Below are 115,343 nucleotides of genomic sequence, written 5' to 3'. Positions count from 1 at the left end.
CGGCAGGAACCCTGGTTTAGCTGGGTGGTTCAGTTCGGACAAAGAAAAACAATTTGATATGGAGCATAACTTAAGTCCGGCAGCTACGGCGGGAGCCTTTCAAATCGGAACTCCTCACGTCCTCAGCATGGCTCCATTGATAGGTTCTTTAAATATGTTCGCGGAGGCAGGTATTGAACAGATTCGTACCAAATCACTGAAACTGACGGATTATTTACTATCCTTAGTGAGGCGTCGCTTGCATGGTTACCACTTTACGATAGCAAATCCTCTCTCGCATGATTCCCGTGGTGGTCATATTTTCATCGAGCATGAAGAGGCTGTCCGGATATGCAAAGCGTTGAAGGAGGCAGGGGTGATCCCGGATTTTCGGGCTCCCAACGGTATAAGACTGGCGCCCGTTGCTCTATATAATACATTTGAAGAAGTGTGGCAGGTAGTCGATTTATTAAGGACTATCATGGAAGAAGAGCGTTTTCTGCGCTTTGAAAAGAAGCGGGAGGTAATAGCATAAAATGAAATCATCAGAATGGATAGATATCACTCAACCCCTGTCGGACAGGATTGCTCACTGGCCGGGAGATGAACCATTTTCCTACCGCCTTACCTTTTCCAAAGAACAAACGGGCTCCGTTAATATTGGTCAAATCAGTGCCAGCTGTCATACAGGTACTCACATTGATGCACCTTTTCATTATAATAACCAAGGCAAACGTGTTCTTGATATCCCGGTTGACACGTACATCGGTCCGGCTAAAGTTATTGACGTATCTCATACAGAAAAAATCGATGCAAACATTCTGTCGAAAAACCAGCTTGATGGGGTTAAACGATTGCTCTTGCACAGCTCGCTTCCGAATATACCTGAACGATTTCCCGAAAAAATGCCTCTGCTTGATCCAGATATTGGCCCCTTTTTAAAAGAACGGGGAGTAGAGCTTTTAGGAGTCGACATGCCATCTGTTGACCCAATAGAAAGTAAGGAATTACCAGTTCATCATGCTTTACATGATAACAATATATATATACTGGAAAACATCATGCTCGATCATATAGTTCCTGGAGAATATGAACTCATCGCTCTGCCATTAGCACTGGAAGAAGCTGACGGGAGCCCGGTACGTGCAGTACTACGATGTCTGTAAATGAAGAGGAGGAAAGAAATGACTGACAGAAACAATGATTCTAGAGAAAATGGCATCCATACCGATTTTTTGGAAAAAATGACGTACAGCGATTATTTAGATCTCGATCGTTTGTTGTCCAGTCAGAAGCCGCTATCTGATCACCATGATGAAATGCTGTTTATTATCATTCACCAAGTGAGTGAGCTGTGGATGAAACTGATTCTGCATGAAATTCAATCGGCGATTCAGGCGATTCATAATGGGAAGTTGTCAGAAGCCTTCAAAATGCTGGCGCGAGTGAAGAAAACCCAAAAACAAATTATCGCCGCCTGGGATGTGTTGTCTACTTTGACTCCCAGCGAATATATTGAGTTTCGGGATAAGCTCGGCCAGGCCTCTGGGTTTCAATCCTATCAATATCGGCTGATCGAGTTTTCACTGGGCTATAAAACATCACATGCATTAAAAATCTATCAGCAAAATCCCGTGATCTATCAGCAATTATTGGAGGCTTATCGTGCGCCCGGTTTATATGATGCCGCCATACAGGCCCTTGATAGGGCGGGTCTGCCAATCAATCCCGAAATTTTAGAAAGGGATTTTTCTGAACCATATGAAGCTGATGCTAGTGTGGAAAAAGCTTGGCTGAAGGTTTATGAAAATATCGATCAATACTGGTCGCTTTATGAGCTGGCAGAGAAGCTGGTCGACATTGAGGATTTCCTGCAACAGTGGCGGTTCCGTCACATGAAAACAGTTGAACGGATCATAGGTCATAAGACGGGGACGGGTGGATCTTCGGGGGTGGGTTATTTAAAAAAGGTCCTCGATCATTATTTTTTTCCTGAGTTGTGGAATTTGCGGACGAAAATATAGCGAATAGATTACCTTTTATATTAAAATAGCAGAATTGGAGGGATGATATGAAAACTAATCGAGAGCAGTGGTCCTCAAAAATAGGATTTATTCTTTCGACGGCGGGGGCTGCAATCGGCCTTGGTGCGATTTGGAAATTTCCTTATGTTACCGGGATGAACGGCGGGGGAGCGTTTTTTCTGATATTTGTTGTTTTTACAGTATTGATCGGACTGCCCTTGTTGATTTCTGAGCTCATAATAGGTAGAGGAGCAGGTAAAGAAGCCGTCACTGCTTATAAAGTTCTTGCACCTCGTTCCCACTGGCCTTGGATTGGCAGGCTTGGTATAGTAGGTTGTTTTTTGCTTCTGTCTTTTTATAGCGTAGTGGGAGGCTGGGTATTGATATACAGTGTCAGAGCAATACCCGGAATGGTGATCACCGATTCTGCTGACTATGGGGAGATGTTTGGTTCTGTCACAGGAAGTCCGCTGGCTACGTTAATCGGCCTTGCCCTATTTTTGCTTATTAATATTATCGTTATTTCATACGGAATTAAGAAAGGGATCGAACAGGCAAGCAAACTGTTGATGCCGCTGTTATTTATCTTTTTCATCATTCTGGTTATCAGATCCTTGACGCTGGATGGCGCAATGGAGGGGGTTCGCTTTTTCTTGCGTCCTGACTTTTCCAACATAACCGGGGAAGGGGTACTGTATGCTTTAGGACAATCTTTTTTCTCTTTGGCTGTTGGTTTTTCATGCATGGTTACATACAGCTCTTATCTGAATAAAGAAGTGAGCATCCCGTCATCGGCTGGAAGTGTTGTCGGGATGAACATCTTCGTTTCCCTTCTGGCCGGACTGGCAATCTTTCCGGTTGTTTTCGCCTTTGGACTTGAACCGACAGAAGGACCAGGCTTATTGTTCATCGTACTCCCATCTGTGTTTTCCCAAATGCCATTTGGTGAGCTGTTTCTATGTCTTTTTCTGTTATTGTTTTTGTTCGCTACGTTGACTTCTTCATTCAGCCTGTTGGAAATCATTGTTTCAGCTTTCACAGAAAGCGGGAAACGGCGCCGAAAACCCGTTACGCTAATCGCCGGGATTGTGGTATTTTTTGCCGGAATACCGGCTGCCCTTTCTTCTAGTACGATAAGCGGATTCCATATATTCGGGCTAACTGTTTTTGATGCGACCGACTATCTGGTAAGTAACATACTGCTTCCGATTGGAAGTCTGCTAATCGCTGTCTTTATTGTACATCGGATGGAGAGTTCCCTGGTGGAACAGGAATTCAAGCTTAGTTCAGGGCTGGCTTCTCCGTGGTATGCTATATGGAAAAGCCTGATGCGTTACCTAATCCCGCTTACTATTATTGTCGTGTTTCTCACAACGATCGGAATTTTCGGATCAGCGTGATTGAGTGAAGAGGATGTTGAATCAGCATTCAAATTATATGGTTGGATTGCAAACATATAGAAGAATCCTTTCTACAAAGAATGCCGCCGTATAACGGCGGCATTGATTTTAATGAATATGGGGCGGGTGGCCCTTCGAGGAATTGGTGATTTTAAATCCTTCGGTAGGTATATAAAAGTATTGAATCCAAACGCCGTCCAGAAAATCTTCCCTGCTATCCATCAACACATCGATTTCCTTATCTGTTTGAACGATTTCGTCGTGTTCTTTCGGATAATCGAGCGTCAGGTCGTAATGGGCATGATTTCCATGGAACTCAGAAACAAAGACCCGGAGCATTTGTCCTTCTGCTCCATCATCGGCAAGCCATTGCTTGATTTTTTTGGCAGCATTGCGATTTATTTTGCATTTCATGGTATCATTCCTCCTTAAAGTGTATTATCCCTTCTTGAATTAAAAAAAGAAAGAAATCAGGCTTGCATTGCGAGCGAAGGAAAATCTCTTCATCGGACGACCGCGCTGGGAATCAGTAATAGAGATAAAACAGAGGTGTCACTAATTAAAGCACATAATAGTTTGACAATTGAACATGACGTTGCTATTATATTATTATAAATTAATAATCCTTTAAGGGGAGTAGCTTTTACGGCAAAGTCGTCAATACAGAGTTTTTCACTCTCGGCTTTGTTGGCAACTTTTCGTTGTTAGCAAGACCTTACCTGTTGAGAGGTATAGGTCGTTTTTTAATTTAAACAGACCTATACCGCAATCGGTATAGGTCTTTTTGTTTTATGTAGGCGGAACTAGCTGTTAAGGAGGAAAAAAACATGAGGAAGAATATTTCGTTTTCGACATTAATAGAAGAAAATAAACAAGAGTTAACCAGGAATTCACAGGAAGTGGAGAGGATTGAAAAATTGTTGGACGATAAATACCTAAAAACAGGTAAGGGGGATGGACAGTGATGAATAACTTTATGTTCCAGAACATGCCTGGATATATCCAACATGAAATTGAGGGAGTAATGAGCAAGGCAAAATCGTTGATAAAAAAGAATACGATTTTTACGCTTGTATCCATTCCGTTGATTGTTTTTTCGGTATGTAACTTGTTCATCCTTCTTTATCGTTATGGAGCAGGGACCGAAATGGTCTACATGCTCTTACTGTTTGCTTTATTAGGATCCATCGGCATAGCGCTGTATAAAGAAGCAAAAATGATCCGTAAAGAAATAAGGAAGGTCAGCAGTGAACAAATTATGGAGCGTATTGAGGCAAGTGATGTAGTCAATGATTACCAAAAGCGAGGGTTTATTGAAACAATCAAAAAACAACCGGTATTAGCCATGTCCGTGTTTATACAGTTTCTTCAGGAAGAAAAAAACCGGAAAGAAAACGAATAAAGAGAAATAAATTCTGCCAGGTGGTGAAATTTAAAAGTACACATAGAATTATTCAAGAACGATAGGTGAATTAGTGTATTACAAAGAAACAAGCCTGGACAAAAATAGTGGTTAAGCAAAACCGATCGAGGATTCGAAAACTTGCAATTCGAGCCCGTTCGGTTTTTCTTTATGGATTATAATTATTATCTGCGAATTAAGTTTCTCTGCAGAATAACACCCGAGCGAGGTATTTCTTTTCTTAGAAAGTAGCGACAAGAGAATCAGCAAAACAGAATGAAATGAAGTTTTCCAAATAGATAGAATGCTTTTTTCAAGTTCGTAAATTTTCGGATGATTTTGTAGGTTTACAGGATAGTGAGAAAAATGAAAGCTGTTACAATACTATGTAAGCGCTAGCAATCGGGAGGAGATAAGAAATGAAAAAAATAGGATGGCTGTTGGCAAGTTTACTTATATTGATTAGTTTAGCTGCATGTGGCGGAGAAAGCGATGAAGCTTCTGGTAGTGATGTAATAGAACTGACCGTTTGGAATGACTGGACAGAGGATCGGCCAGAGAATACCGTTTACAAAGATATGATCAAAAAATTCAATGAAGAAAACGAAGGAATCGAAGTGAAAATCGAAAGTATCCCGCATGACCAGTATGAAACCAAACTGCGCACACAAGCTGCAGGACAGCAGCTTCCTGATATGTTCCGAGTATGGCCGGGTACTCGAATTGCTCCGTTGGTAGAGGGAAACGCACTTCTTTCCTTAAATGAAATTGTCGACGAGTGGGAAGGGGTAATTCCGGAAGGTATCTTGAAGGATTATGCTATCGATGGAGAGCATTATGCGATTCCGGCAAATATCAGTGAGACCAGTCTGATTTTTTACCATAAAGATGCATTGGCAGAGGCAGGTTTTGATTCGTTTCCTGCTACTTACGAAGAACTGAAAAGTCTGATCGAAAAATTGAAAGAAAAGAATGTCACACCTATTGCTCTTGGGAACAAAGCAATTTGGCCGCTTCAGTCGGTATATATATCGACGATTGCAGACCGTTATACCGGAAGTGATTTTCTGGAAAAGGCGTTGAATGGTGAAGCATCCTTCACAGATGAACGATTTGTCAAAGCATTGTCTGTCATTGAAGAATTATCGAAAATGGATGCGTTTAATGGGAATATGAACACAATCGATGAAGCGCAATCGAGAAGCGAGTTTGTCAGTGGCAACACGGCAATGCATTTTGCCGGTTCGTGGGCTATTGGCCCGATATTGGACAGTGTCGAAGATCCAGATGCAATCGGAGTCGCCCCTTTCCCATCCTTTGAAGGCGGTGATGGCGATCCGGCCAAAATAGCCGGTGTTGCAGGCGGAGGTATTGCCTTGAACAGTGACTTGAGCGGAGAAAAAAAGGAAGCAGCTTTTAAATTCTTAAAGTTTTTCTACAGTGATGAGATGTTCCAAAAGTTAGTCAAAGCAAACATCATCGTCCCGGCTGACGTAGAAATGGATGATAGTATTCCTCAAGTATTTCAGGAAGCCAACAGCTTTGCACAAGGCGGACTGGCACCTGTCTATGATGCAACATTGACACCGGAACTGACCGATATTATTAATAATGGTTTACAATCAATAACCCTTGGTGAAAAAACGCCTGAAGAATTAGCGAAAGAGATGGAGAAAGAAACGGAGTAAACAAATTCATTGCGATAGGCTGCCATTATGGCGGCCTTTCCAATGAAAAAAGGAGGAATGGAGATGCAGGCAGCCGGAAAAACAAAAGGGGCCATCATCATCGGTTTATTACCTGCTATCTTGATTTATAGCGTATTTGCCATTCTGCCAATTATTCAATCGTTTTATTATTCGGTGATGGAATGGAATGGATTTTCGGAAATGTCATTTGTGGGCTTGGCAAACTTTCAAGCATTGTTTCAAGACGGTTTGTTTTGGAATTCGGTAAAAAACAACATTTACGTCGTATTGGCTTCCGTATTGGGGCAAGTACCGATTGCTCTGTTTATTGCATTGTTATTGAACAGAAAGTTGAAGGGACTGAAAATCTTCCGGACAATTGGTTTTTTGCCTGTCGTTTTATCCACTGTAGTCATCTCGTTAACCTGGAGCCTGATTTACAACTCGGAAAATGGTTTGATCAATGAATTACTTCGAATGGTCGGTCTTGGAGGATTGGCACAAAACTGGCTCGGTGATACAAACTGGTCAATGATCGCTGTTTGTGTGACGGTTATCTGGCAATTTGTGGGCCTGTATTTAATTATTTTTCTTGCCGCTTTGCAAAATGTACCAGAAGAAGTATTGGAGGCAGCAAGAATCGATGGCGCTTCCGAATGGACGACAACCTGGAAGGTAACGGTTCCGATGATATGGGATACAATCATCGTTGCAATCATTCTATGTATAGCCGGCAGTTTGAAAACTTTCGATTTAATCTATGTCATGACAAACGGCGGGCCATCCCACTCGACGGACGTAATGGCGCTTTATATGTTCAATGAAACCTTTAGCCAGCTGCAATATGGATATGGAAGCGCAGTATCCGTAGTGATATTTTTCTTCAGTTTAATTTTGATTTTTATTGTCACCAAATTACTGGGACGGAAAATGTTGTAAAAGGAGGACCAAGATGGAAACTACAGTAAAAACGTCGACTGGATCACAGATTGAAAGACGAAAAAGCCGTAAAAAGCCTGGTTGGAAACGGCTAATGATTTATATAGTCCTAATCTTATTTGCCATTGTAAATGCATATCCGATAATTTGGATGGTCATCAATTCATTCAAGTCAGAAAGTGAATTTGCTGTTAACCAATTCGGATTTCCGAGAGAATTTGTATTGGAAAACTATCAAAATGCTTGGGAAATAGCCAACTTTGGTGTCCTTTTTAAGAACAGTATATTCATCTGTGTCGCTGCTACTGTTATCACTGTATTAATAGGGGCGTTGGCTTCGTATTTTTTATCCAGATTCTCTTTTAAAATGAATAAATTTATTTATACATTTTTTATTTTCGGAATGCTGATTCCTATTCATGCTACCCTGGTTCCAATGTTTATCCTAATGCGTAATCTTGGATTGTTGAATACACCGATCACCTTGTTATTCCCATATATTGCTTTTCATTTACCGATAACGATTTTCATTTTAACAAGTTTTATGAAGGCTTTTCCAAAGGACATTGAGGAGTCAGCGATCATGGATGGATGTGGCATTTTCCGGATTTTCTGGTCCATTGTGCTGCCAATGTCCCGTCCGGCCCTTGCCACTGTGGTCATTCTTAACTTCATTTATAATTGGAATGAATTTTCCTTTGCCCTGGTACTGATTAACGATCCTGCTTTCCAGACATTGCCGTTGGGGCTGGCAAATTTCGCTGGTCAGTTCACCACCAACTATGGAGCACAAATGGCAGGATTGACCATGTCACTGATCCCAATAATCGCTATTTATTTAATGCTTGAAAAAGAAATCGTAAAAGGTATGACAGCCGGGGCGGTTAAGGGATAAGATAGAGCTAGTACTCGGGCAAGGATGGATGCGAATGTTCCGCCAATGGGGATTAAAAAAACAGTTTGCCACCGTTTTCCTGATATTAATCACTCTACCGACGATGTTTTTCGGTGCTTTGATCTACTACCAAACTACAAAAGCGTTTAAACAACAAGCAGCCGATCATACTATCGGACGCTTGGAAACAAGTGAGGAAACGTTGACATCTGCTATACGAAATGTAGAAAATATGACTTCCTTCATGATTTACGACGAAAATTTCCGGACTTTTTTCTCTTCGTCAAAATCGGAAATGACTAGTGAGGTCTACAAGCGGGCTGAAGAGGGGATAAAAGGTTACTTCACATTTCAGTTAACGTCGTTTGATTATATCGATTCTATCATGCTGGAATCAGGCAGTGGAAACAAGCTTCATTTTGGCAATCCAGTCACAGCGGATGAAGCTGTGTTAGACCAGGCAGCCACAGAGAAAGGCGGTGGTCTGTCCTGGAGCGGTTCCTATCAGGTCGAAAGTGACTGGGAAGGAAAAAAACAAGTGATCAGCCTTTCGAGAGAAATAAACGATCTCAACCATATAACAGAGCCAATCGGAAGAGTAAGGATTCGACTGGACCAGGCGGATTTATACCAAACTGTTAAAGGCGAAACTGCAGGTGGGCTGGGATACTTTTTTGTCATGACGGATCAAGGCGATGTAGTACTCCATCCTGACGAAGATATGGTTGGTAAACCATTCCCTGATCAGACGCTGATCGATCGAATTATCGCAAGCAGTCAGCGATCGATCAGCTATGAAACAAAGGACAGCCGCTATTTAGTCGTGAAAAAACAAATAGACGGAATGAATTGGTTTTCAGTGGCAGTCGTGAACCAGGGGGAAGTAGTTCAGGAGCTTTATAATGTACGGTCTCTCATTGTGGATATGATTTTGTTGCTATTGTTATTGGGCACCGTTGCTTTTGGCGGTTTTTATTTTTTCAATATCCGACGTATCTTGGAACTTACCGAACAGACCAAACAGCTGGAAAATGGTGATTTCACTGCCAATGTCCCCGTAAACACCAATGACGAAATCGGCAAGCTCGGTATGCGCTTCAACCAGATGGTGAAAACGATCCAGGTGTACATTAACCAGGAATACAAGCTGAAAATCAAACAAAAAGAGTCTGAACTACAAGCGATGCAAAACCAAATAGATCCTCATTTTTTATATAATACATTGGATATGATTCGCTGGACAGCAAGGTTGGAAAATGCCATGGAAACAGGCCATCTGATTGAACAGCTGTCAAAAATGTTCCGGATGAACTTAAACAAAGGGAATATGTGGGTCAAATTAGACGAAGAATTTGCTTATATTCGGCATTATCTCGAACTGCAGAAAAGCAGGATGGGGAGCCGTCTTCGATACAGTATTTTTTATGATGCGGGTATTGGCGAAGCATACACGATCAAGCAGATTCTACAGCCCCTGGTGGAAAACAGTATCCGCCATGGATTTAAAAATATTACCTATCAAGGGGAACTCCGTATCAGGGGATACAGACAGGGGAAGCAAATTTTAATTGATGTTGTGGATAACGGAGCAGGCTTCCTATCGTACAGTGAAAACGGAAATGAGGGTAGTGGTTTTGCGCTGAAACAGCTTCATGAACGATTATTGCTGGCTTTTGAGGAGGATGGAAAAATAAATCATATACCTTCCCCGAATGGAACTTGGATGCAAGTCAGGCTGCCACTGCTGGAAAAGAAACCGGAACAAAAGATTAACAAGGAATCGGGTGATTGGAATGACGTGTAAAATGCTAATCGTCGATGATGAACCGATTATCCGCAATGGATTGACAAAGACAATCCCGTGGGAAAAATACAATATCGAAATCGCGGAAGCAGCACATGACGGCTTAGACGCAATCAAAAAAATAAATGCTGTTGATGACGTAGATATCGTTGTAACCGACGTGCGAATGCCAAATCAAGATGGTTTACAGCTTGCCGCTTATTTAGCTGAATACTACCCTGCAATCCGTATCATCATTTTAAGCGGTTACGATGACTTCGAATATGCTAAGCAAGCGATGCATGCTGGTGTGAAAGATTACTTATTAAAACCAGTAGACATAGATGAATTGATTACGGTAGTAAGAAAAGTGTCAGAAGATATTCTGGAAGAACGTTCCCGTCATGCTCAGATGGAAGAGTCAGCGATTAGAAATGAACTTTACTACCAGGTTATGGATACACCAGTCAGTCATTTTCCTGACAAAAGTCTTGGTGAAAAAGTAAAGCTATTCCCTTTTGTTACCTTAATAAAAAATTACTCGATTCTACTAACAGAAGAAAGACGCAAACAGCTTACTGAATGGAAACGGCAATGGGAAGAAAGGATTTCCGGGATTTTTACTACAAGCGAAGTAACCTGTATTTCTTTCTTTACCGGGGAAAATTTGTTGTTGACCAGTCTGATTGTAAAACAGGAAGGAATAAAGATGGAAGAGATTGAACGCCTTCTGGTTTCGGGGATGAATGAATTAGAATTTCCGCTATACGCTCTTCTCCATAATCGATATATTCAGCTGAATGAGCTAGCGAATGTATATCGCCAGTTTGATCAATCGCTATCATTTTTGCCACTGGCTAATCAAGGAATACTCCATCTGCCAGTGCCCGATTCATGGCAAAGCGGTTGCAAGACATCAGATTTTCCGAGTGATAAGCTGATCGATTCTATTTTGCGAGGAGAAGAGGACAAGGTAAGGCGCCATACGGATGAGTTGTTTAACAGTTTTTGTTTAAATTCCTGTTCTCTCTCAGAAACGGCCACTGCAGCCCGGGAGATTATTTTCTCTGCCTACGAAAGGTGTCAGGGGTTGATGAGAAGACAAATCGATAGGAGACCGTCTCTGCAACAACCGCTCGATTTTCAGTACCACAACACGTATCAAGCAATCCGGGTTCTATTTGAAGAAGCTGTTCGATTGTTGATGGAGCAGTACCAATTGACTCGTACCGAAAACAATGACTGGCTGATGGAGCGTGCAGAAGCCTACATCAATAAATATTACACCTCAGAAATTAAAGCCCACGAAGTAGCCGATGTTATCAATATTTCTCCAAATTACTTCAGTTCTTTGTTCAAACAAAGGACTGGCAGGAATTTTAATGAATATGTGAATGAGCTTCGGGTCGAACAAGCGAAGACGTTACTTGCCGACACTCCTTTTAAAGTAAGGGAAATCGCAGAGCAGGTCGGTTACCATGAATACAAATATTTTGTAGAAGTATTTAAAAAATTTGCGGGGATGACACCAACAGAATTTCGAAAATGGAACACCGCCAAAGTAGAATGACTATTATTAAATTTTGTTATTTATAAAAGGAGCGATAACCATGCAAACAAAAATGATTAACGTACCAGAGAATTTCATAATGGGGGCGGCTGTTTCCGCCTGGCAGACAGAAGGTTGGTCAGGAAAAAAAGATAGTCAGGATTCCTATTTGGATTTATGGTACAAAAACAATCAAAACGTCTGGCATGATGGGTATGGACCTGCTGTAGCAACCGATTTTCGCAATCGCTACAAGGAGGACATCGGTTATATGAAGGAAATCGGCCTCACACACTTCCGGACTTCGATTAATTGGTCGCGATTTCTAGTAGACTATGAAAATGCTGTCGTGGATGAAGATTATGCCGCCTATATTGATGACATGATCAATGAATTGATTGCCAATGGAATAGAACCGATGCTTTGTCTGGAGCATTACGAGGTGCCAGCAGTTTTATTTGAAAACTATGGCGGGTGGGGGTCCGAGCATGTTGTCGAGCTGTTCGTAAAATATGCAGAAACAGTGTTCGAGCGATATGGTGATAAAGTTAAACACTGGTTCACTTTCAATGAACCGGTTGTCGTACAAACGAGGGTTTACTTGGATGCCATTCGTTATCCGTTTGAACAGAATACAAAGAAATGGATGCAATGGAACTATAACAAAGCACTGGCAACAGCCAAGGTTGTTGCTTTGTTTCGTAAGACGGGGCTGAATAAACGGGGAAAAATAGGTGTTATTCTAAACCCAGAAGTAACTTATGCCCGATCTACGGCCCCTCACGATCAAGAGGCGGCCCGAATCTACGATTTGTTTTTTAATCGTGTCTTTTTGGATCCCTCTATCAAAGGGGAATATCCAAAGGAACTATTTGAATTGATGGAAAAACACGGTATAACATTCGAGCATACCAAAGAGGAACTGCAAATCATCCAAACCAATACAGTTGATTATGTAGGACTCAATCTTTATTTTCCGCATCGAGTACAAGCTCGTACATCAGCTTGGAACGAACGGACCCCTTTCCATCCGGCATATTATTACGAAAAATTCGACCTGCCCGGCAAAAAGATGAACCCTTACCGAGGCTGGGAAATTTATCCGCAGATTATGTACGATATGGCGCTTCGGATGAAAGAGGAATATGGCAATATCGAATGGTTCATTGCTGAGAATGGAATGGGAGTAGAAAAGGAAAAGCGTTTTAAAAATAAGGATGGCATGATTGAGGATGATTACCGAATAGAATTTATCAGTGATCATTTAAAGTGGCTGTTAAAAGCAGTTGAAGAAGGTGTGAATTGTACTGGATATATGTTGTGGGCATTTTCTGATAATGTTTCCCCGATGAATGCATTTAAAAATCGTTATGGCCTTGTCGAAATCAATTTAGAAGATAATAGGAACCGCAAGCTTAAAAAGTCGGCTTACTGGTTTCAAAAATTGATTGCTGAAAGGCAATTCGAAACAATTATTGAGGAGTATAAATGAGATGGCATAAGGCTCAACACGGAACTGAAATCCTATCGCTTAATTAAGTTGGAGAGGGGGGGAAACGTGGACCACATTCTGGCAATAGATATAGGGGGAACATTCCTGAAGTATGGGATTGTTACCAGAGAAGGGGAGATCCTGTCAAACAGCAAAATAAAGACACCGAAAACCATTGATGAATTGCTGTTATTTCTTGAATCACAAGCAATGTCCCAACCATTTCTTGCCGGGATTGCTGTGAGTTCGCCGGGAGCCGTATCGGAAGCTGGTTTTGTATATGGTTCAAGTGCTGTTCATTATCTACATGGCCCGAACATGAAAGCGTTAATTAGGGAAAAAACCGGTCTGCCGGTCTTCATGGAAAATGATGCCCATTGTGCTGCCTATGCAGAAATTTGGAAAGGGGCAGCTGCAGGTAAAATGGATGTCATGGTAATAGTTATCGGGACGGGAATCGGCGGGGCTGTCATAAAAAATGGAAAGCTGCATAAAGGAGATCGTTTGCATGGAGGAGAATTCGGTTATATGCTGCTTAACTCTAATATCGAAAGCAGCGATGATGTCTGGAGCCGGATCGCCTCAATGAAGGCGCTTGTTAAAAAGGTTGCAAAGCGAAAGCGAATGGAGCCATCTACGCTGACAGGAGAAGAAATATTTGAAATGGCTGAAAATGGCGATCCAGTTTGCCGGGAAGCAGTGAACGATTTTTACCACCTGTTGGCAATCGGTATTTATAATTTGCAATATATTTATGATCCGGAAATCATACTTATCGGCGGCGGAATTAGTGCACGTCCAGACTTGATTGAACATATAAACGATAAGCTGGACCGAATATTGAGTCTGATCGATTTGGCGAAAATAAAACCACGTATACAATCCTGCCGTTTTCGTCAGCATGCAAATATACTTGGTGCAGTTTATGGCTGGCTGAAACAAGAACATAGCATAAACATAAAAGAATAGAAGTTAATAGATTTAGTAGTATAAATTTTCAAGAAAAACTAGTAAAACAAGACAGAGCTTGTAACAAAAGCATAGTGGCCACAACAAAACCGAACGATATTTCGAAATCATAATTATTCGAACTCGTTCGGTTTTTAAAATATTATTAAAAACTGCGAATTACTTTCTCTTTACAAGCGTGTAGGTAAGCAATTTGAAAAGATACTTCGCTTTCCGTGGATATGACCGCCGTTAACTTAATAAAGAAAACCGACTTATTAAGCGAGTTTACAGTTATAACTTGTACCTTTATCCCCTTATTTCAATGGAGCAGTTTTTCTTTCAACGTTATGATAGGGCCGGAATGATAGAGAAAAGAAAAATTGAGACTTTCTGAGCGGAAATAATTTTTGTTTGTCCGCACGACTTATTATATAATAGGAGTGAAAAGCGAGGAAAAAGCCTCATGTGGAGGGAATATTTTGCAAATAGCGGCAATAGACTTTGAAACGGCAAATCGTTACCGTACTAGTGCTTGTTCTATAGGCATTGTAATAGCTGATGAGAATGGCATAATAGATGAGTTTTATAGCTTGATAAACCCATTAATGGATTTTGATTCCTTTAATACGTATATACACGGCATCAGCGCACAAGACGTGGTGGATGCTCCGACTTTTGATGAACTGTGGCCCACTTTGATACCATACTTATCCGGCCGATTGGTCGTCGCCCATAATGCCAGCTTCGATATGAGCGTACTGCGACAGACCTTGGATCGATACGAAATAACTTATCCTGAATTTGACTATCTCTGTACAGTAACCATGTCTAAAAAGGTTTGGCCGGAATTGTCGAATCATAAGCTGCATACAGTAGCAGCACATAATGGTATTGAGTTTTATCATCATAATGCACTAGAAGATGCCAGAGCAGCGGCATTATTGATGGTAGAAGCAATCAAGCACCAACAGGTTGATGATCTCGACGCGTTGGCGGCTTTGCATGGTTGTAAAAAGGGCAGGATTTACGAGCGGGGTTATCACCCGCCCAAAACGCAGACCAGACGGCGAAAGTCTGCGAAACGGTAAGGCAGACTCATGCAGAAACAGGCAGCCACAGGCTGTCTTCTTTGTTTTTATGCTTGGAAGAAAAGACGGCGCTTGTTATTTAGAAATAAGAGGGTGGAGCAGTGGAAAAATATTTAGCTTTTGATATAGGTGGAACATTTATAAAATATGCTGTAATCAAGGAAGATGCAGAATTGGTGAAGAGTAGTAAAACGGCAACCCCGGAGACTCTTGGAGGATTGATCGGTTTAATCGCGCAGCACGCGGAAGCCAACACTGATGTATCCGGGATTGCAATCAGTGCTCCCGGAGCGGTATCGGAGGAAGGTGTTGTATATGGATCGAGTGCCTTGCCATATATACACGGACCCAATATCAAACAGATGGTAAAAGAAAAAACGAACCTGCCAGTATTCATGGAGAATGATGCCAACTGTGCGGGATATGCCGAGTTGTGGAAAGGAGCAGCACAAGGCAAGCAGGATGTACTGGCAGTTGTCATCGGTACAGGCATTGGCGGAGCAGTTATTAAAAATGGTTCCTTGCACAAAGGCGCGCATCTGCATGGCGGAGAATTCGGTTATATGCTTACACGTCCTGAGATTTCCGAAGAAGATAACACGTGGAGTGCAACGGCTTCTACCGCTGCTTTGGTTCGCATGGTAGCAGCTGCAAAGCGTGTCGAAAGCAGTTCGTTGTCCGGAGAAAAAATATTTTCCATGGCGGAAACCGGGGATAAGGATTGTATAAATGCAATTGACAGGTTTTATCATAATTTGGCTGTCGGTTTGTATAACTTGCAATACATATTTGATCCGGAATTGATATTAATTGGTGGTGGGATTAGTGCCAGGCCGGATTTAACCGACAAAATCGATGAAAAACTAGAGGAAATACTCCTCAGGGTCGATATTGCCACGATAAAGCCAAAGATAGCCGCTTGCCATTTCAGGCAAAATTCAAATTTGCTTGGAGCAGTTTATGGATTGAAGAAGCAAATCAATCCTTCTGACAATTAGTAGTACAATACTAGGTAAATTGTATGAATTTTCGTAAAACTCGGTTGACAATCTGTTAACCGAGTTTTATCATACTGCACATAACAACGTTGTTACATATGTAAGCGTTTTCCTGTTTCGGATAGGAGGTGAAAGTTCCCCGGTTTGTTTCATGTGGTTGGAAATCAATTTGTTAAGGAGATGAATGAATGAAGAAAAAGTGCTTTCAGTTGCTTCTTGTTTTGGCGTCATGTTTGCTTATTTTCAGCAATATATCCTTTTCGGTTTTAGCAGGATCCAACAAGAGTTCAAACAGTAATGAGTGGCAATTTACTGCTTTCGGATCGAATACGAGTGAGGAAAAAAATCCACCTCCACTTTTTCATGAAGATGGTTCATTCAGCATGGATGCAAAGGGCGGAAAAATTGCCAGTAGCGAAGAAGGGCTGTCATTCTATTTTATGGAACTGCCTGCAGATTCCAATTTTGAATTGCATACAACCGTGAAAATAGATCGATACAGCCCCGGCAGCCAGCGTTCATTTGGACTGATGGTCCGTGATCAGGTGGCTGAAAATGGGGATTCCAGTAAAATTACTACCAACTATTTAGCTGTCGGTGGACTGGATGACCAAATGCGCGGCTTTTATAACCAGGACGGGTTAACCAAAATGAATGCTTTTGGTGGAAGTAATTCACCGGTTACAGGGGAAAGCTATGATTTATCTATTAAAAAATCAGGAGATGCCTATGAGGTTGCTGTAAACGGAGAAGTACAAACAGTTTCCTTAACGAATGGCTTATCGGATAAGCTCTATGCTGGCTTTTATGTTGCACGTGAAGCAGCTGTTACTTTTAAAGACTATTCTTTAGAAGTGGCTGATCCGGTAGCTGATAGTTTACAAGTCGATGCTGAAAATATGAAGCAATCTTATTTAATCGGTGAACAGCTTGATTTAGAAGGACTCGTTGTTACTGCTGTTTATTCGGATGGAAGCAGCGAATTGCTCGACTCAGCTGATTTTTTTGTTACCGGCTTTGACAGCACTACAGCCGGAACCACTTCCATAGTGATACATTACGCAGGGGCCTCGGCAGAATTAAACTTGGAAATCCGGGATTTAGCATTGACTGACCTGCACATCAAATACAATCCGACCAAAACCGACTATTATTTGCAAGATACTTTTGAACCAGATGGACTAGTCATAGAAGCTGAATTTGAAGAAGGATACTTGATTGAAGAAATCAATGAAGAACAATTACAGTTCGTGATTGATGGCGAGATTATCGAACCGGCTCAATATCAATTTAACGAATCAGGCGGCAAGATGGTAATTGTTCAGTCAAAGCAAAACCCTGACATTTCTGTTTCCTTCCATGTCACTGTATCGGATGCTGAACTAACTGGCATAGAGATCCAAAAGGCTCCGATAAAAACGACCTATTATCCGGATGACGAGCTGGACTTGGCAGGATTGATTGTCGAAGCAACATACAGTGATGGTTATGTAGAACGTGTTATGAGAAACCAGCTTACCGCATCAGAAATAGATACGGAAACGTTTGGCAATCAGCAGGTGAACCTATTTTATAAGCAGGCGGAGACAGCCTTTACCATTCAAGTAAAAGAAAAAGAATTACAAGGTTTAAAAGTGATGAGCTACCCAAAAACAACCTACCATATTGGGGATGATTTTAACCCAAGCGGACTTGCAGCAGGAAAACTGTACGATAATCAAGATGTAGAACAAATCAAGGAAACAGATTACCAACTGGATACATCTGCGTTTAATGGTGGAAAAACAGGAGTTTATCCGATTCAAATTATTCCAACTAAAGATGAAATCGACCCTATTAGTTTTGATGTAACAGTTAGAGAACCAATACAACCAGAATGGAAGTCGATTCAGTTCGGGCAATCGACAGGACCAGAGAAAAACTATATCGAACAATTGGATAACGGAGCCATCCGGATAGTAGCCGAGCCAGGTGCCGGAAAAGTTACTGGAGATCATGATGGCATTACGTTCTATTATACAGAAGTTGATGCAGAAGCTGACAATTTCCGCTTATCGGCAGACATAACTGTCAGCGAGTATGCCAAAAGTCCTGCACATGATGGACAGGAATCATTTGGAATCATGGCAAGAGATGCAATTGGAGAGGATGGAGACTCAGGCGTTTTTGCTTCCAATATAGCGGCAATCGGCGGTTTCAGCGGAGGTACTCAGGAAAAAAACGGTACACAGTTGTTTATCCGGACAGGGGTCGAGACATCCGACGGTGCAGGCAGTAATGGCATTCAGAAAATGATGCTGGATGAGGACAAACCGAAACCAGGTAATACGCATCCCGAAAAGGCCTACCGGCTCACCTTGTCCAAGACTAATAGCGGGTTTTCAGGACAAATAAATGACGGGGAAGAGGCTGTCTTTTTTGAACCCGATATTCTGAACGTTCAAGACTCCAAGATATATGTCGGTTTTTATACGGCCCGCCTGGCAGACATCGAAGTTCACGACATGGAATTTGAAGCTACGGATCCGCCTAAAGTGGATCCTCCTGCAGAACCAGTTAACCCGAATTTGGAAGTATTATCAAGAAGTGAAACTTCCGAATCTGCCTATGAGTTACGCTTGAGAGCAAATGTGGATGGATTTGTGACAATCAAACAAGAAGAGGAATCAGTTGCCCGTTTTCATCCTCTTCAAGCGGGAGAAACTTCAGCAATAACAACTGATCTTAACGTCAATCAGGAGAATGATTTTAGTATTTCTTTCGTCCCCGATGATACCCAGTATTTAACTGATTACAAAAAAATCGTAGAAAATTTCACTGTCTCCATGAAAACTTATCGTAGTGGCCAGGACATTCATGTAGCTCCTAACGGGCTGAAAGAGGGAGGCGGAACAAAAGAAAACCCACTTGATCTTGATACTGCTATTGCATTTGTTCAGCCAGGCCAGAAAATCATATTGGCCAACGGCAACTATGTACGTGATCAAAAATTAGAGATTGAAAGATTTAATGACGGTACAGAAGAGGCAAGAAAGTATTTGGTTGCAGAGGAAGGCACGAGACCTGTAATTGACTTTGACAAGCAATCAGAGGGCGTTGTGCTCAGTGGTGACTATTGGCATGTAACTGGTATTGATTTCATCCGATCTGCTGGGAATACAAAGGGATTTACGGTAGGAGGCAACCATAATATCATTGAGCAAAGCCGCTTTTATGAGAACGGTGATACTGGATTGCAAATCAGCCGGACAATTCCGGGAGCATCTAGAGAAGAATGGCCATCTGATAATCTGGTTTTAAACAGTGAATCCTTCGATAACCGGGACCCATCTGACAATAATGCCGACGGATTTGCCGCGAAATTAACCGCAGGAGAAAACAATGTTTTCTGAGGATGTATTGCCCACCATAATATCGATGATGGATGGGATTTATATACAAAGGTTGGTACCGGGGCAATTGGTGCTGTCCTGATAGAGGACAGCATTGCTTACGAGAATGGTACTCTGAGTGACGGCACGGTTGGTGACGGAGATAAAAATGGCTTTAAACTCGGTGGAGAGGGAATCCATGTACCACATATAATCAAGGACAGCATAGCATTTAGCAACGGTGCTGCTGGGTTTACCAGCAACAGCAACCCTGGTGTTATTGCAGAAAACAATGTTGCCTACGATAATGTCGGTGGCAATATCGATTTTTCGACATATGACGGAATTGAATCTGATTTTACCATTAATCGATTTATTTCCTATCAAACAGTGCATACAGTCAGCGATGTTTACCCGGCGGATCTGGCTTCGGAAACGAACTTTTTCTTCGACGGCGAGCAGGCTGAAAATAGTACAGGAGTTAGCCTTACAGACGAGAGTTTTGTTAGTCTGGAACCGGAACTACCTTACCAGCGTGACTCCGAAGGTACTATTATTAAGGGAGATTTTCTTCAATTACAGTTGCCGGCTGAGATTACGCTCAAGCCGTCTGTGATAAAGAAAAAGAAAGATAAAGGGAAAAAATCTGGTAAAAAAGCTCCTAAACTGAATGTATTTATAGAATTTGAAAAAGGTATCGATCTTGAAAAAATAGACATGGAAACAGTCAGACTTGATGGTGATTTAAGTCCCCTTGATCGGAAGCCTGCCAAAATAGGCGACCAGGACAAAGATGGTATGCCTGAATTGAAGCTGCAGTTTTCCAGATCGGCGTTGGCAGCAAAGCTTGAGAAGGGACAACAAACCATCTCGCTTGATGGTGAACTGACTTCTGGACTACCGTTCCATGGACAGGCGGAAATCCTAGTTAAATAGAATAGGTGGCAAAATGAATCAATTCCAGTCCAAGTGATAGGTTTGCTAATTGATACATTTTCTTTACGGACGCCTCAGTTGCGACCTATCCTCCGAGGTGCTAAGACCATCCTCTCTGTGGCAAAGAACGTCACGTCAAGGCTGGTCTTAAGTCTGTCGGAGGTCCACAGGATGTGGCGGATTTAGCCTGTATTTCTTTAAACAGGCACTTGCGCTTTTACTGTAGAAACAAAAAGACTTGAAAATCATCAGAATATTATATAAAATAAAATAACAACGTTGTTATAATGAAGGAGAGGATTTCAGGTGGAGCGTTTTATTAAGGCTGCAGATCAAAAAGGATATCGCGATATTTTTTCAGAGGACTATGAGCTCTTGGATTATTTGGCATTTGGTAAAATAATACTGGATAAAGGAGAGAGCTTTTCAGCAGACACTTCATCTTATGAAACTGCTTTAGTTATACTGACAGGAACGGCTTCCATCGCCGCGGAAGGAGAAAACTGGAAGCAGCTGGGCGGAAGAGAAAGCGTTTTCTCCGGGAAGGCTACGACCGTTTATGTGCCGTGCCAGTCTTCTTATCAAATAACCGCTGATACCGATGTGCAAATAGCAGTTTGTAAAGTAAAAGCTGAAAATAAGTATCAGCCTTTTGTCGTCCTACCGGATGAAGTTGTCGTACATAAGCGCGGTGAAAAGCAATGGAATCGTACTGTGAACGATATTATTGCGGATAATGCAGACGGAAGAGTCCACCGAATGGTTCTTGGAGAAACAATAAACGATGCTGGTCAATGGTCAGGTTATCCACCGCATAAACACGATGGAGAATTTGCGCCGGAAGAACCTAATCTGGAAGAAATTTATCACTATCAGGTAAACCCGGAACAGGGATTCGGGGTGCAGCATCATTATACGAAAGATGGAAAAATCGATACAGCATATCCGATAAGACATGGTGACAGCTTTGCAATCGATATTGGTTATCACCCAGTTGGAGCTGCTGGCGGTTACCAAGTTTATTACTTATGGTTCATGGCTGGAGAGTCCGGCCGGGAATTAAATCCTTATGAAGATCCTCATCACAAGTGGCTGCATCACCATTAAACAGGAGGGGAAAATAACGTGAACAGGGAGGAGAGTGGTTGCCTCCCTGTTTTATTTGAAGGATGTATAGTCTTTCTGTCTATCATCCAAGCTCTATAATAAAGGTTTGTCGATGCACATAGACATGCCGTTAACCAGAAAGGACTGAAAAAATGGTTGAAAACAGGAAAGTCCACCGGTTGCGTGAGATGTTAACAGCAGTTAATAAAACCGGCTTATTGCTGACCTTACAAAAAAATATTTCTTGGCTGACAAATGGGCGAAGTTTTATCAACACAGCATCGGAGAAATCACCGGCACATATTCTTGTGACGAAAGAGAAGATAGGACTATTTGTAAACAATATAGAAGCGGAACGTTTGATCGAAGAGGAGTTTGATTTGGAATTCGATTATACGGAAGTATTTCCCTGGTACGAACCAAAGCAGTTTGAGTTGCTGCTTTCTAACTATGTAGATAAACAAGATCTTTTATTCGATCTTCAGGTAGAAGAACAGTTACTGCAGATACGAACCATTTTGACAGGGGAAGATCGGAAAGAAGTTCGAGAACAGGGGACACTTACAGGTGAAGCGGTTGAACAGGTTGCTTTTGAACTCAAACAAGGGGAAAGTGAGTATCAACTTGCCGGACGACTGGCCAAGTGCTGTCTCGAAAGGGGACTGGAACCAATTGTGAATCTGGCAGCGGTGGATGATCGTACCTTCAAACGTCGTCATCCCCTTCCAACCTCCAATCGATTGGAACGTTATGCTATGTTGGTTGTTTGCACAAGAAAGAAGGGAAAGATAGTATCCGCCTCCCGACTTGTTCACTTTGGCGAACCATCTGACACTATAAAAGAGCGGCACCGTGGGGTAATTGCGGTGGATTCCCGTTTAATCGCATCCACTGAACCGGGAGTTGATTTTCATACTCTTTATGAGCTGATGCAGACTGCGTACAGCGATGCAGGCTACCCAGAAGAGTGGAGATATCACCATCAGGGAGGTCTTACTGGATATAACACGAGAGAAAAACTGCTATTGCCTGATCACGCAGATTGTGTTGTGCAGACAGGGCAGGTTTTTGCCTGGAATCCGAGTATTGCTGGAGTCAAATCAGAAGATACCATCCTTGTTGGGGAAGACGGGAGTGAAAATGTCAGCTATACGGGGAATTATCCGATGTTGGAAGTAAAAGCAGGGAATAAAGTCGTCGAACGACCGGATATCCTGATTCGTTGACCAGCTGAAAGCGACAGAAATAGGAAAGAAGGGCGGCTTGAAGTGAGTAAACAATCTGATCGATTCGGCTACAAGCAACTGGCAGGATTTTTTATTCCGCTTGGGTTTTCAGCAAGTTTGACATCAATCACGCATGTGATCATTAATGGTACATTAAGTCGTGGCGAAGATGCAGCATTTATTATAGCCTGTTACGCGGTGGCGTTTTCTTTGTTTGGAATCATAGAGCGACCCGTTATTGTTTTTCGGCAGACATGTTCCGCTTTGGTGAATGACAGGCTCGCATTCCGTAAGTTGTGCCTGATCATGGTCTATATACTTGCCGCCATTATCGGATTAAGTATGGTAATGGCCTTCAGCTCGATTGGTGACTGGGTATATATTCAATTTTTTAATGCAGATGAGAATATGATTCACACTATTTCAGAGGCTTTTACAGTAATTGCGTTGGTAATTATTTTTTCGGGGATACGCGGTATATATCAAGGAATCATCATCAATCACTTGCAGACAAAGTGGCTCACCATCGGTGTCGTCATCCGTCTGGTGGCTATGTTTGTCATTGCTTATTTGTTTGTTGAGTTTGATTATGTGAAAAGCGTTTCCGGTTCGATTATTTTTTTGACAGGGATGATTATGGAGTGTGGTATCAGTGTCTGGAAAGGTAAACAAATTCTAGCAACCCACTATCCGAAACAGGTTGAGCATCTTGCGATGAGAGAGATATTTCAATTTTACATGCCGCTGGTCTTTTACTTTCTTATCCAAACGATATTAATTCCTATCATCTACATATTCTTGTCTAAAACGGAAAACATTGAATTGGGGATTGCATCCTTTGCTCTTGCTTACAGTATTACCCAGATGCTATTGAGCTTCTTTATGTATACGCATCAACTTGTCCTGCAATTATACCAAACGAATAAACAGAAGGTTGTACGGTTTATGGGAGCAGTCAGTTTACTGCCGACATTGCTACTTTTATTGCTCTGTTATACACAAGCTGGTTATTGGTTCATGGAAACAATCATGGGAGCAAATGGGGAACTTGCCATGTCAACACTGGCAGTGATGAAGTTTTTCATCGTTAAAACGCTCGTATTTCCATGGGTTGACTTCTTAAATGGATTTCTTATGTTGCACCGGCAAACGAGAAAAATGCTCATTGCCCAGCTTTTGAATTTGACCACTGTTGTTCTGAGTATTTGGCTGTTTGTCCGGCTATTCCCAGCATGGAACGGCATCAGTGGTTCTCTTGCTGCATCGGTAGGGGAATTTGCCGGTCTAATTATGGTATGCATGATTATTTACCAAATGACAAGAAAAGCAAAACGGCAAAAGCAGGGTAGGAAAGCAGGATAATAAAATAGGGAGAAATCTACCTAACCAGTCCGATGAAAGATGCTATAATAATAGAAAATGTAAACGCTCAACAGGGGGATGTTATGCGATTTCGTCCTTTTTACAGCAGTATTAAAATAAAAAATAAAATATTTTCGATTTCCTTACTGCTTTTATTGATTTTTTGCATAATCGGAATGATTACTTACCATTATTTTACCCAGCTATACGAAGAGAGGATCTATCAGGAGTCTGCTGACATGCTGCAATTGTCTTCTACTGTCATCGATGAAGAATTGAAAAAAATTGAAAATCTGACCTTCCAAGTCAGCACGGATTCTCTCGTTCAAGAATATATGGAGACAATCAACGAGCGAAAACTGGGATTTGAAGATTATAAAACAAAAGCAAACTTGTTGGAGCGGCTGCTTACGTTTGCTTCGAGTGAAAGGTACATATCTTCCATCCAGGTGATTGACCGGTTTGGGGAGAAGTACACGACTGGTTACGATACAAAAGTAGAAAACGATGCGGAAAAAATAAGCAAACTTGTGTATGCGTCACAAGGTTCCAATACGTGGTCTAAGATAGAAGGGAAAAACGGGATTTCGGCAGCAAGGCTGATCCGGAGAAAGGAAAATGTCAGTCTTGCCGATATGGGGATCCTTATCATTTCAGTGGATATGAACAAATTTGTTGACCAGACACTTGACTTTTCTAAAAACAAAAATTTCATCATAACCAACGGTGAAGAAATTTATTACCAAAACAAGGAGAACGGGCTGGATGTACAAGAGCTGCCTGACAACATAAATGATAACGGTTACAAGATTGTGGATTTTTCTGGTGAAGACTATTTACTCACTTATAAACATTCTCGTTTTTCCAAACTCACTTACTTTCATCTACTCCCATTCAATGATATTACCAAACAGTCTCAAACAATTAAACGGATTATGATCATTTGTTTTCTGTTCATGCTTACGTTGACAATCCTACTAAGCAGAAAGGCTGCAGAGAATATATCTAAACCTTTGGAAGAATTGTCGGCAAGGATGAAGCAAGTCCAGGAGGGTGATTTTGAAGAACAAGCTACCGTTCCGGAAAAATACTATAATGACGAGGTTGGCCAGCTCCACGTCAATTTCCGTTCAATGCTGGACAAAATCAATCAACTCATCAAAGAAAACTACACGAAACAGTTGATTATCAAAGAAACGGAATATAAAGCACTGCAGGCGCAAATTAATCCCCATTTTCTTTACAATACACTGGATTCAATCAATTGGCTCGCCAAAATCAACCAGCAGGAAAAAATCTCGGTCATGGCCGAAGCGCTTGGCAATATGATGCGCAACATAATCAGCAAGAAGGCAGCGATGATCACCATAAAGGAAGAATTAGAGATTGTTAACAATTATGTCACCATCCAAAAGTATCGTTATGAAAACAGATTGGAATTTTCGCTTTGCGATGGGGAAGTATTCGAGGATTGTCAAATTCCAAAGTTGACGATCCAGCCTATAGTTGAAAACGCGATTCAGCATGGATTGGAAGAAATGATAGCACCATGCAGGGTCAACATTCGTTTTAAGCGTATGGATGATAAATTGCACATCATTGTTGAAGATAACGGTCCGGGAATCGAAGAGAGTAAACTGGAAGGAATTTATAAAGGGGAAATACGATCGAAAAGCTCGGGAATAGGATTGAAAAACATAAACGAGCGCATCAAACTAATGTTTGGTGAGGGTTACGGCATCACGATTGAGAGCCAAGTGGATCAAGGGACAAAGGTGAATATATTAATTCCGAATATGGTGGGGTGAGGAGTTTGTATCGTGTACTGTTGGTCGACGACGAGATTAATATTCTGGAGGGTATAGCCGCACTAGTTGACTGGTCTGGTTGCAAAACATTCCTACAAGTAAAAGCATCGAATGGTCAAATGGCTTATGAGCTGATTAGGGAAAATCGGCCTGACATCGTTATTACAGATATTAAAATGCCTGGAATGAATGGGGTGGAATTGATTCAGCAAGTACATCGTCAATATCCAGACATTCGTTTTATTGTCTTATCTGGATATGATGAATTTGAATTTGCTAAAACAGCAATGGAGTGTAATGTTAAGCACTATTTATTAAAGCCGAGCAATGAAAAGAAAATCGAGGATGCACTAAGGCAAGTAGTGGACGAACTGGATGAACAAAATCAGAAACAGGATTTTTTAGAAAAAATGAGAAGTCACTTACAAAAAGTAATGCCAAAAGCGAAAGAGCAATTTCTGAAAGATTATATCACAAATAAAAGCTACAGCCTTCAGGATTGGGAAACTTACAGTCAAATGTTCGGCCTGCAAACCACTTCCGAACTATTTCGGCTACTAGTATTAGTTGTTGATGGAACACATGAATACGAACAGCAATTTGCCTTGAAGGAAATGGTCACCGAACGGATCGAGAAACTGCAGTCTGTTCCTATGTCCACCACCATCGGTGAACGGATTGTTCTCATGCTGGAAGATATTCCGGTGAAGGATTTGTCGGAATATATAAAGGAAATGAAAAAGACCTATAAAGGTTTTTATCAAAAGACGTTTACAACGGCAATCAGTAACTCAGGAACGATCAATGAATTGAGGATGTTATACAACGAAGCGATCAATTGTCTGACTCAGCGTTTTTATCTTGCCAACGGCAGCATTATCACGGTCCAGGATATAGGGAAGGCGGACGATGCCAGATTTAAAGACTTGCAATACGATCATGAAGACTTGCTGCTGGCAGTCCGGAGTGGTAATACAGAAGCGATGCGCCAATATTTGAGTGATTTTTTTGAAGATATTCATAGTCGTAAACTTGAGGTGGGATTGGTGAAATCCCATTGTCTGGAATTATATATGTCCATCATACGGCAAGCAGACCAGGAAGATATGGATCGATACTTTCAACAAATCATTCTATTTCAACAACACAACCGTTTTTCGGAGATAAAACAATATATCAGTGACATTGCAGAAGAAATCACGGCTTATCATTATGAGCGGACAAAACAAACCCAGACAAATATCATTAGCAGGGTCATCAGTTATGTGGAAGCTAATCTTGCTGAAGAGGAGATGTCGCTCTCCAAAATTGCTTCTGATGTACTATATATGAACCCTGACTATTTAGGTAAGCTGTTCAAGAAGGAGAAGGGAGAACGTTTTTCGAACTTTTTGATTAACCGGAGACTGGAAAAGGCAAAAAGGTTAATTGTGGAGACAGACCATGTCAAAGTATTCGAAGTCGCAGAAGCAGTAGGCTTCGGTAATAATCCGCGTTATTTCGGGCAGGTTTTCAAAAAACATACAGGAATGACACCTACCGAATATAAAATGCATTCCATAAAAAACTAGGGCTGGACCAGCAAAGGACCAGTCCATTTTTTAATCATTACTCTGTAAACTTTCTCTTTCCTGCAATCATTATATATAGCGAACTCCATTTATCCAGACTTCCCTGAAGCGTGTAAATTCATCGTTACGGAAATAACCTGCGCTTTCCGAGGGCGGCTGGAAAACTTCCTCATATTCAATTTCAATCTTCTGCGTTGCTAAAAATGATGTTTCAGAAAATAATCTTTTGATAAATGATCATATCTGTTTTTTGTACATAAATGTCTGAAAATTTTATTTTTTACAAACAAGGCTTGCATTATGATGGAATTAAGTTTTAGAAAGCGCTTTCAAAGACAAAGGGGAGATGTGAAAAATGAAGAAAAGTTTGTTATGGAGTTTAGGTTTGTCGTTGGCCTTAATTTTGTTCTTATCTGCATGTTCTGGATCGGATGAAGCTTCGGGAGAGGGCGGAAGTGATGACAGTGGAGAAGACGGGGATGAAGTGACACTAAGGATGACTTGGTGGGGATCTCAAAGCCGGCATGACCAAACACAGGAAATTATCAAGAAGTTTGAGGAAGAAAACCCGGACATCAAGATTGAGGCGGAATTTACCGGATTTGACGGTTATTTTGAAAAAATGGCAGCACAGGCTGCCGGTAATAATCTGCCGGATATTATGCAGCAAAACTTCGGAGAATACCTAAATCAATATGCAGATAAGGGGTTGCTTGCGGACTTAACTGAATACGTGGAAAGTGGCCAAATCAATGTAGAGGGTGTAAGTGACACTGTAATGGAATCCGGTAAAAAGGAAGGGAAATTGCTTGGAATTCCTACAGGGACAAATGCATTAACAGCCTTTTACAACACCGATATGTTGGAAGAAGCAGGTGCGGAAATTCCTGATGAAAACTGGACGTGGGACGATTATGTTGCTACTGCGAGAAAGGTACACGAAGAGACAGGAGAATTCGGTGCAAGGTTAATGGAACCGAAGAATTTATTTGAATATTACTTGCGAGAAAAAGGTTATAAGTTATTCAACGAGGACGGCACAGATTTAGGATATGATGATGACCAGCTGCTTGCTGATTATTTTACTCTGAATAAACAGCTGGTAGATGACGGAGTAGCACCAGGTTATGATACCATCCAGCAAATAAAAGGGGTCGAGGATGAATTAATTGTCCATGGAAAAGCACCTTTTGATTTCCGTTGGTCCAACCAGGCAACCGCATTGACCAGTGCTGCGGGGGATCGCAATTTAGAGATGACATTGTTGCCAGGGGCAAACAATACGGATGGAATGTATTTAAAACCAGCCATGCTATGGTCTGTTAGTGAAAACTCAGAGCATAAGGAAGAAGCAGTACGCTTTATCGATTTCTTTACTAATAACATTGAAGTTTACAAAATCGGCGGATCTGACAGAGGGGTTCCGATTAAAGAAGAAATTCGTAACCAGATGGCAGATGACTTAAGCGAGACGGATAAGAAGGTATTCGATTACATTGAATTGGTAACAGAGAAAAGCTCTCCTATCGATTCCAACTTCCCGCCTGAGTCTTCTGAAGTATTAGCCGCTTTGGAGGAAGTCGATGAGCTTGTTATGTATGGAGAATTATCCCCAGAAGAAGGCGCAGCTCAGTTTAGAGAGAAAGCAACATCGATTTTGAACAGGTAAGAAAAAAGAGATGGCCCTGAGCGAGGTGATCAGGGCCATCTTCTTGGTTTGATTATTTCAATTGTTCACTACCGGCGATTGTCGGATAAACATAATGTATGTTGAATCTCTTCAATAATACACAAAAGAGGTGAGGGCTATGTTACCGAAAAGAGAAGAGCAAACCACAACAACCGTACCCGAAGTGTCTTCCGAACCCAAGTTTAAGCAGATGGAGCCGCTCAAGCCTGCCCGGCGTAATGTGAAGAAAGACAACCGTAACACGACTGGTTATTTGTTCATATCACCGTTTTTGCTGGGATTTTTTACGTTGACTATCTTTCCGATTTTGTATTCCTTGTATTTATCTTTCACTGACTACGACTTGATGGGAACACCCAGCTGGATTGGACTCGATAACTATGTACGGATGTTTACCGATGATCCAACCTTTTGGAAGTCAATGAAAGTGACCTTTTTTTATGCAGGGATAGCCGTTCCAATCCGTCTCGTTTTCGCACTCCTGGTAGCGATGGCTTTGAATAAAATCGTGGAGATGGTCGGCCTGTACAGGACACTTCTCTATTTGCCCTCTGTGGTAGGGGGCAGTATCGCCGTATCGATTATGTGGCGACAACTTTTCGGGAATGAAGGTGCAGTCAACTCGATTTTAGGTGCCCTGGGATTACCGACCCACTCCTGGTTGGGGGATCCTGACACGGCAATTTGGACCTTGATCGTACTATACGGGTGGCAGTTTGGTTCGTCGATGTTGATTTTTCTTGCTGGTCTTCGCAACATACCGAAAACGTATTACGAAGCTTCGAGTGTTGATGGCGCTGGACCGGTTAAACAATTTTTCATCATCACCATACCGTTACTGACGCCAGTTATTTTGTTCAACACAATTATGCAGGTAATCCAGGGATTCATGGCCTTTACACCGAGTTTTGTCGTAACTAATGGCGGACCAGTCAACAGTACGTTGCTATATGTCCTATATATGTACCAGCGCGCGTTTGAATACTTTGATATGGGATATGCGTCTGCTATGGCTTGGGTAATGCTTGTCATTATTGCCATTTTCACTGCGCTTATTTTCAAGAGTTCACCACACTGGGTTCATTATGAATCCGACAATAAATAAGGAAAGGAGAAGTTGGCCATGAAAAATAAAAAATGGAAAAAGATAGTGCAGCATACGATCATGATTGTGTTCACGCTGATTATGATTTATCCACTCGTATGGATGGTCAGCAGTTCTCTGAAGGAGAGCTCCAGTGTGTTTGTCGACGCCCATTCCTTGATACCCGAAGGCTGGCATTTTGAAAATTATATCACTGGTTGGAAAGGCTTTGGCGGAATCTCCTTCAGCACGTTCTTTATCAATTCGGCAATCATTTCTGTGGTGGCTACTATCGGTAGTATATTATCTTCAACATTGATTGCCTACGGTTTTGCCAGGGTGAAATTTGCCGGAAAGAACATATGGTTTGTTTGTATGATGCTCACGATGATGCTGCCATTTGAAATGGTAATGATTCCTCAGTATATCATGTTCAACAAATTTAACTGGATTGATACGTATTTACCGTTGATATTGCCGACCTTCTTCGGAATCCCATTTTTTATCTTTTTAATCATGCAGTTTATCCGGACGATACCGACGGAACTAGATGAAGCAGCGAAAATAGATGGATGTAATAGTTTTCAAATATTCTATCGAATTATTGTGCCGCTGATTGTACCTGCAATGATGACTTCGGCGATTTTCTCTTTTTATTGGAGATGGGATGATTTCATGGGGCCGCTGATCTATCTATCAACACCAGAAAAGTACCCGGTTTCCCTGGCATTGAAGCTTTTTTCAGATCCTAACTCTGTTACAAATTGGGGAGCGATGTTTGCGATGTCAACGCTTAGCATCGTGCCGATATTTGTGATTTTCTTCCTCTTCCAGCGCTACATTGTCGATGGAATCAGTACGAGTGGATTAAAATCATAACAATGATGAGAAGGAGAGATTTGTGATGGTGACAACCAATCAACCAAAAACCGTTAATCCCTTAAAAACACCGTTGGACTGGGCAAAGGCTGCATGTGATTCTCTTATGGCTGCTTATAAACCTTCCGAATTACCGCCTGACGGCCGCTGGCATTACCATCAAGGTGTGTTTCTGGAGAGTATGCGGCAGTTGAAAGAACGCACTGGCGGAGAGGACTATCAAAAATATATAAAAGCCTATGTTGATTATAATATTGATGAAAATGGAAACTTCTTGTGGAATCGCAAAGAACTGGATGCCATTCAAGCTGGTTTGCTGTTATTTGAATTGGATGAGCAAACGGATGATTCCCGTTATCGGACGGCCGCTGGTAAATTGCGTAACATGTTTCCCACTTTGAACCGCACATCGGACGGCGGTTTTTGGCATAAGGACGGCTATCCCTATCAAATGTGGCTCGATGGTCTGTACATGGGCGGTGTTTTCGCCATGAATTACAGTAAAAAATACGATGAGCCGGAACTGCTGGAAATGGTCTTGGAACAAGAGCGGTTAATGAGAAAACATACGAGGGATCAACAGACCGGTTTATACCACCATGCCTGGGATGAAAGCAGACAGCAGCCTTGGGCGGATAAAGAAACAGGAAAATCCCCTGAATTCTGGGGAAGAGCTATCGGCTGGTATGGCATCACGTTTAATGAAATCCTTGATTTTCTACCACAACATCATGCATCTCGAGTCGAGTTGTCTTCTGCATTGCGTGATTTAGCGGTAAGCCTGGTCGGTTATCAGGACGATGAAACAGGGTTATGGCACCAAGTGGTAGATAAACCTGGGCATCCTGGTAACTGGATTGAAACTTCTTGTTCTGCACTGTTCGTCTATACAATTGCACGAGCAATCCGGGGTGGGCATCTTGACGAAAGTTACCTTCCATATGCAGAGAAAGGATACAGGGGATTGATCCAGCGCATGAAGTTTGATCCTAACGGCCGGTTTATCATGCCGGAAATATGCATCGGGACCGGTGTGGGAGATTATCAACACTATATCAATCGTCCAAAGACAGAAAACGATTTACATGGGGTCGGTGCTTTTGTACTGGCTAGTATTGAAATGCAAGACCTGTTGCCGGCCTTGTAAATAGTAGATGTGGAGGGGAAAACATGAGGAAATTTGCAGTATGCGGGGTAAGCAAACGTGCCATGGGCATGTTTATCAAACCGATGTTGGAGAGTTTCGCAGCTACTAGCAAGCTGGCAGCCCTTCTTGATACGGACGCAAAGCGATTTGCCGTCTGCAAGTCGGAATTCCCTGAAATAGAAAATGTCCCAGAGTACGGGGAAACGGAGTTTGACAAAATGGTAGAGGAAACCAGCCCGGATGTCATCATCGTGGCCAGCAGGGACGACACCCATGTTGACTATATTTTGAAAGCGTTGGAAAAGGATATAAATGTGATTACGGAAAAACCGATGACGACCAGTGCTTTGGATAGTAAACGAGTAATGGAGGCGGAAGCTCGTAGCAAGGGCAAGGTCACTGTAACGTTCAATTATCGTTACAGCCCGTACCATATGCGGATCAAAGAATTGATCCTGGCCGGTAAGGTAGGGCGGATTACTTCGGTGGATTTGAATTGGTATATTGACACCTATCATGGTTCCAGTTACTTTCAACGCTGGAACAGGTTGAGGGAATTTTCCGGCGGGCTTTCCATCCACAAAAGCTCACACCACTTTGATTTGGTAAACTGGTGGCTCGACCAAAAACCAGTAGAAGCTTTTGCTTTTGGGGCGTTGAATTATTATGGCCCGGAAGGGGAGCACAATCCATTAAAGGAAGACGGAAGGCATTGCAAAACCTGCAATGTCAAGCATGACTGTTCCTATTATATGCGATGGAATTCGCGTAGTAACAGTGTGATCGTTCAGGATGACCATATTGATTCGGATGAAGCGAGGAAAGACACTTATACTGGTTATCGACCTGACCAGTGCGTGTTTGATTCTGCGATAAATATTGAAGATACCTACACAGCGACAGTGAAGTATGAGAAAGGCGCTTTATTAAGCTATTCAATCAATTTTTCCTTGCCTTATGAGGGATATCGACTGGCTATCAATGGGACGGAGGGACGGATAGAAACCACTGAATTCCATGCCCCGTCCAGGGTCCCCTTTCCTGTACCGGAACAAACGATCGAATATTTCCCATTGTTCGGTTCAAAAGAAACGATTCATGTAGTGAAAAGGGATGGAGGCCATGGCGGAGGCGATCCGGTCATTCAAGAGGATATCTTTATGGGAGAAGATCCTAAAAGACCTTATACCATCTTATCAGGAAGCAAGGATGGCACGTATGCCGTCACGCTTGGAGAAGCGGTTTGGAGGTCGGCCAAGGAAAACAGGCCGGTCCGCATTGAAGAGTTGTTAAGCCAGCAAACGGTAAAAAGTTAGTACGACAAGAAACGAAAATAAGCTATATGGATAGAAGCAGGGGGATTGGTTATGCAGGTAGGAAGATTGTTGAATGGCGTTATGGCTTTTTGTAAATGGATAACCCATTTCGCTTTACTCAATTTATTATGGATTGGCTGTACCCTGCTTGGCGGCGTTGTTTTTGGATTTGCGCCTAGTACAGCAGCTATGTATGCGGTTGCCCGCAAACAAATACTTACTGAGGACTCTCCACTTTTCAGAACGTTCTGGAGCATTTACCGACAAGAGTTTTTCCGGGCAAACGGGCTGGCATGGCTGTTGGCGGCAATCGGGGCTATATGGTATTTTGATCTACATTTTTTCCGGGAATTTGAGGGCTGGTTTTACTCCCTGATGAATTACATAATGATCATGATTGGCCTGGTTTACATGATTTTGCTGATGTATATTCTTCCAGTGTTTGTACATTATGACCTGAAAATCAGGGGATGCATCAAACAAGCGCTGATTATTGGATTTCTCCATCCTGCCAACCTTGTCTTAATGCTTGTCGTCGGGTTATCGTCCTATTACTTTTTCATTTATTTCCCTGGTTTGATTCCATTGTTCGGTTTAACTGTTTTTGCTCACTTGAATATGTGGCTGTCACTGAAATGTTTTAATCAAATCGAGGAAACAAAACTTACCGAAAAAGTTGCCTCCCCTTGATAGTGGTAATGGTCTGATGGAAGGAGACTTCTGCAGACCATATTTTTTATTGCAGGAATATAGACGAAAAACATTTTTTAATCGACAAAAAAAGATGACATAAATAGGTGGTCGTATATGGAAATGATTTTTATATTTATGAATATCATCCTGCCTGTGTTTATTCTCATTGGGATAGGGGCATGGCTGCACAAATTGTTCACCTTAGATCTTTATACGCTCGCAAAGCTAAACATTTATTTTCTGAGCCCGGGATTTGTTTTGATCAATCTCTATGAATCTGAATATTCTCTTCATATCCTTTGGGAAGTGTTTTGCTTTTTCACACTTTTCATTGCAGGTTTGTATCTGATTGTGAAAATGATTGCGAAAATAGGGCGATACCGTAAAAGTGTGGAAGGGGTGTTTACCAACAGTATCCTGCTTTACAACTCTGGAAACTATGGGATTCCGGTCAACGATTTGGCCTTTAAACAAGATCCGCTGGCAGCCACTATTCAAGTAATCGTCATGACCTTTCAAAATGTTCTGTCCTATTCCTTCGGTATTTTTTCGCTGAAAGCTGTCAGCGAAGGGAAGTGGAGGGCTTTACTCGGATTGTTGCGCATGCCGGCTATCTATGCAATGTCAACAGGGATTTTATTGAATGTTCTGGATGTCGAGTTGCCCGTCTTTTTGCTCAAACCGGGACAATATATAGGTAACGCTATGATTGGCATGGCTTTGTTGACCTTAGGAGCACAAGTAGCACAACTTACTTTCTATCCTAAACTCGTGGTTGTTTATGTCAGCTTGGCAGTAAGGCTGGCTCTTGGACCAGCCCTAGCGGTTCTTTTGATTTGGTGCCTTGGATATGATGGTTTGCTGGCCAAGGCACTGCTCGTCTCATCGGCAATGCCGAGCTCTGTGAACAGTGCGATAATCGCACAAGAATACAAGAATGAGCCGGAACTGGCCGCACAAACCGTTCTTGCTTCCACCGTTCTTAGTATGTTTACAGTAACCATCACAATCTATTTATCTAGTCTGCTTTACTGACGGGAGCCAGTCTTCTTTTCGAGATTGTATTTTTGGTCCAGGAAGGTTTTAGAGATTTGCCGCTGTTCGGGCGTTTTGGCAGCCTCCATGATCACATCCACTTCAGGCTTATACTGATGGAGCAATTGAAAATATAAATCATAATTCAAGTGGCCGCTGCCAGGAGGAACAGTTGTAATCTGACCATTTTCCATGATCCTGTCTTTTGCATGACAAGCGAGAATCCTATTACCCAAACGTCTGAAGGCTTGTTCGATTACTTCGTCTTGCCTGCTGAAATTTTCGGCAGTCAGCAAGTTCACCGGATCGAGGACGACACCGATATTGCTCGATGGGAGCTGCTCCAGCATTCTTTCTAGCGTTTTCGCATCCCCGATCAAATGATCGTTCGCTGGTTCGATTCCGATTAAAACCCCATGCTTTTCTGCTTCTTCTATAAGCAATTCCAAGCTTTCTTTTAAAACTTCCCAGTCTTCCGGGATAAAGCCGCCAGGCATCTTTCCAACTTCTGCTGCCACCACATAACAGTCAAAGAGAGGTGCGTAACGAATCAGCTCTTTGAAACGCTCTAGATTCTCCTGGCGTTTTTCCGGGTCCCTTTCATAAAGATGCAGATAACAGGCAAGCACAGAGATGGATACACCGTGTCTTTTAAATGCTGAAAGGATGCTCCTTGCCAGTCCGGGACTTAGACATCCAGGACGCTGGAAGTCTGGTGAATCGATTGCTTTCCACAAAGCAAGCTGTACATGGGCAAAACCTTCTTTTCCCACTTTTTCAGCCAAATCATCCCATGGCTGTTTTCCCATTAAATGTGCCAGTACTCCGACACTCATCCGATCACTCCTTATTTCATTGGAAGTATTAGATAGTCTGCCAATGGCAGTTTCATTGTTTTTAAGCATCTACAGACCAAACCGGCTATTTCCTCTGCACCTTGTTCATTAAAATGCGTATTGTCTTGTACTCCGTTTGGATAATTTTCCTCCTCACCTGGTTCAAACCACATAAACAATTTTCTGGACGCAATATCTCCTGATTTTTCCAAAAGAACCGTCGTTTTCTTGGTTAAGTCAATCAATGGTACTGATTCCATGTGTGCCAGTTCCCGCATTGCAGCTGGGTAATCACCATGTGTTTCCTGCAAACTTCCGTTCTCTGAAAAGTACCGCCGCTGGACCGGAGTCAGTAAAACAGGGAAGGCCTGGTTCTGTCTGGCAACCGTAACATACTGCTTCAAACAATTTTGATAAGTAGTAAATGGATCTGTATGTCTTTCGGTTTCAGGCTTGCTATCATTGTGGCCGAACTGGATGAATAAATAATCTCCTGGTTGCAGGTCGCGATTGATTTCATCTAACCTGCCTTCTGTTATAAAACTTTTGGAGCTTTTGCCCCCAGCTGCACGATTGAAGACAACAACTCCCGTTTCAAAGAAGCGGGGGAGAGCCTGCCCCCAGCCTGCTTGTGGTGCTCGATGCTTACCATAATCACTTACAGTTGAATCTCCTGCTAAAAAAATCCGTATCCCCATCGATTTCATCTCCTTTTATCCGGCTGTCTGTCAAGCAAGCGGCCGACAAGAACTGGATAATCTTAATTCGGGTTCCAGATAAATGGCAGATGCTAAAGGTTTTTCGTCAATGACAGCCATCAGTACTTCTGCGAGTTCTCCTGCGATGGTATCAAGCGGGACTCCGACAGTCGACAAAGACACTTCCATGTCCTCGCTTTGAGGAAGATTGTCATAACTGATGATTGAAATATCTTCTGGGATCTGCAAGCCTTGCTCATGAAGAGCGCGTAGTACCCCCTTTGTCAAATCATGGCTACCACTGATTATTGCGGTAGGCAATTCCCGCTGCTGTAGTATTTTTTTTGCAGCATCATACCCATCATATTGTTCCAATCCAGATACCTGGATCAGCTGTCCCTCAACCGAAGCCGAAGAAACTGCCGATAGGAATCCTTTAACTTTTTCGGCTTGTAATCGGTCTTTATCCTGCATATCTCCCACATAATCGATTCGGCGATGCCCTGTTTGGATGAGGTGTTCAACTGCGGCTTTGATAGCTTTACGACGGTTGGCATCAACGACTGGATTGATTGTGTTTTCGCTGGCGATTCCATACGTAACCATTGGTACCGATGCATCCAAATCAGTTTGATTAGTGCCCTCTTCAAAAGTGAGAATGGCATCTACTTGATACCTGTTGAAGGTCTTTACCGCATCTTCTAATTCATTAATAGAAATAAGCGTCGTGTAGGATAATTGTTCCAATCGTTTGTTCAAATTTGTAATCAATGCGGCATGGGCAGCTCTTTCAATCGTCGGCCAGACAACTCCGATCGTATGAGACTTTTTCGACACAAGGCTGCGCGCTGCTGCATTGGGCTGATATCCTAACTGTTCTGCCAACTCGGTAATGCGTTTTTTAGTAGGTTCTTTTACCAGGGGACTGTCTCTCAGAGCTTTAGAAACGGTAGAATAACTGACCCCTGCTGACTTAGCTATATCTTTAATCGTGACGCCCATTGGTGTTCCTCCATTTTTAAATAATGTGTAATAAGTATATAACGGCATAGTGCAGGAGACAACGCTGTACAGGAGGTTTACTCAGCCGTAGAGCAATCTGGCTGACCGCCATTGACAGAAAATTCTTAGCACTCTATAATAATAACAACGTTGTTATTATTTTTCAAATTAATTTTTCAGGAGGTTAAACATGAGTGAGCCCACTATCATGATTCATGAACGGGACAATGTAACAATAGCTCTTCAGGATTTAAAACCCGGCGAAACGATTGTAATTGATAGGGAGGAAATCATTGTCCAACAGGCAGTCCGTGCCGGTCATAAAATTGCAAGAAAACCGATTCCGGAAAATGAAAACGTCATCAAATATGGCTACCCAATTGGCAAAGCTACGACTCCTATTGATATCGGGGATTGGGTCCACACACATAATGTGATGACGAACCTATCGGGAACCTTAGAGTATAAATACAACCCGACATCCGATAAAGTCGCCAGCCAAGGAGAATCTGCAAGGACTTTTCAAGGGTATGTCAGGAAAAATGGGGAGGTTGGAATTCGTAACGAAATTTGGATTATCAATACGGTAGGATGCATTAACAAGACAGCTGAAGTCGTGGCGAAGATGGCCAATGAACAGCATAAGGATGATCAAATTGACGGAGTTTTTCATTTTTCCCATTTATTTGGCTGTTCTCAGCTTGGTGATGACTTGCATAATACCCAGAAAATATTAAGCAGCCTTGTGCACCATCCGAACGCTGCAGGAGTTTTGGTAATGGGCCTTGGATGTGAAAACAACTATATCGATGCTTTCAAACAAGTGATCGGTGATTTTGATGAAGAAAGGGTCAAGTTTATCAGTGTGCAAGAAACAACCGATGAAATTGAACATTCCCTTGATCTCATTGACGAGCTGGCTGAATATGCGCGCTCCTTCAGGAGAGAAGCAGTACCAGTTTCCAAATTGAAAGTCGGATTGAAATGCGGCGGATCAGACGGCTTCTCTGGAATTACCGGAAATCCGCTGCTTGGCGCTTTTTCAGATAAGCTGATTCAACAGGGCGGAGCTACTGTGCTGACCGAAGTTCCGGAAATGTTCGGTGCAGAATCCATTCTAATGGGAAGGGCAAAAGATGAACAGACCTTCCGTAAGATTGTTGATTTAGTCAACGATTTTAAGGAATACTTTTTGCGGCATGGACAGAATGTCTATGAAAATCCTTCTCCTGGAAACAAGGAAGGCGGGATTACCACTCTGGAAGAAAAGTCTTTGGGAAATGTACAGAAAGGTGGTTTCGGAGAGGTTGTAGATGTATTGCCGTATGGGGACAGGATGACGTCCGGCGGATTGAATTTGCTTCAGGGTCCTGGCAATGACTTGGTGTCTACAACAGCATTAGCAGCTGCAGGAGCTCATATAGTCTTATTTACGACCGGTCGCGGCACCCCGTTTGGAGGGCCAGTTCCTACAGTGAAAATTTCTACTAATTCGGCACTTGCCGAAAAGAAAAAGAACTGGATCGATTTTAATGCCGGAGCATTGATAGAAGGAAAAGGTAAAGAAGAGCTGACAGAAGAATTTTTTGATTACATTGTTGAACTTGCTTCAGGAACCAATCAGACAAACAACGAAAAATTTGGCTTTAAAGAAATTTCCATATTCAAAGACGGTGTGATTTTATAACGAACATTCAAAAAAGAGGAGGGAAACCTAGTGGTTAAATTAGATCGTACTGTCCTGGCGAAGTCGTTTGCTGACACAACATACCGAAATTATGACAGCAAACTTCCGGAAAAGGTTCTGCAAATCGGGGAGGGGAACTTTCTCCGCGGATTTGTTGATTGGATGATCCATCAGATGAACCAGCAAGGAATCTTCAATGGTTCCGTAGTGGCTGTTCAACCAACTCCGCATGGTCGTGTACTTCCGAAACTAAAAGAACAGGATTGGCTTTATACGGTGATCCTTCGCGGAATAGCCGGTGGAAAAAAAGTAGACGAAGCAGAAGTGATTCCTGCTATATCGAGAGGAGTCAATCCCTACGAAGAATGGGAGCAAATACTTAAAGTTGCTGAATCAGACAAGTTGGAATTGATCATTTCCAATACAACCGAGGCAGGAATCACATACCTCCAAGAACCGTATCAAAGTGATTCCTTCCCTTCTTCCTTTCCAGGAAAGATAACCGCTCTTCTTTACCATCGCTATAAATACTTTTCCGGTGACTTAAAAGCAGGTTTGCATATCCTTCCTTGTGAACTAATCGAGGAAAATGGCGGAAAGCTTAAATACATTGTAAAACGGATTGCAAGGGACTGGAATCTGCCTTCCGATTTTTTACGTTGGCTCGAAACAGCAAATCGATTCTACGATACGCTGGTCGACCGGATTGTTACAGGGTATCCAAAATCGGACGCAGCGGATTTTGCCAGTAAACTCGGTTATGAGGATGCCTTCCTCACAGTAGGAGAGCCCTACCACTTATTTTGTATCGATGGATCTGAGGAAATAAAGAAAGTGTTTCCTCTTGACCAGGCCGGTTTAAGAGTTAAATGGGGAGATATAGAACGATACAGGGAATTGAAGGTCCGTTTATTGAATGGCCCCCATACCATGATGGCTTCCGTCGGTTACTTGGCGGGTGCGGATACAGTATTGGATGTAATGAAGGATGAATCGCTTCGCTTATTTGTAGATCGAGGGTTTGAAGATATCAGTGAGACACTTCCTTTCGCCAATCAGGAAAAGCTTGATTATATAGAAGAGGTTAGGCAACGATTTTTAAACCCTTATAATCAGCACTATCTTCAAGATATCGGAATGAATGCAGTGTACAAGTTCAAATCCAGGCTCCTTCCCACCCTTAGCAGGTATGTTGATAAAAAAGGACAAATGCCAGATTCTATTGCGTTGTCGCTTGCTGCTATTCTCGTCTATTTTCGCCCTGTACAAATGAATGCGCATGGGATTGTAGGTGAAAGGGACGGAAAAAGATATCAAACTCGTGAAAGCGAGCTTGTCAGCAAGGTGCTGACGAACTGCTGGAAAGAATATGAGCAGGAAGAGATCAGTATCGAAGAATTTGTTTTTTCTATTTTGGGAAACCGTGCTATTTGGGACGAGGATTTAAATGAAATCGAAAACGTGACTCCGACCGTAAGTGGTTATGTCTGGCAAATTATTTCCATGGGGATGAAGGAAACCTTAACACAAATGCTTCATAAGAATTACTCTTCTTTATCTTGAATCCATCTTAAAAATATACCTTGTTATCTTTCTATCTCCATGCTAAAATCAAACTATAACGAACAAAAACAAACATAAAAAACTGAAATGGAGAGGAGCTTGGTTATGGGCGAACTATTCTCATTAAAAGGTAAAACCGCCCTCGTGACAGGTGCCACCCGGGGACTTGGTCAGGGAATGGCAGTGGGTCTTGCAGAAGCTGGAGCGAACATAATCGGAACGGGAACAAGTGATTTGAGCGAAACCCAAGCGAAGGTGGAAGCTGTTGGCCGAACCTTTCATGGATTGAACAAAGACTTGTCCCGAAAAGATTCAGCAGCGGAACTTGCCAATGAAGCGGTTGAACTAGGCGGAACGATCGATATTCTCGTAAATAATGCTGGGATTATCCGCCGATCAGATTTGGAGGAATTCTCAGACGAAGACTGGTACCAAGTAATCGATGTCAATCAGCATGCCGTCTTTCAGCTGAGCAGGGAAATGGGCAAACATATGCTGAATAATGGTTCCGGGAAAATCATCAATGTAGCTTCGATGTTATCCTTCCAGGGTGGTTTGAAGGTGCCTGCCTATACAGCCAGTAAACACGCTGTTGCCGGGTTGACCAAGTCTTTTGCCAATGAGTGGTCCAGTAAAGGAATTAATGTAAACGCTATCGCTCCTGGATATATGGCCACTGATAATACAGCTCCAATTAGAGAAAACAGGGAACGTAATGCCTTTATCACCTCCAGAATTCCCCAAGGAAGATGGGGATCCCCAGATGACTTAAAAGGTGCAGTAGTATTTCTTGCCTCCGATGCTTCCAATTATGTAAATGGCCATGTGCTTTGCGTAGATGGCGGATGGATGAGTTCTTAATAAAATCCGGAAAGGGGAAAAAGCTATGGAAATCAGGTATGCGACCAACCCAACAGATGTGAAACGATATGACACAGAAAGGATCCGCAAGGAGTTTTTAGTGGAAAATCTTTTTAAATCCAACGAATTGAACCTTGTTTACTCTCATTACGATCGGCTTATCACGGGAGGAGCAGTACCGGTAAAAGAGACGCTAAAGTTGGAAGCTGGCGATCTTCTGAAAACGGAGTATTTTTTGGAAAGACGGGAAGTTGGGATTATCAATATCGCCGAGGGTGTTGGCATTGTTACAGTCGACGGAGAAAAGTATGAATTGAACAAACGAGATTGTGTCTATGTTGGCCTCGGGCATGAAAGTGTAGCTTTCTCCAGTAAGGATAGCAGTAATCCTGCCCGGTTATATATCGTTTCTGCCACGGCACACAAACAATATCCGACCCAAAAAATCGCCATTGAAGAAGCGACGCCTAACCATATGGGTTCTGACAGCCAGTCCAACAAGCGGACTATCTACCAATACATCCATGCAGGGGGGATTCAAAGCTGTCAGCTGATGATGGGGATGACCCTTCTGGCACCAAACAATATGTGGAACACGATGCCGCCGCATCTTCATGACCGCCGGATGGAAGCTTATTTATATTTCGATATGGATGAGGATTCCCGGGTCATTCATTTTATGGGGCGACCAGATGAGACGAGGCATATTGTCATGAGAAATGAACAGGTCGTTTTTTCACCACCATGGTCGATTCATTCTGGGGTAGGTACCGATAACTATACGTTCATTTGGGCAATGGCAGGAGAAAATTACACGTTTACCGATATGGACAGCGTATCCATGGATGAACTAAAATAATCTTTTTCAAGTGAAAATAAGTTCTGTCAATCCGGTTCATTGTTTACAGTGAATCGGATTTTTATTACGAACAGGAAGCTGGTAATTGAAATGGGGAAAACACTAGAACAGTTTTTCATTGAGCAATACAATCGGAGTCCAGTTCTTAATTGGACGCTCGAGCAGTACGAAAGTCAGCGGAATCGAATGAAACAGGAATTGAAGAAATTACTTGGTGATTTCTCCGATTGGGATAAAATAACGTCAGAACCTGTCCTGGAAACTGTTGAAGAATATGAAGATTACCGTCAAGAACGGATGAGTGTGAGGTTAGGGAATCAACTTGATGTTCCTATTTATGTGCTTACACCATTTAAGCCGAAAGCAACGTTACCTGCTGTTTTGGCACTTCATGGTCATGGTTACGGACCAAAACAAATTATCGGACTGACGAAACAAGGCAGAAGGGACCTTTCAACTGCTACTCAAACAAACTTTGCTCTGCAAATGGTGAAACGCGGCTGCAAAGTTTTTGCACCGGCCTTGTTAGGAATAGGAGAGCGGATTTTTCAAACTGATGCGGAAGCAGGGGAAGACAAATCATGTGAGAGGCTGGCACAGCTATTCTTAATGCAAGGAAAAACACTTCTGGGTGCCAGAGTTTGGGAAACTAGAAAATTACTTGATGTCATTTCGTCCTTTGAGGATGTGCCTCCCGATAATATTGGGGCATTTGGATTTTCTGGAGGAGCTGCAGTAGCTGGTTTTACAGCTATTTTAGATGAAAGATTGAAGGCGACAGTGTTGGCAGGCTATCCCTCCCTGTTCCGGGACAGCATTCTGAAGAAACCTCACTGCCTGGACAACTATCTCCCGGGTGTACTAAGGCTTTCCGAACTTCCGGGTTTACTGGGATTAGTATCACCTCGACCGATTTTTATAGAAACAGGGGAAAAAGATGTTTTATTTCCATTATACAGTGCTAGTGTTGCTATCTCTCAGTTAGAAAGGATTTATCAGCAAAACGGGAGACCGGAAGCATTTGACTTTCACATTCACCATGGTGGTCATGAAGTCGATGGCAGCAAGTCCTATAACTGGCTTTTACAGCAGCTTATCTAGCAAATTGAGGGAAGTTCGATGAAGACATTCTATCTGGAATATGGTAGGTTAAAAATATGTGCAACTGCAGGAGGGTTGATATGCTATCAATAGAACGCTATCAACGTATTTTAGCTGAACTGGAAAAACAAAAGGTTATCAAAGTATCCGCTCTTAGTAAGCAATTAAAAGTGACTGAAAAGACAATCAGAATTGATTTGGAAACCTTAGAGAGTCGCGGGTTACTTACCCGGATTCACGGCGGTGCGATGTTGGTGGAGTCAGAGGAACGATTGCTGCCAATTGAAGAGCGGCAATCCGGCCAAAACGAGGTGAAACAAGCGATTGCCAAACGGGCAGAACAATTGATTGTGCCGGGAGAGACAATTCTTATGGACGGAGGCAGTACGACAGTAGAAATCGCCAAGCTGCTGGGTGATAAGGAGGTCACTGTCATCACAAATGATTTAAATATCGCTCATGTATTGCAAGCTAAACCGAAAGTACAGCTTCTTGTACCGGGAGGAGAGAGGATCGCCAATTCCAGTTCTCTTTTTGGTACACAGGCTACTCAATTTCTGCAAAAGCTGCACGTCAACCGAGTGTTTTTTGGTGCTACGGGTGTATCAGTGGAGCAAGGATTATCTGTTTTTACTAGCTTGCATGCAGATTGGAAAAAACAGATAGTGGAATGTGCCGAAGTGGTAACACTTGTCGCTGATTCCTCCAAATTCGGCAAAATTGCCCTGATCCAGTTTGCCAATATGGATCAAGTCGATATCATCGTTACCGATGACCGTCTTGATAAGATTTATAAACGACAGCTTAAGGAAAGAAATATTCAAGTATTACTAGCATAAAGACGAAGGAGGATTTCAGACATGGATGTAGTAACTTTAGGAGAAAGCATGGTGTTATTTACCCCTGATACAGAAGGCCCGCTCCGTTATGTCAGCGGCTTCCATAAAACGATCGGTGGGGCGGAATCGAATCTAGCGATAGCCTTGACCAGGCTAGGTCATCAAACTGGTTGGATCAGTCGGCTTGGTAACGATGAATTTGGTCTGTTTGTCCGCAATTTCATTCGTGGAGAAGGAGTCGATACATCGAATGTCACCTTTGATGAAGAATTGCCAACAGCTGTTTTTTTTAAAGAAAAACCTGCAGCCGGCGATCCGAAAATTTATTACTATCGAAAACTTTCTGCCGCCAGCGAGCTATCGCCGGATGATTTAAATGAGGAATACATAAAACAAGCTGCTTTCCTTCATGTAACCGGCATCACTCCAGCACTTAGTGACACATGCAAGCAAACTGTGCTGGAAGCAATCCGCCTGGCAAAAGCAAACGGTCTAAAGGTTGTATTTGATCCCAATCTTCGTTTGAAATTATGGTCTGAACAGGAAGCAGCTAAGACGTTGATGGAAATTGCGGCGTTAAGTGATATCGTGCTTCCTGGAATCGACGAAGGGGAACTGATGACTGGGCATGAACAGGAGAAAAAAATTGCGGAAGAACTCTTGGAGAACGGTTCAGACGTCGTCGTGGTGAAACTCGGTTCATCCGGTGCTTATTATGCTACAAGGCGGGAAGCAGATTATGTTGAAGGTTACAAAGTGGAGCGGATTATTGATACCGTTGGAGCCGGAGATGGTTTTGCGGCAGGTTTTCTATCTGGCCAGCTTCGGGGATGGACTCTTGCTGAATCGGTAAAATTGGGAAACCGTATAGGAGCCTATGCACTGACCGTCTCTGGAGATGTCGAAGGTTATCCTTTCTGGCATCAAGTCGATACGGAACAGGCAAACAAGGAAATTTTGCGCTGAAAAATAAGGAGGTAGAGGAAAATGGATAAAGCTACTATTATGAAGAAAATGGTAGAAAATGGAGTCATTGCTGTTATTCGCAAAGTACCGGAAAAAGATGTAGAGCAGGTGGCCGAATCGCTGATAAACGGCGGCGTAAATGTTCTTGAAGTAACGCTTGATGCCGAAAATGCCAATAAAATCATCCAATCATTAAGCAACAAATTTGCCGGGAAAGCAGTCATCGGTGCCGGTACTGTTCTTGATGCACCCGCGGCGAGAACAGCCATTGAACATGGTGCACAGTTTATCGTCAGTCCGCTTCTGGAACAAGAAGTAATTGAGGCAACCCTCGGTCTTGATAAAGTCTCTGTTCCAGGAATCATGACGCCGACAGAAGCAATGACAGCTGTAAAACTAGGCGCCGATATTGTCAAAGTTTTTCCGGCTTCGGCCGTAGGTCCTTCCTTTCTCAAAAATGTAAAAGGGCCATTACCGGATATCACGATGATTCCGACCGGAGGTATTACAACAGAAAATGCTGCTGATTTTATAAAAGCAGGAGCGGCGGCTGTCGGAGCTGGAGGAAATCTTGTGGACAATAAGGCGATAAGGGAAGGAAACTTCACTCAGATTGAACAAGTTGCTGCGAAATATACGGAAACGGTAAGGCAAGCAAGGGCGACGATGTAAAAGATCGATAAGTTAATCGAATCTATTTCAACAAACCCTTGTCATCAATGGTAATTATTTGACACAACAGGGGAAAAGATTTATGTTTGTGAAGATAGTAGCAAAAGGAAAATTCCCTTTTTTCCAGAGTTCGAGACGAGAAGATACATAGGAAGGTTTCATCTTTCTTCTCTCGAGGGATGGTAAATAGAAACACTAGATTTGCTGGAAATGGTAGATTTCTCCTGCTTATAAGTGTACCTCTAAGGAGGTATTGCACTTTTATATAAAAGAGAAAGGTGGACATGAACATGAGCAACAAACCTAAAATTGTCGTTCTTGGTGCTGGTTATGCCGGGATGATGACAACGAAACGATTGACGCAAAAGTTAGGCCCAGAAGAAGCAGACATTATTCTGGTCAATAAGCATAATTATCATTATCAATCTACATGGCTTCATGAAGTTGCTGCAGGCACGATTGATGTCAACAAAGTCCGTATGCTTATCAGCGATGTCATCGATACGAATCGTGTAAGACTTGTCTTTGATACAGTGCAGGAAGTGAAAAAGGATGAGCAGCGTGTCGTTTTGGAAAATGGTGAGCTAGAATATGATTACTTAGTGTTCTCATTAGGATTTGAGAAGGCCTCTTTCGGTATTCCCGGAATGGAAGAAAACGCCCTGTCAATTGAAAGTGTCGACAAAAGCCGCTTGATCAGCGAACATATCGAGCATCAATTTGCCCGCTACAGCAGTGGTGAAGAAACGAATGATGAGGCATTAAACATCGTTGTTGGAGGATCAGGGTTTACCGGTATCGAGTTTGTCGGAGAACTAGCCGAAAAAGTGCCGGAACTCTGCAGGAAGTATGATATTGATCGCAGTAAAGTGCGTATCATCAATGTGGAGGCGGCACCCTCCATTCTCCCTGGATTTGATGAAGAATTGGTTGCTTATGCCCGTAAATCCTTGGAAGATCGTGGTGTAGAATTCCGTATAGGCACCAAAATCCAAGAGTGTAGAGAAGATGCATTTATTGTAGGAGAAGACAACGAAGAAATTAAGGCTGGTACGATCGTCTGGACTGGCGGTGTGCAAGGAAGCTCTATACTGGATAAATCCGGTTTCGAAGTGTTCAAAGGCAAAGTCAATGTAAACGGCGACCTTCGTGTACCAGGATATGAGAATATCTTTATCCTCGGGGATTGTTCCTGGGTAATGGATAAAGAAAATGACCGTCCATATCCTCCGACTGCCCAACTTGCTATCCAGGAAGCGGACACTGCTTCTGATAACCTTACAGCATTGCTGCGTGGCGGCAAGCTAGAGGATTTCGTTTTTGATAACAAAGGAACAGTGGCTTCGTTGGGTGGCAGCCATGCAATGGGAACCGTTTTCTCCGGATATAAATTGTATGGTAAAACAGCCCGTGCCATGAAAAATGTCATTGATAACCGTTATCTGTTCATACTTGGCGGACCAAAACTCGTTTTGAAAAAAGGGAAGCTTCGTCCATTTTAATAACGGAACATCAAAACGCTCAGGGAGGGAAGTAGGTTGAAAAACACATTTTTAGTAACACTGCTTGCGGTCCTTTCTACGGTTGTCTATGCCGTAGTTTTGAGGAAACAGGAAGACAACAAACATTTTTGGTAATAAACGTAACCGGAATCTATCAGGGATTCCGGTTTTTTCTATCACAACATCTTCATTCAGTCTTTGAAAACCGAACCGTAGCGGAAGAATCAAAAAAAGAATTTATCTGGTGTCTGAGTTAATGGAAGCCAGGTCAATATGTATAGTCAGGATTTAATAGAATGTTAGACGCACACTTCCTCTATATTTCTAGATGGTTGAGAATGGAATAGAAGCTTGTAATTTTCTTATAAAAAGATATAGAAACGATACAAACGTGTGTTCCTGAAATCGATCGGGCGTGTTATAATGGGGAAAGCGTTAGTTTACTTTAAATACTATCCCTCTTTTACATTACCTTCGCATTTTATCCCCGAATAAACATTCCTTCGAAAAAAAGAAAATAGGTGATTACACGTGAAATTGATTTTAGCTGAAAAGCCCTCTGTGGCAAAAAATATTGCAGATGCTTTACATATAAAAACAAAACAGGACGGTTACTTTCAAGGTAATGATTATTTGATTACCTGGGCATTTGGTCACTTGTTGCAGTTATATGATGCAAAAGATTATGATCGTTCGATGACAAAATGGAAAATGGAAAAATTTCCATTCATACCAGAAAAGTTTCTATATAAAGTGAAAACCGATGTCCGCAACCGAAACCGGGCAGATGGAGGGGCGCAAAAGCAGCTTCAAGTGATTAAACGCTTGATGAATCGGCCTGACGTAGAGGCAATCGTCTCTGCGTGTGACTACGATCGGGAAGGCCAATTAATTGGCGATAGCATCATTAATTATATCAAACCTCAACAACCGGTCTACCGATTATTAATCAATGAGTGGACCCAGGCGGAAGTGCTTCACGGACTGAAAAACATGCAACCAAATGAAAAGTTGCGCCCGCTGAAAGATGCCGGGATCAGTCGCCAATGGGCGGATTGGATAATCGGAATCAATTTAACGTCTGTTGCTACACTTAAATACCAGCAAGGAAGTGGAAAGGCTCTTAACATCGGCCGAGTTCTGCTGCCAACATTGAAAATCATTTATGACCGGGATAAAGAAATTAAATCATTTATCCCGGAAGATTATTTCAAGCTGACAGCAACATTTTCTACTAATTCCGGTGGAACGTTTCAAGGTGTCTACCAGGAAAAAGAACAAGAAAAATTCAAGCAAAAGCAGCCACTTGAGGAAATCGCCGGTAAAATAGCTAAAAAGCAAGCAACAATAATAGATAAACAAGTTGAGAAAAAGAAAGAGTTCCCTCCATTCCTTTTCAATCTTTCCAATTTACAAGGCTATATGACAAACAGGTATAACGGATGGACATCAGATAAAGTACTAAAGGTTGCTCAATCACTTTATGAAAAGAAGTGGATTACTTATCCTCGTACAGCTAGTACAGCCCTGGATGAGAGTCTGGTAGGGAAGGCGGCAACAGTATTAAAAAAATTGGCTGAAGAGGTACCGTATAAAGAAGAAATCCGTTTCTCGAAGTCAAAGCGGGTCTTCAACAATGCGAAAGTGGAAAGCCATAGTGCAATTATGCCTACTTACTTGAAACCAAAGCGGCTTACTAAGGATCAGGAACTCGTCTATCAAGCAATAAAAAACAGATTCATCATGCAGTTTATGCCTATTGCGGAGTATGAAGAAACAAGGCTTTTCGTTAAAATAGAAGAACCAGAGGTGCCCGGTTTGTTCTACACGAAGGGCAGAGTCCAGTTGAAGGAGGGCTGGAAGCAGGTAGAGGGCATTCAGTCAAAGGAAACAATCCTTCCGTACGTGGAGCCTAAAGAAACGGTTGCAGTCCAGGGAAGCGATGTTTCTTCGCATGTGACAAAACCCCCCAAACCTCATACTGAAAAAACATTGCTTCGATTAATGGAAACCTGCGGAAAGGTTTCGAAGGAAATTGGCCAAGACCAGGAAGAGGAAGTTACAGAGGTTCTATCGGGCTTTAGTATTGGTACTCCAGCAACAAGGGCAGAAACAATTAAAAAATTGAAAGATGTTGGGTATATTACGACGCAAAGAAAAAACCTGGTATGTACCGAGCTTGGAAACAGGCTTGTGGAGACTTTCCCGATTGACCGGTTATTCGACTTGGACTTTACTGGAAGATTGGAAAAATCCCTCGCGGATATCGAAAAGGGCAAAGTGGATAAGCAACGTTTTTTGGAAACCGTGTTTACCTTTACGAAGCAATCCGTAGGCACGATTAAGCAGGAAGCAGAGGTTACGATAAATAAGGTTGTGCAGCAAAAAGCGTCTAAAGAGACACTTGGAAAATGTCCAGTATGTGGCAGCAAGGTTGTCGAAGGAAGTAAAGGATTTGGCTGCAGTAACTGGAAGAGCGGCTGTAAATTCGTCGTTTGGAAAAATGATAAGTATCTAGCCGCAATGCGAAAACGAGCGACCAAAACGTTAGTAAAGGGATTGTTGAAAAATGGAAGGGTATATGCGAAAGGATTGACTAGTAAAAAAGGCAAGAAATTTAACGCCTATTTAAGCTATCAAAAGAATGCATCCAATGATTACTTCAGTTGGAAAATGGATTTTACCAAATAAGTAGAAAAGTTTGTCAGATGTTATGACAATAATAAAGCAGTGACTAACTGCCTGTGTTACATTTGATTTACAGAACATAACAGCTGGCCAAATGGAACCTTTGCCATCCGCCATTTGGTTGATTGCTGCAGGTTTTGTATCCGAAAGTTTGCGTCTCCCTCTTTTCTTTGCAAGGTGTCTGAATGATTGCCGCCAGTCCAGCGGCAATCGCATAAAAGCCAAACCGGCTCCCAATCGGCCGGTTTGGCTTTTTGTATGCAAGAAACTCTAAATAATCAAGCCTTCAGGCAGAAATAGACACACCATGTTTTGGGGTGGGAAAAGCCGTACATAACAAGAAGAGAGATTTGATGGTGAGCGGAAAAGGTGTAGAGAGCTCACTCTTGATATTTTTCAATGCTTGATTTAACAGACTCCATCATCTTTTGGAAAGAATCTGCTGCAGCAACTGTGTCACGCTGCTGAATTGCTTCCAGCAAAGATACATGGAAAGGATAGCTTTGATCAAAAATATCATCTTGACCAAAAGGCTCGTTCCAGAATTGGTGGAAAGTGTCCCAAACAGAGTCGATAATACTGGTTAGCAGCTGATTGTCGGCTGCCTCGTATAAGGCCTGATGAAATCGCGCGTCTGCCCGGTTGGCTTGTTCACGTTTACTTTCATTAATGTAACGCACATAATCCGTTAAGTGCTGCTGCATGATTGCGATATCTTTCTCTGTCGCCTTATGGACCGCCAAATCAACTGCTTTTCCCTCTAAAGCTATTCGGACATCAAGCGCATCCAATAAAAAATTTTTTTCATTTTCTACATCGAAAGCAGTCCTGATGTAAAAAGGTTTTGCATCTTTTATAAATGTGCCTTTTCCATTTAATACTTCTAGGATGTCTTGTGATTCAAGCAATTGCAATGCTTCTCGGAGTGTGGATCGTCCAATCCCCAATGCACTCATTAATTCTGTTGCAGCGGGAAGCCGATCTCCGGAAGTAAGGTTTTCTTTTTTTATATATTGTTTAATTTCATCGGCAACCATTTCGGATAGCCTTTTTTTCTTTACTGTTTTCATGTAAGCACCTCGCAAATCAACTAATCCTATTATAGCAAAAAAGCAAATAAATGATGAGTACAGCAAGCTGGAATGAAGCAATATAGTATTTTGTCAGATATTATGCTTCTGTCCAGTCGGAACGATGAACTACCATTTTATGATTTCCTTCTGTGGATAATACGGATTCTGTAATGGAAGGGAGGAGGCTACTTTAGAGTGAATTCTAGTGTTCTTTTATCTGGTAAACCGTAACAACCAAGGAGAATCGGACGAACCGTATAAATTATCAGAAAAATTTAACCTTTCATACAGGTTGATAGTGTGATAGTATAAATGCACACATTATTTTAAGCAGAATCCTGCAAGAAAGAAGGATGAAAAATGCATTACAGCGATGAAGAAATTTGCACACAACTTGGGGAGTCTTTCAGTGAACATCATGGAGCTGTGTCACCGCCTGTTTACCAAACAAGCTTGTTTGCGTTCGATTCTTTTGAGGCCTTCACCGAAGCACAGAAAAGAGAACGAGAAAATTATGTTTATACCAGGGGACTCAATCCTACAACTGAAATACTGGAACAAAAGCTTGCGTTATTGGAGAGGGGGGGGAAATGTAAGTGTTTTTCATCAGGAATGGGCGCCATAAGCAGTATCTTTTTATCCTTGCTGCAAAGTGGAGATCACGTTCTGTTTGTGAATAACATCTACGGACCGACCATTCAATTGTTGGACCACTTAAAACGCTTTTATATCGATCATAGCTCTGTTGGTAATAGTCTGGAGGAAATCGAAAAGGCAATTAAACCAACTACTAAGCTTATTTACGTAGAAAGCCCAGGAACGATGTTAATGAAGGTTGTAGATCTTCAGCAAGTTGCCCATATCGCCCAAAAGCATGAAATCATCACGGCAATAGATAATACGTGGTCGACGCCGATTTTCCAAAAACCCTTGCTGCATGGATTTGATTTATCGGTCCATTCCTTGACAAAATATATCGGCGGCCACAGTGATGTCGTAGGCGGAGCGGTAATTGGAAGTGAAGAATTAATCGATACCATCTCAAAATATGGTTTTCAACTAAATGGAGCCGTATTATCTCCTCACGATGCATCCTTGATTATCAGAGGCCTGCGGACATTACCGATCAGGCTAAGACAACACCAGCAACATTGCCTGAAGGTGATTGATTATCTGAAAGGCAAGGAAGAGATAACCAGTATTCATCACCCGAGTCTTCATTCTGGAGAAGAAGATGTGATCAACAAGCAAATGAAAGGTTTCTCGGGCTTGCTGAGCTTTGAATTAAAGGATGCAGGATTTGAGCAAGTCGCTCGATTTATTAATCATTTATCGGTTTTTAAAATCGGGGTAAGCTGGGGAGGGTTTGAAAGCCTGGTAAACGCACCAGTAAAAAAGGGAAACGAAAAAGAACTGAATAAACAGGGACTGAGTCCGGGTTTGGTTCGTTTGTCGATTGGCCTAGAGGGAGCAGATTTACTGATTCAGGATTTAGAGCAGGCTTTCCAGGCCTTGAGCCGGGAAGTGGAAATCCAGTAGTTAAAAGGAGAGGGTAAAAATGAACGATGCAAACATAAAACGGCCATCGATTGGGATGACGATGATTCCAATTGGCCTGGCCGTAGCTATTTTCATTATTGGGATTGGGGTATTGAAATACCAAGCAGAATTAATGTTGTTTTTTGCTGGTGCCTTGTTTGCGATATTTGCAACGTTTTATGGTCGGTCATGGGAAGAAATTTTAGTGGTAATGGGTGATAAAATCAAAAAAGCCTTGCCGGCCATTTTAATATTGTTCAGTATTGGGATGTTGATCGGTACCTGGATGATTTCTGGAACGATTCCGTTTTTTGTATATTATGGACTGGAAATTATCAACCCTGCCCATCTTTACGTTATGGCCTTTCTGGTAACGGCAATCGTTTCGACTTGTGTAGGAACCTCCTGGGGATCGGCTGGGACAATCGGAGTGGCGTTGATGAGCATCGCGCAAACCATGGATTTATCCATGGCTGTTACTGCAGGTGCTGTTGTTTCCGGTGCCTATTTTGGGGATAAATTGTCTCCTCTTTCCGATACAACCAACATGAGCTCACTTGCCGCAGGGTCAAATCTCTACGAGCATATACGTCATATGCTTTTTACATCGATACCTTCCTCCATCATAGCGGTCATCGTATTCTTCATAATGGGCTTGCAAATCGATTCAGCGACGGATCAGCTTGCCAATGTGGAGGAAATGCTAAGTGGAATTGGACAATTATTCAATCTGAATCTTGTTGTTTTACTCCCAGCTATAATTGTAATCGCGGGATCTCTTATGAAGAAATCTCCATTGATTGTATTGTTTATTTCCGCCTTGACGGCGATGGTGGTGGCATTGATTTTCCAGCATGCCACTGTGAGTAATCTGATTACTTCGGCCGTAGAAGGGTTCAATGTCGAGATGATCGCTTCTTCGGTGGCAGGAGCAGATGCCTCTATCATTGGACAAGACATGCAGGATTTACTCAATAGGGGAGGCCTGTACTCTATGTACGGGGCAACGTTCTTTGTATTTTGTGCTTTTTTCTTTGCTTCAGCCCTGGAAGTTTCCCAAGCTCTCAATGTCGTTTTGGAAAAGGTGATAACCTATTTACGTTCGGTGGGAAGTGTGGTAATAGCTTCCCTGATCACAGGCTTTGCTGTCATTAATTGTACTTCTAATGCATTGGTAACGTACTTCTTAATTCAGGACATTTATGGTGACGTTTACAAAAAGAAAAATCTCCATCCGGTTAACCTGTCGCGCAGCATGGAAGATTCTGTTACGGTAACGGAGGCATTGATGCCTTGGACAGTTTCTGGAGTCTTTATGGCCACTACGTTGGGAGTAGGAAACTTTGAATTTCTTCCTTGGGCAATATTCAACCTCGGAGGCATCGTATTCTCTGCATTATACGCTTTCCTTGCCCCACTGACAGGTGATTTTGGTATTCGAAAACTGAAGGATGAACCAGAAAGCGGTCGAGCTCGTTCTAAAACGGCGATATAAAAACATATAGGTGTACTTCCTATTTTGTAACAGCATTTTGTCAAACAGTGTATTGATTTAAGTCGGCAAGAATAGCTGAGTTAGAAGAAAGGATAATTTCACATTTATCAATCCTGACAACCTTAAAAGCCCTCCCTGAAAAAGTAACAGCAGGATTTTGTTTTATCCAAACAGTTTCGTGGAAAAATAAACATGAAAGTGGTAGTATCTAATTTGCCGTCTTTCTCATAGACGGCAAATCAATTGAAAAGGAGGGTAATCATGGCTGAAAAGATTACAGCGCAACAATTTAAAGAACTGACAAATACGATGGACAAGCCAATCATCCTCGAATTTGGAGCTGACTGGTGACCAGGCTGCCGTATGTTGAGACCGGTGGTCTCAAGCGTTTCTGAGCAGCTTGATACTGTAGACTTCTACTATGTAGACGTAGATGAGTCAGCAGAATTGGCTGAACAGTTCGGGGTGCAAAGTATCCCGACATTGGTAAAAATAAAAGATGGCGGAGAAGAAGCCGATCGTTCTGTCGGCTTTATGCCAGAGGAGCAGGTCAAAGCCTTCGCTGAGTCATAAATGTAGAAGAAAGGTGCCTTCGTCTTGGAGACGGGGCACCTTTTATTTTTCCCTGTTAACTTAACAGATGAAATCTGTAACCTTCTTGTTTAATCGATTGGATTAAGGAGGGAAGGATTTCAGCTGTTTGCTCTAGCTCGTGTAGCAAAATAATGGACTTGTCCTGCAAATGATGAAGCGTATTGTCAACAATTTGCTGGGGATTGTTTTTTAACTCCCAATCAATAGAGGCTATTTTCCAAAGTACTACGGTTAATCCGAGCTCCTCTGCAGCGCGTTTTGTATTCTCGTCATATTGGCCAAAAGGAGGCCGGAAATACGTTACTTTTTGCCCGGTTATGGATTCTATGGTCTTGACACTGGAAGCCATCTGCCGATATTGTGCCTTGTAATCTAAACTGGTCATGTCAGGGTGCGTAATCGTATGGGTTCCAATCTTGTGCCCTTCCTGAATCAATCTTTTCCATGGTCTTTCCGGATAGAGTAGTTTGGACTGCCAAAAAAACATAGCTGGAACGTTTTCGTGCTTTAGAATATCAAGTATCTCGGGCAGTACACTGCTTGGCCCATCGTCAAAGCTAAGCATCACAGTTTTATCCTTTGATTCCGGGAGACTGGTTATCATTTGTTCATCCTTCGAGTCGTACACGACTCGTGATTGATCTGCAATTCATGGACTATATGCCATTTTCCCACATCCTTCTGTCTAGTATTTGCCGCTCATTTACCGGCTCCTGGTTTTTTCATTGACTTCGTTGGATTCATAGGTGTTGAAATATTCACGGTCCGTAAATTCTTCCGGTTTCCCATCAAAAATAATTTCCCCTGCTTTTAATGCAACAATCCTGGTGGCATACCTTTTAGCTAATCCCACATCATGTACATTGATAATAGTCAGTAGATGCCGCTGTCGATGCATTTGCTCAAGCAGTGAAAAAATATGGTTGGAAGTCCCTGGATCGAGACTGGAGACTGGTTCGTCCCCCAGCATGATTTGCGGTTGTTGCAACAGTGCCCTTGCGATCCCGACCCGTTGTTTTTGTCCTCCGCTTAATCGTTCAACACGCCGATCGGCCATACTGGATAAATCAACATCTTCAATAACTTGTTTTGCCTGTTTTTTTTCCTGATCACTAAACCATCCGATAAGATTTTTAAAGTTGCTCCGATAGCCAAACGTACCGGTAAGTACATTTTGCATAACGGTTAGTCTGGGAATCAAATTAAAATGTTGAAAAATCATTCCCATCTGCCGACGTACCTTCCGTAATTGTTCCTCTGACATTTTTGACAGGGGTTGTCCGTCCCAACGCACTTCCCCGTAGGTGGGTTCTTGCAGTCCGTTGATACACCGTATCATGGTAGACTTGCCAGACCCGCTTTTTCCAAGAATGCAAACAAATTCACCCTTATCGAATGTTAAAGTTATATCTGACAATGCATCCTGTGCACTGCCGGGATAACGGACAGCGACTTCATTTAATTCCAGCAATTGTCGTACCTCCTTATATGACCCGATTCCTGACATAGCTGCCTAAAACGTCGACAATGACGACTATTACCATAATAATCAATACATCAAGCGAAACAGAGGAGTATTGAAAGGTTTTGAAGTCATTGAACAAACGCTGACCGATTCCGCCGCCACCGATGAAGCCGAGAACAAGTGATGTCCGAATTGCTACTTCAAGTCGATAAAAATAGTGTGACAGCACATTCGGCCAAATTTGCGGAAGGATACTGAACAAATGGGCGAACCAATTTTTTGATCCGACAGCCTTCATTGCTTCCTGCGGTCCCGGGTCTGAGGCTTCTACTAATTCGGAAATCAGCTTGCCCAGAACGCCGATATTATGAAAGGCAATCGCCAGAACAGCCGGAAAAGGCCCGAGCCCTAATGCTGTTAGTAAAATTAAACCAAACACAATCTCCGGAATGGAACGCATGAAACTCAATGCAAACCGTGACAAATGGTAGACTGGCTTGGTGGGGGAGGTATTCCAGGCAGCGATAAAACTGATCGGAAGCCCGAAAAACAACCCGATGAAACTTCCCAAAAAGGCCATTCCCACTGTTTCTAAACTATCATGGACCATACCAGGGAATTTAGAAGTATCCATAGGAAACCATTGTGCCAAAAAATCGATCATATTACGAAAATCTCGAAATTTTGACAGGTCAAATTCAGTCAGTCGCATGCTGAAATATAAAAGCAGACAAAGGATAAGCAATGTCACCAAATTTTTTCGTTTAAACCACATGAAAATCAGCTCTATTCTTCAATAACGCCTTGTTTGACAGCTGCATCACGGATGCTCTTATAATCCTCGTTCGTTGCTGTTGTAAAGCCTGTTGCTCCAAAGGCATTAAGGATTTCTTCATCTTCTATACCTTGGAAAGTTTCCTGCAAAGTAGCAATGGTTTCTTCGTCCGTATCTTGATGTACTGCCCAAGGATATTGGAATAGCTCTTCCGATTGCCAGATTTTTTTGATTTGATCGCCATCTACTTTGCCCGACTCGACTAATTGATTATAGATAGCACTGTCAATGGCTCCGGCATCGACTTGTTTGTTTTGCACCGCTAAAGCTGTCGCATCATGTGAACCAGTGAAACGGACAGAATTAAAAGAATGCTCATCTTCAGATTGATATACCCCTTGTTCTTGAAGTTCTATTTCTGGTATCAAGGCACCTGAAGTCGAATTTGGATCACCAAAAGCAAAATCGATTTTTTCCGGATCTGCAAGTAAATCTTCTAAAGACTCCCACGGATTATCGTTGTGCGTAATGATATAAGAATGATAGTAAGGTTCACCATCAATAAGTTGAGTAATGATTGCCTGTGCGCCACTTTTTTCATGAGCGACTACATATGTTAGTGGGCCGAAATAAGCCATGTCAATTTTGTCGTAATTCATCGCTTCTACGACACCGTTATAGTCAGGATAAACATCGACCTTTACTTTCTTATCCATGGCTTCGTCTAAAATGGATTGAAGTTTATCCATTGCCTGTTGCATTTCGCCTTCAGTCTGGGCAGGTATTACGCCGATAGTGAACGTATCCTCTGCATTGTCATTCTCTTGTTCAGCAGCACTGTCATTTTCCTGTTCATCCCCGCAAGCGGAGAGAAGTAGTGAAAAACTTAATATGATCGCCAAGTATATCCATTTTTTCATCTTATCACCTCATGAATTCTTTTGTCGGCTGTTTTTAAATTGCATTCAAGAAGAAAAAGGACTCTTTTGAGCCCTTTTTCCCTAGAAACAGAAAATTTATACCACAGAAATTCGTCCACAGTTTTCGCTGGTGACGTCACCGATTATTGCTGACGGAACATTACTGTTTTGCAGTTTTTGTTCTAATTCGTCAGCTTCGGATGCAGGAACAGAGATCAGCAATCCGCCAGATGTGACAGCATCACAAAGGATCAGTTGATCCAGTTCACTTATTTGATCACTGTAGTCAATGCATTCGGCCAGCCATTTATGATTCTTTTTTGAACCTCCAGGGATGACCTTCTTTTCCGCCAGCTCTTTTGTACGGGAAAGAAGCGGTACTTTGTCGTAATGAATCGTGATGCCGACATCACTGCCCTCGGCAATCTCCCTTGTATGGCCAAGCAATCCAAATCCAGTGACATCCGTGCAAGCATGGACGGTATGGTTCTCCATCGCTTCGGCTGCATATTTATTTAAAGCAGCCATCACTTCCATCACTTCATTGGTTGTCTCGTCGTCCAGCAAGCCGTTTTTGATGGCGGTTGTTAAAATCCCGACACCGATAGGTTTGGTGAGAATCAGCTTGTCACCAGGCTTTGCGCCGACATTTGCGCGTATCTTTTCAGGATGGACTGTACCGGTGACCGATAAGCCAAATTTAGGTTCCTGGTCATCGATCGAATGGCCGCCGACCAATACAGCTCCTGATTCATTCACTTTATCAGATGAACCGGCAAGAATATCAGCAAGAATGCTTTTATCCAAATCATTGATCGGAAATCCGACAATGTTCATCACTGTTATCGGCTTGCCACCCATTGCATAAACATCGCTCAATGCGTTTGCGGCTGCAATCTGTCCAAACATATAGGGATCATCCACGATGGGAGTAAAATAATCCAAAGTTTGTACAAGGGCTGTCTCATCATTGATTTTATAAACACCTGCATCGTCTGACGTTTCTAAACCGACGAGCAGATTTGGATCTGGTACGGATTTTGGTAAGTGACGCAGCACCTGCGTCAGGTCCTCAGGACCAATTTTGCATCCTCAGCCACCTTTGCTGGATAAAGAAGTTAATTTTACTATTTCTTCTTTAGACATTTTCTCACACTCCTTTAAAATACTTTAAGAAATGAGTTGCTGCCTTCTAAATATTCCACTCTGTAAATTACGAGAGTTGTTTATAAATTTCCAGCAGTTTTTTAGCCTCTTGCTGACTGGAGTGGGATTCTGAAATATAGTGGGCAGCAGCTTGTCCTATGGACTGTCTTAAATGGTTATTATTCATGATTTTTTCCGCATAAGCAAGAAATTCGTTTTCGTTATGGTAAATAAATCCATTTTCTTCGTGGGAGACTATACTACGATTCCCTTGGTTATCCGAAACTAAAACAGGTATTCCGACAGCCATTGCTTCCAATATTGCCGATGGCTGTCCCTCAGCAATCGATGTATTTAGCAGAACATCGGCCGACCGATAAATGCTTCCCATTTTTTCATGATCTATTTGTCCAAGATAGCTGACCCAATGGTTGTTTTCGGCGACCAATTTTTCAACTGCACTTCCTTCTTCTTCTTCCAGGATAGGGCCGACCAGTGCCAAACGAATAGTTGGGTAATCGCTGTGCAGCTTTTTCATCATCTGGATTGCTGCCGGTACATTCTTAACTTTTCTTATACCTGCTGGAAGGACAAACAGGGTGGTACCTGGTTCCTTTTCGTACTTATCACCATCACTTTGAAACTCATCAGTACCTTGGGGAATTACGTGGATTTTTTCAGCGATTCCAGGGATTTCTTTTAACAGGGTGGACCTTGCTTCTTTGTTAAATACGTGAATAGCACTTGCTCCTGTTAAAGAAGCAATCGTATCAGCTCTGGTCGTGTCCTCATATAAGTAATAGCTTAGGTCCGTCCCAGTAATGGTGATCATATATGTTTTAGGTTTATCCCGAAGCTGTTTCAAAAACTGATAAAAACGATAGGCGTGAAAACCGTGTAACAAATCTGCAGCAGGTAAATCCTTTTGTTGATTTTCAGACGTAATCGATACGATTTCCGTTTGTATATTCAATTTATGCAACGCCTTCGATATTCGCTGAACTGTAACCGTATTTCCACGTTGTTGATGATAATTTGGTGTTGCGAGGATTACCTTCATCGTACACATCCTTTAATAAAAACTGATATTGGCGATAAAGAAGTGAAGAATTGTTCATACGTCACCATCCTTAGGGAAGCTATAAGCTTAGGATGGAAAATGGATGTTGTGCTTACCTTACCCGGAATAGCAAATAATAAGCCGCAATTCTTTAAGTGGAATTGCGGCAGAGCTTTCCTTATGTATTGGCGGGACTGTGTGGGAATCGAACCCACCGGAGACGGCACGCGCCTCCCTCAGGGTTTTGAAGACCCAGGGGGACACCAGTCACCCATCCAGCCCCATCAGTCATTATCGCCAAGCCTCACCAAGTTTATAATGATTTTCCTGCAGGTGCAAGTACAAAGTCTCAGTAGTTTTTACCAGCTTACATTGGAATGAGGGGAGAGGCAAATACTATGCTGGATACTGTTTGAAAAGAGGTGGAAAGAATGGGAAGAGATGAACATCGTCATTCAAGAGGGAAAAACAAAGTGAAATTACCTCAAACACCAGCATATGAAAAAGACCGGACCGGAGTCGATATCGAAATGTCAAAAAACCCCCGCGTTCAATTCGGCATAAACGAAGAAGACAAATAACCCCCCGGGGTCAGTCCCCCTACTCCCAATAAACGCAATATTTATTAGGCAAAGCGGTGGAAGGGGACTGACCCCAAAATCATTAAAATCTTCATATCACGAGGTTCTTGGTTGTTAATGGACAGACCTCGAAAGTATTGGAACGTGCACATAAAACGTTGGGGTTAAAAGGTTTTACGTGCTAAGCCAAGGTAACGCATTTTTATAAAATACCAGTGAGGGACTGACCCCCAAAATGGTCGACAAGAGGAACACCTTTGTTAGGAAGTTGAAGAGGGACTGTCCCCCTCCTAGTTTTAATTCTTTCTGCTTGAATCACGGGCTTTAGATGATTACAGTTAGAAGTACCATGACAGAATGAAAGAGGGTGGGGATGATGGGCGATACTTACTATACAATCGGCATGGCTGGTCATATTGATCATGGCAAAACTACCTTGACCAAGGCGCTGACCAATGTCGATACAGATCGGCTGAAAGAAGAAAAAGAACGCAGTATTTCGATCGAAGCGGGGTATGCCCCTTTACATACAGAGGATGGAACGCACGTGTCCATTGTTGATGTTCCTGGCCATGAACGGTTTATCCGCCAAATGATAGCCGGCGTTGCTGGGATCGATTTGGTTGTCCTTGTGGTAGCTGCTGACGAGGGAGTGATGCCACAGACACAGGAACACTTGGAAATTCTTCAATTTCTCGGCATTAAAAGATGCTTGGTTGCTGTTACCAAAATCGACCGGGTGGACGAAGAACTCCAGGAATTGGTAGGAAGCGATATAAAGGAAGCATTGTCAGGCACGATTTTCTCAGAGGCTGAGATGGTATATGTGGACAGTGTTTCTGGAAAGGGAGTGGAAGAACTTCGGTCAGCCATATTCTCCGCTTTGAAGCAAGTAGAATTCAGGGACAGGTTTGGCTCATTCCGTCTGCCGATCGATCAGGTTTTCACTGTTCAGGGACAAGGTACGATTGTTAGAGGAACCATCTACGAAGGCGTGATACACCAAGGCAGTTCATTAACGGTTTTGCCTGCAGGGAAAAAGGTCCGGGCACGTACTATTCAGGTACATCATGAAGATGTACAGGAAGCAAGAGCAGGACAGCGGACTGCAGTAAATATTACAGGCATGGACCGTGAGCAAGTCAACAGAGGAGATGTTTTAGTTGCATCTAACCATTTCCTGGTAAGCAAGACAATTGATGTGGCAGTCCGACTAGTGGATGATATGCAACATCCGATTAAACAGAGGGCTCCCATCAAATTACATATTGGAACATCAGAGGTGATGGGGAAAATAGTGTTCTTCGATCGGAACGAAGCCCAAACCTCACAGGATGAGATACTTTGTCAACTGCGATTGGAGGGGGAAGTTGTCGTACGTCGGGGGGACCGCTTCATTATCCGCCGGCCAACCCCTGTGGAGACGATCGGCGGCGGCTGGGTAATCGATCCGAAAGGAGAAAAATACCGATTTGGTGCAAAAACGGCTGAAATGCTGGAACAGAAAAAGGCAGGTACACCAGAAGATTTGATTGCAGCAGTACTAAACGAACATACCCTCTTGAATGAGCAACAAATCATTCAGTATACCTCTTTAGATAAATCTGTCGTTTCCACTGCCTTGAACAGAGGTATTCAATCGAAACGGTTTATCCCGGCTGAAAAAAAGTTCGTTTTAACGAGTACCTTTGAGAAAGGGAAAAATGAGATAGAAGAAATTGTGGTAAACTATCAACTGCAGCATCCGATGCGGCCAGGAGTTAACAAAGCGGAATTACGTCAAAACCTTCAGGACACTTTTCCAAAATCGTTTATCGATTTTGTTATAACTGAAATGTTAGAACTAGGAATAATAAACCAACAGGAACAGTATTTATCCACCGCGGATTTTCGCCAACACTTGCCCCCGCGTTGGAAAGCGAGATTGGATGAAATTATTGGCCAGCTTAAAGAAGATGGACTGCAAGTAAGGAAATGGGAAGAATACTTTGTTGGTACTCCTCTTCCTGAAGCGATGATTGGAGAATTAAAAAGTTATTTGCTGCAAACCGAACAGGCCTATGCACTTACTGATGATATGATTATTGATCAGCAAGTGTTCTTAGAGGCCGTTAAAAAGCTGCGTAAGATGACGGATGAAACGTTTGGGCTGCAAGATGTGAAGAGAGCGTGGGATGTTTCAAGGAAATATATGATACCGCTGCTCGAATTGCTTGATCAATGGGGATGGACCACTCGGGAAGAAGGCAACCGTCGATGGCTTCTTTCGGAAAATCGCTGAAACATTTTTCGAGCAGTAAATATAAGAACAAGGGGGCGGGAAATTGAAATACCAGGTATCGATTGCATTCTGCATGCAGTGAAATTATGCGCCAAAAGCCGCAAGTTTTGCGGAACAACTATTTACTCACTATCGAACTTCGATTACATCCCTGCAAATGGTACCTAGTTCTGGGGGAGCATTTGAGCTCTCTGTGAATGGGGAATTGTTGCATTCAAAGTTGGATTCAGGAGTTTACCCTCAACTGGAGGAAATAATCGATAAAATGGATAAGTTAAAATAAAGTAAAAGGGGCCAGCAACAATGTGGCTCTTTTTCTATTTGAATCACGGAATCCGTAATCGAATTAATGGGTTTAAGAGCCATTTTCAGGCTATAATGGGAATAAAATTACATGTTAGAAAAAATGGAGGCAGAAGATATGAAACATTTGCTGCGAGAACTTCCGCCGGTTCATGAATTTCAGCAGCATCCGAAATTCCAATACCTCACTGTTCAATCCGGATTCCCGGAAGAAGAAGTCACCAGCAACATAAAAGCTGAATTGGCCGAATTGCGAAAGGCGTTACTGGATGGCACCAACCCGCTCGAAGAGGCCGCTGGGCAAAGTTTCACAGAATACATATGGCAAAACACTGAAAAACGCTTAGAGCGCTTTCATCAGGACAGGCTTCGTCCAGTAATCAATGCAACTGGAACCGTATTGCATACCAATCTTGGCAGAGCACGTCTTAGTTCAGAAGCAATCGACCATGTAAAGCAGGTCGCAGTCAACTACTCCAATCTGGAATATGACATTGACGAAGGTAAAAGGGGTTCACGCCATGATATTCTGGAGGATTTACTCGTGAAGTTAACGGGAGCAGAGGCAGCCATGGTCGTTAACAACAATGCAGCTGCAGTCTTTCTCGTATTACGGGCATTAGCCAAAGAGAAAAATGTAATTGTTTCCCGTGGACAATTAGTCGAAATAGGAGGATCATTCCGTGTCTCATCTATCATGGAAGAAAGCGGAGCGAATTTGGTGGAAGTCGGTACGACGAATAAAACGCATTTATATGACTATCAGAACGCTGTAGATGAAGAAACAGGCATGATTTTAAAGGTTCATACAAGCAATTTTAAGACGGTTGGTTTTACAGATTCCGTCAGTACCAAAGATTTGGCGGAATGGAAGAGCCATTACCCTGATATCATTTTTTACGAGGATTTAGGAAGCGGTGCGTTATATGATTTTAGAGCAGAGGGAATCGGTGATGAGCCAATTATAAAAGAGGTCATCAAAGAGGGGGCGGATTTAGTATCTTTCAGTGGCGATAAGCTTTTGGGTGGGCCACAGGCGGGAATCATAGCTGGAAAGCGGGAATTGATTCAACGGTTAAAAAAGCATCAGCTTGCACGGGTTCTTCGTGTTGATAAAATGACGTTTGCTGGATTGGAAAAAACGCTGCGTGCATATATATCCGGAACAGCAGTACAACAATTGCCAACTGTCCGGGATATTGTCAAACGGCCGGAAACAATCAAAAAACAAGCGGAAATGATGATCGGACGACTAGAAGCTAAACTTCCATATCTTGCGTTCGAAATGATGGAGGACGCTTCGCAAATCGGCGGAGGTACGATGCCTGCTGTTGAGTTACCAACCTATGTGATTGCTATAACTAGTACAAAAGTTTCTGCGCAGCAGTTAGCAGACACCTTGCGGTTGGGATCTCCGGCGATTATTGCCAGGATAAGGGGAGAAAAAGTACTGCTTGATTTTCGCACAGTCGCGCAGGAAGAGATGGAAGGTTTATACGAACAACTACTCCATTTATTGAAGGAGAAAAAATGATGACAGGAGGAAATCGAATGAACAAAAAAGTCATTGTTTTTTCAGATTTTTTATGACCTTTTTGCTTTATCGGGAAAATCCCGCTTGACCAGTTGGCCAAGGAACATGACATTGAAGTGGAGTGGAAGGCTTTTGAACTTCGACCAGAAGGAGAAGATACCCCTGATTATTCCCCAGAATATTATGAACAAGCTAAATCCAATGTGGAACAGATGTCCCGGCACTATGGAGTAGAAATGCGTTGGAACAACAAAAGTAAGCATTCTCGTCATGCATTGGAGGGAGCAAAATTTGCCCGCTTACACGGGAAGGAAAACGATTATCATGATGCCGTATTTAGGGCGCACTTCCAACAGGATAAAACCATCAATGACATTGACACGCTGGTAGAAATCGGGGAGGACATCGGACTCGATGGCGAAGCTCTACGTGAAGCTTTGCTTTCACGTCGGTATGAAAAGCAAGTGCTTGCTGATATACAATTAGCCAGGGAAATTGGTGTGACGGCCGTTCCTTGCTATATAGCTGGAACTAATGGGGTTATGGGCGCGCAATCTTATGATTCTTTGCTACAATTGCTGAATAAATAGTCAAATTACTTATTCGACTGCTTGTAGAGAAACTTTGTGTTTTTCTGCAAGCTTTTTTTCAGAGATTAGGCATCAAAAACTTTTCACTTCTGTATTCTTGCCTTCTCACAAGCTGATAGCAGCATTTGTGAAAGGCTTCGAGCGGTGCAAATCCTTCTATTCTTAACTTTTTCCTGGAGAAATGCAGGAAAATCCGGACTGGTATGGAATATATATGACTGGGATTCAATCAAATAGCAGATAATAGAAAAGCAGGTGGAAAGATGACATATATAATCGAAACAATGAAATTCCCAGTCGACAACTTTTTAGGAATGCTTCTGTATGTAGTATTGTTTATGGCAGGGGCAGCATTGCTTATAGGAATTCCGTTGCATTTCATTCCATATCAAGTCCCATATCCCGTTAAAAATGCTGCTATCGGAACGGCAGTTTTTATCGGTATTTTTATTTGGTGGCTGCTTATATTTTAAGAGGAACTGTTGCTTCGGGTACAAGTTCCCATCAGGTAGTTTTATTTTTTTGTTTCCACTCAGGTTGTAATAAGGAAAAAATTAACGCATCATGGGATTGTTTATTCTGGAATAAGTACCCTCTCAAGGTGCCCTCCTCCAAAAAACCTAATTTAAGCAGTAACTGATTGGAAGCATGGTTTTGTGGAAAAGTAACCGCGCCAATCCGATATAACCCGAGCTTTTCAAAACTGTATTCCATGATTTTGTTGATTGCCTCGGTAGTATAGCCCATTCTCCAAAAATCCGGATTTATTTCATAACCGATTTCTGCTTTTTTGCTATAGGTACTTAAGTTATTTAGTCCTGCAGTTCCAATAAACCGGTTGCTATCTTTTAAAATCAATCCCCAGCGAATGCCCCGGCCGCTTTTATAAGTCTCGTACAGCGAGTATATCATTTCTTCTGCTTGTTCCATGTTAACCAAGCTACTCATCCCATAATACCTGGTCACTTGATCATTGGACATAATATCAAAAAAACTAGAGGCATGTTTCTTCTTTATTTCCACTAAATGCAGTCGTTCCGTTTCTAATTCTGGGAAATCCATTTTTTATCCCGCCATTCTTAGTAATATTTCTATACAATGGATAAAGGTGTTTCCAATAGTATCCTAACTTTTTAAAAAATTCAATCACCATCGGTATTCTACATAGATAATCTTTCGATTCAATAGAATTAGCAGTGTATTTTATATAAACGGTAGAGTTAATAAAACAGCGATAAGAGATGTGAGGAACATTCTTTAACTCGCTGTAACGCGTAATATTTGAACAAAAATCTGCGAAAATCCTTTAAACAATAGGAAATGAAAAAACCAGAGCTCTGCTCCAGTTTTTATCATTTTTAATGGGTTACTCGGTTTTCAAGAGGCTAATATATTGTTCATGTAATTGTTCCTGCAAGGTCGACAGGGGAATGTGAAAGGCAGGCTCTCCCATATAACCAGGAGCGATCTCGTATTGAGCAAAAGCGATTACTAAGTTCCCGTTTTCTATATAGAAGGATTGGTCATCTGAGATACCTTGAAAGGCACTTGCCCCAGTAAAGAGGTCATCAGGGTGGAAATAGCTCCCCTCCTCTGCATTTTCCTGCTCTTTGATTTTCCGATGGATCTCCTGATCGATGGTTTCTCTGTAGTTACTGTTTTCTTTGAAAAGATCTTTAAGAACTAACTTTTGATTGGTTTTTAAGTCAATATTATAGTAATCGGTCGCTGTAATCCCGTGGGCACCACCCGTATAAGAATAAGTAGTTATCGTAAAGGATAAGATTTGATCTGTATTTTTAAGATTGTAATCAATCTTCAGTTCATAGGGATTAAATGGCCGGTTTTCCTGTATCGTGTCATTCTGAGCCTGTTTTGCCTGAACGATGATTTCTTTCTTCGCCTCCATGGCTTGTTTTTTTATGTCATTATTTAGTCTCTTTTCAAATTTCCGATCGGACAATCCGCTTATCACCGGTATATTTAAATCAATGGAAACAAAATCGGTTTTTTCCTGGATGACTTTGGCCCCGATGACAATACTCCCGCTGTCGGACTGATCGTTCTCTGATTCTGCTGATAGTGCCTCAGCTGGTTGTTGAAGTGCGGAAAACCAGCAAAGAAATGCAGCAGAAAATACTATCCAAGCTTTCTTCATATCATGTTACCTCCTGTTTTTTGATTAGCTTGCCATGTTTTATGACAATACATGCTTAAACAGAAAAATTGGCAGGAGATTATCAGTAAAAAAGCGAAGTAAATATCTAGTTTCCATACTATTGTAAATGAGAAAAAGGAGAAACAAGGGGAATGAAAGTAAAACAAATTGAACCTGAGCGTACATATTTATTACGTCATCAGATTTTACGGCCAAATCAATCTATACTTCAATGTCAATATCCAAATGATTTTCAGCAAGGGTCTTTCCATTTAGGGGCATACTTAGAGGGAGAATTAATCAGCATTGCTTCTTTTTATCCGGAAAAGCATCAAGCATTTTCAGAAACGAGGCAGTACCGTTTACGCGGGATGGCGACTTTGGAAGCGTACCGTAGTCAAAGGGCTGGAACTGCCTTGATTCAATATGGTGAATCATTGATGAAGCAAAAGTCGGCTTCCCTGTGGTGGTGCAACGCCCGGACTACCGTCAGCGATTATTACCTGAAAATGGGGATGGATTTTGAAGGAGAGGTATTCGATATCGAGCCCATCGGTCCCCACCGCCTAATGTTTAAGCGGCTGGGTTAGGCAGATACAGAGGGCCTGTTATAAAATCAACTGGTAAAACCAGACGTCTTGCCAACTTTCGAACTTGTAGCCGACCTCCTTAAAACTGCCGATGAATGAGAAGTGAAATTGCTCATGGAGCTTAATACTGGCGTCGTTTCCGGCAGTTATGCCGCTAATGACTGCATGGTATCCGAGTATTTTTGCCTCCCTAAGGATAGCTCCCATCAATGCTTTTCCAAAGCCTTTTCCCTGGTTGGCGGGATCCACATAGACTGAAAGCTCGCAGGTCCATTGGTAGGCGGGCTTGTCTCGATAAGCACTCAAACAACTATAACCCGCTACTCTTCCATCGTGCTCTGCAACGAGTAAGGGGTAGCGGCCACCGTATTTGGAAAACCACTGGATTCGTTGCTCAATTGTCTGTTTTTCCATATCAAACGTAGCGGTTGTATGTTCGATTGCATGATTGTATATCGTCAACAAAGAAGAAATATCTTCTTTGTTGGCTTTTCTTATAATCATTGGAACTCCTCCCGGGCGCATGTTTTATTGTCTTAGACTATTTTATAAAAGATTCATGTTTTGCACAAAAGATAGTTATTGCAACATAGCTTGAGAGTGCCTTCCTGTTTCCCTATATACATTGAGTTGCAGTGTGGCGCTGGGGAATATCCTGCGCTCTTGGGCCACTGGTAAGCCTCCTCGAGCTTTTGCTTTACGGGATTTCATCAGGATCTCTCTTTCTGCAGGACAGGTATTTTCGGTAAGACAAGTAATTGCAGTTCCAAGAAAGGCTGCGGCAGCGTTTCAGTACACGAAAGAAATTGGTTTGTTTTTCGAGTAGTCTTCGGACGCGTCTGTTCCAATGGGTGTCTTCACCGGTAAGGGGTTTCTTGCTTTTTGAGAAAAAAATGTCAGCAGAAGTGTTTTAAGATTTCTTTCTTATACAGAGAAATCTATTCCAACTGCGGAAAAATGCGAGACTCCTGTGGCCGGCTCTTTTTCAGCGAGGAGACTGAAGCGTGCCCCATCCCCACGAAAGCGAGAGGTTTTCCAAAGCACTGTATTCGCACTCATCCTGTAAAAGAGAGAATGTAGCCATAAAGGGATAGTTAGCAGTTTCTAACTAATACGCTAATTATCAAAGCGTGTATCGTATGAATGTAAAATGAGTTTGACATGAGGTTATCCTTGCTTTACACTACAATAAAATGTAAAACTTATTAGACATTTTAAGGGGAGTCCCGTTATACGGAGGCAGTAGTATGAAAAATACGATTCGAAGGATTAGAAAAAATAAAAAACTTTCGCAGGAAGAATTGGCAGGGAAGTGCGGTGTAACAAGACAAACAGTCAATGCAATTGAAAATAACAAATACGACCCGACTCTGGCGCTTGCCTTTAAATTGGCCTTCCATTTGGAGGTAACCGTTGATGAGTTATTCGAATTTCACTATGGAAAGGAGTAAATAGGAAATGCGAAAACCGGATGAAATGGAAAGGCATCACAATTATGTAGCATGCAGAAATGCTTTTGTATTTTATTCAATTGTCCTGCTTATTTGGTCATTTTGGAGTTTTATTGAAACCAGAGAGGTAGGATGGGAATTTATCACCCTCCTGATAGGTGTGGCTGTATTTTGGTTTACCAGATTATTCTTAGCACGCAAAACAGGTTAGCTGTAGTTGGGGGGGATGTCGATAAGCGTTTGTTCAAAAGGGGACTGTCTTTATTGATGAAATTTGTTATGATAATACGGAAACTACTTAATGGAGGAAATTATGGAAGATATATTACAGTTAAAAGACAAACATATTGTAGTAATGGGTGTGGCCAACGAACGCAGTCTTGCCTGGGGTGTGGCTAAATCACTGGCTAAGGCCGGGGCCAAGCTGACGTTTACATACCGTAAAGAACGCTCATACCAAAAATTGACGAGGCTTTTGGAAAAAAACGAACTAACGGCTGAATATGTCACTGTGTGCGACATTAATGAGGATGAGAGTATCAAAAATGCATTCGCTGATATCCATGAAAAGGCAGGCAGGATTGATGGCGTTGTACATTCGATTGCCTTCGCTCATGGAGAGGACTTGAAAGGGGCGTTTGTGGACACCTCTCGTAGTGGGTACGCTTTTGCTCAGGATACCAGCGCTTATTCGTTGATCGCTGTATCCAGGGAAGCGAAACCTTATATGACCGAAGGCGGAGCGATCATCACCATGAGCGCGTTAGGTGGAGAAAGAACACTGGAAGGGTATAAGGTGATGGGAGTTGCCAAAGCTGCTTTAGAATCTTCGGTGCGTTATTTGGCGTTGGATTTGGGAGCGGACGGGATAAGGGTCAATACGATTTCTGCTGGGCCGATCAGGACGCTGGCAGCAAAAGGGATCCCTGGCTTTAACGAAATGCTTCATGATATCGAATCAAGAGCGCCGCTTAAGCGAAATGTAACGCAAGAAGAAGTGGGAGACATGGCAGCAGTGATGATGAGTCCGCTGTCGAGAGGAGTGACGGGTGAAACCATCCATGTGGATGCCGGATATAATATAATGGCATAAGGTCAAAAAGTAAACACGAGACGTCTTTGTGAGAAATATTTTCTTGCAAAGGCGTTTTTTATATAAACAAGTATATTAAATGCACGTTTTAACTCGCTTTCCAGAAATGTACCCTGGCGGAGTGAGTAAAAGAGAGGAACAAGGCTATTTGGCATAGAAAAATGCCAGATGTGGACGGAACAGGCTAGAGGCTTATCGCCAACACGAGAAAAAGGAGAGGAAGAGGTTACCGTGCCAATTATTATCGGATTATAGAAGATGGGGAGATTGATCCATCAATCCCATTATGATAAACATGGGCAACTGTATGATTGAAGTCCGCCTTTGAGGAGCAGATGAAATTTCTACATGATCATGATTACACAACGTTGACGGTACTTCTATTTTTCCTTGTCATGCAAGGAAAAATAGAAGTACCGGGAAACACTGTTTTGCTTACTTTCGACGATGGATTTAAGGACAATTTTATAGAGGCGTACTCCATAATGGAAAAATATCGATTTAAAGCCGTTAATTTTTTGGTTTTTTGTTTCCAATCGAGAGGACAAATTCTCTTCGTATAAACACCAGTACTTCAGTCTGCCTGATTTGGGAAAAGCTGTGATGTATTTGACTTTCAAAGTCATACCTACAATTTTCATCACCGAAACAAACTGGGTACAGCTTTCCTCGAATCCAAGGAGCCAAATGAGATATAAGGGAGGACTACACCTAAGGGGGGTAACACGGATAAATAAGATAGTATTTCCGAAATCCCAAACAAATAAAATATGGTTGTGCTGGAAATCGTCTGTCGCTGTTTTTCAATAGTATATTTCGCATCGGTTGACAAATAGTAAATATGCCACAGTCTATTACAATGGAGGTCAACTGATGAAAAAAATGTTTGTTACTGTTGCAGCGGCCGTTGTCTTAAGTGGTTTAACTGGATGTAATACGAACAATCAGGAAGCACAAGACCCGAATAATGACGAAGGATTTCGCCAAGTCGGTTTTCAGGGTGGAAGGCAAAACGCCGGAAATCAGGATGATGCCAATGACAATGGACAATTCTTCCTCAACCCAGGTGGTCAGAGTCAATATCCCAACCTTAGAGAAAATCCACCGCTAAGACGAGAAAATGAGAATTTCCAACAGGACTTCAGACAGTTCAACCAAGGAAACGACCAACAGAATAACCGACAAAACAATCAACAAACAGATCGTCAGACCGGTGAAACGAACAATAATGCGAATAACAGTGACGTGCAGCAGGAAGTCATTCGGTTAACAAATGTCGAGAGACGTAATAATGGACTTCAGGAACTGAAAGCCGATGCGGATTTAACCGAAGTAGCACAGGAAAAATCGGAAGATATGTCCGAGAACAATTACTTTTCGCATACTTCGCCGACATATGGCTCTCCATTTGATATGATGCAGCAATATGATATTGATTATCAATCAGCAGCAGAAAACATTGCTTCAGGACAGCAATCAGCTGAGGCTGTGGTACAAGCATGGATGGATAGTCCAAGTCATCGGAAAAATATCCTGAATGGAGAACTGACCCATATTGGAGTCGGATTTGATTCCGATGGTAACTATTGGACACAAATGTTTATCCAAAAATAGCAAGAAAAGGGATTCACCGCAAATTGGTGAATCCCGCTTCGTTTAATCCTTCTTTCGTTTGCCGGTCGGTCCTTCCTCCTCCGAAAGCTCTTCCAATATCTCATCTTTCATTTCCGTTTTTACTTCTTGTTTGATTTCCTCATACATTTCATCGTACACTTCGGTTTTTACATCATCCAATAGCTCTTCTCTAAATTCCGTTTTTATTTTGGAAATCCGTCGTTTCCGTTTTCGATTGCCTTCAAGCTGTAGATCTTTACTGAACATCATCAGAATGGCAATTACCATCAACAGCATGATAATAGCAAACGGCAATGCGGCAATAATCGAAGCCGTCTGCAATGCATCTAAACCGCCACCTCCACTTAGGAGCAGCACACTGGCTGTCCCCGCAATTAGGAATCCCCAGACCAGCTTAGCTGCCATCGTTGGTGCCAAGCTTCCTTTGGAAGTCATGGCACCTAATACATAGGAAGCTGAATCCGCGGAGGTGATGAAAAAAATCAGGATTAACAAGATAGCAAGGACGTTGGTAATCATGCTAAGCGGAAGTTCCCCCAGCGTGGCGAACAACGCTAGTTCTACGTCACCGGTGACTAGTTCGGCTATTCCGCCAGATCCGAACATTTCTACATTCAATGCGGTGCCGCCAAAGGTAGTAAACCAGATAATCGCCAACAAGGAAGGAACAATCAATACACCGGCCATGAATTCTCGTATTGTTCTGCCTCGTGAAATCCTGGCGATGAATAATCCCATGAATGGAGCCCAGGAAATATGCCAGGCCCAGAAAAAAATGGTATTCGTGCCAAGCCATTCACTGTCGGAAAAAGGGGTCATTGTAAGACTCATCGGGATTAAATTCGAAATATAACCGCCCAATGTGGAAACAAAGTTCTCGGCGATAAACAATGTCGGCCCCACGATAATAACGAACAATAAGAGCAGTCCGGCCACGACAAGGTTCACATTGCTCAGCAATTTAATCCCTTTGTTAACGCCTTTTGCTGCTGAAATCATGAATAAGCAAGTGACAATTATGATAATCAAAATTTGGGTCCATGCATTGTTTGGAATGGAACTGATATAGGACAAGCCGCCTGTGATTTGCATCGCGCTGAGGCCGAATGTGGTCGCCACGCCGGTACAGGTAGCTAATACTGCCAGTATATCGATTGTTTTGCCAATCCAGCTGTCTGTTCTGTCACCAATTAATGGGTAAAACGCGGAACTAATTAAAGCGGGCCGATCTTTGCGGAATTGAACATAGGCAAGGGTCAAGGCAACAATGGAAAATATAGCCCACGGATGTAAGGCCCAGTGATAAACGCCATACCGGAGTCCTGCAATGGCCGCCTGTCTGGTCTCAGGTTGATAACCTACAGGTGTGTCCAAATAGTAGAGTACTGGTTCGGCAACTCCCCAGAAAACAAAACCGACACCAATTCCAGCAGCAAACAGCATACCGATCCAGGAGAACCAGGAATATTCCGGCCTGTCGTCTGGTTTTCCAAGACGTAGGCGTCCAAAAGGGCTGATTGCTAAAAAAATGACGAATAGGACAAAGAAAGCAGTGATCAACATATAAAACCAGCCGAAGCTTTCAATCATCCAGCTAAGTGCGTCACTCGCTGCCTCCTGCAGGGTGCTTGGAGAGGTTGCTCCCCATAAAACAAATAAAGCTACTAGAATTGTGGAGATGACAAATACAATTCCTGGTTTTTTTGTAGAATAAGAATAATTTTTTTCAGCCATGAAATTGATCTGCGCGCTATTAGCGCAGAGCCCCCCTTTCTTGTATTAGAAATAAAAACTGTGTTTGTTTTTGTCCAGCTTCAGCGCCTACCCCCTCGAGGTCTTAAGTCCACCCTCTGTGTGGCAAGAAACGCCACTCCGAGGCTGTTCTTAAGCTTGTCGGAGGCCCACACGATGTGGGTCATGCAGGCGTTGCCACAGGACGTGGCGGCTTTAGCCTGTACACCTTTAAACAGGCGCTTGCGCATTTCGAAGCCCAGCTTCAGCGCCTACCCCCTCGAGGTCTTAAGTCCACCCTCTGTGTGGCAAGAAACGCCACTCCGAGGCTGTTCTTAGGCTTGTCGGAGGCCCACACGATGTGGGTCATGCAGGCGTTGCCACAGGACGTGGCGGCTTTAGCCTGTTCACCTTTAAACAGGCGCTTGCGCATTTCTTTATAAATAGATTGTTTGGAAGTGTGTAAAATAAAATGTGTGTGCGTATCAGTGGATGATGGATCAATCTGATACGTCGATTATGTAGCACTGGTACTTTTAATACCCAAGGCGGCCAATAATAAAACCGTATCATTAATGAGACGCTAGTGTAAACGGTATGTTTTATTGATTTTTTTACTGTTTCTAGAGTTTGGATGTTGCTTGTAACTTTGGCCGGGTTTTATCATGGAAGGTAGAAGGGTATAGCATAATTGTCATAGAAACATCCCTTTTTGAGTGATGATTAAAATCGGAGGAACACGCATATGAATGACGCTTATTATTCTTTTTTAATCCCTTCCTATAATGAATCAGACAATATCCAGCTGATCCATGAAGCACTGAAGGAAGAATTGGGGAAAATAAACTGCAATTATGAAATTTTATTTGTAGATGATGGAAGTGAAGATGACACATTTAAGAAAATACATCAGCTGGCAAAAGACCATCCATCCGTAAAGTATGTTTCTTTCACAAGAAATTTTGGAAAGGAAGCAGCGTTGCTTGCCGGTCTTAGACATGCGCGAGGCGATGCGGTCATCATTATGGATGCCGACTTACAACATCCTACATATTTAATTGGAAATCTGATTGAGGGCTTTGAGGAAGGCTTCGACCAGGTTGTTGCCAAACGCAACCGTGATGGCGATTCAAGAATGCGTTCATTCTTGTCGAAAATTTACTATAAATGGATTGATCAAGTTGTCGATGTAAAACTGAAAGATGGAGAAGGGGACTTCCGTCTATTGAGCAGAAAAGCAGTGGAAGCGGTACTTGAGCTGTCCGAAGGAAACAGGTTTTCTAAAGGATTGTTTTCCTGGATCGGCTTTGATCAGAAGACAGTATATTACCGGAACCATATAAGGGGGAATGGAGATTCTAAATGGTCTTACAAAAAACTGATTAATTATGGAATAGAAGGAATCGTTTCCTTTAATCAAAAACCGCTCCGTGTCTGTCTGTATGGCGGGCTGATTATTATGTTCCTGGCTTTGCTTTATATTTTTGTCATGCTTGTCGAAATCATCCGCACAGGCATTGACGTTCCTGGCTACTTTTCGATTATCTCTTCTGTTTTGTTTCTGGGAGGGGTACAGTTGGTCAGTTTGGGGATCATCGGTGAATATGTCGGCCGAATTTATGCCGAAACGAAGCGCAGGCCGCATTATTTGATAAGAGATTCAAACATGGACAGGGATTTATGATGAACTGGATCAACAATGAGTTTACCCGTTTTGTAGTTGTCGGCGGACTGAACACGGTTAATTATTACTTGGTATATTTGCTTTGTTTTAATCTTTTAGATTGGCACTATTTAGTCTCGCATGTTTTGGGGTTCATTGTCAGTTTGGTGATTTCTTTTTTTCTAAATGTTTACTTCACCTATCGGGTAAAGCCGACGTTTTCCAAGTTTATACAATTCCCGTTGTCCCAACTAGCCAATATAACATTATCTTCTTGTTTAATGTATCTATTTGTCGATCTGCTTGGCTGGAATGGAAATGCAGCCCCGTTCGCTGCCCTGTTTATAACCGTGCCAGTCACATTTTTGATTACCGGAAAAATACTGAAAAAGTAATGGTGGCAGTCTATGAGAAATTATAACTACTTCGCGAAGCTGATTGCTTTTAGTGTGGTGGCTGCGATTGCAGCTCACGGATTTTTTTTATATCAATGGGGGCAGGGAGGCTTGATGGCCGGTCCTAATGATGGGCTTTCGCAAATGGCCCCGTTCAGAAGCATGCTTTATCAACAATTTACGGACGGTAATTTGTTCTATTCCTATATTTACGGGCTTGGAGGGAGCACATTCACCCAGCTTGCCTATTACTATGGAATTAATATTTTCTTTTACATAACAACTGCAGCTGTTTACGGTTTGGAGTTATTGTCGCTTGTAAAAGAACCGAATGTATTGTTTTGGGCACAAGCAACTGTATTTATAAGTGTTATACGGTTGTCGATTGTGCTAATTTTAACCACTTGTTTATTCCGCTACATGCAGTTGAAGGCCGTCCCGGCATTTATCGGGGCTTTATTATACGGATCATGTGTGATGTACTTCCGCCACGTTACTTACTGGGAGTTTTTTAGTGATGCTTTTCTATGGCTTCCATTGTTGGTGTTTGGGGTCGAAAAGGTAATAAGGGAACAGAAGCCGGGTTGGTTGATCATGGCAGTGGCGGTGTCTCTATTTGATAACTTTTACTTCGCTTTTATCAATTTCTGTTTCATCGGATTATATATTTGCCTGCGCTGGGCGATCCGATTGACACCGGAAGAACCGAAGCAGAAAGTGCAAATACGTCAGTTTAGCCTGGCGGTGCTCTTGGGGTTTGGAATAGGGTCTGTAGGCTTTGTCCCTGCTGTGTGGGGATTGTTTCATAATTATCGACCTGACTATGAACATTACATTCCTTTATTAGACAATACAAGCAATATATTATATGACAGCCATCTTTATCTACTTCCTGCCATATTTGTATTGTTCGTATTTGTATTTCCTTTGTATCGCATCCGGGTATTCCGTCTGTTTGCGTTGATGGCAATACTATTCACTTTCCTGCATTTCGTCCCGTTGGCTGCCAGTTTTTTTAATGGAATGTCTGCACCTCAGCACCGATTTGAGTATTTAGGTTTCTTCTCGATAGGCGGTACTGTCGCTGCTGGCTTACAGCACCTCAATCGGTTAGATTACCGTGTGTTGATACCTTCTGCCGTACTGATGGTTTATAGCTACATTGCTTTTTACGTGATGGATGATTCTTTATCTTTGAAGGAGATGCTTCCTTTCATCATCGTATGCACGGCGATAGGGGTCTTGCTATTGTCAGTCACCGCAGCGAGGTTTCGTGTTGTCATGCCTTGGTTGGTTGGTTTTATTCTCCTGTCTCATTTCGTGACTGTTAATCAGTTCCAACACGATAAGCTCTATGAGGCTGGAAGGGTGAAGGAATCGACAAAGGCGTATGTAGAGAGCAATGATTACTTTTCGAAAGAACAACAAAACTTGATAGATCATGTGCTCGCCTCAGATGATACAGTGCTGCCGAGAGTTGAGTGGAAGACTGATGGAAGGAATAATACACCGCTTATTCAGAGCTTCCCGGGGACGAGTGTCTATTCCAGCATTTTAAACAAAGAATTGTTGTTTTTTTATTATTACGATTTGCAGATTGATATGAAAAGGGAGAGCGTCAGCCGTTATTCAGGTTTCGGTGACCGCGCTAATTTGCACAGTCTGTTTGGCGGTAACTATATCATGTATGAAAAAAACAAGGAGAAAAACATCCCTTATGGATTTACGGAATACATGGAAAGTGACCACTACGTTGTTTATCAAAACCGTAACACGCTTCCATTTGTCCGTACGTCGGACAATATTTACACGGAAGAGGCTTTGAGTGATGCTTCTGTACTTGATCGAGAGCATGCTATGTTGGATGGAATCATACTGGAACAAAGCTCGCAACAATCAGCTGAAATAAATACTGTGCCTAATTTAATCGAGCAAACTACTATAGAACCAATCGATGCAACCTATACAGATGGTCAGTTGAATGTATCTGGCGAGACAGGTGGAATAGACATTCATACTAACCAGATTGGAGGATCCTATGAGGATTTTTACGTATCTTTCTACTTATTGAACAATGATAAGCACGCATCGCTTTTCCCTTTACATGTTAATGATTTTAAAACGAGCAGGAAATCAAGACAATCAATTTACCGGACAAAAGTGAATGAAATGACCGTTCGTATACCGAGGGAGGAAGTTATTTCACTCAGGGTACCTGAAGGAAGCTATACACTTGAAAATATTAGCTTATATGGTGAGGATTACCAGGAACTCGAGGAGGCTGCCGGAAATACGCAAAACAATGCACAGGTTGACATAGATGGTAATAAGATTGAAATATCCATTGACAACGAGAATAGGGACAGGTATCTTACGGTACCAATACCATTCGAAAAAGGTTGGCATGTTTATATTAATGGGGAAAAGCAAAAAATTCGCAAAGCGAACTACGCTTTTTTGGGTACGAGAATCAAACCGGGCCACAACGAAATCAAAATGGTTTACTATCCTCCTTACTTTGGCATTACTATAACATTGGCAATGCTTTCAGCAGGTGTTTCTGCTTTTTGGATTTTATGGAGAAGGAATAAAAGAAAAAAGAGAGTGGGACAAACCTTGAATTGACTTGAAAATACCGAACGATAACAGAAAAACAAGTTGTGTTTTTGGGATACCAAGAAAGGGCGAATAATGTCGGCGTGATTGTGGATCCACCCCGTGAAAAGGAATAAAACTGTCCCATATTTTTAGGCCGGAAAAGCAAACCGAACCATTCTAATCGTTCGGTTTGCTTTGTTACTATTTTTTATTACAACCGATCTCCTGATATATTTTACCCTATCTTTCCCTTTCCGAAAGCTCTACTACTCAGGCTGGTTTGCTTTCCAGGTGTGTAAGTGATACACGCTGTGCTCTTCTCACTTTCCGTAGCTTTTCCAGAGGATTGCTAATAATATGATCAAGATGATATCCAGCCTCGCTTCAAAAGCGAAAGACAAGAAACCTGCATGTAATAGTGGGATTTTGGTCAGCAACAAGGCGCAAATCATGATTGCAAGTAATGGAACAACTGCTCTTTTCACGTAAAATTGAAACAAAATAAATCCCCCACCAATGACCTCAGTTAACGCTACCAGTAAAAGAATCGTTGCAGGACTGGGGATGCCTATATTTGCAAACACTTCCTTGAAGCTTGGGTCAAGCAATTTAATCAAACCTGAGGCGATGAACACATAAGCGACCCCATATCGAATGAGGTGTAAGGAATGGATAGGTCCTCGCAAATTTTACTCCTCCTCAATTGTTTTTCTTTTACCTTATGCGGTATGTAGGACAGCCTATGCTAAAAAAATGAACTTCTTAAAATTTACTGAAAATATATTTGCTTTTAAAAGTAAAATATATTACTTTATATAGTAAGGAGGCGATTAGTTGGAGGATTTGAAGCTTAATGTTAGTTTACTGCGTAAACGGGTTCCAAATTTAACAGTTGCAGCCCGTTCTGTTGGTCTAAGGCCAGCAACCGTATCCAATCTTTGTACAGGGAAAATCCCGTTGGCGCGGGCAGAGGTGAAAACATTGGTCCGTTTGGCCTCTTTAGCAAACTGTAAAGTGGACGACTTGATTATTCAAAGGGGAGAGGAAAAAATGATCGAAACTGGAATCAAGGTGTTGGATTTATTTGCTCCGCTTGTAAAGGAAGGAAAAACGGGATTTGTAGCCAGACCTGGAATGGGTCAACTCGTTTTGTTGGCGGAAGTTTTTAATCGTTTAAAGAAGCAAGGTTTTCGTTCCGTGTTTTTTGCAGGTGATAACAACAATATTGCTGATGCAGTTGCAGAAGCGGAATTTCACAGTACATCTGCCGAAGAGATCCTCGCTTGCATTGAGAAATACCAGCCAGCAGACATTATCCTGGGGGTGGACCGCAGGATTTATTTATCGGAAGACTTTTACCAATTAGAAGATCGCTTCTATGAACGTGGTATAAATAATATTACATTCGCGATTGTTGACACGAGTGGAGAGGCAGTTGATGAAGAGTTGCCATATGGACCACTTGAAACCCTTTGGGAATTTGATATGGAATTGGCAGCCAAACATTCCTATCCTGCTGTAAATCCTTTGACCTCGATTTCGACCGTTTTGGAAGAAATTAATTTGGACAGTGGCCATATGGAAGTGCAGCAGCAAGCACGTAAAGTTCTTCGCAGATCAAAAGAATTAACATATCTCGTAGAACAACGAGGAGTAGGCAATCTTTCAGAGGCCGACAAGAACACGTTTGAAAGAGGCAAAAAACTAGAAGCTTTTTTGACCCAGCCACTATTTGTTGCAGAAGAATTTTCTAATCAGCCCGGACAGTCTGTAACGCTTTCGGAAACGTTAAAAAATGTAAAAGCAATTTTGCATGGGGAAGTAGATAAAATAGCTGTCGATGATTTGAAATATATAGGCTCCCTGTCGGTCTGAGGATATTTCGTGTGCATATGGTTATTGCAATGGAGAATGAAACATGGTATATTTGTTTGGCGATGAGCTAATTTGCATAAGACGAACAGACATGCATCATGCTAAACGCCGAAATGTGGTCGGCGGTCTTTCGCCGCAAACGTAAAGCCCTCTGCCAGGACAGGGGGCTTTTTTATATGTATAAAACAAAGGAGGTCCTCTTTTTAAGTGGACCTCCTTACTCGTTTACAGCCTTCAAACTTGCTTGTTTTCTGTATTCTGTCTGATACCATGCGATAAACAAGTCGACAAAGCGGGGATCCCATTGCGATCCCTTCCCTTCTTCCAAAATGGCAAATGCTTTTTTAAATGACATTCCTTTTCGATAATTGCGATCAGACGTCATTGCGTCGAAAGCATCAGCCACTGCCAGAATTCTCCCGAACAAAGGGATACTTTCACCCGCCAGTCTGTCAGGGTATCCATATCCATCAAAACGTTCATGATGATGGCGAACACCAGGAAGCAGAGGCGTAATCGCCTCGCTGGGCTGGATCTCCTGCAGGATTTGTTCGCCAATGATAGTGTGAAGCTTAATCGTTTCATATTCAGATGTTGTAAGTTTTCCGTCTTTTAATAGAATTTCGTCTCGGATGCCGATTTTCCCAATGTCGTGAAGCAGTGCAGACTGTTTAAGTAAGGCAAGTTCACTCTCTGACAAGCCGTATCTGCGGCCGATATGCTGTGCATATTCAGCAACACGTATGGAGTGGCCGGCAGTGTATGGATCTCTGGCATCGAGCGTGGCAGCGAAAACAGTGAAAAAGCTGTCATGCAGTTGCTCTGACATTTGTTTCTTTTCCAAAATGGAATCAACCATATGGTTAAAGCCATTGATCAAATCCCTGAACTCATCTGAATAGTAATTGTTTAACTTAGCAAGGTCTCCTGCTTCTACTTTCCGCATACCATTTTGCAGTTGTTCGACCGGTTCTTGAATATCATGGCTTAACAGGTTGGAGCCGAACAGAGCAAAAGCTAAAACGATTATCACAACAATTACAGCCCAAACAATATATTCCATCAAAAAGGCGGAACCTGATTCGTGAAGCCGGAGGGTGGTTGCTGCAGCGAATAGCAACATCGGAAAGACACTAAGTAAAGCGGCACTAAAATAAAACTTCTTTTTGATTGACAATAACAAATGTGCCCCATGTGAAATATCTCTTTGAAACAGCTCATTCCCTTTCTCTTTTAAAAATTTCATAACCCGGCGCATGACGAGGCTTGTTAGATAATACTCAATCATCCCATGCATGAAAGCAATCAGCAATGCTGCAATGCAGGCGATAAAAGCATAGTAGTAAGGAAAAGACAGCAACCCTGTATTAATGGCTAAAATCGTTAAAATAGCGGCCGGAGCTGTGATGCCGATAAAATGTGGCAGGATAATCCGTTGAAAGGAAAGCAGTGGAAAACGGTGCGCGCACTGGTAGGCAGCTTCTACTCTCAATAGCGTTGGCCGTCTATATTTCAATACTTTTTTTATCGGAGCAATTTGTTTAGAATAAGCGCTATACTCCATTATCAACATCACTATAAAAGATACCATAACAAGCCCGAGAATAACGATGGTCTCCGATTTAGAAACCTGTAAGGGATGAAATATAAATATTCTGCAGAAGACAAAGACAGCAATGAGGGAGCCGATTAAATAATTGAGCAATAATTTAATGGCCAGTTTGTTATATGACATGGGTTTACCATCCTAGTTTGCTTATTGTTGTAGGGTTATATTTTATTATAATAAATTTTGTCGAAAAAATGGGGGATTTGTCATAACTTTTTTAAAATGAAGGTCTGTTATTTATGATACTATAGTTAACATGTGAAATGTTCTTATTCGAACTTGTTTTCGGAAGGATGAGGGAAAATAACAGGTAATGGGGGGACATGATGAATAATATTGTGGAAGTAAAGGGACTTAAAAAAAACTATAAGGGTTTCCTGGCAGTGACAGGTGTCGATTTTGAAGTGGGAGAAGGCGAGATCTTTGGCTTTCTTGGACCGAATGGCGCGGGAAAAAGCACAACAATTAATATGCTGTCGACAATCATCAAACCTTCTGAGGGAAAGGCAAGCATCAATGGGTTTGATATAGTAGCCGACAAAAACAAGGTCCGATCAAGTATTGGCCTTATTTTTCAGGAATCAACACTGGATGAAAAATTGACCGCTAATGAAAATTTGATGCTTCATTGTAAATTTTACGGTGTGCCGAAAGAAAAACGGGAAGAGAGAATTAACGAAGTGTTGGAAATCGTCGATCTCAAAGACAAACGAGGAAATATTGTAGATACCTTTTCTGGCGGGATGAAACGCAGGCTGGAGATAGCCCGTGGCTTGTTGCATTATCCGAGAGTACTGTTTCTCGATGAGCCGACCGTAGGATTGGATCCGCAGACCCGAAACCATATTTGGGAATATATACTCCGACTAAAAGAAAAAGCGGGAATCACGATTTTTTTGACTACCCATTATATGGATGAAGCGGAGATATGTGACAGGGTTGCCGTCATGGACCATGGGAAATTAATCGCTCTTGATACTCCTGATCAGTTGAAAACCAATGTTGGCGGAGACATTATTGAAATCGAAACAGAAAACAATCAGGAAGCGAAGGCAGTTCTTATCGAGAAATATGAAGTTGAAGTGAAAGAGGCAGGCGGATCCCTTACTTTTCAGGTGGACAAAGGGAGCGAATTTCTTGTTCAATTCGTCAAAAACTTTGATATCCCTATAAAGACAGTCAATCTTAGGCGTCCGACTTTGAATGATGTTTTTTTAGCGTTGACTGGAAGAGAAATACGGGAAGAGACGGCCTCTTCCAAAGAGAAAGTGAAGACCGGTATGAGAAGGGGGCGTAGATAAAATGGAAGCTATTTATGCGATTTGGCAACGTGACGTCCTGAAATTTTTTCGAGACCGAGCAAGGCTGATTGGTTCTTTTGCCATGCCTTTTATGTTTTTAATCCTTTTTGGAAGCGGTATGAGCGGTGCGATAGGCTCGATGGTGGGTGGAGAAGCAGCTGCCGGACCGCTACGTGATTTTGATTTCGTGGAATTCATGTTTCCGGGGATAATCGGCATGACTGTTTTCAATACGGCAATTTTTTCTGCATTGTCGGTTGTCCAGGATCGGGAATTCGGCTACTTGCGTGAAATTTTGGTTTCACCGATGTCAAGGACATCTATTGCAATTGGAAAGGTGCTTGGTGGAAGTACAGTTGCCTTATTCCAAGGACTGATGATGCTCGTTTTTGTTCCATTCATTGGCGTATCCATTACGATACCTATTATTCTCCAATTAATTCCTGTTATGTTCTTAGTGGCTTTTGCCATTTCATCGATTGGTCTATTGATTGCTACTAGCCTAAAGACTTCCCAGGGCTTTCAGATGGTCATTCAAGTCTTGATATTTCCGATGCTGTTTTTGTCCGGGGCACTGTTCCCATTAAACGGTATGCCTGCATGGATGGATTTTTTGGTGAAAATCAATCCTTTGACGTATTCAGTTGACATGTTTAAAAAGATCATTCTTCAGCCTGAGGGTTTAGCACCTGCTTTGCGAGAAGCAATGGGATTAAATCTGTCTGTTTTCGGCCATGTCATTTCTTTTTCTGAAGAAATGATGGTTGTCCTTATTCTCAGTATTTTGTTTGTTGTATTGGCCACAGTGCGATTCAATCGATCAGAAGCTTAACTTTTACCAATTAAAAGTATAAATACAAACTAAAAGGGGGACAGAAGAAATGGTGGAACATCAGACTGTTATAGAGGCCAGTGGGATGAAAATCATTACGAACAAATACGACAAAACGTATTTCCATAAGAAGGATAACCAGTCAGTGGTTCTGCTTGCAAGAGACGGTGACTCATTTATTCTGATTCGGCAATATCGTGAACCAGTAAACGACTTTGTTGTCCAGCTTCCCGGAGGAGGGGTTCATCCTGAAGAGAGTTTAGATGCTGCAGTGAAACGTGAATTCGCTGAAGAAACAGGATTATGCTGTGAGGAAGCCATGTATTTAGGGAAAATATATGCTGCATCCTGGATGTCGAACGATATCACACATGTTTACTACAGTGAAGCAGTTAGCAGTGGAGCCGGACAAAAATTAGAAGTCCATGAGAAAATAGACGTATTAAAAATTCCAATTGCCGAGTGTATCGAGAAAATCAAGCAAAGTGTTTACAATGATACAGAGCTTTGCTTTGCGGTGCTTCAAGTCTCCTTGCGAGGTTTTTTGTTGCCTGATAGACAATAATTTCCCACCAGTCCGGTCATAATAAACGGAAACGTTTATTATCGGAGGGGTAGCGAATGGAAATTAAAAGTGCGTACACCAATTGTTATAGTGAGTATGGGCGACTTAAAAGAGTGGTCTTGTGCGAACCTCAATACATGACGATCCGGGATGTCATCAATGAAGTGCAAAAGAAATTTAAAAATGAAGGGATTCATATTGAAAAAGCAGTTCGGCAGCATCGCCAGTTTGTGAGCAAGCTTCGTGAATCCGGAGTGGAAGTAGTATTGCTGCCTTATCATAAAAAGTTTCCGGAACAGGTTTTCACTCGTGATATCGGTTTTACACTCGGTGAGACTATTTTTGTTGCAGAAATGGCCAGTAAGGTGAGAAAAGGGGAACAGGACCAGTTAAAACAATGGCTCGAGGATGAAACAATATCTTACTATAACCTTATCGGCAACCAGATAGAAGGTGGAGATGTCATGATTGACGGAGATGTGATTTATGTAGGTCTCAGCAATCGGACGAACCGGCAGGCGGCCGAGCATTTAAGTAAACTATTGACCAATTTTACAGTTATTCCAGTTCCGTTTGTAGAAAAATTTTTGCATCTCGATTGTGTGTTTAACGTGATTTCTCCCACAGAGGCATTGTTTTATCCCGAAGCACTCGGACAAAAAGAGATCGATTTGCTTGCGTCAAAATATGATTTAATCGAAGTAACAAAAGAAGAACAATTCAGGCTTGGAACGAATGTTTTAAATATCGGTAACAAGCAAATTTTCAGCCTCCCTGTAAACAAACAGGTGAATGAGCAGCTCAGGGCCAGAGGTTACCAGGTTATTGAAGTGGATATAAACGAAATCATCAAGTCCGGAGGCTCTTTTCGATGTTGTACGCTGCCGTTGCTTAGAGATTGATGAGGCAGAGGCGTTTGATTTGGCAGTCTCTCTTCAGAACTAATAGCAAAAGGTATGCTCCTTGTTTCAGAAGTATGGGAGCATACCTTTTTTGTGTCTGTTATTAGCATGAAGCTATTTATTAAACTCAATGTTTTCCACCACAATTTGTTCTGGGTCCCAGTCTTTATCAGGGTTTGTATCAATTAATTCAGCAGTCACCTGTTGCCCAACCTTAAATTCCTCTGGATTTTCCACCATGATGGGATTGCCATCAATGTAAAGTAATTGTTTCTCATCATCAATCAAAGTAACTTCTCCTTCTACATCGATTTTTTCGGCAACATTATTTTGTTGACAGCCGGTCAACAGGCCGACTGAAACCGCTAAAGCAACCATTAGGAGTATCTTATGCATGTTTTTTCTCTCCTGCTGCAGATTATTGTTTGTAATTGTTACCCATCTGTTGAAAAAGGTAAACCTGCAAAAGGATGCCAAGAAGAGGTTTGTAACGGAGTGTTTTACCGGGAGTGTGTTTTAAGAGGAAACAGTCCATCTGAGTTTTAAAAAGGGGAGGTAAACTCTAAATGCATATAAATACTGGAACGATGTTTCCTCTTATTATATATTGACGATTTCATCGGTATAATAGTTTCACTTTTTTAATTTTTTACACTGTTAAACAATAATGCATAGAGGCGGAAGGTTATGGGCAGATTACTAGCGATGTCTTGTTTGAACAGAAAATGGAAGCTTGTCAGCTGTCTGAAGGAGTGCGACATTTGTATGAAGACAAAAGTGATACTGCTCTTAGTTTTAATGGGAATCATGGGGTCAATGCCCGTTTTTGCTTCACCAGAGAAAGTGGAAGAATCCACAGAAGAACATAACTGGGAACGAATGGACACAGAGTATGAAGTGGTTCCTGTAGATACCCATACATATACTGTTTGGAGAAACTTTATTCGGCACACACGCAAATGCGATATTTCACATCGAATAAAAACGGATGTCTGGTACTGTGACTTGCATCATCATACCCGGAGTTCTTCCACCATTGAGGAGATTATTCATAGTGAAAAGCATAGCCATTAATCTTTAAATCATAATGATGTCAAAATCATGAGATGGAAAAGGGGGAGCTTCGTGGATCATTTGGAAACGGCAAGGGCCATGTTTGGTACAACCATGGCTTTTCATATTATATTTGCTACGTTGGGCGTTGGCATCCCGCTTATGGTTTTGTTTGCTGAGCTCTTCTATCAAAAAACAAAGGATCGGGATTTTGCCGTGATGGCCAACCGTTGGACAAAAGGGTTTGCTGTTCTACTCGGAGTGGCAATTCCTTCCGGGACAATTGCCGGTGTGCAACTGTCCCTATTATGGCCAGGATTTATGGAAGTTATTGGAGAGGTTATGGCTCTACCTTTCCAAATTGAAATTTATGCCTTTTTTGTCGAAGCATTATTCATGTCGATTTATGTATATGCCGCCGATCGAATATCTCCTTGGATGCGGATTGTCAGCTTATCCCTAGTAGCTTTGGGAGCAGTTGCTTCAGCTATTTTGATTACGAATGTTCATGCATTCGAAGGGACTCCTGCCGGCTTTCGCATAGAGAACGGCGAGATTGTCGATGTGAATCCGTGGGAGGCCTTCTTTAATCCTGCATTTTTTACTACTGCCGGACATGTGGTGGTCTCGGCTTATACGACCGGAGGGTTTGTGATAGCGTCCATTGCTGCCTTCAAAATGATGAGACAGCCTGTAGGCAGCAGACTCCGCCGTTTCCATCAGAAGGCATTACTGCTTGGATTGATTGTTGGAGGGATTTTTTCATTACTGACAGCCCTTAACGGACATGAATCGGCACAGCTTTTACATGAATACCAGCCGGAAAAGTTGGCCGCAGCTGAAGGACTATTCGAAACACAGGATTATGCTCCGCTTGCTATTGGGGGATTTACCGATAGAGAAACAGAAGAAGTTAAGTGGGCAATTGAGATACCTTGGGCACTAAGTTTCCTGTCCGGGAATCGCTTTGACACCGTTGTACAGGGATTGAACGATTTTCCGGAAAAATGGTGGCCGCCATTGTATGTTCATACCTTATTCAATGCCATGGTTGGGATTGGGTCCCTCTTGATCCTTATAGCTGCAGGCGGCCTAGGCTGGTATAAATTCATTAAAAAACGTCCTTTCCCCAAGCCTTTGATGGGCTTATTCATTGCTTCAGGCCCATTGGCGGTGTTAGCGATCGAATTCGGATGGATATTCGCTTGTACAGGAAGACAGCCTTGGGTAATATACCGGATGATGACAACCGAAGATGCTGTAACGGGAGCGACACAGCTTGGAGTACTCTTCCCATTGTTTGGTTTTGTTTATATTGTTCTCGGCATTGCGGTAATTCTCGTTTTGCGTTTCTATTTTAAAAAGCATCCGGTCCAAGATGAAATTGATATGCAAGAGTAACTAGAAGAAGGAGAGGATATCCCGTGTCGGATGTATTGATTGCCATTACGGTCCTTTGGGGATTTATTTTTATCTATTCGGTTATGGCCACCATGGACTTCGGTGCCGGCTTCTGGTCGTTGGTTTATATCAACAAGGAAAAGACCAACGCAACCAACATAGCTAATCGCTATCTATCCCCGACTTGGGAGGTTACTAATGTATTTATTGTAGCTATTGTGGTGGCTTTATTCAGTTTTTTTCCAGGTGCTACATTCACGTTGGGAACCGTTTTGCTCATTCCGGGAAGCATTATCCTTCTTTTGCTGGCTGTACGTAGTGGTTTCCTGGTGTTTTCCCACATTGCAGAAGAATACCGCAAACCTTTAACGTATATTTCAGGTGTTACGGGATTTTTGATACCGGGCTTACTGATCCTTGTACTTCCGGTGACTCATGGTAATTATATTGAGGTCCGGAATGGGGTGGAACAATTGCTTTTCGGAGAATTACTGACCAGTTATCATGCATGGTCGTTTATCGGTTTTGCTATCAGTAGTACCTTGTTTCTATCATCCTTGCTGTTAGCCGATTTTTCCAATCACGCGGATGAAGAGGAGGCGTACAAGATTTACCGTCGAGATGCGCTCCTGTTAGGTCCTGCCACACTATTGATGGCTTTCCTGGTCATGTTTACCATGCGCTATGAAGCTGCTTGGATGTATCAGGGAATGATGGAACAATTACCGTATTTGTTAGCATCTGCATTTGCATTTTTGCTGGCAGGGTTATTTCTTTATTTGCCGTTGGGCAAGCGGAAATTGGGTTGGCCGAGACTGGCTGTCATTGTCATTGTCCTCCAATATTTACTGGCAAGTTATGCGTATGGAAGGGCACATCTTCCTTATCTGGTTTATCCGACGGTTACGATAGAAGATGGGTTTACCAATCCAGACGCCTTTCGTGCTTTGTTCGTTTCTTATATTTTTGGTTTCGCTATTTTATTTCCCGGCTTCATTTACTTCTGGAAACTGTTTATGAAAGATAAACGGTATGCGAAACAACAAAAGTCAGGTTATAGTAAATAATAACGGGGCATATCTACTCAAAGCTCATAGACTGCCCCGCTTGATTTTTTGTTCGTTTAATGTGATGCTTCATAGTCGGCAATAGCCTGTTCAAGGGTAAGGGTAACAGCAATTTCATCCCAGCCGTTAAGCAGCATTTGCTTCTGGTACGCCGGAAGATCAAATTCCGCTAGAAATCCTTGTCCGTCGGTAACCTGCTGCTTCTGCAAATCTACTGATATCCGGTATTTACTGGATTCGGCCGTTTGTATCAACTTCTCTGTTTTTTGTTCACTTAAACGTATGGGGAGAATCCCGTTTTTCGTACAGTTATTATAAAAAATATCGGCGAAACTCGGAGCGATGATCACTTTAAATCCGTAATCCTGCAAAGCCCATGGTGCATGCTCCCTTGAAGACCCACAACCAAAATTTTCCCCCGCTACCAGAATGGAAGCCCCGTTGTATTTTTTATCATTCAGAGTGAAGTCAGATTTTTCTGTCCCATCCTCGTTGAAACGCCAGTTATAAAATAAAAACTTACCAAATCCTTGTCTTTCTATTCTTTTTAGAAATTGTTTCGGAATAATTTGATCGGTATCAATATTGGCTCTATTCAATGGATAAACTAATCCTTCATGCTTTCTTATCGGTTCCATATTTTTCACCCCTTACGATTGCAATGTTGCTTCGGTAAATTTTCGAACGTCGACAAAGTGGCCTTCAATCGCAGCTGCTGCAGCCATTTCAGGACTGACAAGGTGTGTCCGTGCTCCATTACCCTGCCGGCCTTCGAAGTTGCGATTGGAGGTGGAAGCACAGCGTTCTCCAGGCGGCACAATATCATCATTCATGGCAAGACACATGCTACACCCTGCGTCGCGCCATTCAAAACCCGCCTGTGTAAAAATAACATCCAATCCTTCCGCCTCGGCAGCAGTTTTGACACTGAATGAGCCAGGAACGACGATTGCCTGCACATTTCGGTGTACCTTTTTGCTTCTGACGACCTCAGCAGCCCTCCGCAAGTCACTTAATCGGGAATTGGTGCAGGAGCCGATAAATACGTGTTCAATCGGTACCTCGTCTATCGGTTGTCCGGGCTGAAGCCCCATATATTCTAACGCACGTTCGATTTCTTCTTTTTTGCTGGCAGTCTCGGCACGGGATGGATCGGGAACGTTGGCACTTACAGGTATGCACATACCTGGGTTCGTTCCCCAGGAGACCTGCGGTTCAATTTCTTCTGCATCGATTGTAACAGTGGCATCATAGACAGCCCCTGGATCAGTTGCCAGTGCTTTCCACTCCCTGGAGATTGCCTCGTATTCTTCCGGCTCTTGGGGAACATGGCGTCGTCCCTGTAAATATTCGACCGTTATATCATCCGGACTGATCAACCCTGCTCGAGCACCTGCTTCAATTGACATGTTACATACAGTCATGCGCTCTTCCATTGTCAGGTCACGGATGGCTTCTCCGGTATATTCGATGACATACCCAGTACCAAAGCGAACACCGTATTTGGCGATGATTGCCAAAATCAAGTCCTTGGAGGTGACTCCTTTTCCAAGCTTGCCGTTCACCTGGACGTTCAAGCTTTTTGGTGGTGCTTGCCATAACGTTTGTGTTGCCAGTACATGCTCGACCTCACTCGTACCGATTCCAAAAGCCAGAGCCCCGAAGGCGCCGTGTGTCGAGGTATGACTATCACCGCAGACGATTGTTTTTCCAGGCTGTGTCAAACCTAGTTCTGGTCCGATAACATGAACGATACCCTGATCGGGATGGTCGATATCTGCAAGGGAAATTCCGAACTGGCTGCAATTTTCTTTCAAGGTTTCCATTTGTTTTTTGGAAATGGCATCTTTGACAATATTCCGGTGTTTCGTGGGAACATTATGGTCCATTGTCGCATAGGTAAGCTCAGGTCTGCGCACGCTCCGATTTTTCATGCGCAGTCCTTCGAAAGCTTGGGGAGAGGTGACCTCATGAACCAAGTGCAAGTCAATATAAAGTAAGTCAGGTTTATCCTGTTCTTGATGAACGACATGCCGCTCCCAAATTTTCTCAATAATCGTTTTTGGTTTGCTCATTTTATCAACTCCCTGCAATCAAGATTTAGTCATTGTTTATGCATAACAATTAAGGATACTGACAGTAGCGCTTTGGGACTTTATCAATTCCACAATCATTTTTGTCATTTGTTCCGTACCGACCTTGTGGCCGTTTTCTATTTGTAAATCGGCAGTATGGTAGCCATCATCGAGTACTGCCTGGACTGCTGTTTCAATTGTTCGGGCTTCCTTTTCCAGTTGAAATGAATGCCTCAACATCAGTGCAGTTGACAAAATCATAGCTAAAGGATTGGCTATCCCTTTACCGGCAATATCAGGGGCTGAGCCATGGACAGGCTCATAAAGGCCGACACTGGCTTGGTTTAACGAGGCCGACGGAAGCATACCCAGCGAACCGGTTAAGACAGATGCTTCATCACTTAAAATGTCGCCAAACATATTTTCCGTTACAATCACATCGAAAGAATTCGGGTTTGTAACAAGCTTCATTGCGGCGGCATCCACAAGCATGTGCTCGACCGTTACGTCCGGATACTGTGCTTGTTTTTCCTCTACTGTTTCCCGCCAAAGTTTGCTGGACTCCAAAACGTTTGCCTTATCAACAGAAGTAAGATGTCCTTTACGTAACTGCGCACTTTGAAAAGCTTTATCGACAATTTGTTCGATTTCTTGTTTGGTATAGGCTAGTGTGTCAACAACCGATTGGCCATCAACACTGCGTTCGCTAGGTGTACCGAAGTATAAACCACCGATAAGTTCTCTTACGATCAGTAAATCACTGCCGCTGACTACTGCCTCCTTGAGCGGTGAGGCATGCAACAGGTGAGGATAGGCTTTTACCGGACGGAGATTTGCGAACAGATTGAGCGCTTTTCGAATCCCAAGTAAACCTTTCTCTGGGCGAAGGTGGGAGGGGAGACGGTCCCATTTTGGTCCGCCAACCGCTCCGAGCAGTACAGCATCTGCCTGTGTGCATGCATTTACTGTAGACTCCGGAAGGGGAGTGCCGTGCAAATCAATTGCGCAGCCTCCAATGTCCTGTGTCTCAAACGTAAAGCTATGGTCAAATTCTGCTGCAACGGCCTCGAGAACATCCTTGGCGGATTGGATGACCTCTTTTCCGATTCCGTCACCAGGAAGCAGGACAATATGTTTTTTCATTGTGGATCCTCCTGTTCAAGATTTTCTTAAAACTCCAATTTTTTCCTGGATTAGCCTAAAGCGGTGCTGTCTCCTGTACAGTCGTACTTTTATTAAGAAAGACACGATTAATTGCATTTAAAAATGCATGGGCAGCTGCTTCCAAAACATCCTGTGCAGAACCACGTCCACTTACGGTTTCTTCATTGACCGTCATATTGACGTGTACTTCAGCTAAAGCGTCCCGGCCTTTTCCAATCGAACTTAAATGAAAGTCGGTCAAATGAATGGTTTCTTCGACCAAAGCCTCGATTGTATTGTAAAGAGCTTCTACACTTCCTTGACCGGTCCTGGCTGTTTCTACTCTGGAGCCGTCCGGCGTAGTGAGAGCCACCGTTGCTGTCGGCATATTGGAAGAACCATATTGCACTTGGAACGCCTGAAGACTGTATTTTTTCAAGTCGTCAATATTTGTCTGCACATCGATTAAAATCGTGAAGAGGTCGTCATCGGTCACTTCCTTCTTTCTGTCAGTAAGCTGCTTGAACGCTTGGAACGCTTCACTGACTTTATCATCTGCAAGCTTGTAGCCAAGCTGTTCAATCTTATCTTTAAAAGCATGCCGACCGGAATGTTTTCCTAATACCAGATTGTTTGACTGGACACCAACAAGTTCTGGCGTAATGATTTCATATGTCGACGCATTTTTTAATACCCCATCCTGATGAATGCCGGATTCATGGGCAAAAGCATTACGACCGACGACAGCTTTATTGGCTGGTACGGCCATTCCGGAAAACTTGCTGACAAGATCACTTGTACGCTTAATTTCTTTTAAGCGCAAATTGGTTTGATAGGGGTATTTGTCTTGACGGATATTCAAAGCCACTGCGAATTCCTCAAGTGCTGCATTTCCGGCCCGTTCACCAATTCCATTGATTGTCCCTTCAATTTGAGTAGCGCCGTTTTCGACAGCTGCGAGTGAATTGGCCACTGCCATGCCTAGGTCATCATGACAATGTGCTGATAGTGCTACTTGATCGATGTTCGGTACGTGTTTTCTCATATAACGGAATAAAGCGCCATATTCTTCAGGAGTTGTGTAACCTACAGTATCTGGTAAATTAACTACAGTTGCTCCTGCCTCTATTACTTTTTCAACGATGGTTGCGAGGAAAGCCCGGTCGGACCTTGTGGCGTCTTCTGCAGACCATTCGACATGTGGGAATTTCTGTTTTGCATAAGTCACCATCTCGACCGCTGTCTGGATCACTTCTTCCGGTGTTTTTTTCAATTTATGCGTCATATGAATGGGGGAGGTCGCCAAAAAGATATGCAGCCGGGGTTCATCTGCATCTTTCAAAGCCTCCCAGGCAATATCGATATCAGACTTCTTCGCTCTAGCCAAACCGGTTACCGAAACATTCTTAATGGTACGGGCGATGTTCCTTACTGCTTCAAAGTCGCCTTTGGAGGAAGCGGGGAATCCCGCTTCCATAATATCCACACCAAATCGTTCCAATTGTTTTGCGATTTCCAGCTTCTCCAATTGATTTAAGTTGACCCCGGGGGATTGTTCACCATCCCGCAGGGTCGTGTCGAAGATTTTAATTGGACCCATGGGTAACCACTTCTTTCTTTTTTGAGTTCAGCGGCTGTTTGACAAACGGCATTAACTCACGAAGCTCACGGCCTACCTTTTCAATGGAGTGATTGTTTTCCTTGACATTGATTGCGTTAAACTGTGGTCGGTTTGCCTGGTTTTCCAAAATCCATCCTTTGGCAAAGGCACCAGTCTGAATATCGGAAAGTACTTCCTTCATCCGTGCTTTGGTATCTTCATTTACCACTCTTGGGCCAGAGACGAAGTCTCCCCACTGTGCTGTATCGGAAATCGAGTAGCGCATGTTTTCCAATCCGCCTTCGTACATCAAATCTACGATCAGCTTTAATTCATGCATACACTCAAAGTAAGCTACTTCCGGCTGGTATCCAGCCTCTGTCAATGTTTCAAAACCGGCTTTCACGAGACTGGTAAGTCCTCCGCAAAGTACTGCCTGTTCTCCAAACAAGTCTGTTTCTGTTTCTTCCTGGAAGGATGTTTGTAAAATTCCGGCACGACCGGCACCGATGCCTTTTGCATAAGCCAATGCTGTTTGTTCCGCTTCTCCAGTGGCATCCTGGAAAATGCCGAACAATGCTGGCACACCGGCACCTTCTTGAAAGGTTCTGCGTACAAGATGACCCGGCCCTTTAGGTGCTACCAGAAAAACATCAACGTCTGCAGGCGGCACTACTTGGTTGAAGTGGATGTTAAAACCATGGGCAAATGCCAACGCATTGCCAGGAGACAGGTTTGGCTTGATACTTTTTTCGTAAACGGTTGGCTGGAGTTCGTCCGGAAGTAAAATCATCACGACGTCTGCCTGGGCTGTGGCCTCTGCAACGGACTGAACATCCAGGCCGTCCTCGACTGCCTTATCCCATGATTTTCCTTCTCTAAGTCCCACAACGACATCAAAACCGCTTTCCCTTAAATTTAAGGCATGTGCGTGTCCTTGGGATCCGTAACCGATAATTGCAATTTTCTTTGCTCTTAAGCTTTCTTCATGAATATCATTGTGATAAAGTACTTTTGTCATTTTGTAGACATCCTTTCATTTCCATATTTGTTTTATAAAAATTGGCTTTACCAACGTTTATCTATTTAATAAAGAGTAGGAGGGGAGTTCCGCTGACTGCGGTTGGTGTCCCCGTAAAAAAGCTGTCATTCCTGTCCGCGCCAATTCTTTGATTCCATAGGGGCGGAGAAGTTCAATCAAAGCTTCTATCTTTTCTGGTTTGCCAGTGACCTGAATGGACAAACTGTCTTTTGAAACATCGATGATCGAAGCGCGGAATGGCTCGATAATTCCTTGAAGTTCGTTGCGCAGCTGGCCGGCGGAAACAACTTTTATCAAGGCCAGCTCACGGGCCACAATTGCTTTATCTGTTATATCTGTGACCTTGAGGACATCGATTTGTTTGTTTAACTGTTTCGTGAGTTGCTCCAATTTTTGATTATCTTCCACTTCTACCACCAAGGTCATTTTTGAAATACTTTCTGTTTCTGTTCTTCCGACTGAAATACTTTCAATATTAAACTGGCGTTTTTGCAATAAACCGGTAATCCGGTTAAGTACGCCGCTGCGATTTTGTACGGTAGCAGTTATGATCCGTCTCATGGTTTCACCCCGATCATTTGATGAAGTCCTTTGCCCGGCGCTATCATCGGATAGACATTCTCTTGCCGGAGTACACGGCAATCAAGGACGACAGGTCCGTTGTACGAAAATACCTCCGGAAGCAAGTCAATGAATTCTTCCTGCGTATCAATCCGGTAACCTTGAATGCCGTAACTGTCGGCCAGTTTTACAAAGTCCGGTTGTATTTGGAGCAGTGATTCTGAATAGCGCTCTTCATAAAAGGTTTCCTGCCATTGCCTTACCATCCCGAGAGCACCATTGTTAACAATGATTACCTTTACAGGCAACTGCCGTTCTTGTAGAACGGAAAGCTCCTGGAGAGTCATTTGAAATCCACCGTCTCCCACAAAGGCGATGACCGTTTCTTCCGGCTTTGCCAGCTGGGCACCGATTGCTGCGGGAAACCCGAATCCCATAGTTCCCAATCCGCCGGAGGTCACCCATCTGTCAGGTTCTTCAAATGCATAATATTGTGCCGCCCACATTTGATGCTGCCCGACATCTGTCGTGACAATGGCATTGCCATTGGTAATGTTGTGGACAGCTTCAATCAACCATTGCGGAACCATTTCTTTTGCCGGGTTTTTATACCAAAGCGGATTTTCTTTTTGATAATCAGAAAGATGCTGAAGCCAATCGTCATGATCTGAGGTGAATTCAGCATGATAGAATAGCGATTGTAAGGCAGCTTTCGAATCAGAAACGACTGGTATATGGGTTGTTACGTTTTTGCCTATTTCCGCCGGATCTATATCGATGTGTGCAACCGTTGCCTTAGGGGCAAAATGTTCCAAATTTCCAGTCAAACGATCATCAAAGCGAGCGCCGATGTTAATCAGCAAATCACACTCATAAAGCGCTCTGTTAGCTGTGAACGTACCATGCATCCCTGCCATTCCTAAAGCAAGTGGATGGGCGCCAGGAAAACTGCCAAGACCAAGCAGGGTAGTGGCAACTGGAAGAGAGTGCTTTTCGGCAAATTTTCGCAACTCTTCTGATGCACTGCCGAACATGACGCCGGCGCCAGCCAAAATAACGGGCCTCTTGGCAGTTTCCAAAGCGTTTGCCAGTTTTTTTAACTGCAAGGGATTCGGCTTGATGTTCGGTTGGTAGCCAGGCAAGTGAAAATTATCATCGTATTCATCTTCACAAGGATTAGCAGATATATCTTTTGGAATATCGACCACCACAGGACCAGGTCTTCCTGTACTGGCGATATGGAAGGCCTCCCTGACAATCCTAGGCAGGTCACTGACATGTTGAACTTGATAGTTATGTTTGGTGATAGGCGTTGTAATTCCCATGACATCTGCCTCTTGAAATGCATCAGTTCCAATTACACCACGGGCCACTTGCCCTGTGAATACGACTAGAGGCAAGGAATCAATCATAGCGTCAGCAATGCCGGTAACAAGATTTGTCGCACCTGGACCAGATGTGGCGATGACAACCCCTGGTTTCCCCGATACTCGGGCATATCCTTCGGCAGCATGGATAGCACCTTGTTCGTGCCGGGTGAGAATATGGGTGAACGATTCTCTCGCTCTGTAGATGGCATCATAAATCGGAAGAACAGCTCCTCCTGGATAACCGAATAAGATATCCACCTTTTGTTTAATCAGTGATTCAACAAGCAAATCTGCTCCTGTTTTTGTTTCGATACGGGGGGCAGTCCCCGGTTTTGTTTGTACCTTCACCTAGTAATCCCTCCTATATTGTTCGAATTTTGGGAACTTTGAAAATAAAATACATTTCACTATCAGTAACAGACTGATTTTTCTTTTAAAAAAAAAGACTTTTTCTTCCGCTGACAGACTGCGTATGTGCAGAATATCAGGGGAGAAAAAGTCTTTTCACGGTACCACCCTGTTTTTACAGCCTTCTCGCGAAGACTGCCTCGGGAAGCAAGGAATATGGATTCATTGCTTCATTGGTAACAGGCAGTTTGGATTCTGCCTGATCAGGTCTACTAAGTATAACCGTTCAGCCCGACACTCAGGGACGATGTCAGAATAAGGTGTATTTCCGGGCTTCCAGCAACCCCGGCTCTCTGTGAATACAGGATCTTATTCCTTTGTTCCCGTCATCGATTTAACTATTTTATTGTAGGCGATGCACCTTAACTTACTACTGCTTTATTGTTTAGGTCAGGGTAACACTTAACGCCGTCATTAGCGACAACTTTCCGGAATTCCTTTAACAACTGATTAGTAATTTTTCCTGGCCTGCCGTCGTCGATTTTCCTGCCATCTACTTCAACGACAGCAATGACCTCCACAGCAGTACCGGTTAAAAATACTTCATCCGCTACATAGACATCATGTCTGGTGAAAGGCGTTTCCTTGACTGTATATCCAGCTTCCTTCGCCAAATCAATGATGGCATTGCGGGTAATTCCTTCCAAGGCTCCAAGATAGACAGGAGGGGTGAAGATGGTTCCGTTTTTGATGATGAAAACATTGTCTGCGGAACCTTCTGTCACATAACCCTGATCATTAAGCATAAGCGCTTCATCGACACCTGCCTGGTTCGCTTCCAGCTTCACAAGAATATTGTTTAAATAATTTAGTGACTTAATTTGGGGATTGAGTACATCTGGCCGGTTTCTACGGCTGGCAACAGAGCCGACTCGAAGGCCGCGCTCGTAGAGTTCTTTTGGAAAAAGAGCGAGAGCTTCCGCGATTACTACCAGCCGCGGCTGTGAGCAGTTTGATGGATCTAAGCCCAGATTCCCGGAACCTCGAGAAACAACCACACGGATATAAGCATCTTCCAACTGGTTTTTACGGATCGTTTCAACAATAATCTGGGTCAGCTCCTCCTTGGTGTATGGTACTTCCAACAGGATGGAACGGGCAGATTCATAAAGCCTTTGCAGATGTTCCTCAAGTTTGAAGATATTCCCGTCATAAGCCCGGATTCCTTCAAATACCCCGTCTCCGTATAGAAATCCATGGTCATAGACTGAAACAACTGCTTCTTCTTTTTTTACGAATTGGCCACTTAGAAATATCCATTGACTACTCATACTCAACCACTCCTTTCTTGTCAAAATGTTAAATTAAGTTATCCTATTTACCGTAGCCGGTGAGGGAGTGGACCGCTGTCCTTGCCATTCAAAAAAAGTAGTTCAATCCCGGCAGTGAAAGTTTTTGTATTGCTTCATTTTCATTCGTAATTATTAGGATTGACGACAATAATACAACCATTTACAGGGGAGGTCAACAGGTAAAACATAAGTTTTCTGATAGTTTAGATAAATCAGAAAACTAGTAAGCGCTTACAATGCTTGTTTGTCAATATATCTTACAAACATAACTTTTTTTGAAATTTTTATGTAGAATTGTTCCATCTGTGTGACAAGCTATGCGGAGTGTGATTATAGAATAGAGAAGGGGTAAACTGTTCCAAATACAAAAAAAGAAAAGAACGCAGCCAAATTAAAACATAGCTAAATGAGGCCGGTTAAGTCTCTAATTGTCCTGTTAAGATAATTCTCCATGCTGCCGACCTATATCAGGCAACTCGGCAAACTGATTGTAGATCTTTTCAATTGTGATACCCGACTGCCAACCTTGGGACAAAAAGAGGGTGCTTCGTAAATTCGTTCTTCTGTTAGCGGTTTTGATACTTTATCTGAGCTAGTAAATAAAAATTCATGGTGAATTAATTGGTGTGTTTGATTTGGCATAACTCTTCATCTTCCTCCTCCATTAATTCCAAATAATTACTTATTCCACTAAAGGACGCACAGACATTTTGTCGAATGTAAGCGTCAAAAAAATTTACCAAAGATAGTTAAAAGACTTGGAAATGTCTAACGGATTTGTTATTATAATATTAGCTATTTTGTTCGTGACCGCTTCAAGTAATTGAAACGCCAACATTTTATGTTGAGGTAAGAGCAAGAATAGTAATACATGTGTGTGGAAGATCCACACAAGGAGGAAATGTTTCATGGCACAAGGAAAAGTAAAATGGTTTAACGCAGACAAAGGTTTCGGTTTTATCGAAGTAGAAGGACAAGACGATGTATTCGTTCATTTCTCTGCTATTCAAGAAGAAGGTTTCAAAACACTTGAAGAAGGTCAAGAAGTGACTTTTGATGTTGAAGAAGGAAACCGTGGACCACAAGCAGCTAACGTTGTAAAAAACTAATTTAGCTGATGATAAAAAAGGCAAACCTTAATGGTTTGCCTTTTTTTGATTTGGCCATAGCAGGATAAACAAGGAGGGAAAAGTAAATGAAATCGTTATGTATTATACCTTGCGGTAAGAAAAAAATTTGGGATAAACAGGCTGATGTAGGTCCTGTATCGGCAAGAGAAGCATATATCGGTACGTTCCATCATTTGTGTGAAACGTATGCCGACCATTTTAAGCTGGATTGGGTTGTTTTGTCTGCGAAACACGGATTCCTGCTTCCGAAGGATATTGTACCGGAAAACTATGATGTCACATTCAATCAGAAAAGTAATCAAATCGTTACCGGTGACTTCTTGGCAAACCAGGTAAAAAACAAGCACCTTGATGTTTTTCCTCGCATTGTTGTTCTTACCGGAAGAAAGTACAAGCCGTTTATATCTGCTGCTTTTTCTTTACCGAATCCAGAGATAGTTTATCCACTGGAAGGCTGCAAAGGAATTGGGCATATGCAGCAGCGCTTAAAAACAGCAGTCGCTAATGATACACCAATCCATTCGGTATAATGACGGTCAAGCGCTATCTATAACGAATGGATTTAATTTATTTTTCCTCCCACTCTCTCTTAAGCATACTCATTTCGTAATAGCTCCAAAATTCGTTCTTAACTTTTCGGACTTCTCTGATTAATCCCTCGTTTGTGAATCCTGCTTTCTCATAAGCTTTTATAGCAGGAGTATTAAAGTCAAACACACCAAGACTTACCCTGTTCAAACCGAGTTTATGAAATGCAAGCTCTAAAATTTGCTCCAACATCCTTCCGGCAACCTTCTTTCCCCTTGCCTGTTCGGTTACCATTACTTTTCCGATTCTGCCTGTTTTATGGACGTAATCGATCCGGCCAAGTGATATATGCCCCACTACCTGGCCGCTGTCGGTGTCGACGGCCTTAAAAGCATACGTCTTAGCTCCATCCTGGTTGGCAGCCTCAATATAAGCTGACAACTGACCGCGGGTCAGTGGGTAAGTGAAAGCTGGACCACTCCATTGCATCGTCAATTCCGGAGAGGTTATCCAGCTGATTAATGAGTCAAAATCGTCGGCAGTGAAATAATCTAATTCTATCATTTTTCTCCCCCTATCTACTACACTATTGTAATACATATCTATATATTTTGAAGGTGGGTTTAGCATACAAGAATTAGAAACGGCTGTTGTAAAAGAGCCTTCGATATATATTTCTCATGAAAAAACCTTTGCTTCCCCTTCACCTTTTTATTACGTGATGAATACCTAATAAAGGAGGGGCAATAACCTAACAAAACTTAACATTAAGGAAGTGGATAAATTGTTCTATCACGTAAGCGAACTGCAATATCGTTCTAAGCCTGACTGTCCGGATCCCGTTTATGCGAAAAAACTGCAAGAAGTATTAGGGGGACAGTTTGGTGAAATTTCCGTGGCCTTGCAATATTTATTTCAAGGTTGGAACACCAGAGGAGACGGTAAATATCGTGATTTATTAATGGATACCGGGACCGAGGAACTAGCACATATTGAAATGTTGGCCACCATGATAGCCAGACTCCTGGATGGAGCTCCTGATGTGGAACTGGATGAAGCTGTTCAGAACCCAGTTGTTGCTGCCATACTCGGAGGAACAAATCCACAGCATGCAATCGTATCGGGTCTTGGTGCAATGCCTGCAGACAGTGTAGGAAACCGTTGGACAGCAGATTATATTATTGCCAGTGGCAATCTGCTGGCTGATTTTCGGGCTAATTTAAACGCAGAATCCCAAGGGAGACTTCAAGTTTGCCGGTTATATGAAATGACGGACGACCGAGGGGTGAAAGACATGCTATCCTGGTTGATTGCAAGGGATACTATGCATCAAAATCAATGGCTTGCTGCAATAAGAGAGCTAGAATCGAAAGAAAATATCGTTGTGCCTAGTACGTTCCCTCGTAATCTGGAAAAGCAGGAAGTAGCTTATACCCTGTTTAATCTCTCTAACGGAAACGCTAGCGCTGAAGGACGATGGGCACATGGACCTAGCATGGATGGATGCGGTATGTTCAATTACGTAGAACACCCAGTGCCTTTTGGTAAAAAACCAAAACTTCCGCCAGCACCGCCATATATTTACAATACACCATTGTTCGCCATGCGCAACTCAGATGATTATCCGGATCCAAACATGAAATAATGGAGTCGATCTGCCTTAACGGGCAGATTTTTCTTATTTATAGAAATCCCTGTCTAAAAGTTTAATAAACGTCATCGACATAAACTGGCAACGTATACTATTATTCTGCTGTTTGTTAACTACAAAGGTTCCCTTGGGATAGAAATATGGGTACGGCCTCCACCTTGTAGAAGGGAAGAACGCCTCTTCATAGGTTATTCGAAGGCGTACTGTTTCTTAGGAACTTGCGTGTTCTGCCCCAATGATGGGAACTCACTCTATAACCCGGAAGTGACAGTTCATTGATCATAAAAGCAGGAAAAATTATTGAAAATTTCGTCGATTCCTCCCTTTTTGCTTATTAAAAATGATAAAATATGTAAAAAGACATTCTAAGGGGGAAGTATGGTGGCATCTTTACAGGCTAAAATTAATGCAGCAAAACAGGAAATCGGAAAGGCAATCATCGGAAAGGAACTAGCTGTAGAACTGCTGTTCACAGCTATATTGGCAGAAGGGCATATCTTACTCGAAAGTGTGCCTGGTTCTGGGAAAACAAAGCTGGCCAAAAGCTTTGCAACAATCATCTCCGGAAAGTTTCAAAGGATTCAGTTTACGCCGGATGTACTGCCAAGCGATGTAACAGGTATCCAATTTTATAATCCAAAGACGCAGGAATTTGAACTGCGAACAGGTCCAGTCTATTCGAATATTTTACTTGCCGATGAAATCAACCGTGCTACACCGAAAACGCAATCAAGTTTGTTGGAGGCAATGGAAGAAAAGCAGGTGACGGTGGATGGTGAAACAGTAGCACTTCCTGCCCCATTTTTAGTGATTGCTACTCAGAACCCTGTCGAAAGCAACCATGGTACTTTCCAATTACCAGAAGCTCAGTTAGATCGTTTCTTATTTAAAATTGATATGGGCTACCCATCTTTAGAGGAAGAGCGGACAATCCTCGATACATACAGGGAAGCAGAACCTTTTACAGAACTGAAGAAGGTTATAGAGCTTGAAGAACTGGTCGATTGGCGGAAGCAGGTAAAACAAGTAACAGTTTCGCAGCCTGTCCGGGATTATTTACTCAAGCTGGTAAGAGGAACCCGTGAGCATCATGAGATCGAGTTGGGGATTAGTACCCGGGGGGCCCTGGCATTGATGAAAGCAGGACAGGCCTATGCATTAATCAAGGGAAAAGAGTATGTCAGCCCGGCGGATATAAAGTTGCTCACCCCTTATCTGTTTGAACACCGTCTGATTTTGAACATGGAAGGCTCTATTCGTAAAACGCCAGCCCAAGTATTAGAAGAAATAATCGGACAAATAGACGTCCCAGTGGAAGCAGGAGAGCCTGTATCATGAAGCTGGAAAAAAGAATCGGCGATCAGTTGAACTATGGTTATGAACTAATGGTTTTCCTGGTCATCGTTATTTTTGTCTTCAGCATTATTTTTAATCGTCCCATGTTATTCGGTCTGGTAGCAATGATTACCGCATATTTATTTATCAACAGGCTTTATGAAAAGAACATTGGAAACCGTTTGGTGATCGATAACCCAGCGAAAAGCATCCGGTTATTTCCAGGAGAAGCGAATGAAATTTCATTTTCATTCAATAATCATTCCCGCTTACCAATAATGAATGGCAGGTTGTATTTTGCGATCGGCGATGTGATAGAAGGGAAGGGGGATAGCAATGAAAAGAATGCAACCCATAAGTATGGGATTCCCTTTTCAATGGCCAGAAAAGGAAAAACGAAGGTTTGCTTTCCTTTCACGGCAAAACAACGAGGTACAGCACGAATCCATAATATTCATTACTTATTTCCCCATCTTACGGGATTTGACACAATCCGTTTGAATTTCAACGGCTTCTATCGTACGGAGTTGATTGTCTATCCGGAACCCTTGCCGGTGCAAGGGGTTCAAAGTGCGTTTGTACAAGCACCGGGGAATCAGCGTGCGGTCATTTCCCCTTTTGAAGATACAATGGATGCAGCTGGAGCACGAGACTATGTTCATTCTGACTCTTTTTCCCGGATCCATTGGAAGGCGACTGCTCGAACGATGAGGCTTCAGACCAAAGTTTATGAACGCAGTCTGGATTTCACCTGGGTAATGGTCATTAATTTGGGAGAAACAAGCAGACTCGGCAACCGGTATTTTTCTGCCTCTATGGAGAAAATACTTTCCCAGGTGACCTATTTCTGCCATGTTGCTGTGCAAAAAGGATACCCTTTTGAAATCTATCTCAATTTACAGCGGCCAGGCAGAAAGCGATTCTTCTCAATAGAAGCTGGAAGTGGAAAAACACATCTAAAAGAAGCGTTGGAGATGCTGGCAAGAGTGGATAAAAACTATAAGCTGGAAACTCCAGGTTCATTGCTTCATTTTGTTGATAACCATATGTATAAACAAAAATCTGTTGTTTTTTTCGGAGAAATGGATGATGCATCCAAACATTATGCCAATAAGTGGTGTAAACAAGGGATGCCAGTGTTTTATGTGGAAGATTCGACAGAAACAGGATCGATGAAAAGTTGGGGGGAATACCGATGAATCATACAGCCCTCACGATTACTCGATTCTATCAGTTCACAAGTGAAGCGATACTCATTTATTTGCTGGCGGTACCATTTTTATGGGTATTTCATCTGGACTATCCATTTTGGAGTTATTTTCTTCTCGTCTGTATCCATGCGGTTACCGGTATATTGATTATGCGGTTTACTGCTATGATGGGTGCCCTCATAATCCTTGCTATCGGAATTGCTGCAATGGCTGTTTTTTTCTTTCACATCCCTTGGCCAGCAGCTGTTATTACAGGAGTTTTACTGTGCTGGAGATTTATGAAACACCAAGAGGATGCCGATCATGAACAGGAAAAAACCATTCTTGGTCTAAGCTTTTTCATGCTATCAGGTTACCTGCTCTTAAGCACCGATATTACCTTTCTGGCAATTGGCCTTGTACAATTTGTACTGATTTTGTCTGGGTTTTTACTTCGCAATGTTTTTGGAATGGAAAAAGACCAGGGATTCGGTGTTTATATCGTAAGCGGAACGTTAGGTGTTTTCGCTGCAGCTGGACTGGTTATAGCCTTTCTATATAATGGTGTCCGATCCATTTATTTATTTGCCGGTGGATTGTTGTCTTCATTGGCAGGAGGGGCAATGGCAGCTTTGCTGCGTCCTTTTGATTTGGAGCCCGAGCTGGTGAAGACAGAGCGGAACGGAAATACGCTGGAGCAAAACCAGGGGGCGGAGGATCCATTACCAGAGCGTCCTGATGATTTTAATGGAGAAGCTGCGGATCGAATTTTTCATATTATGGAATGGTTGGTGATCATCGGTGCGTTGGCCATCATTGTGTGGATAGTTTTAAAGATTTACCGCAAGCGGATACAAATCGAAACAGTTGATAACTCTAAAACAATGGTTACTTATGAAGCGCTGTCTGATCAAGACAGACAAAAGGGATGGCGACTATTTAAAAGGCAGAAACCGCAGATAGACGATACTGTCCGCCAATTGTTTTTAGAATTTGAATTGTTTGCCGCCAAAAAAGGACTTGGCAGAAAGCGATTTGAGTCGATAGAGGAATGGTTCCATCGAATTGATTTACAGGTAAACGACACAGAACTGTATCAACGGGTTCGATATGGAGAAGAACAACTGCAAGAAGAAAAAGTAGCAGAATTTCGGAAGGAAATAGCAGGATTGACCTCCCGCTTAGAGGAAAGATTGTAGCGAATGAAAATAGAGGCACGGACTTTTGTTAGGCAAATTGGGATTCGAAATAGGAAATGCATCCAGTTTTTCAATGGATGCATTTCCTATTTTTCGTTTATTTCCTCCGTATCCCTCAATGGGCAGGTCATGACGATAAATTCAATATTATTGTTCATAAATGCGCCTTGTATGGTGAAACCCAGCCGTTGGTATACAATTACAGCCCGTTGATTGAAGGCAGCGACGGTTAAACGGAATCTGTCGGGTTGAAATGTTGTACTGCCGAATTCCATGCCCCTGGACAGGAAACTGGTGCCAAATCCTTTTCCGGTTAAATTCGGTCGGAGACCAAGTCCGATATCAAGAGCGGTTCCGCCATAGAACCCTTCTTTTTTTCCTGCAGGAACCTGCGCACTTTCCCCGTAACAGTAATATCCTATCAACGATTCATTCACCCTCGCCCCATAGTAGGAGCCGTTTAATAGTTCATTGATTAATGCAGGACTTCCGTCATGACTATATAAGTCATAAGGTTCTTCATATTTCCAGGATGAAATCTCCCGTGCGCTTTCCTCGTTTAATGCATCGATAGTTACAGGTAATCCTCCGATCAAGTTCATCGCACCTTACTCCTGTCTTCAAACAATTATATTAGTGAAACTATTTCTATTGTAACACAGATAGATGCGGATTCCTGTTGAAAATACGATAGCTGCCGTGACCGAAGATGCTTAATTTGATTCTACTATTAGGAGAGGTTTTATGCTTCCAATCTGGACTGAGGAGGTGACGAAATGGACAAAGGAACATGGATCAGAACCGTTGTATTGGCTTTGGCTCTTGTAAACCAAGTGCTTGTCATGTTCTCCAAGTCTCCACTTCCAATCGATAGTGAAATGGCGGAGCAAATAACGGCCAGTATTTTCACAGTCGTTACTTCTGTCTATGCATGGTTTAAGAACAATTATGTAACGAAGAAAGGAAAGCAGCAGCGGGATGTTCTAAGACAAAATGGGTTAACAAAATAAAAGGAGGGATCGGTAAGTGGCGCCTATCTTAATCATTGACCCCGGACATGGGGGGAACGATCCAGGCGGCGGTTCCAATCAATATTGGTCGGAAAAAGATCTGAACCTGCAAATATCGCTATACCAGTTACAACGGTACCAGGAGCTGGGTGTTCCAGTCGCTATTACTCGAACAAAAGATCAAACCCTTACTCCAGAAGAAAGGACACGTTTGGTTATAGACAGTGGAGCCGACTATTGTCATTCCAACCATATAAACGCAGGGGGCGGAGATGGAGCAGAAGTCATCCACTCCATTTACAGCGATGGCAAAATGGCAAAATCGATAGGAGAAGAATTAAGGAAGGCAGGACAAAATCTACGGAATATTTATACGAGAACACTGCCCGACAATAGTAACCAAGATTACTATTTTATGATCAGGGATACAGGAAAAGTAGAAACGAACATTATTGAATACGGATTTGCAGATTCAAAGGGCGATGATATACAGCAGCTAAGAGAGAATTGGAGAACATTAGCAGAGGCAGTTGTAAAGGCATTTTGTCAATTTACAGGATACGAGTACCAATCGCCTTCTGGACCAAGTAATAAGAACGTTGGGAGCAAACCGGTTAATGTCCCTCCGGCAAAACAACCATCGACCCGCAGCTCTGTCGGTCAAACGCTGTTTCTTCCAGATGATGCGAACTCCTGGCGTGTTTATCCTTTAGGTGTTTCTCCGGTAAAAGGTAATGAAAAAGGGTTTCTAAGACCAGCAAAATTTGGTGGTTTAGAATACAGGATTGAAGGCACAACCCAGGCGAATGTTTACATCATTGAGACAGCAGACTTTGGCAAGGTTCAGATATATGCACATCCAAGCACAGGTGCAAAAATTGTCCTGGGAAATAAAAACAGTAATAATCAACCTGCTTATGCAGGCCACAGAGTGGAAAGTAAAGTGAATGACTTGCGGTATTACAATCGACCTTCTTGGAGCGATACCCATATGGTCAACACGATTGATAAAGGTTACGGGTTTCCGGAAATCGTTGACAAAGTGAAAGTTGGCAAAAGCTATCAATATAAAGTCAAAAATTCCAAAGGATCGGTTTATTATCTCACAGCCAATCCCTCATACGTTCGCGTCATATAACTATATCAGCATGAATCATGAATAGGATGAAAGAAAACCGGGGGACAGAAGAAAATAGGGGGACAGTCCCCCTTACTGTAGAATCTGCAAAAGATTGCAGGAGAAGAGGCGATGAGGGACTGTCCCCGCAAGCGATTTCAATCTGGTGAAAAAAGCGGTATAATAGAATACCAAAATAGGGAAATAACAAGTAGGAATCTTGGGGAGTGAGCTGTCCCTTTCTTTCTTGCTATTTTGCTAGAAAAAAGGAGAGGTGTTGGATGAATAGCAGATATAATCCACGTTGGGACTTGGAATCTATTTTTCCCGGGGGAAGCGAATCGGCCGAGCTTCAAAATTACATAGCCGTTTTGGAAAGAGATTTGGATCAGCTTTCCCAACAAGTAAAAGGGTTTCCGCTGCCAGAGGATCCTGCGGATGTCGCTTATTTGGAGAGCGTGATAAGTTTACTAGAGAAAGTGTCCAAGCAAGTTGGCGAGGTGTCAGCTTTTGTCAGCTGCTTGACGGCTGAAGATGTACATGATTATAAGGCAAAACTTCTTGTCGGAAAAAGAAGTGAACTGAGCGCAGCATATTCTGCGAATTTGACAATCCTTGACCGTAAATTTGTACAGATTGATTCCGATGTATGGAATGGTCTCCTTCAACAACCGACCATCGCTCCGTTTTCGTTCATCCTTGATGAAAGACGGCAAAATGCGATGGACAAACTGCCGGTTGAACAGGAAATACTGTTGAACGATTTGGCAATGGATGGTTATCACGCCTGGGGAGAAATGTATGATGCCATTGTGGCAAAAATGGGAATAGATTGGGAACAAGATGGAAAGAAAGAACGGCTTTCCATCGGACAGGCGGCTAACTTATTGAGTAGTCCAGATCGAAATGAGCGTAAGTCTGCATTTGATAAGTTGGAAAAAGCATGGCTGGAGCAAACAGATTTGTTCAGTGAGACGATAAATCATCTAGCCGGCTTTCGTCTGCAGACATACAAACATCGTCATTGGGAAAATGTTTTGCAAGAACCTGTCCGGTATAACAGGATGAGCGAGAAGACGCTAAATGCGATGTGGGAAGCAATATCCAATCATAAAACGCCGTTTGTCTCATATCTCCGGCGAAAAGCTGAATTGCTGGGGCTGGAAAAACTGAGCTGGTTTGACCTCGATGCACCTGTAGGGGAAAATAACAAGACAATCGAGTATGATGATGCTGCGAGAATCATTATTGAACAATTTAACCGTTTCAGTACCGGAATGGCAGAATTTGCCCAGATGGCCTTCGATAAACGCTGGATTGAAGCAGAAAATCGTCCTGGTAAACGCCCTGGAGGTTTCTGCACAAGTTTTCCTGATAGCCGGGAAACACGCATTTTTATGACGTATTCTGGTACGTCCTCGAATGTAGCTACTTTAGCACATGAACTCGGTCATGGGTATCACCAATTCGTGATGAATGATATTGAAATACTAAATCAGGATTATGCAATGAATGTGGCCGAAACCGCTTCTACGTTTGCTGAAATGATTGTAGCCGATGCTGCTGTAAAAAATGCAGAAACAAAGGAAGAAAAAATTTCTTTGCTGGATGATAAAATTCAACGTAGTGTGGCATTTTTCATGAACATACATGCCCGTTTTTTGTTCGAAACAAAATTTTATAATGAACGTAAAAAAGGTCTTGTCTCTGCTGAACGCCTGAACCAATTGATGAAACAGGCACAAAAGGATGCATACTGTAATGCGCTTTACGGTTATGATCCGACTTTCTGGGCATCTAAACTTCATTTTCATATTACCGATGTTCCTTTTTACAACTTTCCTTACACATTCGGTTATTTGTTTAGCCTCGGCATTTATGCCGATGCATTGGAATCTGAACAAGGTTTTGAGGACAAATATGTGGCTCTATTAAGGGACACTGGACGTATGAGCGTGGAGAAATTAGCTGAAAAACACTTGAATGTTCACTTGGACAGGATGGAATTTTGGGAGAAAGCCATTCAATTGTGCAAGGACGATGTAGAAGAATTCTTAAAGCTTACAGAGGCATAAAGACTTGTTTTTATATAGTATGGAATCAGCGGAACAACCCATGGTTGTTCCGCTTTCCGCTTTTCCAGTTAAGTTTTTTCGATCAGCATACTCCTTGAATAGGGATACAAGGTGTTATCTGGGAGATTGTTAAAAGGTAGCAGAAAAAAACATGGATATACTACAGTTTAAGCCGCTCGGTTTAAGGCTAAAAGAATAGGTATAGATATGAATGCTGTAGAAGGGAGTCTTAGTCTTGCTAGCACACCAGATCGTTTTACTATTATTCATTGGTTATATTGTTTTTTCCATTGACAAAAAACAGAAATATTTTCCGGTACCGATGGTATTGGTACTGTTAGGAATCTTGCTATCGTTTATATCTTATTTCGATTCTCTCAAAATTACCAAAGAGATTATATTCAATGTTTTTTTACCGGCCTTATTGTTCACTTCGGCATACCAGTTTTCGCTCGATTCGTTAAAGAAAAATAAATGGATCATTGCTACGCTTACAACTGTTGGATTAATGGCGACAGCTGGACTTCTAGGTGTCGCCATCTATTTCATCAGTGGGCCTTTCCTTCAGATTTCCTTTGTAGGAGCGTTATTAATCGCAGCTATCCTGACACCAACCGATCCTGTTTCAGTTGTTTCCATTTTAAAGCAATCGACTGGAAATGAAAAAATAGCCGATATTGTTGAAGGAGAATCGATGGTTAACGATGGAACAAGCATCGTTATCTATTCGGTGCTTTTGACAATGTATAAAAGTGGAGAGTCCTTCTCGGTCGGATCCTTTTTAGGAGAATTTATACTCGTTTCTGCAGGCGGGATTATTCTTGGGATTATCTTTGGCTGGCTCCTCGGCCGGGCGGTACACTATACGCATCATAAACAATATCAGGTAATGCTCAGTATTATCGTCGCGTATGGAAGCTTCCATATCGCAGAGAAAATAGGTGTTTCCGGTGTCTTGGCAACGGTAACTGCCGGAATTATGCTTTCTTGGGAATTCGGCAAATCGGAGAAAGAAGACTACTTCCATGATTCACTTGATGGGTTTTGGAATATTGTTGAGCCATCTGTATTAGCCCTTATTTTCTTGCTTATCGGTATAGATGCTGCAGATTATCTTGCATTTCCAGGCTGGGTACTTGCCTTTATCATTTTTGTTTTATCGCTTGTTGTCCGTTTCCTTGTCTTGGCAGGTTTTACGAGCGCGGTACCTGCCTGGAGGAAGAATTTTAGTGCCGGTGACGTTGGGTTGATTACCTGGTCTGGAATAAAAGGGACGATGTCGGTAGCGTTATTGTTGGGATTAGAAGCTGGCGTGGATAACGATAATGTTCTGGTATCCTTGACTTTCGCAGCTATCTTATTGTCGTTAGTCATTCAAAGTGTCGGCGTTTACCCATTGACGAAAGAAAAAGAACAATCATAAACCTGTGAACAAGGAACCTGATTTTTTACCGACAGATGGTGCCCTTTTTCTTACTAATTGAATAGACTGCAATAGAGGTGAACGCCCATGCAGAATATTTTTTTGGTTCCAGTGGATGGAAGTGAACAATGTTTAACGGCAGTTGATCATGCGGTCGAGGCAGCGCTCGTAAGTGGTTATGCAATCCAATTGTTGAACGTCCAGCCGAGAATCCATACACAGTATGCGCAAACAAAGGTCGGGAAAAAGACGCTGGAAAGTTATAAAAAGGAAACCTCAGACAGAATACTGTATCAGGCAGAAGCAAGAACAAAAGGGCGGGTAGAGGTTGTCTGCAAAACACGTTGGGGAATACCTGCTGAGGAAATATGTGAAGAGGCAAGAGGGATAGCGGTAAAAGGGATTTTTTTAGCTCCGCGAAAGCCAAATAAAAAGCTTGGAAGCGTGACTTATAAAGTTTTGCAAAAGTCGACTGTCCCAGTGACTGTCATTCCGGTCTGACAGAAAAGTTTCGCACATTGCGGTGAGGAGAGCAATATCGTACGTTTTGTGATATCTAGCAGTTTTCGTTATACTGTGACTAACAAAAAAGATGATACGAAAGCCTTCAGGGGGAGCCAACAGGCTGAGAGTGGACACAGACGTTCAGACCCTTTGAACCTGTTAGTTAACACTAGCGCAGGGATGGCGGCTTTTTTGATGGCGCTGTAAGCAATGCAACGGGTAATTCCATCAGGAAGCTTCCCCTTTTGCATTGCTTATTTATTATTGATTATAAACGGATGGAGGGACTGTAAGATGGAATCAAGGCAAACATTGTTTTTGGTCGAGGTAGCTATTATGTCTGCTATGGCACTCGTTCTTGATATTATTCCTTTCCTGTCGTTTAAAATTTGGCCGCAAGGCGGATCTGTATCCTTAGCTATGATACCAGTGTTTCTTGTTGCTTTCCGGTGGGGGATGAAAGGGGGGCTGTTAAGCGGTCTGTTGTTCGGGGCGTTTCAAGTTGTGACCGGCACAGCTTATATTCTTACACCTTTACAAGGATTGATAGAATACGGTCTGGCCTTTACTGCTCTCGGTACTGCTGGAATTGTATCAACAAAAGTGCAGACAGCATTGAAAGACGGTAAACATTCAGTATTTTTTGTGTATATTGCACTTGGTGTTCTTGTAGGATGTACCTTGCGTTTTTTGGGTCATTTGTTGGCCGGGGTATTTTTCTTTTCGGAGAATGCACCCGAAGGACAGCCGGTTTGGCTCTATTCAGCGATTTATAATGGTTCTTACATGCTTCCGGCTTTTATATTGAGTTCGATAGTCATTTCTATTTTGTTCTATAAACAGCCACGGTTGGCAGAAGCGAGACCATGATAAGATCGAAACTAAACTATAAGGAAGAAAATGAGGGGGAGGTCTCATGAAGGAACTAATCGGCAACTGTGTTCGTTGTAATAAAGCAGTTTATTGTAGAGATGGTTTTTTTGACGGTGTCCACCATAAGGGGAAGCTATTTTGCATGGATTGTAATGAAAAGGTCAAATTGGAAGAATCAATGAACCGATAAGTAATGCTACAGTATCTCTATTGTGGTAGATATTCTGAACACAATATCAACAGGTGTGTAACCTTTCCTTGTAAAGAATATACCTATTTAGCAAAAGGGGCATGTCCGCAAAAACCTCTCTTTTGTGACAGCCCCATTTTCTCTCTAAAGGGTATCGGTCAAAATTTGTTCTACGTTATCTGTATTGGTAACGACTAGTAAAATTTTCCCTTCGTCTAATTCTTCCTCATAATTGTTAGCTTCTACATCAGATAAGCCTACTTCTTTCAGCTTTGTACGAAGCTCGTCCCCTTTTTTATTGAACAGATTACCAACGGCACTTTTTAAGTTCATCTCGTTTAATCCGATGGTGTTGGCATCTGCATTACCTGCAACACGCTTAGTCCGATCGCTGTCATGGGCAAGAACATATACATTATCCTTATCAATGCCCTTTTGACTTAACTTGTTTACATCTTGCTGTAAATGTTCGTCGTTTGTATATTTTCGAATAAATGGTGACATATAACGTCCTCCTTTTTATTTTTCGTTTCGTAAATAAAAATACCCTTCCTGCAAAGAATGAAACGCTTTGACATGGATCTTCAACTTTCAATAATGTCAGAAAAGGACTAATTTTCAGGTAAATACATTGCTGTTGTCAGTAATTTTGTTCTAAAATGAATGCAGATCATTAAGGGGGAATACACATGAAGAAAAATATCGTAGCAACCTTTTCCATTGTCGGAGTGGATCCGGAAACTGGAGAACACGGGATAGCTGTTCAATCAAAGTTCATTGCGGTAGGATCTGTCGTGCCATGGGCAAAGGCCGGTGTAGGGGCAGTAGCGACCCAGGCTTTTGCCAATCCTTCATACGGTCCGCGGGGTCTTGAACTTCTTGAAAAAGGGTACACACCAGAAGAAGTTGTGGATCTTTTGACAAAAGATGATCCACAGAGGGAAGAACGGCAAGTTGGTATTGTGGATGCCAAGGGAAACAGCGCGTCTTATACTGGAGAACAATGCTATGATTGGGCAGGTGGCATCCATGGGAAAAATTTTGCAGCCCAGGGAAATATCCTCGTAAATGAAGCCACTGTTTCCCAAATGGCAAAAACCTTTGAACAATCACAAGGAACGTTGGCTGAACGGTTGCTGTCATGTCTGCAAGCTGCCCAAGAAGCTGGTGGGGACAGTAGAGGAAAGCAGTCGGCGGCTCTGTATATTGTGAAAGATAAGGGAGGATATGGCGGGTTCAATGACAGGCTTGTTGATTTATTGGTTGATGACCATCCAGAACCTATCCAAGAAATTACCCGTCTTTACCAGCTGCAGCAGCTTTATTTCGGTGAGACGAAACAGGAAAACGTACTTCTTATTGAGGGAACAACAAAGCAGAAGGTAATTTCTGGTTTGGTGAACAAAGGATACCTTAGAAGTATGGATGTATCTGAGGAAGAGCTTCAGAAGAGACTGACGGAATACCTGCATACCGAAAATTTTGAGGAAAGGGAATTAGAGCCGGGTAAAATTGATAAAGAGGTATTGGATTTTTTAAATAAGTAGTAACGTTACCCGTCTTGGCGATAGAGGCCAAGGCGTTTTTTTTAAGGATAGCTCTGTAAATCAAGTATGATTCCCAGGGAAAAAGTCTGGGAACTCCATCATGGGTGCTCCGGAACTC

General features: G+C 42.4%; 105 protein-coding genes, 1 tRNA gene, 1 pseudogene and 1 riboswitch (1 of these 108 only partly in view). Of the genes and pseudogenes, 77 read left to right on the top strand and 30 right to left on the bottom strand.

What is annotated here, in order from left to right; genetic code table 11:
* The 4 genes in view from kynU to BLR82_RS03795 are tightly spaced (at most 47 nt apart) and all read left to right on the top strand, a layout consistent with a single transcriptional unit that may run on beyond the window.
* Positions 1–514: the 3' end of a kynureninase gene (gene kynU / locus BLR82_RS03810; RefSeq protein WP_074597654.1), read on the top strand. Its footprint begins 779 nt before the window's first position; the window shows 514 of its 1,293 coding nt (coding positions 780–1,293); its start codon lies beyond the left edge, outside the window; it ends in the stop codon at positions 512–514.
* Between the two features lies 1 nt (position 515).
* Complete coding sequence (kynB, locus tag BLR82_RS03805) at positions 516–1,145, top strand: arylformamidase (RefSeq protein ID WP_074597653.1); 630 nt, start codon at positions 516–518, stop codon at positions 1,143–1,145.
* An 18-nt stretch (positions 1,146–1,163) separates the two neighbouring features.
* On the top strand, positions 1,164–2,003 hold the full coding sequence (gene kynA, locus BLR82_RS03800; RefSeq protein ID WP_139186884.1) for a tryptophan 2,3-dioxygenase: 840 nt from the start codon (positions 1,164–1,166) through the stop codon (positions 2,001–2,003).
* Positions 2,004–2,050: 47 nt separating this feature from the next.
* Positions 2,051–3,403 (top strand): sodium-dependent transporter, encoded by a 1,353-nt coding sequence (locus BLR82_RS03795; RefSeq protein WP_074597651.1) that lies wholly within the window; start codon positions 2,051–2,053, stop codon positions 3,401–3,403.
* 108 nt (positions 3,404–3,511) lie between these two features.
* Here BLR82_RS03795 and BLR82_RS03790 read toward each other — a convergent pair whose 3' ends face one another.
* A complete protein-coding gene (locus BLR82_RS03790) occupies positions 3,512–3,817 on the bottom strand; it encodes an iron-sulfur cluster assembly accessory protein (protein ID WP_074597650.1) in 306 nt (101 codons plus the stop codon).
* 413 nt (positions 3,818–4,230) lie between these two features.
* Between BLR82_RS03790 and BLR82_RS20720 the strand changes: the two genes are divergently transcribed.
* The 25 genes from BLR82_RS20720 to BLR82_RS03670 all read left to right on the top strand — a co-directional run bounded on the left by BLR82_RS20720 (position 4,231) and on the right by BLR82_RS03670 (position 35,413).
* On the top strand, positions 4,231–4,368 hold the full coding sequence (locus tag BLR82_RS20720; protein ID WP_139186883.1) for an FbpB family small basic protein: 138 nt from the start codon (positions 4,231–4,233) through the stop codon (positions 4,366–4,368).
* Positions 4,368–4,805 (top strand): DUF5392 family protein, encoded by a 438-nt coding sequence (locus BLR82_RS03785; RefSeq protein WP_083334694.1) that lies wholly within the window; start codon positions 4,368–4,370, stop codon positions 4,803–4,805. Before BLR82_RS20720 ends, BLR82_RS03785 begins: the two co-directional genes overlap by 1 nt.
* Positions 4,806–5,224: 419 nt before the next feature.
* Positions 5,225–6,493 carry an extracellular solute-binding protein gene (locus BLR82_RS03780; protein WP_074597649.1) on the top strand — a complete coding sequence of 423 codons (1,269 nt, stop codon included), beginning with the start codon at positions 5,225–5,227 and terminating at the stop codon, positions 6,491–6,493.
* Between the two features lie 42 nt (positions 6,494–6,535).
* Positions 6,536–7,432 (top strand): carbohydrate ABC transporter permease, encoded by an 897-nt coding sequence (locus tag BLR82_RS03775; RefSeq protein ID WP_425440886.1) that lies wholly within the window; start codon positions 6,536–6,538, stop codon positions 7,430–7,432.
* A gap of 94 nt (positions 7,433–7,526) precedes the next feature.
* The gene (locus tag BLR82_RS03770; protein WP_245693666.1) at positions 7,527–8,327 is read left to right on the top strand and encodes a carbohydrate ABC transporter permease; all 801 of its coding nucleotides are present in this window, start codon (positions 7,527–7,529) and stop codon (positions 8,325–8,327) included.
* Positions 8,328–8,361: 34 nt separating this feature from the next.
* Positions 8,362–10,131, top strand: coding sequence for a cache domain-containing sensor histidine kinase (locus BLR82_RS03765; protein ID WP_074597647.1), 1,770 nt, complete (start codon positions 8,362–8,364; stop codon positions 10,129–10,131).
* Positions 10,121–11,680 (top strand): response regulator transcription factor, encoded by a 1,560-nt coding sequence (locus BLR82_RS03760; protein WP_175486742.1) that lies wholly within the window; start codon positions 10,121–10,123, stop codon positions 11,678–11,680. The genes BLR82_RS03765 and BLR82_RS03760 overlap by 11 nt, the downstream gene beginning before the upstream one ends.
* 40 nt (positions 11,681–11,720) lie before the next feature.
* Positions 11,721–13,151: a glycoside hydrolase family 1 protein gene (locus BLR82_RS03755; RefSeq protein WP_074597645.1), complete on the top strand. Its 1,431-nt coding sequence runs from the start codon at positions 11,721–11,723 to the stop codon at positions 13,149–13,151.
* Between the two features lie 66 nt (positions 13,152–13,217).
* Positions 13,218–14,120, top strand: coding sequence for an ROK family protein (locus BLR82_RS03750; protein ID WP_074597644.1), 903 nt, complete (start codon positions 13,218–13,220; stop codon positions 14,118–14,120).
* 461 nt (positions 14,121–14,581) lie between these two features.
* Complete coding sequence (locus BLR82_RS03745; protein ID WP_074597643.1) at positions 14,582–15,190, top strand: 3'-5' exonuclease; 609 nt, start codon at positions 14,582–14,584, stop codon at positions 15,188–15,190.
* A gap of 101 nt (positions 15,191–15,291) precedes the next feature.
* Positions 15,292–16,188: an ROK family protein gene (locus BLR82_RS03740; protein WP_074597642.1), complete on the top strand. Its 897-nt coding sequence runs from the start codon at positions 15,292–15,294 to the stop codon at positions 16,186–16,188.
* A gap of 188 nt (positions 16,189–16,376) precedes the next feature.
* Positions 16,377–19,580, top strand: coding sequence for a bacterial Ig-like domain-containing protein (locus tag BLR82_RS03735; RefSeq protein ID WP_074597641.1), 3,204 nt, complete (start codon positions 16,377–16,379; stop codon positions 19,578–19,580).
* Between the two features lie 369 nt (positions 19,581–19,949).
* Entirely contained in the window at positions 19,950–20,495 is a 546-nt protein-coding gene (locus BLR82_RS20715) for a hypothetical protein (RefSeq protein WP_074597640.1), read from the top strand.
* 306 nt (positions 20,496–20,801) lie between these two features.
* Complete coding sequence (gene iolB / locus BLR82_RS03725) at positions 20,802–21,602, top strand: 5-deoxy-glucuronate isomerase (protein WP_074597639.1); 801 nt, start codon at positions 20,802–20,804, stop codon at positions 21,600–21,602.
* A 152-nt stretch (positions 21,603–21,754) separates the two neighbouring features.
* Complete coding sequence (locus BLR82_RS03720; RefSeq protein ID WP_074597638.1) at positions 21,755–22,828, top strand: M24 family metallopeptidase; 1,074 nt, start codon at positions 21,755–21,757, stop codon at positions 22,826–22,828.
* Positions 22,829–22,870: 42 nt separating this feature from the next.
* The gene (locus tag BLR82_RS03715) at positions 22,871–24,190 is read left to right on the top strand and encodes a hypothetical protein (protein WP_074597637.1); all 1,320 of its coding nucleotides are present in this window, start codon (positions 22,871–22,873) and stop codon (positions 24,188–24,190) included.
* A gap of 83 nt (positions 24,191–24,273) precedes the next feature.
* On the top strand, positions 24,274–25,998 hold the full coding sequence (locus BLR82_RS03710) for a sensor histidine kinase (RefSeq protein WP_074597636.1): 1,725 nt from the start codon (positions 24,274–24,276) through the stop codon (positions 25,996–25,998).
* Between the two features lie 5 nt (positions 25,999–26,003).
* Positions 26,004–27,569 carry a response regulator transcription factor gene (locus BLR82_RS03705; RefSeq protein ID WP_074597635.1) on the top strand — a complete coding sequence of 522 codons (1,566 nt, stop codon included), beginning with the start codon at positions 26,004–26,006 and terminating at the stop codon, positions 27,567–27,569.
* 355 nt (positions 27,570–27,924) lie between these two features.
* Positions 27,925–29,238, top strand: coding sequence for an ABC transporter substrate-binding protein (locus BLR82_RS03700; RefSeq protein ID WP_074597634.1), 1,314 nt, complete (start codon positions 27,925–27,927; stop codon positions 29,236–29,238).
* A 211-nt stretch (positions 29,239–29,449) separates the two neighbouring features.
* Positions 29,450–30,364, top strand: a complete 915-nt coding sequence (locus BLR82_RS03695) for a carbohydrate ABC transporter permease (protein ID WP_074598258.1) — start codon at positions 29,450–29,452, stop codon at positions 30,362–30,364.
* A 12-nt stretch (positions 30,365–30,376) separates the two neighbouring features.
* On the top strand, positions 30,377–31,222 hold the full coding sequence (locus BLR82_RS03690; protein ID WP_425440885.1) for a carbohydrate ABC transporter permease: 846 nt from the start codon (positions 30,377–30,379) through the stop codon (positions 31,220–31,222).
* Positions 31,223–31,247: 25 nt separating this feature from the next.
* The gene (locus BLR82_RS03685; protein ID WP_074597632.1) at positions 31,248–32,369 is read left to right on the top strand and encodes a glycoside hydrolase family 88/105 protein; all 1,122 of its coding nucleotides are present in this window, start codon (positions 31,248–31,250) and stop codon (positions 32,367–32,369) included.
* Positions 32,370–32,392: 23 nt separating this feature from the next.
* Positions 32,393–33,685 (top strand): Gfo/Idh/MocA family protein, encoded by a 1,293-nt coding sequence (locus BLR82_RS03680; protein ID WP_074597631.1) that lies wholly within the window; start codon positions 32,393–32,395, stop codon positions 33,683–33,685.
* Positions 33,686–33,736: 51 nt separating this feature from the next.
* Positions 33,737–34,375 (top strand): YesL family protein, encoded by a 639-nt coding sequence (locus BLR82_RS03675; protein WP_074597630.1) that lies wholly within the window; start codon positions 33,737–33,739, stop codon positions 34,373–34,375.
* A gap of 117 nt (positions 34,376–34,492) precedes the next feature.
* Positions 34,493–35,413: an AEC family transporter gene (locus tag BLR82_RS03670; protein WP_074597629.1), complete on the top strand. Its 921-nt coding sequence runs from the start codon at positions 34,493–34,495 to the stop codon at positions 35,411–35,413.
* Here BLR82_RS03670 and BLR82_RS03665 read toward each other — a convergent pair.
* Genes BLR82_RS03665 through BLR82_RS03655 form a run of 3 tightly spaced genes read right to left on the bottom strand, consistent with a single transcriptional unit; the run spans position 35,407 to position 37,949 of the window.
* Positions 35,407–36,249: a sugar phosphate isomerase/epimerase family protein gene (locus BLR82_RS03665; RefSeq protein WP_074597628.1), complete on the bottom strand. Its 843-nt coding sequence runs from the start codon at positions 36,247–36,249 to the stop codon at positions 35,407–35,409. The genes BLR82_RS03670 and BLR82_RS03665 overlap by 7 nt on opposite strands.
* An 11-nt stretch (positions 36,250–36,260) precedes the next feature.
* Complete coding sequence (locus tag BLR82_RS03660) at positions 36,261–36,947, bottom strand: rhamnogalacturonan acetylesterase (RefSeq protein WP_281242157.1); 687 nt, start codon at positions 36,945–36,947, stop codon at positions 36,261–36,263.
* A 30-nt stretch (positions 36,948–36,977) separates the two neighbouring features.
* Entirely contained in the window at positions 36,978–37,949 is a 972-nt protein-coding gene (locus BLR82_RS03655) for a LacI family DNA-binding transcriptional regulator (protein WP_074597626.1), read from the bottom strand.
* A 190-nt stretch (positions 37,950–38,139) separates the two neighbouring features.
* Here BLR82_RS03655 and BLR82_RS03650 point away from each other — a divergent pair, with 190 nt between their 5' ends.
* The 10 genes from BLR82_RS03650 to BLR82_RS03605 all read left to right on the top strand — a co-directional run bounded on the left by BLR82_RS03650 (position 38,140) and on the right by BLR82_RS03605 (position 50,690).
* A complete protein-coding gene (locus BLR82_RS03650) occupies positions 38,140–39,636 on the top strand; it encodes a UxaA family hydrolase (RefSeq protein ID WP_074597625.1) in 1,497 nt (498 codons plus the stop codon).
* Between the two features lie 30 nt (positions 39,637–39,666).
* Positions 39,667–41,199 carry a tagaturonate reductase gene (locus BLR82_RS03645; RefSeq protein WP_083334689.1) on the top strand — a complete coding sequence of 511 codons (1,533 nt, stop codon included), beginning with the start codon at positions 39,667–39,669 and terminating at the stop codon, positions 41,197–41,199.
* 105 nt (positions 41,200–41,304) lie between these two features.
* Entirely contained in the window at positions 41,305–42,060 is a 756-nt protein-coding gene (gene kduD, locus BLR82_RS03640; protein WP_074597624.1) for a 2-dehydro-3-deoxy-D-gluconate 5-dehydrogenase KduD, read from the top strand.
* A 25-nt stretch (positions 42,061–42,085) separates the two neighbouring features.
* Entirely contained in the window at positions 42,086–42,919 is an 834-nt protein-coding gene (gene kduI / locus BLR82_RS03635; protein WP_074597623.1) for a 5-dehydro-4-deoxy-D-glucuronate isomerase, read from the top strand.
* A 90-nt stretch (positions 42,920–43,009) separates the two neighbouring features.
* Positions 43,010–44,020, top strand: coding sequence for a dienelactone hydrolase family protein (locus BLR82_RS03630; protein WP_083334688.1), 1,011 nt, complete (start codon positions 43,010–43,012; stop codon positions 44,018–44,020).
* Positions 44,021–44,100: 80 nt separating this feature from the next.
* Positions 44,101–44,859: a DeoR/GlpR family DNA-binding transcription regulator gene (locus BLR82_RS03625; protein WP_074597622.1), complete on the top strand. Its 759-nt coding sequence runs from the start codon at positions 44,101–44,103 to the stop codon at positions 44,857–44,859.
* 21 nt (positions 44,860–44,880) lie between these two features.
* Positions 44,881–45,825, top strand: a complete 945-nt coding sequence (locus BLR82_RS03620; protein ID WP_074597621.1) for a sugar kinase — start codon at positions 44,881–44,883, stop codon at positions 45,823–45,825.
* A 21-nt stretch (positions 45,826–45,846) separates the two neighbouring features.
* Complete coding sequence (locus BLR82_RS03615) at positions 45,847–46,497, top strand: bifunctional 4-hydroxy-2-oxoglutarate aldolase/2-dehydro-3-deoxy-phosphogluconate aldolase (RefSeq protein ID WP_074597620.1); 651 nt, start codon at positions 45,847–45,849, stop codon at positions 46,495–46,497.
* Positions 46,498–46,787: 290 nt separating this feature from the next.
* Positions 46,788–47,999: an NAD(P)/FAD-dependent oxidoreductase gene (locus BLR82_RS03610; RefSeq protein WP_074597619.1), complete on the top strand. Its 1,212-nt coding sequence runs from the start codon at positions 46,788–46,790 to the stop codon at positions 47,997–47,999.
* A 531-nt stretch (positions 48,000–48,530) separates the two neighbouring features.
* The gene (locus tag BLR82_RS03605; protein ID WP_074597618.1) at positions 48,531–50,690 is read left to right on the top strand and encodes a type IA DNA topoisomerase; all 2,160 of its coding nucleotides are present in this window, start codon (positions 48,531–48,533) and stop codon (positions 50,688–50,690) included.
* Positions 50,691–51,067: 377 nt separating this feature from the next.
* On the opposite strand, the gene BLR82_RS03600 is transcribed toward BLR82_RS03605, so the two are convergent.
* A complete protein-coding gene (locus tag BLR82_RS03600; RefSeq protein WP_074597617.1) occupies positions 51,068–51,757 on the bottom strand; it encodes a FadR/GntR family transcriptional regulator in 690 nt (229 codons plus the stop codon).
* 363 nt (positions 51,758–52,120) lie between these two features.
* On the opposite strand from BLR82_RS03600, the gene BLR82_RS03595 reads away from it, so the two are divergent.
* The 3 genes from BLR82_RS03595 (at position 52,121) to BLR82_RS03585 (ending at position 55,367) form a co-directional block, all read left to right on the top strand.
* The gene (locus BLR82_RS03595) at positions 52,121–53,299 is read left to right on the top strand and encodes a trans-sulfuration enzyme family protein (RefSeq protein WP_074597616.1); all 1,179 of its coding nucleotides are present in this window, start codon (positions 52,121–52,123) and stop codon (positions 53,297–53,299) included.
* A gap of 19 nt (positions 53,300–53,318) precedes the next feature.
* Entirely contained in the window at positions 53,319–54,794 is a 1,476-nt protein-coding gene (gene nhaC / locus BLR82_RS03590) for a Na+/H+ antiporter NhaC (protein WP_074597615.1), read from the top strand.
* 366 nt (positions 54,795–55,160) lie between these two features.
* Positions 55,161–55,367, top strand: coding sequence for a thioredoxin family protein (locus BLR82_RS03585; RefSeq protein WP_161629535.1), 207 nt, complete (start codon positions 55,161–55,163; stop codon positions 55,365–55,367).
* Positions 55,368–55,422: 55 nt separating this feature from the next.
* Here the strand turns inward: BLR82_RS03585 and BLR82_RS03580 are convergent, their stop codons facing one another.
* From BLR82_RS03580 to BLR82_RS20920, 7 genes are all read right to left on the bottom strand, one after another.
* On the bottom strand, positions 55,423–55,992 hold the full coding sequence (locus BLR82_RS03580; RefSeq protein ID WP_074597614.1) for a polysaccharide deacetylase family protein: 570 nt from the start codon (positions 55,990–55,992) through the stop codon (positions 55,423–55,425).
* A 99-nt stretch (positions 55,993–56,091) separates the two neighbouring features.
* A complete protein-coding gene (phnC, locus tag BLR82_RS03575; protein WP_074597613.1) occupies positions 56,092–56,859 on the bottom strand; it encodes a phosphonate ABC transporter ATP-binding protein in 768 nt (255 codons plus the stop codon).
* Positions 56,860–56,872: 13 nt separating this feature from the next.
* Complete coding sequence (gene phnE, locus BLR82_RS03570; protein ID WP_074597612.1) at positions 56,873–57,628, bottom strand: phosphonate ABC transporter, permease protein PhnE; 756 nt, start codon at positions 57,626–57,628, stop codon at positions 56,873–56,875.
* A gap of 11 nt (positions 57,629–57,639) precedes the next feature.
* Positions 57,640–58,548 carry a phosphate/phosphite/phosphonate ABC transporter substrate-binding protein gene (gene phnD, locus BLR82_RS03565; protein WP_074597611.1) on the bottom strand — a complete coding sequence of 303 codons (909 nt, stop codon included), beginning with the start codon at positions 58,546–58,548 and terminating at the stop codon, positions 57,640–57,642.
* A gap of 96 nt (positions 58,549–58,644) precedes the next feature.
* Positions 58,645–59,694: a selenide, water dikinase SelD gene (gene selD, locus BLR82_RS03560; RefSeq protein WP_139186880.1), complete on the bottom strand. Its 1,050-nt coding sequence runs from the start codon at positions 59,692–59,694 to the stop codon at positions 58,645–58,647.
* A 67-nt stretch (positions 59,695–59,761) separates the two neighbouring features.
* The gene (locus BLR82_RS03555; RefSeq protein WP_074597609.1) at positions 59,762–60,754 is read right to left on the bottom strand and encodes a glycosyltransferase; all 993 of its coding nucleotides are present in this window, start codon (positions 60,752–60,754) and stop codon (positions 59,762–59,764) included.
* Between the two features lie 186 nt (positions 60,755–60,940).
* Positions 60,941–61,037 (bottom strand) — tRNA-Sec (locus BLR82_RS20920).
* A 148-nt stretch (positions 61,038–61,185) separates the two neighbouring features.
* Here BLR82_RS20920 and BLR82_RS20710 point away from each other — a divergent pair.
* The 6 genes and pseudogenes from BLR82_RS20710 to BLR82_RS03520 all read left to right on the top strand — a co-directional run bounded on the left by BLR82_RS20710 (position 61,186) and on the right by BLR82_RS03520 (position 66,516).
* Positions 61,186–61,335, top strand: a complete 150-nt coding sequence (locus BLR82_RS20710; protein WP_139186879.1) for a YfhD family protein — start codon at positions 61,186–61,188, stop codon at positions 61,333–61,335.
* A 373-nt stretch (positions 61,336–61,708) separates the two neighbouring features.
* Positions 61,709–63,616, top strand: a complete 1,908-nt coding sequence (selB, locus tag BLR82_RS03540; RefSeq protein WP_342721092.1) for a selenocysteine-specific translation elongation factor — start codon at positions 61,709–61,711, stop codon at positions 63,614–63,616.
* Positions 63,617–63,710: 94 nt separating this feature from the next.
* Positions 63,711–63,899, top strand: a pseudogene (locus BLR82_RS21535) (Rdx family protein); the annotation flags it as partial.
* A gap of 138 nt (positions 63,900–64,037) precedes the next feature.
* Positions 64,038–65,453: an L-seryl-tRNA(Sec) selenium transferase gene (selA, locus tag BLR82_RS03530; protein ID WP_074598254.1), complete on the top strand. Its 1,416-nt coding sequence runs from the start codon at positions 64,038–64,040 to the stop codon at positions 65,451–65,453.
* 68 nt (positions 65,454–65,521) lie between these two features.
* Positions 65,522–66,043: a DsbA family oxidoreductase gene (locus tag BLR82_RS03525; protein WP_074597607.1), complete on the top strand. Its 522-nt coding sequence runs from the start codon at positions 65,522–65,524 to the stop codon at positions 66,041–66,043.
* Between the two features lie 263 nt (positions 66,044–66,306).
* Positions 66,307–66,516 (top strand): hypothetical protein, encoded by a 210-nt coding sequence (locus tag BLR82_RS03520; protein ID WP_074597606.1) that lies wholly within the window; start codon positions 66,307–66,309, stop codon positions 66,514–66,516.
* A 31-nt stretch (positions 66,517–66,547) separates the two neighbouring features.
* Here the strand turns inward: BLR82_RS03520 and BLR82_RS03515 are convergent, their stop codons facing one another.
* Together BLR82_RS03515 and BLR82_RS03510 are read right to left on the bottom strand one after the other, a co-directional pair.
* Complete coding sequence (locus BLR82_RS03515) at positions 66,548–67,105, bottom strand: GNAT family N-acetyltransferase (RefSeq protein ID WP_074597605.1); 558 nt, start codon at positions 67,103–67,105, stop codon at positions 66,548–66,550.
* Positions 67,106–67,409: 304 nt separating this feature from the next.
* On the bottom strand, positions 67,410–68,201 hold the full coding sequence (locus tag BLR82_RS03510) for a DUF3298 and DUF4163 domain-containing protein (protein WP_074597604.1): 792 nt from the start codon (positions 68,199–68,201) through the stop codon (positions 67,410–67,412).
* 152 nt (positions 68,202–68,353) lie between these two features.
* Here BLR82_RS03510 and BLR82_RS03505 point away from each other — a divergent pair, with 152 nt between their 5' ends.
* Positions 68,354–68,791, top strand: coding sequence for a GNAT family N-acetyltransferase (locus tag BLR82_RS03505; RefSeq protein ID WP_074597603.1), 438 nt, complete (start codon positions 68,354–68,356; stop codon positions 68,789–68,791).
* Positions 68,792–68,809: 18 nt separating this feature from the next.
* On the opposite strand, the gene BLR82_RS03500 is transcribed toward BLR82_RS03505, so the two are convergent.
* A complete protein-coding gene (locus BLR82_RS03500; protein WP_074597602.1) occupies positions 68,810–69,295 on the bottom strand; it encodes a GNAT family N-acetyltransferase in 486 nt (161 codons plus the stop codon).
* A gap of 743 nt (positions 69,296–70,038) precedes the next feature.
* On the opposite strand from BLR82_RS03500, the gene BLR82_RS03490 reads away from it, so the two are divergent.
* From BLR82_RS03490 to BLR82_RS03470, 4 genes are all read left to right on the top strand, one after another.
* Positions 70,039–70,242 (top strand): helix-turn-helix transcriptional regulator, encoded by a 204-nt coding sequence (locus BLR82_RS03490; RefSeq protein ID WP_074597600.1) that lies wholly within the window; start codon positions 70,039–70,041, stop codon positions 70,240–70,242.
* A 313-nt stretch (positions 70,243–70,555) separates the two neighbouring features.
* Entirely contained in the window at positions 70,556–71,335 is a 780-nt protein-coding gene (gene fabI / locus BLR82_RS03480) for an enoyl-ACP reductase FabI (protein WP_074597598.1), read from the top strand.
* Between the two features lie 335 nt (positions 71,336–71,670).
* On the top strand, positions 71,671–71,898 hold the full coding sequence (locus BLR82_RS21590; protein WP_074597597.1) for a polysaccharide deacetylase family protein: 228 nt from the start codon (positions 71,671–71,673) through the stop codon (positions 71,896–71,898).
* A 310-nt stretch (positions 71,899–72,208) separates the two neighbouring features.
* On the top strand, positions 72,209–72,949 hold the full coding sequence (locus BLR82_RS03470) for a CAP domain-containing protein (protein WP_074597596.1): 741 nt from the start codon (positions 72,209–72,211) through the stop codon (positions 72,947–72,949).
* A 42-nt stretch (positions 72,950–72,991) separates the two neighbouring features.
* On the opposite strand, the gene BLR82_RS03465 is transcribed toward BLR82_RS03470, so the two are convergent.
* Complete coding sequence (locus BLR82_RS03465; protein ID WP_074597595.1) at positions 72,992–74,704, bottom strand: BCCT family transporter; 1,713 nt, start codon at positions 74,702–74,704, stop codon at positions 72,992–72,994.
* A gap of 742 nt (positions 74,705–75,446) precedes the next feature.
* On the opposite strand from BLR82_RS03465, the gene BLR82_RS03455 reads away from it, so the two are divergent.
* Genes BLR82_RS03455 through BLR82_RS03445 form a run of 3 tightly spaced genes read left to right on the top strand, consistent with a single transcriptional unit; the run spans position 75,447 to position 79,384 of the window.
* Positions 75,447–76,385 (top strand): glycosyltransferase family 2 protein, encoded by a 939-nt coding sequence (locus BLR82_RS03455; RefSeq protein WP_074597593.1) that lies wholly within the window; start codon positions 75,447–75,449, stop codon positions 76,383–76,385.
* Positions 76,385–76,759 (top strand): GtrA family protein, encoded by a 375-nt coding sequence (locus BLR82_RS03450; protein ID WP_083334685.1) that lies wholly within the window; start codon positions 76,385–76,387, stop codon positions 76,757–76,759. The genes BLR82_RS03455 and BLR82_RS03450 overlap by 1 nt, the downstream gene beginning before the upstream one ends.
* Positions 76,760–76,771: 12 nt before the next feature.
* Positions 76,772–79,384 carry a YfhO family protein gene (locus BLR82_RS03445; protein ID WP_074597591.1) on the top strand — a complete coding sequence of 871 codons (2,613 nt, stop codon included), beginning with the start codon at positions 76,772–76,774 and terminating at the stop codon, positions 79,382–79,384.
* Positions 79,385–79,677: 293 nt separating this feature from the next.
* Here BLR82_RS03445 and BLR82_RS03440 read toward each other — a convergent pair whose 3' ends face one another.
* Entirely contained in the window at positions 79,678–80,043 is a 366-nt protein-coding gene (locus tag BLR82_RS03440) for a DoxX family protein (RefSeq protein WP_245693634.1), read from the bottom strand.
* Positions 80,044–80,191: 148 nt separating this feature from the next.
* Between BLR82_RS03440 and BLR82_RS03435 the strand changes: the two genes are divergently transcribed.
* Positions 80,192–81,232 (top strand): ATP synthase beta subunit C-terminal domain-containing protein, encoded by a 1,041-nt coding sequence (locus tag BLR82_RS03435; protein ID WP_074597590.1) that lies wholly within the window; start codon positions 80,192–80,194, stop codon positions 81,230–81,232.
* Positions 81,233–81,449: 217 nt separating this feature from the next.
* Here BLR82_RS03435 and BLR82_RS03430 read toward each other — a convergent pair whose 3' ends face one another.
* Positions 81,450–82,967, bottom strand: coding sequence for an HD-GYP domain-containing protein (locus BLR82_RS03430; protein ID WP_074597589.1), 1,518 nt, complete (start codon positions 82,965–82,967; stop codon positions 81,450–81,452).
* 200 nt (positions 82,968–83,167) lie between these two features.
* On the opposite strand from BLR82_RS03430, the gene BLR82_RS03425 reads away from it, so the two are divergent.
* Genes BLR82_RS03425 through BLR82_RS03410 form a run of 4 tightly spaced genes read left to right on the top strand, consistent with a single transcriptional unit; the run spans position 83,168 to position 86,441 of the window.
* Positions 83,168–84,142, top strand: coding sequence for an ATP-binding cassette domain-containing protein (locus tag BLR82_RS03425; RefSeq protein ID WP_074597588.1), 975 nt, complete (start codon positions 83,168–83,170; stop codon positions 84,140–84,142).
* 1 nt (position 84,143) lies between these two features.
* A complete protein-coding gene (locus tag BLR82_RS03420; protein WP_074597587.1) occupies positions 84,144–84,974 on the top strand; it encodes an ABC transporter permease in 831 nt (276 codons plus the stop codon).
* Between the two features lie 49 nt (positions 84,975–85,023).
* The gene (locus BLR82_RS03415; protein WP_074597586.1) at positions 85,024–85,539 is read left to right on the top strand and encodes an NUDIX hydrolase; all 516 of its coding nucleotides are present in this window, start codon (positions 85,024–85,026) and stop codon (positions 85,537–85,539) included.
* A 56-nt stretch (positions 85,540–85,595) separates the two neighbouring features.
* The gene (locus BLR82_RS03410; RefSeq protein WP_074597585.1) at positions 85,596–86,441 is read left to right on the top strand and encodes a dimethylarginine dimethylaminohydrolase family protein; all 846 of its coding nucleotides are present in this window, start codon (positions 85,596–85,598) and stop codon (positions 86,439–86,441) included.
* A 114-nt stretch (positions 86,442–86,555) separates the two neighbouring features.
* On the opposite strand, the gene BLR82_RS03405 is transcribed toward BLR82_RS03410, so the two are convergent.
* Positions 86,556–86,837 (bottom strand): putative periplasmic lipoprotein, encoded by a 282-nt coding sequence (locus BLR82_RS03405; protein WP_074597584.1) that lies wholly within the window; start codon positions 86,835–86,837, stop codon positions 86,556–86,558.
* 369 nt (positions 86,838–87,206) lie between these two features.
* Between BLR82_RS03405 and BLR82_RS03400 the strand changes: the two genes are divergently transcribed.
* From BLR82_RS03400 to BLR82_RS03390, 3 genes are read left to right on the top strand one after another with little or no spacing between them, the layout of a single operon-like run.
* Positions 87,207–87,515 carry a hypothetical protein gene (locus BLR82_RS03400; protein ID WP_074597583.1) on the top strand — a complete coding sequence of 103 codons (309 nt, stop codon included), beginning with the start codon at positions 87,207–87,209 and terminating at the stop codon, positions 87,513–87,515.
* A 27-nt stretch (positions 87,516–87,542) separates the two neighbouring features.
* The gene (locus tag BLR82_RS03395) at positions 87,543–88,895 is read left to right on the top strand and encodes a cytochrome ubiquinol oxidase subunit I (protein WP_074597582.1); all 1,353 of its coding nucleotides are present in this window, start codon (positions 87,543–87,545) and stop codon (positions 88,893–88,895) included.
* A 23-nt stretch (positions 88,896–88,918) separates the two neighbouring features.
* Complete coding sequence (locus tag BLR82_RS03390) at positions 88,919–89,962, top strand: cytochrome d ubiquinol oxidase subunit II (RefSeq protein WP_074597581.1); 1,044 nt, start codon at positions 88,919–88,921, stop codon at positions 89,960–89,962.
* Positions 89,963–90,018: 56 nt separating this feature from the next.
* Here BLR82_RS03390 and leuD read toward each other — a convergent pair whose 3' ends face one another.
* From leuD to ilvE, 8 genes are all read right to left on the bottom strand, one after another.
* Positions 90,019–90,600 carry a 3-isopropylmalate dehydratase small subunit gene (leuD, locus tag BLR82_RS03385; protein WP_074597580.1) on the bottom strand — a complete coding sequence of 194 codons (582 nt, stop codon included), beginning with the start codon at positions 90,598–90,600 and terminating at the stop codon, positions 90,019–90,021.
* A 12-nt stretch (positions 90,601–90,612) separates the two neighbouring features.
* Complete coding sequence (leuC, locus tag BLR82_RS03380; RefSeq protein WP_074597579.1) at positions 90,613–92,037, bottom strand: 3-isopropylmalate dehydratase large subunit; 1,425 nt, start codon at positions 92,035–92,037, stop codon at positions 90,613–90,615.
* Between the two features lie 36 nt (positions 92,038–92,073).
* Positions 92,074–93,180 carry a 3-isopropylmalate dehydrogenase gene (leuB, locus tag BLR82_RS03375; RefSeq protein WP_074597578.1) on the bottom strand — a complete coding sequence of 369 codons (1,107 nt, stop codon included), beginning with the start codon at positions 93,178–93,180 and terminating at the stop codon, positions 92,074–92,076.
* Between the two features lie 55 nt (positions 93,181–93,235).
* Positions 93,236–94,780 carry a 2-isopropylmalate synthase gene (locus BLR82_RS03370; RefSeq protein ID WP_074597577.1) on the bottom strand — a complete coding sequence of 515 codons (1,545 nt, stop codon included), beginning with the start codon at positions 94,778–94,780 and terminating at the stop codon, positions 93,236–93,238.
* Positions 94,767–95,801 carry a ketol-acid reductoisomerase gene (gene ilvC / locus BLR82_RS03365; RefSeq protein WP_074597576.1) on the bottom strand — a complete coding sequence of 345 codons (1,035 nt, stop codon included), beginning with the start codon at positions 95,799–95,801 and terminating at the stop codon, positions 94,767–94,769. The genes BLR82_RS03370 and ilvC overlap by 14 nt, the downstream gene beginning before the upstream one ends.
* A 57-nt stretch (positions 95,802–95,858) precedes the next feature.
* Complete coding sequence (gene ilvN / locus BLR82_RS03360; protein ID WP_074597575.1) at positions 95,859–96,383, bottom strand: acetolactate synthase small subunit; 525 nt, start codon at positions 96,381–96,383, stop codon at positions 95,859–95,861.
* Positions 96,380–98,101, bottom strand: a complete 1,722-nt coding sequence (gene ilvB, locus BLR82_RS03355) for an acetolactate synthase large subunit (protein ID WP_074597574.1) — start codon at positions 98,099–98,101, stop codon at positions 96,380–96,382. The genes ilvN and ilvB overlap by 4 nt, the downstream gene beginning before the upstream one ends.
* A gap of 422 nt (positions 98,102–98,523) precedes the next feature.
* On the bottom strand, positions 98,524–99,432 hold the full coding sequence (gene ilvE / locus BLR82_RS03350) for a branched-chain-amino-acid transaminase (protein ID WP_074597573.1): 909 nt from the start codon (positions 99,430–99,432) through the stop codon (positions 98,524–98,526).
* Positions 99,433–100,361: 929 nt separating this feature from the next.
* On the opposite strand from ilvE, the gene BLR82_RS03345 reads away from it, so the two are divergent.
* Complete coding sequence (locus BLR82_RS03345) at positions 100,362–100,562, top strand: cold-shock protein (RefSeq protein WP_053219883.1); 201 nt, start codon at positions 100,362–100,364, stop codon at positions 100,560–100,562.
* Between the two features lie 86 nt (positions 100,563–100,648).
* Positions 100,649–101,113 carry a DUF6884 domain-containing protein gene (locus tag BLR82_RS03340; protein WP_074597572.1) on the top strand — a complete coding sequence of 155 codons (465 nt, stop codon included), beginning with the start codon at positions 100,649–100,651 and terminating at the stop codon, positions 101,111–101,113.
* 37 nt (positions 101,114–101,150) lie between these two features.
* Here the strand turns inward: BLR82_RS03340 and BLR82_RS03335 are convergent, their stop codons facing one another.
* Positions 101,151–101,675, bottom strand: coding sequence for a GNAT family N-acetyltransferase (locus tag BLR82_RS03335; protein WP_074597571.1), 525 nt, complete (start codon positions 101,673–101,675; stop codon positions 101,151–101,153).
* 220 nt (positions 101,676–101,895) lie between these two features.
* Between BLR82_RS03335 and BLR82_RS03330 the strand changes: the two genes are divergently transcribed.
* The 4 genes from BLR82_RS03330 to BLR82_RS03315 all read left to right on the top strand — a co-directional run bounded on the left by BLR82_RS03330 (position 101,896) and on the right by BLR82_RS03315 (position 106,486).
* Entirely contained in the window at positions 101,896–102,756 is an 861-nt protein-coding gene (locus tag BLR82_RS03330; RefSeq protein WP_074598252.1) for a manganese catalase, read from the top strand.
* A gap of 387 nt (positions 102,757–103,143) precedes the next feature.
* Positions 103,144–104,100 carry an AAA family ATPase gene (locus BLR82_RS03325; protein ID WP_245693633.1) on the top strand — a complete coding sequence of 319 codons (957 nt, stop codon included), beginning with the start codon at positions 103,144–103,146 and terminating at the stop codon, positions 104,098–104,100.
* Positions 104,097–105,296, top strand: a complete 1,200-nt coding sequence (locus BLR82_RS03320; RefSeq protein WP_074597569.1) for a DUF58 domain-containing protein — start codon at positions 104,097–104,099, stop codon at positions 105,294–105,296. The genes BLR82_RS03325 and BLR82_RS03320 overlap by 4 nt, the downstream gene beginning before the upstream one ends.
* Positions 105,293–106,486: a hypothetical protein gene (locus BLR82_RS03315; RefSeq protein WP_074597568.1), complete on the top strand. Its 1,194-nt coding sequence runs from the start codon at positions 105,293–105,295 to the stop codon at positions 106,484–106,486. Before BLR82_RS03320 ends, BLR82_RS03315 begins: the two co-directional genes overlap by 4 nt.
* Positions 106,487–106,572: 86 nt before the next feature.
* Here the strand turns inward: BLR82_RS03315 and BLR82_RS03310 are convergent, their stop codons facing one another.
* Positions 106,573–107,088, bottom strand: coding sequence for a GNAT family N-acetyltransferase (locus BLR82_RS03310; RefSeq protein ID WP_074597567.1), 516 nt, complete (start codon positions 107,086–107,088; stop codon positions 106,573–106,575).
* Positions 107,089–107,262: 174 nt separating this feature from the next.
* On the opposite strand from BLR82_RS03310, the gene BLR82_RS03305 reads away from it, so the two are divergent.
* From BLR82_RS03305 to thiT, 6 genes are all read left to right on the top strand, one after another.
* On the top strand, positions 107,263–107,496 hold the full coding sequence (locus tag BLR82_RS03305) for a phage holin (protein WP_074597566.1): 234 nt from the start codon (positions 107,263–107,265) through the stop codon (positions 107,494–107,496).
* Between the two features lie 16 nt (positions 107,497–107,512).
* Entirely contained in the window at positions 107,513–108,634 is a 1,122-nt protein-coding gene (locus tag BLR82_RS03300) for an N-acetylmuramoyl-L-alanine amidase family protein (RefSeq protein ID WP_074597565.1), read from the top strand.
* Between the two features lie 260 nt (positions 108,635–108,894).
* Positions 108,895–110,688 (top strand): M3 family oligoendopeptidase, encoded by a 1,794-nt coding sequence (locus tag BLR82_RS03295; RefSeq protein WP_074597564.1) that lies wholly within the window; start codon positions 108,895–108,897, stop codon positions 110,686–110,688.
* 235 nt (positions 110,689–110,923) lie between these two features.
* Entirely contained in the window at positions 110,924–112,111 is a 1,188-nt protein-coding gene (locus tag BLR82_RS03290) for a cation:proton antiporter (protein WP_074597563.1), read from the top strand.
* A gap of 87 nt (positions 112,112–112,198) precedes the next feature.
* The gene (locus BLR82_RS03285) at positions 112,199–112,612 is read left to right on the top strand and encodes a universal stress protein (protein ID WP_074597562.1); all 414 of its coding nucleotides are present in this window, start codon (positions 112,199–112,201) and stop codon (positions 112,610–112,612) included.
* A gap of 99 nt (positions 112,613–112,711) precedes the next feature.
* Positions 112,712–112,813, top strand: a riboswitch (TPP riboswitch).
* 96 nt (positions 112,814–112,909) lie between these two features.
* A complete protein-coding gene (gene thiT / locus BLR82_RS03280; protein ID WP_074597561.1) occupies positions 112,910–113,485 on the top strand; it encodes an energy-coupled thiamine transporter ThiT in 576 nt (191 codons plus the stop codon).
* A gap of 337 nt (positions 113,486–113,822) precedes the next feature.
* Here thiT and BLR82_RS03275 read toward each other — a convergent pair whose 3' ends face one another.
* Positions 113,823–114,182, bottom strand: coding sequence for a YflT domain-containing protein (locus BLR82_RS03275; protein ID WP_074597560.1), 360 nt, complete (start codon positions 114,180–114,182; stop codon positions 113,823–113,825).
* A 185-nt stretch (positions 114,183–114,367) separates the two neighbouring features.
* Between BLR82_RS03275 and BLR82_RS03270 the strand changes: the two genes are divergently transcribed.
* Complete coding sequence (locus BLR82_RS03270; RefSeq protein ID WP_074597559.1) at positions 114,368–115,225, top strand: DUF1028 domain-containing protein; 858 nt, start codon at positions 114,368–114,370, stop codon at positions 115,223–115,225.
* Positions 115,226–115,343 lie beyond the last annotated feature (118 nt).

Source organism: Sediminibacillus halophilus, from assembly GCF_900103695.1.
Taxonomy (GTDB): domain Bacteria; phylum Bacillota; class Bacilli; order Bacillales; family Amphibacillaceae; genus Sediminibacillus; species Sediminibacillus halophilus.
The sequence above is the reverse complement of the archived record's forward strand: the minus strand, read 5'-3'. Positions and strand labels throughout refer to the sequence as shown.

What these genes read in the sequence shown, in the direction of transcription:
- kynB (WP_074597653.1), top strand. Translation starts at nt 516, where the DNA reads ATGAAATCATCAGAATGGATAGATATCACTCAACCCCTGTCGGACAGG.
- kynA (WP_139186884.1), top strand. Translation starts at nt 1,164, where the DNA reads ATGACTGACAGAAACAATGATTCTAGAGAAAATGGCATCCATACCGAT.
- BLR82_RS03795 (WP_074597651.1), top strand. Translation starts at nt 2,051, where the DNA reads ATGAAAACTAATCGAGAGCAGTGGTCCTCAAAAATAGGATTTATTCTT.
- BLR82_RS03790 (WP_074597650.1), bottom strand. Translation starts at nt 3,817, where the DNA reads ATGAAATGCAAAATAAATCGCAATGCTGCCAAAAAAATCAAGCAATGG.
- BLR82_RS20720 (WP_139186883.1), top strand. Translation starts at nt 4,231, where the DNA reads ATGAGGAAGAATATTTCGTTTTCGACATTAATAGAAGAAAATAAACAA.
- BLR82_RS03785 (WP_083334694.1), top strand. Translation starts at nt 4,368, where the DNA reads ATGAATAACTTTATGTTCCAGAACATGCCTGGATATATCCAACATGAA.
- BLR82_RS03780 (WP_074597649.1), top strand. Translation starts at nt 5,225, where the DNA reads ATGAAAAAAATAGGATGGCTGTTGGCAAGTTTACTTATATTGATTAGT.
- BLR82_RS03775 (WP_425440886.1), top strand. Translation starts at nt 6,536, where the DNA reads ATGAAAAAAGGAGGAATGGAGATGCAGGCAGCCGGAAAAACAAAAGGG.
- BLR82_RS03770 (WP_245693666.1), top strand. Translation starts at nt 7,527, where the DNA reads ATGATTTATATAGTCCTAATCTTATTTGCCATTGTAAATGCATATCCG.
- BLR82_RS03765 (WP_074597647.1), top strand. Translation starts at nt 8,362, where the DNA reads ATGTTCCGCCAATGGGGATTAAAAAAACAGTTTGCCACCGTTTTCCTG.
- BLR82_RS03760 (WP_175486742.1), top strand. Translation starts at nt 10,121, where the DNA reads ATGACGTGTAAAATGCTAATCGTCGATGATGAACCGATTATCCGCAAT.
- BLR82_RS03755 (WP_074597645.1), top strand. Translation starts at nt 11,721, where the DNA reads ATGCAAACAAAAATGATTAACGTACCAGAGAATTTCATAATGGGGGCG.
- BLR82_RS03735 (WP_074597641.1), top strand. Translation starts at nt 16,377, where the DNA reads ATGAAGAAAAAGTGCTTTCAGTTGCTTCTTGTTTTGGCGTCATGTTTG.
- BLR82_RS03720 (WP_074597638.1), top strand. Translation starts at nt 21,755, where the DNA reads ATGGTTGAAAACAGGAAAGTCCACCGGTTGCGTGAGATGTTAACAGCA.
- BLR82_RS03710 (WP_074597636.1), top strand. Translation starts at nt 24,274, where the DNA reads ATGCGATTTCGTCCTTTTTACAGCAGTATTAAAATAAAAAATAAAATA.
- BLR82_RS03700 (WP_074597634.1), top strand. Translation starts at nt 27,925, where the DNA reads ATGAAGAAAAGTTTGTTATGGAGTTTAGGTTTGTCGTTGGCCTTAATT.
- BLR82_RS03695 (WP_074598258.1), top strand. Translation starts at nt 29,450, where the DNA reads ATGGAGCCGCTCAAGCCTGCCCGGCGTAATGTGAAGAAAGACAACCGT.
- BLR82_RS03685 (WP_074597632.1), top strand. Translation starts at nt 31,248, where the DNA reads ATGGTGACAACCAATCAACCAAAAACCGTTAATCCCTTAAAAACACCG.
- BLR82_RS03680 (WP_074597631.1), top strand. Translation starts at nt 32,393, where the DNA reads ATGAGGAAATTTGCAGTATGCGGGGTAAGCAAACGTGCCATGGGCATG.
- BLR82_RS03675 (WP_074597630.1), top strand. Translation starts at nt 33,737, where the DNA reads ATGCAGGTAGGAAGATTGTTGAATGGCGTTATGGCTTTTTGTAAATGG.
- BLR82_RS03670 (WP_074597629.1), top strand. Translation starts at nt 34,493, where the DNA reads ATGGAAATGATTTTTATATTTATGAATATCATCCTGCCTGTGTTTATT.
- BLR82_RS03665 (WP_074597628.1), bottom strand. Translation starts at nt 36,249, where the DNA reads ATGAGTGTCGGAGTACTGGCACATTTAATGGGAAAACAGCCATGGGAT.
- BLR82_RS03660 (WP_281242157.1), bottom strand. Translation starts at nt 36,947, where the DNA reads ATGGGGATACGGATTTTTTTAGCAGGAGATTCAACTGTAAGTGATTAT.
- BLR82_RS03655 (WP_074597626.1), bottom strand. Translation starts at nt 37,949, where the DNA reads ATGGGCGTCACGATTAAAGATATAGCTAAGTCAGCAGGGGTCAGTTAT.
- BLR82_RS03650 (WP_074597625.1), top strand. Translation starts at nt 38,140, where the DNA reads ATGAGTGAGCCCACTATCATGATTCATGAACGGGACAATGTAACAATA.
- kduD (WP_074597624.1), top strand. Translation starts at nt 41,305, where the DNA reads ATGGGCGAACTATTCTCATTAAAAGGTAAAACCGCCCTCGTGACAGGT.
- kduI (WP_074597623.1), top strand. Translation starts at nt 42,086, where the DNA reads ATGGAAATCAGGTATGCGACCAACCCAACAGATGTGAAACGATATGAC.
- BLR82_RS03630 (WP_083334688.1), top strand. Translation starts at nt 43,010, where the DNA reads ATGGGGAAAACACTAGAACAGTTTTTCATTGAGCAATACAATCGGAGT.
- BLR82_RS03625 (WP_074597622.1), top strand. Translation starts at nt 44,101, where the DNA reads ATGCTATCAATAGAACGCTATCAACGTATTTTAGCTGAACTGGAAAAA.
- BLR82_RS03620 (WP_074597621.1), top strand. Translation starts at nt 44,881, where the DNA reads ATGGATGTAGTAACTTTAGGAGAAAGCATGGTGTTATTTACCCCTGAT.
- BLR82_RS03615 (WP_074597620.1), top strand. Translation starts at nt 45,847, where the DNA reads ATGGATAAAGCTACTATTATGAAGAAAATGGTAGAAAATGGAGTCATT.
- BLR82_RS03610 (WP_074597619.1), top strand. Translation starts at nt 46,788, where the DNA reads ATGAGCAACAAACCTAAAATTGTCGTTCTTGGTGCTGGTTATGCCGGG.
- BLR82_RS03600 (WP_074597617.1), bottom strand. Translation starts at nt 51,757, where the DNA reads ATGAAAACAGTAAAGAAAAAAAGGCTATCCGAAATGGTTGCCGATGAA.
- BLR82_RS03595 (WP_074597616.1), top strand. Translation starts at nt 52,121, where the DNA reads ATGCATTACAGCGATGAAGAAATTTGCACACAACTTGGGGAGTCTTTC.
- nhaC (WP_074597615.1), top strand. Translation starts at nt 53,319, where the DNA reads ATGAACGATGCAAACATAAAACGGCCATCGATTGGGATGACGATGATT.
- BLR82_RS03580 (WP_074597614.1), bottom strand. Translation starts at nt 55,992, where the DNA reads ATGATAACCAGTCTCCCGGAATCAAAGGATAAAACTGTGATGCTTAGC.
- phnE (WP_074597612.1), bottom strand. Translation starts at nt 57,628, where the DNA reads ATGTGGTTTAAACGAAAAAATTTGGTGACATTGCTTATCCTTTGTCTG.
- phnD (WP_074597611.1), bottom strand. Translation starts at nt 58,548, where the DNA reads ATGAAAAAATGGATATACTTGGCGATCATATTAAGTTTTTCACTACTT.
- BLR82_RS03555 (WP_074597609.1), bottom strand. Translation starts at nt 60,754, where the DNA reads ATGAAGGTAATCCTCGCAACACCAAATTATCATCAACAACGTGGAAAT.
- BLR82_RS20710 (WP_139186879.1), top strand. Translation starts at nt 61,186, where the DNA reads ATGGGAAGAGATGAACATCGTCATTCAAGAGGGAAAAACAAAGTGAAA.
- selB (WP_342721092.1), top strand. Translation starts at nt 61,709, where the DNA reads ATGATGGGCGATACTTACTATACAATCGGCATGGCTGGTCATATTGAT.
- selA (WP_074598254.1), top strand. Translation starts at nt 64,038, where the DNA reads ATGAAACATTTGCTGCGAGAACTTCCGCCGGTTCATGAATTTCAGCAG.
- BLR82_RS03520 (WP_074597606.1), top strand. Translation starts at nt 66,307, where the DNA reads ATGACATATATAATCGAAACAATGAAATTCCCAGTCGACAACTTTTTA.
- BLR82_RS03515 (WP_074597605.1), bottom strand. Translation starts at nt 67,105, where the DNA reads ATGGATTTCCCAGAATTAGAAACGGAACGACTGCATTTAGTGGAAATA.
- BLR82_RS03510 (WP_074597604.1), bottom strand. Translation starts at nt 68,201, where the DNA reads ATGAAGAAAGCTTGGATAGTATTTTCTGCTGCATTTCTTTGCTGGTTT.
- BLR82_RS03505 (WP_074597603.1), top strand. Translation starts at nt 68,354, where the DNA reads ATGAAAGTAAAACAAATTGAACCTGAGCGTACATATTTATTACGTCAT.
- BLR82_RS03500 (WP_074597602.1), bottom strand. Translation starts at nt 69,295, where the DNA reads ATGATTATAAGAAAAGCCAACAAAGAAGATATTTCTTCTTTGTTGACG.
- BLR82_RS03490 (WP_074597600.1), top strand. Translation starts at nt 70,039, where the DNA reads ATGAAAAATACGATTCGAAGGATTAGAAAAAATAAAAAACTTTCGCAG.
- fabI (WP_074597598.1), top strand. Translation starts at nt 70,556, where the DNA reads ATGGAAGATATATTACAGTTAAAAGACAAACATATTGTAGTAATGGGT.
- BLR82_RS21590 (WP_074597597.1), top strand. Translation starts at nt 71,671, where the DNA reads ATGAAATTTCTACATGATCATGATTACACAACGTTGACGGTACTTCTA.
- BLR82_RS03470 (WP_074597596.1), top strand. Translation starts at nt 72,209, where the DNA reads ATGAAAAAAATGTTTGTTACTGTTGCAGCGGCCGTTGTCTTAAGTGGT.
- BLR82_RS03465 (WP_074597595.1), bottom strand. Translation starts at nt 74,704, where the DNA reads ATGGCTGAAAAAAATTATTCTTATTCTACAAAAAAACCAGGAATTGTA.
- BLR82_RS03455 (WP_074597593.1), top strand. Translation starts at nt 75,447, where the DNA reads ATGAATGACGCTTATTATTCTTTTTTAATCCCTTCCTATAATGAATCA.
- BLR82_RS03450 (WP_083334685.1), top strand. Translation starts at nt 76,385, where the DNA reads ATGAACTGGATCAACAATGAGTTTACCCGTTTTGTAGTTGTCGGCGGA.
- BLR82_RS03445 (WP_074597591.1), top strand. Translation starts at nt 76,772, where the DNA reads ATGAGAAATTATAACTACTTCGCGAAGCTGATTGCTTTTAGTGTGGTG.
- BLR82_RS03430 (WP_074597589.1), bottom strand. Translation starts at nt 82,967, where the DNA reads ATGTCATATAACAAACTGGCCATTAAATTATTGCTCAATTATTTAATC.
- BLR82_RS03425 (WP_074597588.1), top strand. Translation starts at nt 83,168, where the DNA reads ATGAATAATATTGTGGAAGTAAAGGGACTTAAAAAAAACTATAAGGGT.
- BLR82_RS03420 (WP_074597587.1), top strand. Translation starts at nt 84,144, where the DNA reads ATGGAAGCTATTTATGCGATTTGGCAACGTGACGTCCTGAAATTTTTT.
- BLR82_RS03415 (WP_074597586.1), top strand. Translation starts at nt 85,024, where the DNA reads ATGGTGGAACATCAGACTGTTATAGAGGCCAGTGGGATGAAAATCATT.
- BLR82_RS03410 (WP_074597585.1), top strand. Translation starts at nt 85,596, where the DNA reads ATGGAAATTAAAAGTGCGTACACCAATTGTTATAGTGAGTATGGGCGA.
- BLR82_RS03405 (WP_074597584.1), bottom strand. Translation starts at nt 86,837, where the DNA reads ATGCATAAGATACTCCTAATGGTTGCTTTAGCGGTTTCAGTCGGCCTG.
- BLR82_RS03400 (WP_074597583.1), top strand. Translation starts at nt 87,207, where the DNA reads ATGAAGACAAAAGTGATACTGCTCTTAGTTTTAATGGGAATCATGGGG.
- BLR82_RS03395 (WP_074597582.1), top strand. Translation starts at nt 87,543, where the DNA reads ATGAGATGGAAAAGGGGGAGCTTCGTGGATCATTTGGAAACGGCAAGG.
- leuD (WP_074597580.1), bottom strand. Translation starts at nt 90,600, where the DNA reads ATGGAACCGATAAGAAAGCATGAAGGATTAGTTTATCCATTGAATAGA.
- leuC (WP_074597579.1), bottom strand. Translation starts at nt 92,037, where the DNA reads ATGAGCAAACCAAAAACGATTATTGAGAAAATTTGGGAGCGGCATGTC.
- leuB (WP_074597578.1), bottom strand. Translation starts at nt 93,180, where the DNA reads ATGAAAAAACATATTGTCCTGCTTCCTGGTGACGGAATCGGAAAAGAG.
- BLR82_RS03370 (WP_074597577.1), bottom strand. Translation starts at nt 94,780, where the DNA reads ATGGGTCCAATTAAAATCTTCGACACGACCCTGCGGGATGGTGAACAA.
- ilvC (WP_074597576.1), bottom strand. Translation starts at nt 95,801, where the DNA reads ATGACAAAAGTACTTTATCACAATGATATTCATGAAGAAAGCTTAAGA.
- ilvN (WP_074597575.1), bottom strand. Translation starts at nt 96,383, where the DNA reads ATGAGACGGATCATAACTGCTACCGTACAAAATCGCAGCGGCGTACTT.
- ilvE (WP_074597573.1), bottom strand. Translation starts at nt 99,432, where the DNA reads ATGAGTAGTCAATGGATATTTCTAAGTGGCCAATTCGTAAAAAAAGAA.
- BLR82_RS03345 (WP_053219883.1), top strand. Translation starts at nt 100,362, where the DNA reads ATGGCACAAGGAAAAGTAAAATGGTTTAACGCAGACAAAGGTTTCGGT.
- BLR82_RS03340 (WP_074597572.1), top strand. Translation starts at nt 100,649, where the DNA reads ATGAAATCGTTATGTATTATACCTTGCGGTAAGAAAAAAATTTGGGAT.
- BLR82_RS03335 (WP_074597571.1), bottom strand. Translation starts at nt 101,675, where the DNA reads ATGATAGAATTAGATTATTTCACTGCCGACGATTTTGACTCATTAATC.
- BLR82_RS03320 (WP_074597569.1), top strand. Translation starts at nt 104,097, where the DNA reads ATGAAGCTGGAAAAAAGAATCGGCGATCAGTTGAACTATGGTTATGAA.
- BLR82_RS03315 (WP_074597568.1), top strand. Translation starts at nt 105,293, where the DNA reads ATGAATCATACAGCCCTCACGATTACTCGATTCTATCAGTTCACAAGT.
- BLR82_RS03310 (WP_074597567.1), bottom strand. Translation starts at nt 107,088, where the DNA reads ATGAACTTGATCGGAGGATTACCTGTAACTATCGATGCATTAAACGAG.
- BLR82_RS03305 (WP_074597566.1), top strand. Translation starts at nt 107,263, where the DNA reads ATGGACAAAGGAACATGGATCAGAACCGTTGTATTGGCTTTGGCTCTT.
- BLR82_RS03295 (WP_074597564.1), top strand. Translation starts at nt 108,895, where the DNA reads ATGAATAGCAGATATAATCCACGTTGGGACTTGGAATCTATTTTTCCC.
- BLR82_RS03285 (WP_074597562.1), top strand. Translation starts at nt 112,199, where the DNA reads ATGCAGAATATTTTTTTGGTTCCAGTGGATGGAAGTGAACAATGTTTA.
- thiT (WP_074597561.1), top strand. Translation starts at nt 112,910, where the DNA reads ATGGAATCAAGGCAAACATTGTTTTTGGTCGAGGTAGCTATTATGTCT.
- BLR82_RS03275 (WP_074597560.1), bottom strand. Translation starts at nt 114,182, where the DNA reads ATGTCACCATTTATTCGAAAATATACAAACGACGAACATTTACAGCAA.
- BLR82_RS03270 (WP_074597559.1), top strand. Translation starts at nt 114,368, where the DNA reads ATGAAGAAAAATATCGTAGCAACCTTTTCCATTGTCGGAGTGGATCCG.